Here is an 81,027-nt window from a genome sequence, read left to right on the forward strand (position 1 = left end):
CCAAAACCTCCCCTATCTCTGTAGGAGCGCACCCAGTGCGCGACCGCAGCGTGGCGATGTTCCTTTGCCTTCCAGTCGCGACCACCGTGAATCGAGGCAACCCTGCCAGCCCGCGGTCGCGCACAGGGTGCGCTCCTACAACGAACTGCAGCCATCAGCGTCGCGACGCGATGTGCCGCTCCGCGGCACGAGCCTTCAAACGACCCCTGTGTGGCGGTGAGGGGTGGACGATCAGGCCCCGCAGGGGTGCCCGACAGGACGTCGGGCACTTTTCGTCCGGGCAGGAGCCCGGTCGAAAAGCCCGGCCACCCCTCACGGACTGGCTGGGCGTAGCCCGGCCAGCGCCGCGCGGGGTGCCGTTCTCTTTGGTTACTTTTCTTTACTTCGGGCATCCTGCCCTCCGCCCTACGGGCCGGCTTCGCCGTTCGCACGCGCTCCTGCGCGTGCGTGAGCAAGCAAAGAAAAGTGACCCGGGCCGCGGCAGCGGCTCGGAAGCCCGCCGCAGGCGAGCCCGATCGCGGAACCCGGCAACGACCGCATCAGAAATCTTCATGCACCGAAACGACGAACATGCAGACCGGCGCGAAAGGCCGTCGCGCACAGGGTGCGCTCCTACAGAGGGGCGCGGGAGCAAGGGGCGAGTTGTGAGGCGGGGTTGGCCGCGCACCCCAGCCCTATCGCTCCACGGCGACTACCTTCGGGTTGCCCGGAGGGGAAGGAGAGCAGGCAGGCCCTGAAGCCCTCCAACAGCATCAAACCCCAGAAAACGCGATAATCCCCCGATGACTTCCCTGACTTTCGAACTCCAGGCCACCGACGGCGCGGCCCGTCGAGGCCGTCTCACGTTTGACCGCGGCACGGTGGAGACGCCTGCCTTCATGCCCGTGGGCACCTATGGCTCGGTGAAGGCGATGACCCCGCGGGACATCCGCGAGATCGGCGCCGAGATCATCCTGGGCAACACTTTCCACCTGTTCCTGCGGCCCGGCCTGGAGGTCGTGGAGCAGTTCGGCGGGCTGCACAAGTTCATCGGCTGGGACAAGCCCATCCTCACCGATTCCGGTGGTTTCCAGGTGTTCTCGCTGGCGCACAAGCGCAAGATCACGGAGGAGGGCGTGGCGTTTGCTTCGCCCGTCGATGGTTCGAAGGTGTTCCTGTCGCCGGAAGAGTCGATGCGCATCCAGAAGGTGCTCGACTCGGACATCGCGATGATCTTCGACGAATGCACGCCATATCCGGCCACCGAGAAGGTCGCCTCCACCTCGATGGAGTTGAGCCTTCGTTGGGCCGAGCGTTCGCGCCGTGCGTTCGATGACCTCAGGAACCCCAACGCGCTGTTCGGCATCGTGCAGGGCAGCGTGTACGAGAGCCTGCGCCGCCGCTCGGCGGAAGGCCTGGTCGACATCGGTTTCGATGGCTACGCCGTGGGCGGCCTTGCCGTAGGCGAGCCCGAAGCCGAGCGCAACCACACGCTGGACTTCACCGTGCCGCTGCTGCCGGCGGACAAGCCGCGTTACCTGATGGGCGTGGGGCGCCCGGAGGACATCGTGGAGGCGGTGCGTCGCGGCATCGACATGTTCGACTGCGTGATGCCCACCCGCAATGCGCGCAATGGCTTTTTGTTCACTGCCGAAGGCACGCTGCGCATCCGCAACGCGAAGTTCGCGCTCGATACCCGGGTGATCGAGGAAGGCTGTGACTGCTACGCCTGCAGCAACGGCTTCAGCCGCGCCTACCTTCGTCACCTGGATCGCTGCAACGAGATCCTCGGCAGCCAGCTCGCCACCATGCACAACCTGCGGCATTACCAGCGCCTGATGGCCGGCCTGCGCGAGGCCATCGCTGCGGGCAGGCTGGATGACTTCGTGGCGGAGTTCTATGCCCGCCGGGCGGGTGGTGTGGCGGCCTGAGGTCGGCCGGGCCAGTCTGCCGCGTCCTCCCTGCTCGTCATTCCGGCGCAGGCCGGAATCCAGCAGCCGGGTGGCCCGGTTATCGCGAGCCGCTATCCAGATAGGTTTTGGCGACAACCAACCCTGGCGGTCACTGGATTCCGGCCTGCGCCGGAATGACGGGTAGGGGGATCGAGGGAACCAACGCCCCCTCACCCCGGTCCCGCCCCTTGGAAACCGCCCATTCCGACGCCAGAACCTTCGGCGGGCGGGTCTTGTGACGCATGCAGGGCCCGGGGGCGCGTGGCATAATCCACGATCTTTTATCAGGTTCCAGCGGAAATCCCTGTTGGAACCATAACTTGCGAGACAAGCTGATGACTTTTCCGACGTCCTTCGTGATCGCCCAGGCCGCTCCGGCAGCCGGCGCACCGAACCCGATCATGACGTTCCTGCCGCTGATCCTGCTGTTCGTGGTCTTCTATTTCCTGATGATCCGCCCGCAGATGAAGCGCCAGAAGGAACACCGCAACATGGTCGCCGCGTTGTCCAAGGGCGACGAAGTGGTCACCAACGGCGGCATCGCCGGCAAGGTGGATGAAGTGGGTGAGAGCTTCATCACGGTCGAGATCGCACCGAACGTGAAGATCAAGCTGCAGAAGGGCGCCGTGCAGCAGGTACTGCCCAAGGGCACGCTGAAGTCGTCCTGAGGGCGGCTTGCCGGAGTGGAGGGGCTCCGGCTTCAACGACGCATTGCTTGCCGCGGCCTGCCTCGCGCCGCGGCTTTTGACGGATTCAAGGCATGAGTGATTTTCCACGCTGGAAATACGCGCTGGTCGCCATCGTACTGGTGCTCGGCATTGTCTATGCGCTGCCCAACGTGTTCCTGCCGGTGCCTGCCGTGCAGATCACGGCAAACCGCAACGGCACGGTCGACCAGGCGCTCGAGCAGAAGGTGTCCGATGCCCTGACGAAGGCGAACGTCGCCAATACCGGCATCGAGATCAAGGGCGACCATCTGGTGGCCAGTTTCGCCAACGCCGACGTGCAGAAGAGCGCGGCGGACGCGATCAAGGCGGTGCTGGGCGACGACTACACGGTCGCGTTCAACCTCAAGTCCACCGTGCCGGGCTGGCTCAATGCGATCGGCGCCAAGTCGATGCCGCTGGGCCTGGACCTCCAGGGCGGCGTGCACTTCCTGATGCAGGTCGACCAGAGCGACGTGGTCGACAAGCAGGAAACCCGCTATGCGGATGACATCCGCAGCCTGCTGCGCGAAAAGAACATCCGCTACGACTCGGTGACGCGCAACAGCCAGCGTGGCCAGGGCGTGCTGGTGGTGCTGAAGTCCAATGAGGACCGCGCGACCGCTGCCAACATCATCGCCACCGAGTATCCCGACCTCACCGTGCAGGAAGGCAACGCCACCGGCGACCGCTATCCGCTCAACGCCACCGTGCGTCCGGACAAGCTGCGCGAGCTGTCGCTCAATACCATCCGCCAGAACCTTGGCACGCTGCGCAACCGCATCAATGCGCTGGGCGTGTCCGAACCGATCATCCAGCAGCAGGGCGACAGCCGCATCGTGGTCGAGCTGGCCGGCGTGCAGGACACCGCCGAAGCCAAGAAGCTGATCGGCGCCACCGCCACGCTGGAATACCGCGCGGGCTACGGCACGCCGCAGCAGGCCATCGACGCGCAGCGCTCGGGCATCGTTCCGCCGGATGCGCGCCTGTACAAGGGCCGCGAAGGCCAGCCGTACCTGCTCAGCAAGAACATCATCGTCACCGGCGACCAGCTGGTGGATGCCTCGTCCACCTTCGACCAGCAGAGCGGTTCGCCTGCCGTGTCGGTCACGCTCAACTCGGCCGGCGCCAAGAAGATGCTGGACTTCACCACCGGCAACGTCGGCAAGCCGATGGGCGTGGTGTACGTCGAGCGCGTGGTCGAGACCAAGGTGGTCGACGGCAAGGAAGTGCGCACGCCCAAGATCACCGAAGAGGTGATCAACTACGCCACCATCAACGGCGTGTTCGGCAAGAACTTCCAGACCACCGGCCTGCGCAGCCCGAAGGAAGCCTCCGAGCTAGCCCTGCTGCTGAAGGGCGGTTCGCTGGCCGCGCCGATCGACATCGTCGAGGAGCGCGTGATCGGCCCCAGCCTCGGCCAGGACAACATCGCCAAGGGCCTGCGCGCCGTGACCCTGGGCCTCGCCCTGGTGCTGCTCGCCGCCGCCCTCTACTACAAGCTGTTCGGTCTCGTGGCCGACGTGGCGTTGTTCTTCAACCTGGTGATCCTGATCGCCGTGATGTCGGCGGTGGGCGTCACGCTCACCATGCCGGGCATCGCCGGTATCGTGCTTACGCTGGGCATGGCGATCGACGCGAACGTGCTGATCTGCGAACGCATACGCGAAGAGTTGCGCAACGGCTCGACGCCGCACGCGGCGATCCGCGCCGGTTACGACAAGGCGTGGGCCACCATTCTCGACGCCAACGTCACGCACCTGATCGCCGCACTGGCGCTGACCACGATGGGTTCCGGCTCGATCAAGGGCTTCGGCGTCACGCTGCTGATCGGCATCCTGACCTCGATGTTCACCTCGGTCACCGTGACCCACGCGATCACCGCGCTGATCCACGGTCATCGCAAGCTCAAGACGTTGTCGGTCTGAAGAGGAACAATCAATCATGGAAATCTTCAACCACAACGCAAACGTGAACTTCCTCGGCATGAGGAAGTTCAGTGTCGGCCTCGCCATCCTCTTGATGGTGGCCTCCGTCGCGCTCATCGCGGTGAAGGGCCTCAACTATGGCCTCGACTTCACCGGCGGCGTATCGCTGGTGATGGACTACGACCAGCCGGTGCAGGTCGGTGAAGTCCGCGACGCCCTCGAGAAGGGCGGCATGGAGCATGCCCTGGTGCAGAGCCTGGGCGGCACCAAGGAAATCTCCGTCCGCCTGCAGCCGAAGGACGACCCGAACTCGGGCGTGGCCAGCGGCGGCAAGGTCAACTTGGATAAGATCGCCGAGGACGTCACCAAGGTGCTGCAGGTGGCTCGCCCCGATGCCAAGCTCAAGAGCCGCGACTACGTGGGTTCCGCCGTGGGCGAGGAGCTGCGCAGCGACGGCATCGTGGCCGCCATCGTGGTGGTGCTGGGCATCGGCTTGTACCTGGGCATCCGCTTCGAATGGCGCTTCGCCGTCGCCGCCATCGTGACCGAGGCGCACGACGCACTGGTCACCGTGGGCATCTTCGCGCTGGTGCAGCGTGAGTTCGACCTGACGGTGCTGGCCTCGGTGCTGGCGGTGATCGGCTACTCGATCAACGACAAGGTGGTGGTGTTCGACCGCGTGCGCGAACTGTTCCGCCTGGCCCGCAAGGCCGAGCCGGAAGAGATCCTCAACCGCTCGATCAACAACACGCTGTCGCGAACCATCATCACCGCGCTGTTCACCGGCATCACCATGGCCGCGCTGTATTTCTTTGGTGGCCCGGCGGTGCACGGCTTCGCCATCACCATGCTGATCGGCATCCTGGTCGGCACGCTGTCTTCGATCTTCGTGGCCAGCCCGATCCTGCTGTGGCTCGGCGTGTCCAAGCAGGACCTGATGCCCAAGACCAAGGAGAACCCGGAGCTGGCGCGCCGGCCCTGAGGTTTCGCCCTTGGCAACATGCTGAGCAGAACGGCCCGGAAATCCCGGGCCGTTTTTTTTGCCGGTCGCTCGCTCCGCCGGCGCGTCTCAACGCCCTCGCAGCGTGACGTACAGCGAATCGATGGGCCTCGCCAGGGTGCCCCGCAGGACTCCGGTCGCGGGCTCAGGGGCGCTCGTACGAGCGGGTCTGGCGTCTGGAAATCCGACCAGGCCGATAGGATTTGCCTGACAAGCCGCATCGTAAGAAATTGACGATTATTCTTACGGAAAGTTGACAAATCGTAAGAAAACGCTCTACCTTCACGATTCCCTCATCCCGGCGACAGTCCTGAGTCAGCCCATCCAAGGCCTGGCGTAAGAAATCGTTCGCCGCACCGGAGGGAACGGGGGTGGTTCGGCAGGGGGAGCCTGTCAGATCCGCACTAGAAGACAGCTAACTCCGATCGTCCCAAGGACGAGCGGCAGGTTTCTTTTGCCCACGCATGGGCTGTTGGGGAGATCCAGATGAGTTTTAGTTCGTTGAACAGGGCCGTTCTGCTGCGTCGTTCGACGCTTGCCGCCGCGCTGACCATGAGCCTGGCGGGCGTGGCCTTCGCCCAGTCCACCACCGGTACCATCTTCGGCCAGGCGGAAGCCGGCGAGACGGTGACCGTTTCCGGCACCACCGGTGTCACCCGTTCGGCCACCGTGGACCAGTCGGGCCGCTACCGCATCAGCAACCTGCCGCTGGGTACCTATTCGGTCACGCTGCAGAAGGACGGCGCTACGGTCGACAGCCGCAAGGATGTCGCCATCACGGTGAACGCGGGTACCGAAGTATCGTTTGCCTCGGCCGCCAATGCGCAGGCACTTTCCTCGGTCACGGTGACGGCCAATGCGCTGCCGGCCATCGACGTGTCGTCGGTGGATTCGCGCACCGTAATCACCTCGCAGGACCTCGAGCGCCTGCCGCTCGGCCGCAGCGCCGAAGCGATCGCGCTGCTCGCTCCGGGCGTGGTGCAGGGCAGCAGCTATTTCAGCGGCCAGACGGCTGGCTCGTCGGTGGTGTCCTTCGGCGGCTCGTCGGTCAGCGAGAACGCCTACTACGTCAACGGCTACAACTCGAGTGACCCGCTGAAGAACCTGGGCGGCGTCGGCATGCCGTACGGCGCGATCGACCAGCAGGAAATCTACACCGGCGGCTACAGCGCCATGTACGGCCGTTCCGACGGCGGCGTGATCAGCCAGGTCGGCAAGCGCGGTACCAACGAATGGCACTTCGGTGGCCAGGTGCTGTGGGCGCCGAAGTTCCTCGCGGAAGATCCCAAGAGCATCTACTACCCGAACGAGCAGCTGCCGGCGGGCTACGGTTACACCAACAAGAACCTGCCGGGCACGCTGTACCGCTCGCGCAAGGACAACGTGAAGTGGAACCGCACCTATGACGCCTACGTCGGCGGCCCGCTGATCAAGGACAAGCTGTACTTCTTCGTGGCGGCGGAAGCCGAGCGCCAGGAAGGCAAGTCGACCTCCACGTCGTCGGCAGCCGTGCCCGCGAACACCTACTACAAGTACGACATTCCGAAGTACTACGCCAAGCTCGATTGGAACATCAACGACAGCAACATCCTCGAGCTGACGGGCATCTCCAGCAAGACCGAGTACAGCGGCGACCTCTACAAGTACGACTACAAGACCGGCGTCGAGGGCGGCTTTGCCGGCCATGACACGTCGACCAAGACCGGTTCGGACATCTATGTCGGCAAGTACACCAGCTACATCACCGACGACCTGACGTTCACCGCGACCTACGGCCAGAACCGCGCGATCGATTATTCGAACACGCCGGGCCTGACCACCACCCAGACCTACCTGAGTGGCGTGACCAACCAGGATCCGACCCTCACCGGCGGCACCCCGATCCGCAACTCGAACTCGGTGCTGTACGTGAAGGACCCGGGCGCGAAGAACAAGACCCATGGCCTGCGCCTCGACCTCGAGTACAAGCTGGGTGATCACCTGTTGTCCGGCGGTATCGACAACATGCACTACAAGGCGATCAACGAAGGCCAGCAGGTGAGCGGCCCGGGTTACGCCTGGATCTATTACAAGGCGGCTGCCGGCAAGGAAAACGTGCCGATCCAGCCTGCCTTTGGCGTCGGTGCGCCGGGCGGCCGCGGTTACTACGCCGCGCGCTACATCTTCCAGACCACCACCAGCATGGCGGTGGACCAGAAGGCCCAGTACCTGGAAGACACCTGGCAGATTAACGACCGCTGGATGGTCAAGCTGGGCCTGCGCAACGACCAGTTCACCAACTACAACAGCGCCGCGCAGAAGTACGTCGACCAGAAGGACCAGTGGGCGCCGCGTCTGGGCTTCAGCTGGGACGTGTTCGGCGACTCCACCTTCAAGGTGTTCGGCAACCTCGGCCGCTACTACCTCGCGCTGCCCAACAGCGTGGCGATCCGCGGCGCCTCGGCGTCGACCTTCACCTATGAGTACTTCACCTACAGCGGCATCGACGCGAACGGCGCACCGACCGGCCTGAAGGCCATGGGCCCGGGCCCGGTGTCGACCAACGGCGAGTACGGCGTTGCGCCGGATCCCAAGTCGGTCGCCGCGTCGAACCTGAAGTCGCAGTATCAGGACGAAGCCATCCTCGGCTTCAACAAGATGCTCGGCACGAACTGGGTGGCCGGCGCCAAGGTGACGCTGCGCAAGCTGCAGACCTCGATCGACGACGTGTGCGACCCGGATGCGCTTGAAGCAAAGGTGATCAAGAGCGGCATCGATCCGGACAGCGTCGTCATCCCCGACGGCTGCCTGATCTTCAACCCGGGCGAGAACAACACCTTCCTGCTGAAGAACGCCAACGGCAGCGGCTACTCCAAGGTCAGCATGTCGACCAGCGACTGGGGCTTCTCCACCGGCGCCAAGCGCAAGTACTACGCCCTGGACCTGTTCGTGGAGCATCCGTTCGACGGCACCTGGATGGGCCGCGTCGACTACACCTTCTCGCGCAGCTACGGCAACACGGAAGGCCAGGTGCTCTCCACCATCGGCCAGGACGACGTGTCCAAGACGCAGGACTGGGATACCCCGGCACTGATGGTCAACAGCAACGGCGTGCTCTCGAACGACCGCACCCACCAGCTGAAGGCGTACGGCTCGTACCAGATCTCGCCGGAATGGATGGTCTCCGGCGCGGTTCGCATCATGTCCGGCGCACCCAAGGCTTGCCTGGGCTATTACGGCACCAACGAAAGCGATCCGTCGGGCTACAAGTCCAAGTACCGCTGGTGCGCAGGCGAGCCGACCAACTTGGGTAGCAACGGCCGTCTGCCGTGGACCAAGTTCCTGGACCTGGGCGTGACCTACCGTCCGTCGTTCGCGGACCAGAAGCTGGCGTTCAACTTCAACGTGTTCAACGTGTTGAACGAGCGCAAGCCGACCGTGCTCGACGCAACCTACGAGTCGGGTCGTTACACCGTGTCGAACACCTACGGCGCCGCCCTGTACCAGACCACGCCGCGTTACGGTCGTTTCTCGGTCACGTACGACTTCTAAGCAAGCACTCGGGCTCACCCGGCCTGGCCACGCGGTTGCCTTGCGGCGCCGCGTGGTGGTCGAGACACAAGAAAGTCACAACGGAATCTTCTTCCCGGGCCGCCAGTGATCCTGGCGGCTTTTTTTCGTCTGTTGCCAGTACGGTTGCAAGATTGGGCTGCCCGCTCATGGATTGATATCACCCGGGAGTGGGCTAGAACTCCGTGCTGCTCAGTCACGGAAAATGTCGCCTGGTTAGTCAAATTTTTTACGGGCAACTACAAAAAACAAAGAAAAGGGCTTGCATCGCTGCAAGCCCTTTTTTCTGGGAGAGGGTGGGATTTGGACCTGCATACGTTTACGCGTACGCCCCGGTTTCAATTAGGCGAACTAGAACCGTATCGTGTTGAACGCTGCGGGAGTCTTAACCCTGCTCCGTATCGAGTTTCTCAAAGGCCACTGCCAGGTTCATAGATCCAACCTGTTCCCGGAATCTGCTGCGGCCCCGTGGTCGGGCAACGGCTGAAGTCACACGCCTGTTCGATGGATATATTCGGCGGCAACACGTAGTTAAGGACGGGACCGTAGACATCGTTCTCGGTGGGAAATCCTGAGGGACATGAATACTGCAGGACTGCCTTGTACTGCGATGAAACGTTACCAGCATGCACGATGTTCCCGAGGCAGTAGGAAATCTGCTGACCTACCGGAATTCCGTTTATGTCGTAGAAAATAACCGAGCCTGCGTACTTCGGTGCCGCATGCGCTTGAAATGCGCCAGCGGACATGACTAGGGCTCCAACGAACAGCGCTGACATCTTCCGATTCATTACTGCTTTCTCCCTTGTTGAACCAAAGGTGAAGCTAGGGGCCGAACAGAAGGAAGACTGAGAAGTGCATCGCAAATAATTGCAGTTCGTAGGCTTCGCGAAAGGTAGTGCCGACGGAGGCGTTAGTTCTTCCGAACCGATGCCCACACTTCAATGCCGTGGCGCCGCATGGGTAATCGCCAGAAGGGGGAGCTCGTTTTCTTCCCTGTAAATAATCAGTTACGGCGACAACGGTCGCGCGTGAAGGTGCTGACCCGGGAAAGAAGACGTTAATTTACGCTTACGGGAAGTTGACATTCCGTAAGAAAACACTCTACCTTCACCAGCAAGCCCTATCGACGACAGCTTGTAGACAGGTTCAGCGACGAGTCGCAAGCACCTACGTGTCGCGTCAGGGGGGAGGGTGGTTTCTGCAGGGGGAGCCTGACAGGACCGCACCACACGGCAACTTGAACCGATCGTCCTCTGGACGACCGGCAGGCTTCTTTTTGCCCTTTTTTCGGGGCTGTTACGGGGAGATCCATTAGATGAGCTTTCGTATGTTGAATCGGGCGGTGATGCTGCGTCGGACGACGCTGGCTGCCGCGATGACCATGGGCCTGGCCGGCGTGGCTTTCGCCCAGTCCACCACCGGCACCATCTTCGGCCAGGCGGAAGCCGGCGAAACGGTCACCGTCACCAGTTCCACCGGCATCAGCCGTTCGGCGACCGTGGATACCTCGGGCCGCTATCGCATCAGCAACCTGCCGCTGGGCACCTATTCGGTGGTCTTGCAGAAGGACGGCGCCACCGTCGACAGCCGCAAGGATGTCGCCATCACGGTGAACGCGGGTACGGAAGTGACCTTTGCGGCGGCCGCCAACGCGCAGGCGCTGGCTTCGGTGACGGTGACCGCCAATGCGCTGCCGGCCATCGACGTGTCGTCGGTGGATTCGCGCACGGTGATCACCTCGCAGGATCTCGAGCGTTTGCCGCTCGGCCGTAGCGCCGAAGCCATTGCCTTGCTGGCGCCGGGCGTGGTGCAGGGTAGCGGCTACTTCGCCGGCCAGAAGGCGGGTTCGCCGGTGGTGTCGTTCGGCGGCTCCTCGGTGAGCGAGAACGCGTACTACATCAATGGCTACAACACGACCGATCCACTGAGCAACCTCGGCGGCATTGGCCTGCCTTATGGCGCCATCGACCAGCAGGAAATCTACACGGGCGGCTACAGCGCCATGTACGGCCGTTCCGATGGCGGCGTGATCAGTCAGGTGGGCAAGCGCGGCACCAACGAATGGCACTTCGGTGGCCAGATCATGTGGTCGCCCAAGTTCCTGGCAGAGGACCCGAAGGACGCGCTGTTCCCGAACCAGGCTCTGCCGAATGGCGATGAGTACACCGACAGCTCGCTGCCGGGCACCAAGTACCGCAGCCGCAAGGGCAATACGAAGTGGAACACCACGTACGACTTATACGTGGGCGGTCCGCTGATCAAGGACAAGCTGTTCTTCTTCGTGGCAGCGGAAGCCGAGAAGGAGCAGGGTACGTCGACCTCTTCGGCGACCTCCGCGCAGCCGGCCAACACGAATTACAAGTACAGCGTGCCGAAGTACTACGTAAAGCTGGACTGGAACATCAACGACAGCAACATCCTCGAGCTGACCGGCATCTCCAACAAGACGGAGTACAGCGGCGTCAAGTACGCGTACGACTACGAGACCGGCAAGACCGGCGAGTTCATCGGCAACGACACGTCGACGAAGACGGGTTCGGATATCTGGGTCGGCAAGTACACCAGCTATATCACCGACAACCTGACGTTCTCCGCGACTTACGGCCAGAACCGCGCGATCGACTACTCCAATGTCCCAGGTATCGATCCCAGCCTGGTATACCTGAGCAGTCCGACCAATCAGGATCCGGCCATCACCGGCGGCAACCCGATCTATAACGGCAACACCATCCTCTATGTGAAGGACCCGAACGCGCACAACAAGACCCATGGTCTGCGTCTCGACCTGGAGTACAAGCTCGGCGACCACACGCTGGCGGCCGGTATCGACAACATGCACTACACCGCGACCGACGAAGGTCAGCAGGTGAGCGGCCCGGCCTATGCGTGGCTCTACGGCCACACCTCCCGTCCGAACAATCCGCTGTCGGCGGGTCAGGGTGTTGGCGCGCCGGGCGGTGACGGTTACTACGTCCGCAAGTACGTCTTCACCACCACCACCAGCATGTCGGTGGACCAGAAGGCCCAGTACCTGGAAGACCGCTGGCAGATCAACGACAAGTTTCTGTTGAATCTGGGTATCCGCAACGACCAGTTCACCAACTACAACAGCGCGGGCAAAGCGTACGTCGACAACAATAACCAGTGGGCGCCGCGCCTGGGCTTCAGCTGGGATGTGTTCGGCGACTCCAGCTTCAAGGTATTCGGCAATCTCGGCCGTTACTATCTGGCTCTGCCCAACAGCGTAGCGATCCGTGGCGCTTCGGCATCCACGTTCACCTATGAGTACTTCACCTATTCGGGTATCGACGCCAACGGCAACCCGACCGGCTTGACGCCGCTTGGCCCAGGCCCGGTGTCGACCAACGGCGAGTATGGCCAGGCGCCTGATGCCAAGACGGTGACCGCCAGCAACCTCAAGTCGCAGTACCAGGACGAAGCCATCCTCGGCTTCAGCAAGATGCTGGGCACCGATTGGGTATTTGGCGCCAAGGGCACGGTGCGCAAGCTGCAGACGGCCATTGACGACGTTTGCGACATGGACCCTCTGATCAACAAGGCGGTTGCACAGGGTATTGACCCGGATTCCGTAAACCTGCCGAACGGCTGCCTGATCTTCAATCCGGGCGAGAACAACTCGTTCCTGCTGGCCAAGGTGGATGGCTCGGGCTACGAGAAGGTGAACATGTCGACGAAGGACTGGGGCTTCTCCACCGGCGCCAAGCGCAAGTACTACGCCCTGGACCTGTTCCTGGAGCATCCGTTCGATGGCAAGTGGCAGGCACGCGTGGACTACACGTTCTCGCGCAGCTACGGCAACACGGAAGGCCAGGTGCTTTCCACGATCGGCCAGGACGACATCTCCAAGACGCAGGACTGGGATTCGGCTCCGCTCATGGTCAACAGCAACGGCGTGCTTTCGAACGACCGCACGCACCAGCTGAAGGCTTACGGCAGCTACATGGTGTCGCCGGAATGGATGGTATCGGGCGCCCTGCGCGTGATGTCGGGCGCGCCGAAGGCCTGCCTGGGCTACTACGGTCCGGATGAAACCGATCCCACCACCGGTTATGGCTCGGCCTATCGCTGGTGCGGCGGCAAGCCGTCCACTCTGGGTACGATCGGTCACCTGCCGTGGCAGAAGATCGTTGACCTGGGCGTGACTTACCGTCCGGCGTTCGCCGACAACAAGCTCGCCTTCAGCCTCAATGTCTTCAACGTGTTCAACGAGCGCAAGCCGACCGTGCTGGAAGCGACGTACGAGGATTCCCCGTTCACCGTCTCCAACGCCTACGGCACGACGCAGTACCAGACCACGCCGCGCTACGCCCGTTTCGCGGTCTCGTACGACTTCTAAGCCAGTCCCGCCGGCCGCAAGGCCGGCTCGCCACACGATGCCACCTCCCTCCCGGCATCGTGTGGCGACCTCATCGCAAAGAAAGATGCACAGCGCTTTGCAGCCGCCGGCTTATCCCGGCGGTTTTTTTTATGCAGTGCGAACGCCCCGTGGCGGCCGCGCTTATGTCGCGACGGTATTGGCGGACAATGCTGGTGGGGTCTCTGCCTCAGGTCGTACACCCCAAGCCCGGGCGACGGTGAGCGCGGTCCTTGTCCGCCGCGAGCACGGGGCATCCCGCCGCGCCGTGTTTGCGCGCGAAAGCGTGCCTATCTTGGCTCTGGCGCCGTCATTGGCAACGGTCGACGAAAAGCGTTCCCACCTCTGCTGGATAGGCAGCCATCGATCGACGCCGGTCTGCCAACAGTGCACTTCACCTTGACCGTGGTGACGCCGCCGCAACGTAATGGCTCAGGGTGAAGCGGGGCGCACCTGTGCAGCGTCCTCGGGAGCCGCGTTGTGGCTGGCTTCGATGGTGGGCGTTGCCATGGCCGCCGGCGCGATGGGCGCGACGTCGGGCAGCAGGGCGTTTGTCGCCTTCGCGTCGACGGGGCCGGCGTCCTGCGACAGCGAGCTCGCTTCGGCCTGCTTGTTCATCACGATGATGCTGATGCGGCGGTTGATCGGATCACCCGGATTGGCGCGGTCGAAGGGCACCGACGCTGCCAGTCCCACCACGCGCGCGATCTTGTCTTCGCTCATGCCACCGGTGAGCAAAGCGCGCCGCGCCGCGTTGGCGCGATCGGCCGAAAGCTCCCAGTTGCCGTAGTGATGATCGCTGCTGTACTGCGCATCGTCGGTATGGCCCGAGATGCTGATGCGGTTGGGTACGCGATTGATGAAGCCGGCCAGTTCCTGCAGGATCGTCGTGGTATACGGCCTCAGCTGCGCACTGCCCAGGTCGAACATCGGGCGGTTCTGCTTGTCCACGATCTGGATGCGCAGCCCCTCGGGCGTGATGTCCAGCAAGAGCTGGTCCTTGAACGGCTCGAGCGCCTGGCTGCTCTGGATGGCGGCCTGCAATTGCTGCATCAGTTCTTCCAGCCGGGCGCGTTCCTGCTTGCGCGCTTCCTTCTCGATCTCCTTCGGATCGACGCTGGCCGCGGCGGCGTTCTGTTTGTCGTGGCCGGGGCCGTGCGGCAGATCCATCGCGCCGCCGAGCTTGATCATGCTGTTGCTGGCGCCGCCCGGACCGGTCTGGCCGGAAGGCGCCATGGTGCTCGTTCCCTGCGTCATGCTGGGATTCTTGAAGTATTCGGAAATGGCCGCGCGTTGCTGCCGCGTGCCGGCGCCGATCAGCCACATCACCAGGAAGAAGGCCATCATCGCCGTTACGAAGTCGGCATAGGCCACTTTCCACGCGCCGCCGTGATGGCCATGCCCGCGCCGCTTTACGCGGCGCACGATGATGGGCGTCAAGTCGCCTTGATCGCTCATGCCGTCGCCTTGCGTGGCGACGCCTTGAGATGGTCTTCCAGGTCCTGGAAGCCGGGGCGGGTATGGGTGGAAAGCGACTTGCGGGCGAATTCCACGGCGACCTTGGGGTTATAGCCGCGAAGGTTGGCGAGCAGGGCGATCTTCACGCACTCGAATGCGCGGCCATCTTCCTGCACGCGGTTTTCCATCGCCGCGCCCAGTGGGCCGACGAAGCCATAGCACAGCAGGATGCCGAGGAAGGTGCCGACCAGTGCGCCCGCGATGTGCATGCCGATGCGCGAGGTGTCGTCGCCGAGCTGAGACATGGTGGTGACGATGCCGAGCACGGCTGCCACGATGCCGAAGCCCGGCAGCGCATCGGCCATCTTGGTCACCGCCATCGCAGGCGCCATGGCTTCGTGGTGATGCGTTTCCAGCTCCACTTCCAGCAGCTGCTCGAGCTCGTGCGGATTCATGCTGCCACCGACGATCAGGCGCAGGCAGTCGGTGGTGAATTCGATCAGGTGATGCTCGCGCAACAGGCGCGGGTAGGCGGAGAACAGCGAACTCGATTGCGGGTCTTCGATGTGTTCTTCGATGCCGAGCAGGCCTTCCTTGCGCATGAGGCTGAACAGGTCGTAGAGCATCGACAGCAGGTCGATGTAATCCTGCTTCGAATACTTGGGCCCCTTCAGCAGGCCCATCGCATCGCGCAGCGCCGCTTTCACCACCTTGGCCGGGTTCGCCGAGACGAAGGCGCCCACCGCGCCGCCGCCGATGATCAGCAATTCATAGGGTTGCCACAGCGCGAGAATCTGGCCATGCGACAACACGAAACCACCGAGCACGCACGCAAGGACCACGAAGGCGCCGACGAGGACCAACATATTCGCTCCGGAATACGGAGCCCATTACTCCGTGCCCAGGGCTTATCGGCGCCTGCGCGGGAAAGTTGAGAAAACGTTTGGGTGGCCTGAAAACGCGCGTTTCCCGCCATCACGATGTTGCGGCATGGCTTCGTAAGGTTCGGGCAAGAAGGCAGTGTGGAGTTTGAAATGGCCGATGACGTCGTCATCAACCACGCGCGCCTTACAACGCCTGCACTCATCCGCGCTTCTGGATAGGCTGCCGCGAAAGTCAGGCCGTCGACGCGCTTTCCTGGGCCACGTCGTCCGGCAATGGCGGTTCTGCGTGTGCCGACGACGGTTGCATGACGTGATGCCCCAGCGCATGCAGGTCGAGCTGGTCCACCGGGATCGGCTCGTAGTTCGGGCTGAAGGCCACCTCGCCGAATTTCCATCCCGCCGGGCGCCGCACCGCGCCCAGGAAGCGTTTGCATGCGTTCCAGTGCAGCCCGATCAGGCCGTGGTTGTTGTCGTCGTCCACCATCGGATCACCTACGCCGGTGGGGCGCAGCGGTTCGCCGTAGAGTGCCGTGCCGAACAGCACGTCCCAGATCGAGAACACCTGGCCGAAGTTGCAGTTGTGCAGGTTGGGCCGCGTCGGATCGACCAGCATGTGGTGAAGCCGGTGGAACTTCGGCGCGACGAACAGGCGATTGAATACCGGCCCAAAGCCGATGCGCACATTCGCGTGGGAGAAGTTCTGCACCAGTTCGCCGACCAGCACGAGCCAGGCGAACTGGTCGGGCTCCACGCCCATCACGATGCCGACCGTCGCGAGAATCATCGACTGGATGAAACCGTCGATGAGGCTGCCGCGATCGTTCGTCCAGCAGCTCATCTGGCGCGTGCTGTGATGCATGCTGTGCAGCGCCCACCACCACGGCAGTGCGTGCTGCAGGCGATGCATCCAGTAGTAGGTGAAGTCATAGACGATGTAGTAGCAGCCGAACAGCAGCCACGGATGCTCTTTCAGCGCGGGAAACCAGTGAGTGATCGCCAGCGGCGATGCGCTTGCGTCGCTGGGGCCGGTATCGGGGCCGCCGAAATAATTGGCGATCGGCGTCAGCACCAGGTAGCTGAAGATCGGGAAGATGCCGACTAGCATCAACAGCGTGTACTGGAAATCGACTTTCGTCAGCTTGCGATCGGTCCACTTCTCCGCCGGCACAATGCTTTCCAGCGGCCGGAAGATGAAGCCGATGATGCACAGTTGCAGCGTGGCGATGAGCAGCGATTCGGCGATGTCGTTGGGGTCGCCCGCGAGGCCCTGCAAGTGCAGGAACTGCAGCACCGGCTGCACGCCATGGCTGCTGAACCAGTTGACCAGGTGGGACCACAGTTCGGACATCGTCGATACCTTGCGGGGAAAACGGACGGTCCTGCAAGGAGGCAGGTCGGACAAGCGCGCCACGCTGGCGCCCTCAGACTACAGAACCGGGCGGTTTAGGATACCTCCGTGTGCGGCAAAGCCTCAAACCGGCAGGATTTTGCGGCGCATGGTCTGGGCGAGGCACAGCCGCGGGCTTGCAAGCCTCATCTGTGGGAGCGCACCCTGTGCGCGACAGCCTGACGGAGCGTCGAGCCGGCAATTCTGCGGTCGCGCACAGGGTGCGCTCCCACCGTTGTCATGTCTTGGCGAGGAGCTTTTCGTCGAGCTCGGCGAGCCTTTGGGGTGTACCCACATCGGCCCAGGCACCACGATGGTGGCTGCCATGCAGCTTTCCCTGCGACATCGCGCGTTCCAGCAGTGGCCTGAGCTTGAAGCGTGGCGGTTTTTCCCGCGCGCCGGCATCGTCGACCACATCGCGCCAGCCATCCAGCAGTTCGCGACGGAACACGCCGATCCCGCTGTAGGTGAGGCGAGGCAACGTATCGCCATCGTGCAGTACACCCTGCGCGTCCAGGGAGAAATCGCCGCCGGGGTGATGCGCGGGATTGTCGACCATCAGCAGATGCCCGATGCCCGCGGGCGCCGCGGGCAGGGCGGCGAAATCCGCATCGGTCCATACATCGCCGCTGATGACCAGGAACGGTTCGGGTCCGAGCAGACCCAGCGCATTGAGCATGCCGCCGCCGGTTTCCAGCGGGGTGGGGCCTTCGTACGCATAACGAAGGCGCAACCCCCAGCGCGATCCATCACCGAGCGCGTCGGGAAACTGGTCGGCGAGATGCGAGGTGTTGATCACCACGTAGCGCACGTCGATGGCCGCGAGCTTTTCCAGATGCCATTCGATCAGCGGCTTGGCGCCGACCTTCAACAAAGGCTTCGGCGTGTGGTTGGTGAGCGGGCGCATGCGCTCGCCCAGGCCGGCGGCGAAGATCAGCGCGTGCCTCATGCCGCGGCCACCTGCGTAAGGTCGCGGCCTTCCGCGTGACGCTCCAGCAAGGCGACGAAGTCGGCGAGTTCCGGATAGCGGCGCGCCACCGACACCACGTAGTGATAGACGGTGGGCACGTTCGCGAGATAAGCGGGTTTTCCGTCGCGATACCACAGGCGATAGAACTGGCCGAGCACGCGCACGTGGCGGTGCATGCCGGTGAGATCCACCCAGCGCAGGAAGCGCTCGGGCGTCACCTTGCCGTCGATCACGCCCGCGCCGAGCAGGCGCTGGCGATACGACTCGATCCAGCCTTCCACGCGCTCGCGCGGCCACACGATGTAGGCGTCGCGCAAGAGCGAGGCGAGGTCGTAGGCGATGGGGCCGGCGAGCGCGCCCTGGAAATCGATGACGCCGGGATTGTTGCTGTCGACGACGAGCAGGTTGCGGCTGTGGTAGTCGCGATGCACGAAGCAGCGTGGCTGCTCCTGCGCGTTGCGGATGATCACGTCGAATGCGGCTTCCAGCACGTCCCACTCGCCGCAACTCGGCGTGTGGCCGAGGTGGCGGCCGAGGAACCATTCCGGCATCACTTCCAGCCCGGCTACCAGCACCTGGTGACTGAACGGCGGCAGGTTGTCATGGCTCATGCGCGTCTGCATGAGCAGCAGGGCATCCATGGCGTCGCCGTAGAGCGCATCGGCCGTTTGTTCGTTGAGCTCGGACAGGTAAAGGCGATTGCCGAAGTCCTCGATCAGCAGGAAGCCTTGCTCCAGATCCTTCGCGTGCACCGCGGGCACGTGCACACCCGCTGCCGCCAGGCGCCCGCCGATGTCCAGCCAGGGGTGTGGATCTTCCTTGTCCGGCGGCGAATCCATCACGATCCAGCTGCGGCCGTTGTGGCGCGTACGCCAATAGCTGCGAAAGCTGGCGTCGGACGAGGCAGATTCGAGGGTGAGCGTGGCGTCGCCGAGGGCAGTGCGGGTCCAGGCCAGGCGGGCGGCGGCGCGGTCGAGGGCGTTGGTCATGGCGTGCTGCGTGAGGTGATGCACGCAGCTTAGCGGGTGAGGCCCTTCAACTGTAGGAGCGCACCCAGTGCGCGACCGCGGCACCGAGGCCTTGCGGTCGCGCACTGGGTGCGCTCCTACAAAGGAGGTGGTTGTCGCAAGCCTGGCCCCTCACCCCGGCCCTCTCCTCGCTCCTCAAAGCCGCGGCCATCCATGGCCGCTCCCCGCGTGCCCCGGAGGGGAGAGGGAGCAACATGGTTCTTTTGCAGCATGTGGAACGGCTGCTTGCTCTTTACTTCCTCTCCCCTTCAGGGGAGAGGACTGAGGTGAGGGGTGGGTGCTCGCGATGATGCTGCTACGAGGCGCGCTTCGATCAAGCCATGAGGCAGGCGTGGCCCTCACCCCAACCCTCTCCTCGCTCCTCAAAGCCGCGGCCATCCATGGCCGCTTCCCGCGTGCCCCAAAGGGGAGAGGGAGAAGGGCGGTTCACGACAGGTTGTAGGCCTTTTCTTCGTGCAGCGCGATATCGAGGCCGACCATTTCCTGCTCGTCGTCCACGCGCAGGCCGAGCGTCCAGTCGATCAGCTTGAGGATGACGAGACTGAGCACGGCGCTCCACACGACGGTGAAGCCCACGCCCTTCGCCTGGATCCACAACTGTCCCCACAGGGATTCGACGGCGCCGAAACCGCCCAGCCTGGGCGAGGCCAGCGGACCGGTAAGCAGCGCGCCGACAATGCCGGCGATCGCGTGTACGCCGAACACGTCGAGCGTATCGTCGTAGCCGAGCTTGTGCTTGAGCCGCGTGGCGCTGAAGAAGCAGATCACGCCGGCGATCAAGCCGAGCACCAGCGCGCCACCGGGGCCGGCCGTACCGGCGGCTGGCGTCACCGCTACGAGTCCGGCGACGGCGCCGGAGACGATGCCCAGCACGCTGGGACGCCCATGCGCGATCCATTCGGCCGCGAGCCAGCCCAGCGCGGCGGCGGCGGTGGCGATCTGCGTCACCAGCATCGCCATGCCTGCGCTGCCGTTGGCGGCCACGGCCGAGCCCGCGTTGAAACCGAACCAGCCCAGCCACAGCAGGCTCGCGCCCACCACGGTGTAGCCGAGGTTGTGCGGCGGCATGGGCACGTGGGGGTAGCCGCGGCGCTTGCCGATCACCAGGCAGGCGATGAGGCCGGCGATGCCGGCGTTGATGTGCACCACGGTGCCGCCGGCGAAATCGAGCACGCCCAGGTCGCCGAGGAACGAACCCGGGCCGCTCCACACCATGTGCGCCACTGGCAGGTAGACGATGGTGAGCCATAGCCCGCTGAACCACAGCAGGGCGCTGAATTTCATGCGCTCGGCAAAGGCGCCGATGATCAGCGCGGGCGTGATGATGGCGAAGGTCAGCTGGAACATCACGAACACGCTTTCCGGCACCGTCTGGTAGCGCGAATCGGGCTTGAGCCCGGCCAGCAGCACGCGATCGAGGCCGCCGATGAACGAGTGCAGGTTGGTCACGCCCGCCTGCATGCCCTCGGTGCTGAACGCGAGCGAGAAGCCGTAGAGCAGCCACAGCACCGTCACCAGTGCCGTGATGGCGAAGCATTGCATCAGCACCGACAACAGGTTCTTCGCGCGCACCATGCCGCCGTAGAACAGCGCCAGTCCAGGGATGGTCATCAGCAGCACGAACGCCGTGGCCGTGAGCATCCACGCGGTGTCGCCGCTGTCTATGTGGGTCGTCGTGGCGGCGGCCTGGGCCCATGCCGGCGAGGTGCCGACGAGCGCGGCGAGCGCGAGCGCAGGGCGGACGAGCTTGGCGTTACAGCGCATCGACATCGACCTCCTGCGTACGGATGCGGATCGCCTGCTCCAGCTCGCTCACGAAGATCTTGCCGTCGCCGATCTTGCCGGTACGCGCCGCGCCGATGATGGCCTCGACCGCCTGGTCGACCTGCTCATCGGCCACGGCGACTTCCAGCTTCAGCTTGGGCAGGAAGTCCACGACATACTCCGCGCCGCGGTACAGCTCGGTATGCCCGTGCTGGCGGCCAAAGCCCTTTACCTCCGTGACGGTCATGCCCGTCACGCCCACCTCGGTCAGCGCCTGCCGGACGTCGTCCAGCGTAAACGGCTTGATGATCGCCGTGATCCATTTCATCCCCGAACGCTCCCCGTGACATGGATATGTCGCGGTGCAGCAGGATGCGTGCCATGACGATGCGATGAGCCATGACGCATTCGCGTGCCGTTCCTTTCGTCATCCCGGCGCAGGCCGGAATCCAGTCGCTTCAATGGGTTGCAAGGCGCTGGAGCCCGGCCTTCGGCGGGATGACGGTGAGTGGAGCCTCGGCCGCCAGCTTCGAAGGACGCCGGCATTGCCCGAAAACGGGGCGTTACACCCGGCGATCGCCCGCTTTTGGTGCACCGCCACGGTTTGACCCATGAGGCTTTAATCAGTACCATTTTGGTACCGATTCCCGCAGTCCCTTCCGGCCGCTCCCCATGCTTCGCGTCAGCCGCCTCACCGACTACGCCACGGTGGTGATGACCTGCATCGCCGCCCATCCCGACGACGTGCTCAGCACGGCGCAGATCGCCGATGAGACGCGCCTGGAGCTGCCCACCGTGAGCAAGCTGCTCAAGTCGCTGGGGCATGCGGGGCTGGTGGAGTCCTTCCGCGGCGTCAATGGCGGCTACCGCCTGGCGCGTCCGGCCGGGGAGATCACCCTGGCGCAGATCGTCGAAGCGCTGGAAGGCCCCATCGGCATGACCGAATGCAGCCTCGCCGAAGGCCAGTGCGATCGCGAGTCGCAGTGCGGCGTGCGATCCAACTGGCAACGCGTCAACAGCGTGGTGGACAACGCCCTGCGCGCCATCAGCCTGTCCGACATGCTCAAACCTCCCAGTCGCCGCATCGATGCGACCCTGATCGGCTGACCGATCGCGCAACGACCGCCCCCGACGACGACACGAAGATCGATATGACTACCGAAACCACCGACCGCAGCGATACCTCCGCCACGCTTCGCGACAACGCCGAAGTGGCCGCCGCGCTGGGCCGCCGCTACGAAGCCGGTTTCGTCACCGACATCGAAACCGACAGCCTGCCACCCGGCCTGTCCGAGGACATCATCCGCCAGCTTTCGGCGCTCAAGCAGGAGCCGGAATGGATGACCGAGTGGCGCCTGAAGGCCTATCGCCACTGGCTCACCATGCCCGAGCCGCACTGGGCCAAGCTCAACATCGGCGCCATCGATTTCCAGGCGATCAGCTACTACGCCTCGCCCAAGAACAAGCCCAAGTCGCTGGACGAAGTCGACCCGAAGCTGCTGGAGACCTACGACAAGCTCGGCGTGCCGCTGCACGAGCGCGCCAAGCTCGCCGGCGTCGCCGTGGACGCGGTGTTCGACTCGGTGTCCGTGGGCACGACCTTCCGCAAGGAACTGGCCGAAGCCGGCGTGATCTTCTGCTCGATGAGCGAAGCCATCCGCGAACATCCCGAACTGGTGCAGAAGTACCTCGGCAGCGTGGTGCCGACCGGCGACAACTACTTCGCCGCGCTCAACTCCGCGGTGTTCTCCGACGGCTCGTTCGTGTTCATCCCCAGGGGCGTGCGCTGCCCGATGGAGCTGTCCACCTACTTCCGCATCAACGCCGGCCACACCGGCCAGTTCGAACGCACGCTGATCATCGCGGAAGAGGGCGCCTACGTGTCCTACCTCGAAGGCTGCACCGCGCCGATGCGCGACGAGAACCAGCTGCACGCCGCCGTGGTGGAGCTGGTGGCGCTGGAAAAGGCGCAGATCAAGTATTCGACCGTGCAGAACTGGTACCCCGGCGACGAGAACGGCGTCGGCGGCATCTACAACTTCGTGACCAAGCGCGGCGACTGCCGCGGCGACGATTCGAAGATCTCGTGGACGCAGGTGGAAACCGGTTCGGCCATCACCTGGAAATACCCCAGCTGCGTGCTGCGCGGCGACCGCTCGGTGGGCGAGTTCTACTCGGTGGCGCTCACGCACCATCGCCAGCAGGCCGACACCGGCACCAAGATGATCCACCTCGGCAAGGGCACCAAGTCCAAGATCGTCTCCAAGGGCATCAGCGCCGGGCGCAGCAGCAACAGCTATCGCGGCCTGGTGAAGGTGGAGAAGGGCGCCGAGGGCGCGCGCAACTACACGCAGTGCGACAGCCTGCTGATCGGCAAGAAGTGTGGCGCGCACACCTTCCCCTATATGGAAGTGAAGAACCCGACCGCCATCGTCGAGCACGAGGCCACCACCTCGAAGATTTCCGACGACCAGCTGTTCTACTGCCGCAGCCGCGGCATCGGCGAGGAAGATGCCGTGTCGATGATCGTCGACGGCTTCTGCAAGCAGGTGTTCCGCGAGCTGCCGATGGAATTCGCCGTCGAGGCGAAGAAGCTGCTGGAAGTCTCGCTGGAAGGTGCGGTGGGATGAGCGCGGTACGGTCATCGCATTGGGACACGGTGTACAGCGAGAAGGGCGAGGCGCAGACCAGCTGGTTCCGCGCGCGCCTCGACGAATCGCTGCGCCTGATCGATGCGCTGGACCTGGCTCGTGACCAGCCCGTGCTGGACGTGGGCGGCGGTCGCTCCACCCTGGTCGATGACCTGTTGTCGCGCGGATTCCGCGACGTGAGCGTGCTGGACCTTTCCGGCGTGGCGCTCGATGAAACGAGGCGCCGGCTCGGCGCGAAGGCCGATGCCGTGCACTGGGTCGTCGGCGACGTCACCAGGGCCGAATGGCCGCCTGTCGCGCTATGGCATGACCGCGCGGTGCTGCATTTCCTGGTCGATGCGGACGAACGCGCGCGTTACGTCGCAGCGGCATCATGCACGGTGCAGGCCGGCGGCCATGCCGTCATCGGCGTGTTCGCGGCGGACGGCCCCGAGCGCTGCAGCGGCCTGCCCGTCGCGCGCTATGACGCACCCGCGCTGGCCGCGCTATTCAAGGATTCGTTCGAACTGATCGCCACCAGTCGCGACGTGCACCGCACGCCGGCCGGCGGTTCCCAAGCTTTCACTTATGCCGTGCTTCGTCGCCGCGGTGGCGACAACGCCTGATTCCATCGAGTAACCACCATGCTGAAGATCGAAAACCTGCACGCCCGCGTCGAGGGCAAGGACATCCTCAAGGGGCTCACGCTCACCGTGAATCCGGGCGAGGTGCACGCGATCATGGGACCGAACGGCGCCGGCAAGTCCACGCTGGGCAACGTGCTGTCCGGTCGTGACGGTTACGAAGTGACCGCAGGCTCGGTGACCTTCAACGGCATCGACCTGCTGGCGCTGGAGCCGGAAGAACGCGCTGCCGCCGGCGTGTTTCTGGCCTTCCAGTATCCGGTCGAAATCCCCGGCGTGAACAACACCTACTTCCTGCGCGCCGCGCTCAACGCGCAGCGCAAGCAGCGCGGCGAGAAGGAACTGGATTCCATGCAGTTCCTCAAGCTGGTGCGCGAGAAGCTCAAGATCATGCAGATCTCCGACGAGCTGCTGCACCGAGCGGTGAACGAAGGCTTCTCGGGCGGCGAAAAGAAGCGCAACGAGATCTTCCAGATGGCCGTGCTGGAGCCGAAGCTCGCGATCCTCGACGAGACCGACTCGGGCCTGGACATCGACGCGCTCAAGCAGGTCGCGCAGGGCGTGAACGCGCTGCGTACGACGGAACGCGGTTTCCTGGTGATCACCCACTACCAGCGCCTGCTCGAGTACATCGAGCCCGATTTCGTGCACGTGCTGGCCGGCGGCCGCATCGTGGAGAGCGGCGACAAGACGCTGGCGCTCAAGCTGGAAGAGCACGGCTACGCCTGGGTGGCGGACAAGGATCCGGCGCTTAGCGGGGCCTCGGCATGAGCGAAGCGCAACGCACGCCGTTCGTCGAATCGCTGCTGGAAGCCGCCGCGCAGGCGCAGCTGCCGGGCAGCGGCATCGGCTGGTTGGACGCGGCCCGCCGGGAGAATCTCGATGCCTTCGTCGCGGCCGGCCTGCCGGATACCCGCGTGGAAGCATGGAAATACACCGCGCTGCGCGCGCTGGGCCAGCGCCGGTTTGCGCCGGGCGATGCGCAGGCGACGACGCGCGCCGTGGATGCCGCGGCAATCACGCTGCCGGGCGTCGATGGCCCCGCGCTGGTGTTCGTCAACGGCGTGTTCCGCGCCGATCTTTCGCGCGTCGATGCGCTGCCTGCCGGCCTGAGCCTGCAGCCGCTCTCGCAGGCGCTCCAGGGTGATGCCGAACCCCTGCGCTTCGCGCTTTCGCGTCACTACCGCGAAGGCGGTGATGCATTCGCGCGCCTCAACGCGGCGCTCTCCGGCGACGGCGTCGTGCTGCGCGTCGCGCCCCACGCCACGGTGGCGCAGACCGTGCACCTGGTGTTCGTCGGTGCGGCGGCCGAGGGTGATCTCGCCTGGCATATGCGGCACATCGTAGAACTCGGCGAGGGCGCCGAACTGTCGCTGGTCGAGCATCACGTCGCCAGCGGCGAGCAGCAGCACCTGGGTACGCAGGTCACCGACATCGCGCTGCGCAAGGGTGCCCGCCTTCGGTGGGTCACACTGCAGGACGCGTCGGCCGGCAGCACCCTGGTACGCCATGACAGCATGCAGTTGGATGAGGACGCACAAGCCGCGTCGCATGTGCTGGAACTCGGCGGCGCGCTCGTGCGCCACGACCTGCACGCCACGCTGGCAGGCGACCGTTCGCGACTGGAAACGCGCGGCGTGTTCGTGCTCAACGGCCGCCAGCATGTCGATACGCAGATGGCCATCCGCCACCAGGCGCTCGGTACCGCTTCGGATTCGGTCTGGCGCGGCGTGGCCGACCAGCGTTCGCGCGGCGTGTTCCGCGGCGCCATCGTGGTGGCGCAAGGCGCCGACGGCAGCGATGCCAGCCTGAGCAGCAAGAACCTGCTGCTCTCCGGCCAGGCCGAGATCGACACCAAGCCCGAACTGGAAATCTATGCGGACGAAGTAAAGGCCGCCCACGGCGCCACCGTTGGACAGCTGGACGAGCGTTCGCTGTTCTACCTGCGCTCGCGCGGCATACCGCTCGCCGAAGCGCGCGCCATGCTGACGGCGGCGTTTTGCCGCGCGGTGTTCGCCTCCCTCGACAACGATGCGTTGCGCGAACATCTCGATCATCAGCTGATGGCGCACCTGCCTTCCGCGTGAAGGCGATTCCAAGGCAACAAGGCGAATGAACCGATGAATGCACAGACCCAGGCGAGCCCTACCGTATTCGACGTGCAGCGCATCCGCGCCGACTTCCCCTTGCTGTCGCGCACCGTGCATGACAAGCCCTTGGTCTATTTCGACAACGCCAACACCAGCCAGAAACCGGCGAGCGTGATCGAGGCGGTGGACAACCACTATCGCCGCCACAACGCCAACGTTTCCCGCGCCGTGCACCAGCTCGGCGAGGAAGCCACCGCCGCCTACGAGGGCGCGCGCGACAAGCTGGCGCGCTTCATCAACGCCACCTCGCGCAACGAACTGGTGCTGACCTCGGGCACCACGCAGTCGATCAACCTCGTGGCCTACAGCTATGCGTTGCCGCGCCTGAAGCAGGGCGACGCCATCCTCACCACGGTGATGGAGCACCACGCCAACATCGTGCCATGGCAGCTGATGGCCGCACGCACCGGCGCCACCGTGAAGGCGGCGCCGATCGATGAACGTGGCGAGCTGATCGTCGAGAAATACATCGAGATGCTGACGCCGGAAGTGAAGCTGGCCTGCGTCACCCACGTGTCGAACGTGCTCGGCACGGTCAATCCGGTGAAGGACATTGCCAGGGAATGCCGCAAGCGCGGCATCCCGCTGCTGGTGGACGGTTCGCAGGCGGTGCCGCATCGCCCGGTCGACGTGCAGGCGCTGGGCTGCGATTTCTACGCGTTGACCGGCCACAAGATGCTTTCACCCACGGGCACCGGCGCTTTGTGGGCGCGCAAGGAACACCTGGAGGCCATGCCGCCGTTCTTCGGTGGCGGCGAGATGATCCGCGAGGTGCGTTTCGACGGCACCACCTTCGCCGAGCCGCCGCACAAGTTCGAGGCGGGCACGCCGAACATCGCCGGTTTCGTCGGCCTGAGCGCGGCCATCGATTACTACCATTCGGTGGGGTTCGACGCGATCCATTCGTGGGAGCAGCAGCTGCTGGCGTATGCCACGGAGCGCTTGCGTGAAATCCCCGGTCTGCGCCTGGTCGGCGAGGCCAGGGAGAAGGAGCCGGTGATCTCGTTCCTGATCGAAGGCGCGCAGGCGACCGACCTTGCCACGCTGCTCGACCTGCAGGGTGTTGCCGTGCGCTCGGGTCACCACTGCGCCCATCCGCTGATGCAGTTCTTCAAGGTGCCCGCCACGCTGCGCGCCTCGCTCGCGTTCTACAACACGCGCGAAGAAGTGGACGCGTTCATTACCGCCTTGTTGAAGGTGCGCAAGCTGCTGATGTGACGGTGCGACCCGCGCCGCCCGGGCGGCCGGTCATTGCCTGCTGCGTAGGCCCTTGATGTATTCCAGTTCCGCCAGGGACCTGGGCTCGTCATGGGTAATGGCGAGACACGACTTGTAGGCCGACTCCGCTTCGTCGAGCTTGTGGAGTTCAACCAGTACATAGCCCTTGCCGCGCAGCGACACACACTTGTAGTGATTCACCATGTCGGGCGTGGATGCGAGCTCCGCGTGCGCCTCCGCTTGCTCGTACAAGGCCATTGCCTTGGCGAAGTCACGCTTCTGCGCATACACGAAGGCCAGCTCATTGTTGTATTGCGGGTCCATGGGGGCGAGCGCCAGCGCCTTGCCGAGCTCGCGGATTTCTTCGTCGAACTGGTTCATTTCGCCGTAGATGTAGCCGCGCATCCAGTAGGCCATGGCCCAGGCGGGGCCGAACACGATGGTCTCCTGCGATTTTCCGCTCAGGTTGACGAGCATGGCGTAGACCAGTGCGTCGGTCTCGGCGTGGGCGCTATAGACGGCCATGTCGCCTTGGCCATAACGCGACTCGTAATGGTCGATGACCTCGTTGAGCGGTTCCATGGCGGCCTTGAGCTTGCCGTCCTTCACCAGCTTGAACGCCGTATCGACTTTGTCGGCATCGGCGTCGATCCGAACCTTGCCTTCGGGAACGGTGTGAATCGTGACGTTGTTTCCCTTGGCGGTGATCAACACGACGTCGGAGCCGGTGTCGATCGTGGGCTGCGTCGGCCGTGGTGCCTGGTGGGCACAGGCGCACAACAGGCAGGCCAGGCCCATGGCCGGAATGGATCGGCGCATCGTCGTATTCCCCCGTGGAATGTCCCACTGCAGCCTAGTCGATAGGTTCGCGCGGCGCCACGGACCGAAACAAGGACGCCGCGGCAAGCCGCGGCGTCCTTGCGGCCAGGGATGCCGGCCTCTTACCAGATCTTTACCTGCCTCTCGCTGTCGCGAACCATCTTGTCGCCGGCCTTGCACTGGAACGCCTGGGCGAACGCGGGCATGTTGGACGGCGCACCGATGGCGCGGAACTGCGCGGGGGCGTGCGGGTCGGTGTTGAGCAGGGTGAGCTGCGCTTCCGGGCGGATGTTGCCGCGCCACACGCGGGCCCAGTTGAGGAAGAAGCGCTGGTCCTGGGTGTAGCCGTCGATCTTGCTTGCCGCTTCCTTCGGATGCTTCGCCAGCGCCATCTGCAGCGCATCGTAGGCCGCGTTGAGGCCGCCGAGGTCGCCGATGTTCTCGCCCATGGTCAGCTTGCCATTGACGTACTTGCCCGGCAGCGCCTCGTAGTGGTTGAACTGGTCGGCCAGCTTGTCGGTGCGCGACTCGAAGGCCTTGCGGTCTTCGTCGGTCCACCAGTTGGCGTTGTTGCCCTGGGCGTCGAACTTGCTGCCCTGGTCGTCGTAGCCGTGGCCCATTTCGTGGCCGATCACCGCGCCGATGCCGCCGTAGTTGAGCGCATCGTCGGCCTTGGCGTCGAAGAACGGCGGCTGCAGGATCGCGGCCGGAAACACGATCTCGTTCTTTTGCGGGCTGTAGTAGGCGTTCACCGTCTGCGGGGTCATGCCCCACTCGGTGCGGTCCACCGGCTTGCCGATCTTGCCCACCATGTAGTCGTAGTTGAACTTGGCGGCCGATTCGACGTTGGCGAAATAATCGCCCTGGCGAATCTGCAGGCCCGTCCAGTCACGCCACTTGTCGGGGTAGCCGATCTTCGGCGTGAAGCTGGCCCATTTCTCCAGCGCTTTCTGCTTGGTCGCCTCGCTCATCCACGGCAGGTTCTCGATGCGCGCCTTGTAGGCGACGCGCAGGTTGTTCACCAGCTCCTGCGCGCGGGCCTTGGACTGCGGCGAGAACGTCTGCGCCACGTACAGCTGGCCCAGCGCCATGCCCATGCCACCCTCGACGGCGTCGAGCGTGCGCTTCCAGCGCGATTTCATTTCCTTCTGGCCATTGAGCGTCTTCGCGTTGAAGGCGAAGTCCTCCTGCTGGAACGGCGTGGAAAGGTAGGGCGCCGCCTCGTCGATGGCGTGGAAGCGCAGGTAGGCCTGCCACTCGGACACCGGCACGTCGGCCAGCATCTTGTCGAACTCGGCGAAGAACTTCGGCTGCGACAGCGAGAAGCCCTGCTGCACGTCCGCGCCCTGCGCCTTGAAGAACGTCGCCCAGTCGAAGTGCGGCGTCACCTTGTCGGCATCGGCGACGCTGACGTAGTGGTAGCGGTTTTCCGGCTGGCGCAGCTCAGTGGGCACCAGCGAGGCGGACGCCAGGCGGGTCTCGAACGCCATCACCGCCTTGGCCTGCGCCTGTGCGTCGGCGTCGCTCACGCCCACCAGTCGCAGCGTGCGGGCGATGTGCGCGACGTATTCGGCGCGGATCTTTTCGAAGTCGGGCTTGCTGTAGTAGTCGGCAGTGGGCAGGCCCAGGCCGCCCTGGCCGGCATACGCGATCTGCGTGCTGGAATCCTTGAAGTCCGGGCTGCCGTAGAAGCGGAAGGCCACCGGGTTGCCGTGCGCGTAGCTGTCGGTGATGTAGCCGACGATATCGCTGCTGTTCTTCAGGCCGTCGATGCGGGCGAGTTCCGGCTTGATCGGGGCGTAGCCGGCCTTCTCGATCGCGGCTTCGTCCATGCCCGAGGCGTAGAAATAGCCGATCTTCTGTTCGATGGAGCCGGGCTTGGCGCTGCCGGCGCCCTTGGCAGCCTTTTCCGCGATGGTGTGCTGCACGTTGAGGCTGCCTTCGCGCAGCGCATCGAACGAACCCCAGCGCGTGCGATCGTCCGGAATCGGGTTGGCGGCGATCCACTTGGCATTGACGAAGCCGTTGAAGTCGTTGCACACATCCTTGCCGGTGTCCAACTCCTTGATGTCGAACGCGGCGGGGGCAGCCAGTGCACCCGTGCACACGGCCAGGCCCACCGCCAGCGCGAGCGGTTTCACAATGCGGTTTTTCATGGATTCTCCCTTGGTGGAATGCGTCAGGCGCACCCGGACTGCCGATAGTGCGTAGGCGGGCCGCTGCGGCCCCGCCGCACAGGCTAGGCAGCCTTCGCGAGGGGCGCACAGTGTCGAAGGTCATTGTGCGGTGCGGTCACGATGCCGCGGGCTTATCATGCAAGGATGCCTACCACGTCCTTGCCTGTGTACCGCGCGGCCACGGCCGCCGACGTCCCCGCCATCGTCGCCCTGGTCGAATCCGCCTATCGCGGCGAATCCGGTCAGCGCGGATGGACCACCGAAACCCATCTGCTCGATGGGCAGCGCACCGATGCGGCGAACGTCGAGGAGCTGATCGCCCGCGCCGGCAGCAGGGTGCTATTGGCCGAGCGTGACGGCGTGCTGGTCGCCTGTTGCCATGTGGAGCAGCAGGGCAGTCATGGCTATTTCGGCATGTTCGCGGTCAACCCCGAGCTGCAGATGGCCGGCCTCGGCCGGGCGTTGCTGGCCGAGGCCGAACGCGTCGCGCGCGACGAGTGGCGTGCCATCGCCATGCGCATGTCGGTGATCGAGCAACGCGCCGAGCTCATCGCGTGGTACGAGCGGCGCGGCTATCGGCTCACCGGCGAGACGGGCGAGTTTCCCTATGGCCAGCCGCGTTTCGGCGTTCCCCGCCGCGACGACCTGCGCTTCGTCTACATGAGCAAGCCGCTGCAGGAGGTGGCCGCATGAATCTCGCCGATTGGATCTTCGTGGGAACGCGCAGCGAGCTGCTGCCCGGCGAGTTCAAGGTGGTATGGGATGGCGACACGGCCATTGCCGTCTACAACATCGACGGCGATCTGTACGCCATCGAGGATGTCTGCAGCCACGACGGCGGTGAACTCGCCGGCGGCGAAGTGCACGGCTTCGAAGTGGAGTGCCCGCGCCATGGGGCGCGTTTCGACCTGCGCACCGGCGCCGTCACTTGTCCGCCGGCGTACGAGCCGATCGCGAGTTTTCCCGTGCACGAGGTGGACGGGCAGATCTGGACGCGCGACGATCGTTGAGGGCCGTTTGCACGGGGCGTGGCGACCGCGCCCGCTGACCATTCAGGGAGGAATGCTCGATGATGCGGTTTCGTTGGCTGCTCGGCAGCTTGCTCGCTCTGGTCGTGCCGTGCGCATCCGCGGAACTGCACGTTCCCGACGTTCACTATCCCAGCCTGCCCGCGCAGGCCATGCATGCCGAAGGCTTCGTGCCGAACGGATGGCGACTGGAATCGCAACAGGCCGATGACCTCAATGGCGATGGTCGGCCCGACCTCGTGCTTGTCCTGCGGCAGCAGGATCCAGCCAATGTCATACGCAACGACGACGGCCTGGGCGAAAACCCGCTGGACACGAATCCGCGCATCCTGGCCGTGGCGTTCGCGCGTGATGGTGGCGGTTATGCGCTGGCGTTGCAGAATCACGCATTGATCCCGCGCCACGACATCCCGACCATCGAGGACATGCTCAGCGAGGGTGGCGTATCGGTACTGCGGGGCGTGTTGCGCGTCACCCTGCATTTCTGGGCCAATGCCGGCAGCTGGTCGATGGGCAACACGACGTACACGTTCCGCTGGCAGAACGGCCGCTTCGAGCTGATCGGCTACGACAGCGATTCGGTGATGCGCAATTCGGGCGCCAGTGAGAGCCTCAGCATCAACTACTCCACCGGCAAGGTGAGGCGCGGCGTCGGCAACATGCAGGACGACAAGGAAACCGTCACCTGGCAGAAGTTGCCTTCGTCACGTCGATGGACGCTCGATGAGGTGGGCGATGGCTCGGCGTTCGATCCGCTGCCGGCGCGCTGAGCCGGCGGTTCGTCAGAGCCTGTAGACGAAGGCCAGCGTGGTGGTCAGCTGGTTGGGCGTGCCGAAGCTCCTGACCAGCGGGCTGTCGGCGGCATCGCCAAGCAGCCGGGTGTAGTTCAGGGCCAACGCAAAGCCGGTGTGCACGCTGGTGGGGATATAGGCGTCGTATTCGAGCGACACCTGCTGGCTTCCCGCGCCTGGCGACCACGGCGTGACACCGAGCTTGGCGGCCTGCCCGGGCGTGACGCCGAAGAAGCGCCGCATCGCCGGACCGTTCATGCCTTGCCACTGCAGCTGCAGGCTGTGCTCGATGTAACCGAGGGCAGGCAGGTCGTAGTCGGCGTAGACATTGAGGTAGGCGCCCGCGCCTTGCGTATCGTGGCTCAGCGTGGCGCCCAGATTGAGCTGCACCGTGGCCTGGTACTCCAGGTAGCCGCCCCCGTTGAGGCGGGGCGAGAGCGAGTCGACGACGCCGGCCAGCGGCGCGCCGAGTTCGTCATGGTCGCGTCCCCACAGGTAGTTGCCGTAGAGGCCACCACGCCATTGCTGCCCGTGGATCAGGTCGACGGTGAGGCCGTCGAGCGTGGAGAGCGTGATGTGCCACGGCAACTCGGCCTGGATATAGGGAACCGCCTGGTTGCGATGCTCGCTCGATCCCATCCATGCCGGCATGCGTTCCACGCCGCCACCCAGCAATACGTTCGGACCATCGGTGACATTGTCCGCCCTGGCATGGAACGCCGTCGTCAGGCACAACAGTCCGGCAACGGCGCGCAGCGTCAGCGCGAATGGAAAACGACGAAGGGACATGTGATACGGATCAGGAGCCGGGCTTGGCTGGCGCACTGGCGTGGGTGCCGGCGCCGAACTGCACGATGACGCGCTGGCCGATGCGCAAGGAGGCCGGGGGCGGCTGGTCGAACGCCAGCACGCATTCCACCGTGCGCGTATTGGCGCGGATCAGCGGATCCTCTTCCAGTGCGCTCGGGCCGAAGACGGTGCCGATGCGCTGCACGTGCGCGCTGAGCGTGGGGGCGCCGCTGCCGCTGTCGTCGACCACGGTGGCGTGCATGCCATCCTGCACCGCGCCCACGAAGGACTCGTTGAGCTCGGCGCGCACGATCCGCGCGCCTTCCGGCAACAGCACGAAGGCCGGGCCGCCCTGTGGCGATACCGCGGCACCGGGCTGGATGTCGCGTTCCACGATCTGCGCATCGACGGGCGCGACCAGGCTGCGCTGGGCGAGTTCGTAGCGGGCGGCGTCCAGCTTCTGCACGGCCATCGCTTCGGCGGCGCGGGCGTTGTCCAGTTCACCCCGCAACTGCTGGGCGGCGTCGTGCGCGTCATCGGCGCTCTGGCCATCGCCCGCACCCGCGGATGCCGCCTGGGCGAGGCGGCTGGCGCGCTGCTGCGCCGCCTTGAGGCGAACCTCGAGCAGCTTGCCTTGTGCCTGGGCCTGTTTCTGTTCGGCCTCGGCGGCGTTCACCGCGAGCTGCGCCGGACGCGTATCGAGCACGGCCAGCACCTGGCCTTTGTGCACATGGTCGCCTTCGTGCGCCTTGATCTCGGCGACGACGCCGTCGCGCGGCATGCTCAGCTTGAGCAGGCCGCCTTCGACATCCACGCGTCCGCGGGCCACGGCCGCATAGCCGACGGACGCGGGCGCCGGCGCGTTGCCCTTGGAGGCGTCGTCGCGCGAGCAGGCCGCCAGCAGCGAAACGACGAAAGCCAGGGAAAGCGGGATGAGCGGACGCAGGGTCATGCAGAAGGTTCCTCGAGTCCCGACGTCGGCGTCGAAGTGGGGGACGGCACACGGTCGCTAAGGATACGTCCATCCTCCATGGCCAGCACGCGATCGGCGTGACCGACCAGGCGCGGGTCATGGCTGACGCACAGTACGGTAGTGCCGTGGGTGCGCGCGATGCGATGCAGGATGTCGATGATGATTTGCCCGTTCGCTGCATCCAGCGCGCTGGTGGGTTCGTCGGCGAACAGCAGGTCCGGCTCCTTGGCCAGCGCACGGGCTATGGCCACGCGCTGCTTCTCGCCGCCGGACAGCTCGGACGGGCGCAGGCCCATGCGAGGCCCCAGGCCCACCTCCTCCAGCGACGCCACGGCGCGGCGTCGAGCTTCGCCCGGCGCCAGCCCCAGGTAGCTGAGCGGCAGTTCCACCTGCTCCAGCGCGTTGAGCGCCGGGAACAGGTTGAAGCCCTGGAACACGAAACCCGTGTGCTGCAGGCGGAAGCGCTCCAGCGCATGCGTATTGAGCTCGGCCAGGTCCTGGCCGAGCGCGAGCACCTGTCCGGCATCGGGGCGCTGCAGTCCGCTCAGGATGGCGAGCAGAGTGCTCTTGCCACAGCCCGACGGGCCGGAAATCAGCGTGAGCTCGCCCGCGCGCATGTCCAGCGTGAGGTTGTGCAGCACCGTGTTGTGGATGGGGCCGGACGTGAACGACTTGGTCACGTTGCGGGCCTGCAACGAAATGGAAGACATGGCGCGTGCCCTCACCTCAACAACGTCGCCGGATCGGCTCGGCGCAGGCTGCGCATCGCCGCCAGGCCGGACACGATCGCCAGGCCCATGCACAGTGCCAGGCACGCCACCGTGGTCCAGGGTCCGAGCGCGACCGGCACGCTGCGGCTGCGCGCGAGCGCCAGGGCAATCCCGCCGAGCACCGTACTTCCGAGCAGGCCAAGTGCGCCCACCCAGAACGCCTGTTCCATCACCACCTTGCGCAGCGCGCCCACGCCGACGCCGAGCGCGTTGAGCGTGGCGTACTCGCGCACCGAGCCGATCACCGCGGCCACCAGCGTCTGGCTGGTGATCACCGCCCCGACCAGGAACACCACGCCCGCCAGGAACAGCACGCCCGCGCCCGCGCCGGTATCGAACATCCAATAGAGCTGCGAGCGGCGGGCGAAGCTTTCGGCCGTCCAGACGTCGTAGCTGCCGAACGCCCGATTGCCACGCAGGCGCGCGGCGACGTCATCGGCCTCGGCGGGATCACGCAGCTTGGCCACGAAATAGGTCATGCGGCTGGCGTTGGAAGGGTCGGTATCCAGTTCGGCTGCGGTAGCGAGCGATGCGACCACGTTCACGCCACCGAGCGCGCGCAAGCCATTGCTCACGCCGACCACGCGCACGCGGTGGCCGTTGATCACGGCGGAGTCGCCGATGCCCACGCCCAGGCTGTCCAGGTCGGCACGATCGACGATGACGGCATCGGGCTCGTTGAGCCTCGCGCGCAGGGCGGGGGAGAGCGCATGCGCGAACAGCATGCCGTCCGGTCGTGCGTTGATGCCGGAAACGAATACCGACACGCCGCCGGTATCGCTGGGGCCGCGCCAGTCGGCGTCCACCCAGTGGAACGGTTCCACCGCCGTGACGGCGGGATCCATGCGCAGGCGCATTTCCACGCCCGCATCGATCGACCGCCCCAGGTTCACGCTCTGCGTGCCGGGATAGCCGGCCCAGAGGTCAGCCGACGAGCCCGTGATGTACACGCTTGCGCTGCCGAAGATGCCCAGGACCAGCGCGGCCTGCAGCAACTGCAACAGGCCGGCGAAGCCCACCGCGAGGATCGCGGGCAGGAAGCGGCGCCATTCGTAGATGAGGGTTTTGCGTGCCAGGGCCACCATTATTCGGTGCTCCGCGGCGGCGCGGCATCCGCCGGCATCGATGCGCCACCCAGCGCCTTGTACAGCGATACATAGGCAAGGTCGCGGGCAGCGATCGCGCTGATCACTTCGAGCTGCGCGCGGCGGTTTTCGATCAGCCCGTCCTGGACGTCCAGGTGGCTGCCGAGGTTGAGCTCGGCACGCTTGTTCAGCGCATCCATGGTGGTCTGCACCGCTTGCGCGGCTTGCACGGTGGCTTGCTCGCGGCCGCGCAATTGCTCCAGGTCGCCCATGGCGATTTCCGCCTCGGCGACGCCCTGCAGCACCGCCTGGCGATAAGCGAGCACCGCCGCTTTCAGCTCATGGTCCTTGGCATGCGCAGCGGCCACGCGTTGGCCCCAGTCGAACAGCGGTATGTCGATCAGCGGGCCGTAGGAGAAGATCGCTTCGCCGGTATGCACGCGATAGTTGCTCGCGATGTTCGCGGACCACTGCAGCGATGCGCCAAGCCCGATGTGCGGCCAGATGTCCGCGCGGCTCAGGCCCAGTTCGCCTGCGGCGCGCAGCACTTCGGCTTCGGCGCTGGCAATCTCCGGTCGGGCGCGCAGCATGTCCGCCGGTGCGGTGGTGAGCTGCCAGTTGCCCAGTTTCGGCTGCGGGCCCGCCTGCAGCCATGCCGGATCGGGTTCGTTCTGGCCCAGCAGGACGGCGAGTTGCTGGGCGGTGCTGTTGATGGTCTGGCGCGGTTCGGCGAGCGCGGCCTCGGCGCGGGCAAGCTCCGCCTGCGCCTTTGCCACTTCCAGCGGTGGCGCGAGCTTCAGCCCTTCGCGCACCTGCACCAGCCGCACTTTCTCCTGCAGCGCGTCGTGGATGCCCGTCAGCAGCAGCTCTTGCTGCTGCGCCGAGCGCAACTCGATCCAGCGTCGCGTCACTTCCGCCACCAGTGTTACCTGGGCGCCGCGCAACGCGGCATCGGCCCCATGGAGTTGCCCCTCCGCCACGCGCTTGCTGCTCTGCCAGGCGCCGAACAACGGCAGCTCCCAGAGGGCGTCGAAGCCGGCGACGAAGTACGAGGCCGTGGTGTCGGGGTCGATCTGGTCGTTGGTACGACCGTGCAGCGCGGGCAGGTACGGGTCGTGCGCGTGGCGATTGAGTATGCGCGCCGCCTGTACCCGCTCGGCGGCCTGCGCCACGTCGAGGTTGGCCTGCAATGCGCGGTCGACCAGGGCATCGAGGGCCGGGTCACCCAGTGCCTGCCACCATCCGCGCAGGTCGGCCGCAGGCGGCGCGACGCCTGCCGGCGCGTTGCGCCACGCATCGGGTACCGGCGGCTTGAGCTCGGGGAGCGGCGCAACCGAGCAACCAGCCAGCGTCACCAGCCCCCACCCCAGCAGCAGGCTGGCGAGCAGGTGGGGACGGGGCCGAGCATCCATGACCGACAGACCCGGGTTGATTCGACTCGGAAGCACGAAAATCCTGAATGTTCAGGTGGGGAATGGCTGAACGCTTGACCAGCATCGCGCCAAGAAGTGCCCAAGCATACCGGAGGCAGCCTTCAGCTGGCTTATCGGCCCCCTCCAAAAGCAGGGGGTGACCGGTGTCCGTCCACAAGAAAGGAGCCCGAAAGGGGCGGGCACCTAAGGTGTGAGCATCTCGCCATGCGGAGTTGTACCTCAGTGACCGGTTGGACCATTCTCTGCGACTTCGATGGCACCATTTCCGTCGAGGACGTGATCGACTCGCTGCTCGACCGTTTTGGCCGTCCGGGCTGGGAAACCCTCGAGCAGGATTGGCGCGCCGGCCGCATCGGTTCGCGCGAATGCATGACGGGCCAGGTCGGCCTCCTCGACATGAGCCCCGAGGAGCTGGACAAGCATCTTTCCTCGCTGTGGATCGACCACGCCTTCCCGGCGTTCGTGAAGCAGGCGCATGGTTTCAACACGCCGATCCGCATTGTCAGCGACGGCCTGGACTATGCCATCAAGAAGATCCTCGCCCGCTATGGCCTGGATGACCTGCCGCTGGCCGCCAATCACCTGGCGCCGGCCACGCCTCCGCAGAAGTGGCAGCTGACGTCGCCGTTCCAGGCCGACGGCTGCCGCAGCGGCACCTGCAAGTGCGCCGTGGCCGCGCAGGCGAGCCGCGGCGGTGCCAAGACCCTGCTCATCGGCGATGGCGCGTCCGACTTCTGTGCCGCCGATCGCGTCGATTTCGTGTTCGCCAAGCACCGCCTGATCGAACACTGCCGCGCCGCCGGCATCCCCTATGTGCCGATCACCGGCTTCGAAGACGCGCTTGAACTGCTGCCGCGCCTGCTCGATGGCAGCCTGCTGGCCGAGCACGAGACCGCCATCCCCGCGGATCGGGTCGTCGCCTGATCGCTTTCCCCATCTGAACGTTTCCGGATTTTCCTGATGAATGCTTACGACAAGAACGCCGCTGGCGTCGTGATTCCCGACGCGCAGCTGCTGGCTGACGAGGCCGAGTGGAGCTCGTTCGGCGACACCGTGCACTACGTCGATCCGCCGAAGATCTTCCGCCACGGCGAAGGCAGCTGGATGATCGACAGCGCGGGCACGCGCTTCCTCGACCTGCAGATGTGGTACTCGGCCGTGAACTTCGGTTACGGCAACAAGCGCCTCAACGACACGCTGAAGAACCAGATCGACGTGCTGCCGCAGGTCGCCAGCCAGTACCTGCACCAGACCCGCATCGAGCTGGCCAAGACCATCGCGGTCGACGCGCAGCAGAAGTTCGGCCTCAAGGGCCGCGTGCATTTCAACGTGGGCGGCGCGCAGGCGGTGGAAGACTCGCTGAAGCTCGTGCGCAACTACAAGAACGGCAAGAGCCTGATGTTCGCCTTCGAGGGCGGCTACCACGGTCGTACGCTGGGCGCCTCGTCGATCACTTCGAGCTATCGCTACCGTCGTCGCTTCGGCCACTTCGGCGAGCGCGCGATGTTCATCCCGTTCCCGTATCCGTTCCGGCGCCCGAAGGGCATGACGCCGGAAGAGTATTCCGATGCGTGCGTGCGCCAGTTCGCGCGCCTGTTCGAAACCGAATACAACGGCGTGTGGGATCCCAAGGTCAACCAGGCCGAATACGCCGCCTTCTACGTCGAGCCGATCCAGGGCACCGGTGGCTACGTCCTGCCGCCGATGAACTTCTTCAAGGATCTGAAGAAGGTGCTGGACCAGTACGGCATCCTGATGGTCGTCGATGAAATCCAGATGGGTTTCTGGCGTACCGGCAAGCTGTGGTCGATCGAACACTTCGGCGTGACGCCGGACGTGATCGTGTTCGGCAAGGCGCTGACCAACGGCCTGAACCCGCTGTCGGGCCTGTGGGCACGCGAAGAGATGATCAACCCGACCATCTTCCCGCCGGGCTCCACGCACAGCACGTTCAACTCCAACCCGCTGGGCACGGCCCTCGGCCTGGAGGTGATCAAGATGGGCTACGAGCTGGATTACGAGACCAGCGTGCCGAAGAAGGGCGCGCACTTCCTCGAAGGCTTGCGCGACCTGCAGAAGCGCCACAAGGAAATCGGCGACGTCGACGGCCTCGGCCTCGCGATGCGCGCGGAAATCTGCACTGACGACGGCTTCACCCCCAACAAGGCACTGTTGGACAAGATGGTGGACATCGGCCTGGCCGGCGATCTCGAGCACAACGGCAAGAAGATCGGTCTCGTGCTGGATGTGGGCGGTTGGTACAAGAACGTCATCACGTTCGCGCCTTCGCTGGACATCACCCACGAAGAAATCGACCTTGCCATCGCGCTGCTCGACCAGCTGCTGACCAAGGCGAAGAAGGCCATGTAATGCGATGCCGCGGGAGAGCCTCCCGCGGCGTTCTCGCAAAGGTTTGTCTCAAGCAGTTCCCATGCAGGGGATGTGTGACAGCGGCGACACTCGTGTGTCGCCGTTTTTTTTGGGGCGTACGCATGGCGCTCTTGCGGGAGCGCGACCGCGGCGCCAGGGCCTGCCCGATCGTCCCTGGCCGATGGGGGATGCCGCCCGTGTTTCACCTTGCAGGTTCATCGCGCGCCGGGCGCGCTCCTACATGCGGGAAGGTGTTGCCTTCGAGGTGCGTGCGGGCGGAAACACGATCTCCACGCGCAGGCCGCCATGGCTGCCGTTGAGATAACGCACCAGCGCGCGATGGCGCTCGGCGATGCGTTGCACGATCGCAAGGCCCAGGCCGGTGCCTTCCTCGGCTACGCCCGGTACGCGGAAAAAGCGCTCGCCGAGTCGCTCCAGGAAGGCGGGCGGGACGCCAGGTCCGTTGTCTTCCACGCTCAGGCAGGCGCCGTTGGACAGCGCCGATACGCCCACCGTGAGGATGCTGTGGCGTCCTGCGTAACGCAGGCTGTTGTCGATGAGGTTGTCGAGCATCTCCTGCAGCGAGATGCGGTCGCCATCGATCCAGATCGGGCCGGATGGGCCTTCGTAGCCCAGGTCGACGCCGGCGGCGATGGCGTCGTGCACGCGCACGCTCAACATCTCGGGCACGAGCTGGGCCAGGTCGAGCAGGCACGGCGGGGCCGCGTCGGCCGATTCGGTCGATTGCACGCGCGTGAGCGCGAGCAGCTGGCTGGAAGCGCGGCTGGCGCGCTGGGTGAGGCGCAGGATGTGTTGCAGGGCGTCGTGGACGGTTTCCTTGCTCGGGTCGGCCTGGGCGCGCTCCACATGTACGCGCAGCCCCGCCAACGGTGTCTTCAGCTGATGCGCGGCGTCGGCGATGAAGCGTTCCTGTAGCGCAAGCATGCCGCGCTGCCGGGCGAACAACCCGTCGATCGTGCGCGTCAGCGGCAGGATCTCCACCGGCACGTCCGCGTCGCCGATGGGCGCGAGGTCGTGCTCGCGCGAAGCGAGCCGCGCGGTGAGCGGATCGAGCTGGCGCAGTCCCACGCGCACGCCATACAGCACGAGGATGAAGACGCTGGCGATCAGGATCGCCTGCGCGGGAATGCTCAACAGCAGGATTTCCCGCGCGCGCTGGTGGCGGTCGCGGAACGTCTCGGCCATGGTCACGGTGAGCTGGTCGCTCGGGTCGTGCAGGTTGGGAATGCGCACGGTTGCCGCGCGCACCTGGCGACGCCCCAGCATGGTGGTGTACAGCGCGGGCTCGCCGTCCTGCGTGGCGCCCTTCAACGGTGCCGGTCGAAGCTCCGGCGCTCCTGCCAGCAGCCCGTGGTTGAGGCTGCTGACGTTGAAGTAGTTGTGTCCTTCCGGGGCGTATTCGAGCAGGAAGCGCGCCTGCGGCGAAACCTTTCCGCCCAGGTCTTCCTGGCTCAGCATCTGGGCGAGCGTCATCGCGTCGTCGGCGAGGTCGCGGTCGTGCACATGATTGGAGTAGATCAACGCGCCGCCGTAGGTGACCAGGCTTTCCACCACCAATAGCATCATCAGCGGCACGAGCAGCGAGGAGAGCAGGTGGCGCTGCAGGCTGGCACGGCCCGCCGGCTCGATGAGGCCATGCAGCCACGAACGTCCCGGCTTGGCCGCTACTTCGATCATGCCTTGCTTTCCTTGTCTTCCTTCACTTCCTCGAGCAGATAACCCAGCCCGCGGATGGTGCGCACCTGCGTGCCCGAGTCGGCAAGCTTGCGGCGCAGGCGGTAGATGGCGATGTCCAGGCCGTTGTCGGTGAGCTCCTCGTCCCAGCTGCAGAGCGCCTCGACCAGTTGCGCACGACTGGTCACGCGATCGGGGCGCGCGGCCAATGCCTCCAGCAGGCCGAACTCGCGTGCGGTGAGCTCCAGTGGCGAGTCGCCGATCCAGGCGCGATGGCCGGGCAGGTCCAGGCGCAGCTTGCCCAGGCTCATCTCCGGCGCGCCCTGCGAGGTGTAGCGCCGCAGCAGCGCGCGCACGCGCGCTTCGAACTCGGCCAGCGCGAACGGCTTTACCAGATAGTCGTCGGCGCCCAGATCGAGCACGCGCACACGCTCGCGCAGGCCCTCGCGCGCCGTGATCACCAGCACCGGCAGGCCCGTGCCGCGCTTGCGCAGGCGTTGCAGCACGTCGGCGCCGTCGAGGTTGGGCAGGCCCAGATCGAGGATGAGCAGGTCGTAGGGCGTGTCGCGCAATGCCGCATCGGCCTTGGAGCCGTCGGAGACGCAGTCGACCGCGTGGCCGCCTTGTCGCAGCGACGCGCTGACGCCCGCGGCAATGGAAGGATCATCCTCGGCGATCAAAATACGCATGGCAGCTTCCAGATAGGGTCGGCGACCGGACGGCGCGATGGGGTGATGCGCACCTCGGCTGAATTGCGATTGATTCTCATTTATGGCAAGATCCCGGCTCGTTGTCAGGGAAGGGCTGCCCGATGAAAGGAGCTTAGCGCCCTGGCGCCGCAATGAGACAGCTGGCGCGCGACTCGGTTGCATGGCCCGTCATGCACCGGCGCGAATGACAGGCAAGCGGGCGGGCATGGAACCAGTGGCACGGTCACACAACAAGGTCGGTTCGAGCCGGGCGTTCTGGCTCAAGCAATTGCACCAGTGGCACTGGATCAGCGCGGCGTTGTGCCTGGTCGGCATGCTGCTTTTCGCGGTCACGGGCTTCACGCTCAACCACGCCGGACAGATCGAGGCGAAGGCACAGACCGTGCACCGCAACGTTCAACTGCCCGCGTCGCTACTCAAGGCCGTTGCCGGAGAAGACGAGCGCAAGGGCATTGCCGTGCCGGACGTGGTGGCCGACTGGATCGGCGCCCACCTCGACATCGACGTGGCTGGCCGCGCGGCCGATTGGTCGTCGGATGAAATCTATGTCTCGATGCCGCGTCCCGGTGGCGACGCCTGGCTAAGCATCGATCGCGAAAGCGGCAAGGTGGAAGCCGAGCGGAGCACCCGCGGCGTCATCGCCTACCTCAACGATCTGCACAAGGGACGCCACGCGGGCCCTGCGTGGGGCTGGTTCATCGACGTGTTCGCGTTCGCCTGCGTGATCTTTTCGGCGACCGGCCTGCTGCTTCTGAAAATGCACGCCGCACGACGTGGCGCGACCTGGCCGCTGGTGGCCTTCGGTCTGCTGCTGCCGTTGGTGCTGGCATTGATCTTCATTCATTGACGGGACCTGCCCATGCGTCGACTGATGTTTTCCGTGCCCGCCCTGCTGCTGACCGCGCCCGTGATGGCGGCCGACCTCAATGTCACCGTGCAGATCCCCCGGCTGGATGTGGCCGAGTACCACCGCCCGTACACGGCGGTGTGGATCGAGCGCGAGGACCACACCGTGGCGGCGCAGCTGGCCGTCTGGTACGCGCAGAAGGAATCTAAGGAAGGTGCCGGCACCAAGTGGTTGCCCGAGTTGCGCCAGTGGTGGCGTCGCGGTGGCCGCGACCTGCCGATGCCGGTGGATGGCGTCTCCGGCGCCACGCGTCCTGCCGGCGACCAGACGTTGAGCTTCCACGAGGGCAAGGCGCCGCTGGGCGCGTTGCCGGCGGGCAACTACGCACTGGTCGTGGAGGCTGCGCGCGAAGTGGGCGGGCGCGAAGTCGTGCGCGTGCCTTTCACCTGGCCGGCCGCCGCGCCACAACAGCTGGATGCCAAGGGCAGCAGTGAACTCGGCGCGGTCAAGCTCGACCTCGCCCCATGATCGGAACGGAGACACTCATGATGAAGCGATCGTTGAAGTGGAGCGCGCTGGCGCTGGCGCTGGCGATGACCCTGCCGTTGGCCGCGCAGGCGCACAAGATGTGGATGGTGCCGTCGGCCACCAATGTCTCCGGTGCCGATCCGTGGGTGACCGTGGATGCCGCTGTCTCCAATGACCTGTTCTACGCCGACCACATGCCCGTGCCGACCGATCGCGTGGTCGTCACCGCGCCGGACGGCCAGGCGGTCAAGGTGGAAAACGCATTCACCGGGCAGTATCGCAGCGTGTTCGATGTGCATCTGACGCAGCCGGGCACGTACAAGATCGCCGCCGTGAACGGCGGCCTGTTCGCCAGCTATGAAGTGGATGGACAGAAGCGCCGCTGGCGCGGCGAGCCGGCGAATTTCGCCAAGGAGATTCCGGCCGGCGCGAAGAACGTGGACGTCTCCGAATCGATCGGCCGCGTGGAGACCTTCGTCACCCATGGCAAGCCCAGCGATGCGGCGCTCAAGCCCACCGGCAAGGGACTGGAGCTGGTGCCCGTCACCGCGTTCACCGATCTCGTTGCGGGCGAACCGGCCACGTTCCAGTTGCTGCTCGACGGCAAGCCCGCCGCCGACCTGAAGGTGTCCGCGATCGCGGGTGAAACGCGCTACCGCAACGCCCAGGAAGCGATCGACGTCACCACCGGCAAGGACGGCAGGTTCAGCCTGAACTGGCCGCATGCGGGCATGTATTGGGTCAATGCGAGCACGCAGGACGACAAGACCAGCCTCAAGCAGGCCAGGCAGCGCCGGCTGTCGTACTCCGCCACGCTGGAAGTGCTGCCGCAGTGATGCAGGGTCAAGCGCGCGATGGCCGGTGCGGAGCATCACGCCGTTGATGGATCTCGTCGTGCAATCCACGCAGGGCGAGACCATGGGCACGACGTGGTCCGTGCGCGCCGTGCTGCCCAGGGAGCTGTCGCTGGCGACGTGGCATGACGGCATCCAGGCCGCGCTCGATCGGGTCGACGGCCAGATGAGCACTTACAGGCCGCAGTCGGACCTGTCGCGCTTCAACAGCGCGCCCGCCGGAACCTGGCATGTGCTGCCCGCCGAATGCTTCGACGTGGTGGAGCATGCGCTGTCGGTGGCGCGCGACAGTGGCGGGGCGTATGACCCGACGGTCGGCCCGTTGGTGAACCTCTGGGGTTTCGGTCCCGAAACACCGCGCTGCGGGCCGCCCTCGATCGAGGCGATGAACCTGGCCAGCGAGCGTGTCGGGTGGTGGAAACTGCGGCTCGATGAAGCCACGCGCAGCCTCTATCAACCTGGCGGCATCTATCTCGACCTGTCTTCGGTGGCCAAGGGTTACAGCGTCGACCTGGTAGGCCACTGCCTGGACCGTCTCGGCATCGATGCCTGGCTGGTGGAAGTGGGCGGCGAGCTCAAGGGCAAGGGCGTCAAGCCGGACCGATCACCGTGGCGCATCGGCATCGAACGCCCGGGTGCTGCCAGCGGTGCTGTCGAACATGCCGGTCAGCTCAGCCAGGTGCTTACGCTGAGCGGTCGCGCCATCGCCACGTCGGGCGACTATCGTCGCCACTTCACGGCAGGCGACGTGCACTACTCGCATCACATCGATCCGCGCACGGGCCGGCCGGTGGCGCACGGCGTCGCGTCGGTCAGCGTGCTTGCACGCGACGCCATGCACGCAGATCCGATCGGCACGCTGATGACCGTGCTGGGGCCGGAGCAGGGCCTGTCGTGGGCGAGCGAGCGCGGGCTCGCGGTGATGTTCATCCTGCACGGTGCGGGCGGCCTGGAAGAGCGCCTCTCGCCTGCGTTTGCCGCGGCGTTGGCGTCATGAGTACATCGACGACGACATCGGCCGACCGCTCCGCCTGGGGCAATGTCGCGTTGTGCGGATTGCTTGCCCTCCTGGCCGCCTGTCTGCTGCGCATGCACGCGGACGAATGGGAATGGCATGCGCCGGGTACCGCGCGCTGGCTGGCCGCCGCCGCGGCGTTGTTCCTGTGGAGCGCTTTTACGGGCTGGGTGGCCTGGTCGCGTCGATCGGCACGCAGGACGCAGATGCCTACCCAGGTTGCCCGGCCCGATGACACGCTGGTGGTGTTCGCCAGCCAGACCGGCACGGCAGGGCAACTGGCGCTGCAGACGATGCAAAGCCTGCAGCAGGCAGGCAAGCGTGCACGCCTGCTGGAGCTTGGCGCACTCGACGACGACCTGCTCCAGCAGGCCCATCAGGTGCTGTTCGTGGTGAGCACGACCGGAGAAGGCGACGCGCCCGACAGCGCCGCGCCCTTCATCACGCGCACGATGCGCGAGCCCATGGTGCTCGCGCAGTTGCGCTATGGCCTGCTGTCATTGGGTGACAGCGATTACGACGACTTCTGCGGTTTTGGCCGGCAGTTGCAGCACTGGCTGCAGCGCAGCGGCGCCACGCCCCTGTTCGACGCGGTGGAAGTGGACCATGGCGATGCCGCCGCACTGCGCCACTGGCAACACCATCTCGCGCTGTTCACCGGCGTGGCCGACCTGCCGGACTGGCAGCGGCCCGACTATCAGCGCTGGCGGCTGGTCGAGCGACGCCTGCTCAACCCGCAGAGCCTCGGCGGGCCGTGTTTCCATCTCGCGCTGCAGCCACTTGAGGGTCAGGTGAGCTGGCAAGCCGGGGACCTGGTGGAGATCGGGCCGCGTCACGCAGATGCCACGGTGGAGCACTGGCTGGCGGCGCAGGGGCTCGATGGCCAGGTCGTCGTCGCATGCCGCGGCCAGCGCGCCGCGCTGCGCGAGTGGCTGGCGGGCAGTCACCTGCCATGGCATGCCGATGTCACCGGACAGGCGGCGGAGGCGATCGTCGCCCAGCTGCAAGCACTGCCGCATCGCGAGTACTCCATCGCATCGCTGCCTTCCGATGGCGCGCTGCACCTGCTGGTCCGCCGCATGCAGCGCGACGACGGCTCGCCGGGCATCGGTTCGGGCTGGCTCACGCAACACGCGGCAGTGCATGGCGAGATCGCGTTGCGCATACGCGCCAACGCGGGTTTCCGCGTGCCGGAAACCGGGCGTCCGCTGATCCTCATCGGCAATGGCACCGGTCTCGCCGGACTGCGCGCCTTGCTCAAGGCGCGCATCGAACGCCGCCACCTGCGCAACTGGCTGCTGTTCGGCGAGCGGCAGCTCGAGCGTGATTTCTACTATCGCGACGAGATCGAATCGTGGCTTCGGCAAGGCGCGATCGAACGCCTGGACCTCGCCTGGTCACGCGGCGAGGGGCAGCGCGCCTACGTGCAGGATCGCTTGCGTGAAGCCACCGACGCGCTTCGCGCTTGGGTGGAGGACGGCGCCGCCATCTACGTATGCGGCAGCCTCGACGGCATGGCGCCGGGCGTCGATGCCGTGCTGCGCGAGGCACTCGGGGAAGCCATCGTGGAAGCACTCCGCGAGCAGGGACGTTACCGCCGCGACGTGTACTGACCGTCGCCTGGATGCATCGCGGAACACCGCTTCACCGCTGCGTTTTGCGAACGCAGACCATGACCTTTGGCCTATAGGAGGCCCGCGCACCCATGCCTCAGTCTGGGCGATCCTTGGGGGAGGGCAGCATGGTGATGTCGAGGGAAAGCAGGCACGGCCGCTGGCTGGCCGTGGCGTGGTGCCTTGTGATGCCCTGGGCGGCATTCGCGCAACAAGAAGCACCTGTCGTGGTGACCACGCCGCCGCCCCTGATTCCCTTGGTGAAGGCGCATGCCGCCGCACCTCACGAGCCCAGTGCGGAAGACGCATGGGGTGGCATCCGCAGCGGCAACGAACCGACGCTTTCCGATCGCGTGGTCGGCTATCGCATCGATGCCGAACTCGACGCAGCCAGGCACCGCGTCAGCGGCACCGAGCAGCTCACCTGGCGCAACCGCAGCGGCCAGCCGGTCAATCGCATCTACCTGCACCTGTATCTGAATGCCTTCCAGAACGAAGGCAGCACCTTCTTCACCGAGCGCAGCGTGCTTACCGCGCACGGGCATTCCCGTGGCGCCGCCGCGCTGAAGAAGGGCGAATGGGGATGGATCGACCTCAAGAGCGTGCAGCAGGGCGGCGCCGCGTTGAAATGGAGCTTCGTGCATCCGGACGACGGCCCCGCGACCGACCAGACCGTGGCCTGCATCGATCTCGCCGAGCCGGTGCCCGCTGGCGGCACGCTCACGCTGGATATCGACTTCATCAGCCAGTTGCCGCGCGTGGTGGAACGCACGGGCTGGTGGGGCAACTTCAACCTGGTTGGCCAGTGGTTCCCCAAGATCGGCGTGCTGGAGCTGCCCGGTGAGCGCGGTGCCACGCAGGTGCAGTGGAACGTGCACGAGTTCCATTTCAACAGCGAGTTCTACGCCGACTTCGGCAGCTTCGACGTGCGGCTCACGGTGCCTTCCGACTACACCGTGGGCGCGGTCGGCGAATCGCAGGGTCAGCCCGAGCAGGCCGGAGGAAAGACCACCTATCACTTCGTGCAGGGCGACGTGCACGACTTCGCGTGGGTGGCGGCCAAGGGCTACAAGACGCTGGATACGACCTGGCAAGGGCCGGGCAGCCCCAAGGTCGCCGTGCGGGTGATCTATCCGCCGGAATACATCGCCAGCGCACAGCCGGTGCTCAAGGCGACCACCGATTCGCTCACCTACTTCTCCGACACGCTGGGTGCCTATCCGTATCGCACCGTCACGGCGGTGGTGCCGCCGTACAACGCGGACGAAGCGGGCGGCATGGAGTACCCGACGTTCTTCACCGCGGAAGGCTACAAGACGATCGACAGCCAGACGTCCGACCAGTGGGACATCGACTTCGTCACCATCCACGAGTTCGGCCATGGCTACTTCTACGGCCTGCTCGCCTCGAACGAATTCGAGGAACCCATGCTGGACGAAGGCATGAACGAGTACTGGGACAACCGCATGTTGCGCGAGCGCAACCAGCGCATCCTCACGCCCAGCCCGTGGCTGCGCCGCGCAGGCATCACGCCGTCGACGGACGTGTTCCAGGCGGAGCGCATCTACGCCGGGCTGTCCAGGCCCTACGACCCGCTCGGCCAGAACAGCTGGGATCGGTACTCCAGCACCAGCTATGGCACGGTCTACTCGCGCACGGCGGTGGCGATGAGCGATCTCGAGGAGCGCCTGGGCAAGAGCGTGATGGAGCGCGGCTTCAAGGAATACTACCGGCGCTGGCATTTCCGTCACCCGTCGGTGGCGGACCTGCGCAAGACGCTGGTCGATGTGTCGGGCAACGCGCGCGCGGTGAACGAAGTCTTCGATCAGTTCGTCTATGGCACGGCGCACATCGACGATCGCGTCGATGCCATCGACAACCAGGAAGTGACGCCGCAGGCCGGCAGCTGGGTGAAGCAGGGCCAGCGCGTGGAACTCTCCAGCGACGATCGCGATGAACAGGCGGAAAAGCAGCGCGACGCGTGGAAGACATCGCATCCCGGCGCGAAGGACAGCGGGCCTGGCCCGTTCCTGTGGCGCGGCACGGTGACCGTCGTGCGTGAAGGCGTGCCGGTACCGCAGGTGCTGCGCGTGACGTTCGCCGATGGCAGCCACGAAGACGTGCGCTGGGACGACGATCGCCGTTGGGCGCGCTTCGTGTTCACGCGTCCCACCAGGGTGGTGTCGGCCGAACTCGATCGCGAGCAGACGATCCAGCTGGATGCGAACAAGCTCAACGACAGCCACACGGTGAAATCCGACGCTTCCGCCTCGCGGCGCTGGACGGCCGATGCCGCCGCCGTGCTGCAGGCCTTCTACGCATTCCTGGTGACGCTGTGATGGCCTACAAGAGCTCCCGTCAGGTCGACCTCGGCGATGTGTTCGGCGCGTTGTTCTCGGCGCTGCAGTGGCGGTTGTTGCTGCTGTGGGTGTTGTTCCTGCTCTTGCCGGTGGCCATGGCCGCGCTGCCGTTGCTGCAAGCGCTGGGCGCGCTGCTGAACCACTCCACGCACGCCCGTGCCTGGGCGCAGCAGTTCGACATGATGATGTTTGGCGATGTGCTGCAAGCGCTGGTTCCGCAACACGCCATGTTCCATGGCGCATTGGCTGCCAGCTTGTTGCTTGCCTTGCTGCTGCTTCCGTGGCTCAACGGCATGGTGATGGCGAGCGGCAGGGCGGGGCGTGCGCTGGGTTTTGGCGCGCTGCTGCAGGGCGGGCTCGCCGAGTACGGGCGCATGTTCCGTTTGCTGCTGTGGTCCGCGCTGCCGTACGTGGCGGCCGGTTACCTGGTGCAGCTGGGACTGGACAAGGCCGACGATGCGGCCGACGCCGCGGTACTCGAGTCGCGCGCGATGGCCGCGCAGCATGCGGCGTATTGGTGCGCCGGCGTGGTGATCGTCCTCGCGCAGGCCTGGGTCGAGTCGGCGCGTGCCGCCTTCATCGCCGATGCATCGTTGCGCTCGGCGTCCGTCGCCATGGCGCGCGGGCTGCTGCAGGTGTTGCGCCGCCCGTTTTCGACCTTGTTCGCCTACCTGCTGGTCACGCTGGTCGGCTTTGCGCTGGCGTTGTCGGCTGGTTTGGCGCGTGCCCATACGCTGGCCGTAGGCGCGCAAGGCTTGTTGCTGGGCTTCGCGCTCAGTGCACTGGTGGTGGTCGTGCTCGGATGGATGCGCATCGCGCGTCTGTTCGCGCTGGCCGAGGTGGCGCGTTCGTTGGGTGGAGCGAGGCGTTCGGGCTTCTGACGTCGCCGGCGCAAGCGGGCGACGATGCCGCATCAGAGGATCGGCAGCCTGGCGAGCACGATTTCCCCGCCGCCTTCGATCCGTACCGGATGACCGGGGATCGGGTCGATCCACAGCATGTCGTTCTGCAGCAGGTCGTGCGTGCGATGGTCGGCGACCACCTTGGCCTGGCCTGACAGCAGCAGCACGAACCAGCGCCAGCCGCCGGGCGCGAGCAGCACCATGGTGCCGTTCAAGGGGCGCACGATGAGCTCGCCCTGGGTGTCGTTGCGCAGCTTCAGGTTGAACGAGCGGGTGGGCGCCTCGGGGCGGCAATCGCCCGGGTCGTTCGCCTGGTCGAAATGGGCCAGGTCGAACCGGTTCAGGTGCAGGGTGCGCCCATCGGGAAAGCTGACGGAGACGGCGGCGTCCAACGGCACAAACTGCCTGCGTATGTCCGTATGTGCCGGAAATTCCACGTCCCGGCCGATATCGACCAGGGTCAGCTGCCATTGCCAATCGTCGCCCGGGGAACTGCTGGCCACCTCGGTAATCGTGACGCTGCCATCGGCACATGGCAGTGTCTGAAGCGTTTCCGACGGGAGGCGATTGAGCTGGCTCATGCCCAGGCGCGTCGCTTCTCGGGCAGCGGCGGGTAGTACGCGAAGACGTGGTTGTGGGCGCCGAAGAAATCCATGTCCTCGATGTGCTCGCCGCCCAGCCTTTCGGCCACGCGGTCGGAGGCGTCGTTGCCGATCCTGACCAGGCTGATCACGCGCTGCGCGTTCAACCCGTGCCAGGCGAAATCCAGGATGGCGTTGCCTGCCTCGGTGGCGAAACCGTGGTGGCGGAACTGCGGCTTGAGCATCCAGCCCAGTTCCAGGTCAGGCCAACCTTCGGGGCGCATCAGGCCGGCGCGGCCGATGAATTCGCCGGTGTCCTTCAGCTCCAACGCCCACATGCCGTAGCCACGCAACTGCCAGTGACCGATCAGCATGGCGAGCGAGCGCCAGGCATTGGTACGGTCCAGCGGCTGCCCGTCGCCGATCCAGCGGGTGCTGGCCGGGTCCGCGAGCATGCAGGCGTAATCCTCGAAATGCCGCTCGGCGAGAGCGGTGAGGCGCAGGCGCGCCGTTTCGATGACGGGTATATCGATCATGGTCTTCAACAAGCAAGTCGGGTGCCAGCCAGCAGGGCAGCCAGGGCGTGCGTGCTGGTGGCGAGGCTCTCGATCCAGGGCAGGCCGACAATCCTGCGTCCGGTCGCGGTATCGACAAAGGCTTCTTCTTCGCCGGGCGGCAACAGGTGGCGATAGTCCACCGTGATCTCGGTGCCTGCCGGCAGGTCGCGCGTGGCAAACACGAAACCGAGATGCCACAGCCCGGTCGGTTCGAAGCTGTGGTTGATGTAGCACTCGTCGGGCCAGTCGGGAGACACCGTGTAGCGGTCTTCGAACCAGCGCGCGCTGGCGTAGAGCTGCGCGGACAGCTCCGGCGAACCCACGAGTTCGGCATAGCGGTAGGTGCGGTCAATGGCATCCGGCGCCGTGACAATCTGTCCCGTCGCAACGTCTTCTTCCAGGAATAGCCCCTGACCCGCCCCGGCGATTTCCGACGCGGCAATGCGGTAACGCGGAACGATCATGTCGCCTCTAACCTACATCAAGGCGGCCGAGTGTAGGCCCATCCGGTCGGGTGTGCCAGACCCGACCGGAGTGCTTTTCTAAACGCAAGTGGCTGATAGGTTTGATTATTCGCCAGAGGGTTTGGCGGCCAGCTTCGCCTTGGCGGGCGCAGCCGGCTTGGCGGCCTTGCTGTTGCCCGGTGCATCGTCCAGCAGGATCGCATTGCGATTGCGTTCCAGCGTGGCCGGGCCGATGCCCTTTACCTGCCCGAGGTCGTCCACGCTTTTGAAGGGACCATGCTCCTCGCGCCAGGCCACGATGGCCTCGGCCTTGCTGTGGCCGACTCCGTCCAGCGACTTGGCCAAGGTGTCCGCGTCGGCCTTGTTGACGTTCACCGGCGTGGCCGCGAAGGCGGGCAGGGCCATGGCCAGGCTGATGAGTACGGCGGCGATCTTGTTGCGCATCTGATGCTCCCTATGGTTTGAAGCGGCCTCCGTTTTGGACCGCGCAGCGACTCTGCCCGTGTGCCGGGCATCCGGCAGTAGTCCGATGGCCACGGCTGCATGAGGGATGACGCGGCAGCTGTGTACGCCGAGGGAGGGATGCCATGTGGGTGTCCCGGCGGGCTTCTCGGCTGCGCTGATACAATGGGCGCTTTCCTCTCGCTGCAGGAGTCGCCCATGGATACCGCTCGCCTCAACCGTTTCATCAGCGGACTGTGGGATGACGAGATCGTGCCGCAGCTGGTGGAGTACATCCGCATCCCGAACAAGTCGCCGATGTTCGATCCCAAGTGGGTGGAACACGGCTACATGGATGCCGCGGTGAAACTGATGGAGACCTGGGCGCGCAGCAAGCTGTCGTCGCTGCCCGGCTCGACGCTGGAAGTCGTGCGCCTGGAAGGCCGCACGCCGCTCATCTATATCGAAGTGCCGGGCACGGGCGACGACACCGTCGTGCTGTACGGCCATCTCGACAAGCAGCCGGAAATGACCGGCTGGGCCGAAGGCCTGGGCCCGTGGACGCCGGTGCTGAAGGGCGACAAGCTCTACGGTCGTGGCGGCGCCGACGATGGCTACGCCATCTTCGGTTCGCTGGCCGCGCTGCTGGCGCTCCACGAGCAGGGCGTTCCGCACGCGCGCTGCGTGGTGCTGATCGAAGCCTGCGAGGAATCGGGCAGCTACGACCTGCCGTACTACGTCGATCATCTCGCCGACCGCATCGGCAATCCCTCGCTGGTGGTATGCCTGGATTCGGGCTGCGGCAACTACGACCAGCTGTGGCTCACCACCTCGCTGCGCGGCATGACCGGTGGCGAGCTCACCGTGCAGGTACTGGAAGAGGGCGTGCATTCCGGGGATGCGTCCGGCGTGGTGCCGTCGAGCTTCCGCATCCTGCGCGACCTGCTGAGCCGCCTGGAGGATCCGCAGACCGGCACGATCAAGCCGAAGGAACTCTACGTCGACATCCCGGCGCAGCGCGTCGAGCAGGCGAAGAAGTCGGCAGAGGTGCTGGGCACGGCGATCTACGACAAGTTCCCGTTCGTCGAAGGCATGCACCCGGTCACCGAAGACCTCACCGAACTCGTGCTCAACCGTACCTGGCGTCCGCAACTCGCGGTGACGGGCGCGGATGGCCTCCCGCCGCTGGAAAGCGCCGGCAACGTGCTGCGCCCGAAGACGGCGGTGAAGCTCAGCCTGCGCGTGCCGCCGACGCTGTCGGGCGCGAAGGCCGGCCAGTTCGTCAAGCAGTTGCTGGAGAAGGATCCGCCGTATGGCGCCAAGGTGACCTTCAAGCTGGAAAAGGACGGCAGCGGCTGGAATGCGCCGCAGCTCTCGCCGTGGCTGGAAGACGCCGTGGCCCATGCCTCGCAGACCTACTTCGGCACGCCGGCCGCCTACATGGGCGAGGGCGGCAGCATCCCGTTCATGGGCATGCTGGGCGAGAAATTCCCGAAGGCGCAATTCCTCATCACCGGCGTGCTCGGTCCGCATTCCAACGCACACGGCCCGAACGAGTTCCTGCACATCCCCACCGGCAAGAAGGTGTCGATGGTGGTGGCCGACGTGGTGGCGCGCCACTACGCGCAGGGCGCCAAGGGCTGAGCTCCCTGTGGCCCCGGCGGTTGCCGGGGCCGCTCCTTCTTCGCCGCGTAGCGCCGCCGATGCCTGCGCAGCCACCTGCCGGGCGATCCGCGATGACGAATGCTTCCAGCGACTACGCTTATCTCGCCGCCAACTGGGCATCGGTGCGCGGGCGCGTCGATGCCGCCTGCCGCGATGCCGGCCGGGATCCATCGGACGTGTCGATCCTGCCGGTCAGCAAGACCTTCGGGCCGGAGGTCGTGCGCGCCGCGATGGCGCTGGGCCTGAGGCGCTTCGGCGAGAACAAGGTGCAGGAGGTCCGCAGCAAGGCCGACGCGCTGGCGGGCGCAGGCATCGAGTGGGTGGTGATCGGCCACCTGCAGACGAACAAGGCCAAGGACGTCGCGCGTCTCGCCAGCGAGGTGCAGTCGCTCGACCGCATCGAGCTGGCCGAAGCGCTGCACAAGCGCCTGGCCATCGAGGGTCGTGCGATCGACGTGCTGGTTGAAGTGAAGACCTCGCCGGAAGAGAGCAAGCAGGGCTTGTCGCCGGCTGAACTGCCGTCCTTCCTGGACGCCTTGCGTGCCTACGAAACCCTGCGCGTGCGTGGGCTGATGACCATGGCCGTGCAGTCCGACGACCCGCTGGCAGTGCGCGCGTGCTTCCGCCAACTGCGCCAGCTGCGCGATGCCGCCAACGCGCAAGGCCATGAATTGTCGAGGCTTTCGATGGGCATGAGCGGTGACTTCCCGTTGGCCATCGCGGAGGGGGCCACCGAGGTCCGCATCGGGACTGCGATCTTCGGCCGCCGGGATGTGACGCACGTCTGAAACATACGGAACCGAATTGAATAATTAGTTCACTAATTGGTCAAAAAGTAATCACATTTTGACTATTTGTCTTTATGAATCAGCCAGTTGCACGAAATGCATGGGCCGTGCCAAGTTTCGAAACGATAGAGTTCAGTTAACCTCGATCGAACATACGGCCTATATCCCTTTGCTAAGTTCACATGGCCATCACGTCAACGGCACCCGCCGACGACATAACTCCACGAACTGCAAAGGGATTTGTCCCACATGCCAACGAAGCGATTGTTTGCTGCCGCTGCGCTTGCTGGTGCACTGCTCACGTCCCTTCCGCTTTTCGCCGAGCCGCTCAACGGCCAGGCCAATACGCCGACTGCCACGCTCGCTCCCAACCTGATGGGTCAGCTCGCCGTATTCGCACCGGCGGCCAGCCTCACGCAGGCGGCGCTCCCGGCTCAGCCGGTGCAGGCCAAGTCCAAGCCCTCGGGCTGGGCCATCGAAGAAGACGATCTGGATGCCGACGGCATGCCGGGCGATGGCGTGGACAACGTCGCCTCGCTCGCCAACGACACGTCCGATCTGCGCAAGACCCTGATCAGCCTGGCCATGAAGCTGCGTGACATCCGTTACGTGCGTGGCGGTCGTGATCCCTCCACCGGTTTCGATTGCAGCGGCTTTGTGCGCTACGTGTTCGCCCACGCCGTGGGCCTGGACCTGCCGACCAATTCCGCCTCGCAGTTCCTCGCCGGCCTCAAGGTCAACCGCGGCGACATGAAGCCGGGCGACCTGGTGTTCTTCCGTACCGCGGGCAAGCGTGGCCAGGGTCGCATTTCGCACGTGGGCATCTACATCGCCAACGGCCAGTTCATCCATTCGCCGTCGCGTGGCAAGACCGTGCGCGTGGACAGCCTCGACGAGTCCTACTGGGCCAAGCGTTTCGCCGGCGCCAAGCGTCCCGACGCACTTGCCCGCAGCAGCTGATCATCCAGCGTGTCCGTCAGTCAGAGGCCGCCCGATGGGCGGCCTTTTTTTGTGCCCGGCTTCAATGGCCCAGCGCTTGGAGCTGGTCCGACTCCACGATGCGCACGCCTTCGCCGGACGTCTTGGCGAGCCGCAGCATCGCGCAGGCCACGGTGGAGGCCTCGATGCCTCGCCAGCGGCCGGGCAGGATGCGTGAGAAGGGCGCGGCGAACGCCTCGCCCAGGCGTGGCTTGTGCCGCGCGCCAAGCAGCAATGACGGGCGCACGATGGTGAGTTGCGGCCAATTCTGCTTCTGCAGGGCCAGCTCCAGTTCGCCCTTGGTGCGGTTGTAGAACAGGCGCGAGGCCGGGTTGGCGCCCAGCGCGCTGATCACCACGTAATGGCGTGCGCCCAGCGCGAGCGCATGCTTGCCCAGCATCAGCGGCAGGTCGTAATCCACCATGCGAAAGGCTTCGCGCGAGCCGGCCTGCCGGATGGTGGTGCCCAGGCAGCAGAACACCGTGTCGACCGGACCCTGAAGCTGGCAGATCAGATGGCTGACCATGCCCACCGGGTTTTCCAGCTTGGGATGCGGGCTGAGCGGATGGCGGGTCGGGGCGACCACGCGCTCCACCTCCGGATCATCCAGGAGCAGCGCAAGCACCCACTGGCCGGTGAGTCCGGTCGCGCCCGCTATGTGCACCTGGCGTGGTGAAGCACTCATGGCGGCATTCTACGGCGGGGGAAGTTGTGTTGCCGTTGGAGGGCGTGTTCAAAGCCCGCGCATGCTTTGCGGCCGCTGGTAATCGCTGCCGGGCTTCCATTGCGGATAGCTGTCTTCCATCGACAGCCGGCTTCCCACCATGAACAGTGCGCGGGCATCCTCCACGGTGCCTGAGAGATCCCGGCGCGGGTTGTAGCGATCGAGCGACGCCGGGACGCCGTAGTCCGTGCCCGCATCCGGTTGGGCGGCGGCCGAGCGCACGTACAGCACGGGCACGCCGGCACGCGCGAAGCTCAGCTGGTCGGAGCGGAAGAACAGCCCCTTTTCCGGCTCGACGTCAGGCATGACCTTGCGTCGTTGGCTATGCGCCGCGTCAGCCAGGTAGTCATCGAGTTGCGACTGGCCAAAGCCAATGACCGCCAGTGCGCTGGCCGGGCCGTCCGTGGGCAGCAGGTCGAGGTTGATATCGGCCACCGTACTGGACAGCGGCACCAGCGGATGCCGGACGTAGTAGCGCGCACCGATGAGCCCGGTCTCGTCGAGCGTGGTGGCGATGAAGAGCAAGGAACGATGCGGCTTGGGCGCACGATGCGCGAACGCCTCGGCGATCTCCAGCAGGCCCGCGAGGCCGGCGACATTGTCCATCGTGCCTTGCGGTGCTTCACCGGTGGCGGGCACGTGATCCCAATGGGCGGAATACACGATCACCTCGCCAGGGCGCTTGTTGCCGTCGAGGCGTGCGACGACGTTGTGCGATTCGCCCCGGCGGATCGTGCTGTCGAAGGCGACGCCGAGCGTGGCATGCAGTGGCAGGGGTTTGAAGGCACGCTCCGCCGCCTGCTTCTTCAGCGCATCGAAGTCGGCCCCCGCGAGGGCGAACAGTTGCCGTGCGGCAGCGGCGGTGAGCCAGCCCGCCACGGGCAGGCGTTGCCCGCCTTCGTCGGCCATCGGCAGATCGGGTCGGGCGATCGACCAGCCGTCTTGCACGACGGACCAGGGGTAACCCGCGTCGTCCGTGTCGTGCACGATGAAGGCGGCGGCCGCCCCCTTTCTCGCGGCTTCTTCCAGCTTGTAGGTCCAGCGGCCGAAGTAGGTGAATTCCCGGCCCTTGAACAGCCGCGGATCCTGGCGGGCCCAGCCGGGATCGTTGACCAGGATGACGACGGTCTTGCCCTTCACGTCGATGCCGGCGTAGTCGTCCCACTGTTCGCCCGGCGCATCGATGCCGTAGCCCACGAAGACCAGCGGCGATGCCTCCAGCGCGGAGTGCGGCTGCTCCGCCAGGGTACCGACCACCATGTCCTTGCCGAAGGCCAGCTCGGCCGTGCCGCGCTCCCCCTGGATAGAAAGCTTGACCTGCTCCGGGTGCTGCAGCGTCGCCGACACATAAGGCACCGCCTGCAGCCAGTCGCCGTTGTTGCCGGGCGCCAGGCCAATGCGCGTGAACTGCTGGATGAGATAACGCGTCGTGCGTTGCTCGGCCTCGCCGCCCACCGTGCGGCCGAGCAGTTCGTCCGAGGAAAGCGCCTTCATGTGCTGGGCGACGTCATCGAGCACGATGCCCGGCGAGAAGGCCGCATCCGAAGACGACGCATCCGCCGTGCCGTTGTTTGTCTGATGATGCTGGCATGCGCTCAGCGCGATGCCCAACAGCAACATCATCCATGGGCGACGCATAGTGGTTCCTGGGCGGTACGGGACGCACAATCTAGCGTGTCGTCCGCCTGCTTCAAACGTCCCGAAAGGCACACGTGCATCTTGCGGCGGATCGCAAGAAATTACCGATAATTCCAGGGCTTGCGCGCAGCTTGCGTGGTCGATGCCGCCGTGGCGGCCGCGGCGATGCGCCATCGCGGGGCATGACGGCGCGGAACCGGCGAACAGTGGCATGCGCCCCTCAAATAGACGTCCATATGCCTTCGCCTGGCGGAGGCGCGCCGATCGCACTCGTCGTGCCGAAAGCCCGGTGCCGTGTTCGGAAGCCGACCTCGCCGGATACGACGATGCACGAATCGCCATCCTCATTTCGCGCGAAAGGCGCGGTTCCCGGAGAGCGTGAGCGTGGCGGCCGCGTCCCGCTGCGGTTACGCTTGCCGGAACCGCCTCCCCGAAGTGCCCCCGATGCCGTTTGACCTGCCTGCCGTCACGCGCAACCTCCTGATCGCCAACGTGGCGGTCTTCCTGTTGCAACAGGTGATGGGCGATACCCTGATCCTGCATTTCGCCCTATGGCCCTGGGGCCCCGATCGCGTGGCCCAGCTGCCGGAAGGCCTGGTATCGATCGGCTTCCGTCCCTGGCAGCTGGTGTCCTATGCCTTCATGCACGGCAGCACCCTGCACCTGTTTTCCAACATGCTCGCGCTGTTCATGTTTGGCGGGCAGATCGAGCGCGTGTTCGGGCCGCGCAATTTCATCGTGTACTACTTCGTCTGCCTGTTGATGGCGGCGCTTGCGCAGCTGGCAGTGGTGCAGTGGTTTACCGGCGGGTTCTACCCGACGCTGGGCGCTTCGGGCGCGATCTTCGGCATCCTGCTCGCCTTCGGCATGCTGTTCCCGCACGAGAAGATGATGCTGATCTTCCTGCCCATCCCGATTTCAGCCTGGCTGTTCGTCACCTTGTACGCACTGTTTGAACTGGTGCTTGGCGTCACCGGCACGCAGTCGGGCATCGCGCATTTCGCCCACTTGGGCGGCATGCTGGGTGGCTTCCTGCTGATCCAGTACTGGCGCGGCAAGTTGCCGGTCAAGCCGAGGCGACAGCTCTGGCGTTAAGACAACGCCCGATGGGTATCGACGCCGTCGCGATGTACGGAAGGCATCACCCCATCGCTGGAGATTCAAATACGTTGGGGCCAGGCGGCGATGCTCCTCCCGCATCGCCTTAACCATTCCACGCATTCATCCGATCGTTCATGACACAGCATCTCCAGCGCCGCCTCACGCCGCGCCACATCACCTTCATGGCGCTTGGCATGGCCATCGGCGCCGGCCTGTTCCTGGGCTCTGCCGATGCCATCAAGCTCGCGGGCCCGTCGGTTCTTTTTGCCTATATGGTCGGCGGCGTGATGATCTTCATCATCATGCGCGCGCTGGGCGAGATGACCGTGCACGATCCCGTGGCGGGTTCCTTCAGCGTGTATGCGCAGCGCTATCTCGGCTCGTTCGCCGGCTATCTCACCGGTTGGAATTACTGGTTGCTGATGGTGGGTGTCGGCATGGCCGAAGCCACCGCCGTGGGCGCCTATATGCAGGTCTGGTTTCCCGATTGGCCGCGCTGGGTCTGGGTGCTGGGCAGCGTGCTGATGATCGGCGGGCTCAACTTGCTGAGCGTGCGGATCTACGGCGAGATGGAGTTCTGGTTCACCCTGGTGAAGGTGGTGACCGTGCTGGCCATGATCGTCGGCGGCCTGGCCATCATCTTCCTTGGCTGGGGCAATGGCGGGCAGCCGACCGGCCTCTCGAACCTGTGGTCGCATGGCGGCTGGTTTCCGCACGGCGTGATGGGCATGGTGCTGGCGCTGCCGGTGGTGGTGTTCTCTTTCGGTGGCGTGGAAACCGTGGGCATCGCGGCGGGCGAGGCTGCGCAGCCGGAACGCACCATCCCGCGTGCGGTGAATTCGGTGCTGTGGCGCATCCTGATCTTCTACGTCGGCGCGCTCTTCGTGATCATGGCGATCTACCCGTGGACCGGCCTGGGTGAACACGGCAGCCCCTTCGTCACCACATTCGCGAAGCTGGGCATTCCACAGGCGGCCGGACTGATCAACTTCGTGGTGATCACGGCAGCCTTGTCGGGCTTCAACAGCACCACCTTCAGCGGCAGCCGCATGCTGTACAGCCTCGCCACCAAGGGGCAGGCGCCATCGGTGCTGGGTACGGTCAACGCGCATGGCGTGCCGCTGCGCGCGATCCTCGCGACGCTGGCGGTGCTGCTTTTGGCCGTGCTGCTCAACTACCTGCTGCCGGCCAAGGTGTTCGGCATGATGATGTCGATCCTGTCGTTCAACACCGTGTGGACCTGGACCATGGTGCTGCTGGCGCACTACAGCTTCCGTCGCCGCATGCGCCTGAAGGGCGAGGCGCCGGCGGGATTCAGGCTGCGCTGGTGGCCGTTTACCCCCCTGTGTGCCTTGCCTTCTTTGCTTTCGTATTGGTGATGCTGGGCGTGAGCCCGGATACGCGCGTGGCGCTTTATGTCGGCGTGGCGTGGATTGCGCTGCTCAGCGTGGCGTACAGGCTGTGTGGCGTGCACGACCGCATGGCGGCGCTGCCGGCGGCGGCCTGACGTGCCGTTCTGTTTGTAGGAGAGCACGCTGTGCGCGACCGTCGTTCGCGCCAGTCCCCGTGCCCGTCATCCCGGCCTTCGCCGGGATGACGGACAGGAAGAACCGAGGCGAAAGGACTCGCGCACTGGGTACACGCCTGCAGTGAAGGGGTCAGCGCAGGGCGAGGAAGTCGGGGCTGACCACGAAACGCACGGCGTCCAGGCGCAGCCGTGATTCCGGCAGCGCCTTGAGCAAGGCGCTGCGCTCGTCGGCGATCGCGCCGATTTCCGATTCGCTGATGGCCGGGTTGACGGCACGCAATCCGATCAGGCGCGACAGCTCGGCATCGAGTGCACCGGTAGCCTGGTTCACCGCTTCCGTGACGCTGGCCTGCGAACGCTCCTGCGCGATCGCCTCGGCCTTCTCCAGCATGGGCGGCACCAGCTTGGCGAGGAACTTGCGGTAGCGGGCGACTTCGATCGTGCGATCGGCCGCCTTGCGCAGCGCCACTTCACTGGGACGGAAGTCCGCACGCTCGGCAAGACGCGTGTCGACCGTCACCATGACCGGCTGGGTCGGCAGGAAGCGCTCCGCATCGAGACGACGGTCCGCCACGCATTCGAGCAGGAATACGGCCTGCAGCAGCGCGCTGCGCGGCGGCAATGCATCGTCGACCAGGAACGCGGCGTTACCCTGCTCGTTGGACAGCGTGAGATCGAGCGCGCCTTGCACCATCGGGTGGTCGAGGCGAAGCAGCGGCAGTTCCTCGCGGGCGAGCGCCACCTCGCGAGCGAAAGTGACGGCCTGAGGGCCCTCGGCGAAACCGGGCAGGGCATCGGTGGAGAGGTACTGCGGATCGAGCAACAACACCTTGCCGCCCAGCTCCTCGGTATGGATGCCGAACCGCTCGAGCAGTGCCTGGATGAAACCATCACGGCTGGGGTCGTGGTCCTCGCGGGTGAACGCCTGCTGCAGCTCGTCCGCGTGAAGATCCCGGCTGGCCGCCAGTTCGAGCAGATGGTCGCGGCCGTCGCGGATCAAGGCGGCCATTTCCTCGTGTGCGCCCCGCGTTTCCGCGAGCAGCACGTCGAGTTCCTGGTCGCGATTGTCATCGTCGCGCGCATGCTCGTCGGCGAGGCGGGCGAGCGATTCGCCAAAACGGCGCAACAGCTCGCGGCCGTCGGCCGGGCTGGACCGGAACGCATCCACGCCTTCGTCGTACCAGCGAGCCAGCACGTGCTGCGCGCTGTCGGCCACGGCGAGGATATGGATGCTGATGTCGTGCTGCTGGCCGATGCGGTCCAGGCGGCCGATGCGCTGCTCCAGCAGGTCCGGGTCGAGCGGAAGGTCCCACAGGACCAGGCGATGCGCGAACTGGAAGTTGCGACCTTCCGAACCGATCTCCGAACACAGCAGCAGGCGCGCGCCGTCGGGCTGGGCGAAGTACGCCGCGTTGCGATCGCGCTGCACGATGCCGAGGCCTTCGTGGAAGCGCGCCACGCCGACGCCGCTGCGCGTGCGCAGGGCTTCTTCGAGCGCGAGTACCTTGGCCTGGCTGCGGCAGATCAGCAGGAATTTGTCCTGTGGATGCGCGTCGAGGAGGTTGACCAGCGCGTCCAGGCGCGGGTCGTTCGCATAGTCGACTTCGATGGCCGGCATCGGCTGCTGGATGTCCGCGTGGAATTCGGCGAGCAGCGTCTGTCGGCGATCGTCGCTCAGCGAGTCGGCATCGAGCAGGTGCCATACCGGCAGGCGCTTGGGAAAGCCGCCGATGCTCGCGCGGCGATTGCGGAACATGGCGCGGCCGGTGCCGTGGCGGTCGATCAGCGCAGCGAGGATCTCGCGCATGTTCTCCGGCTTGGCCGTGTCGGCCAGGCGGGCGAGCAAGGCTTCATCGCCGGCAAAGGCTTCCTGCAGGATGGCGCGCTGCGTGTCGTCCAATGCCTGGTTCTCAAGCAGCCGGTCGGCGATCTTCGAGAGGTTGTGGAACTTGTCCGACTCGGACAGATAGACGTCCAGGTCGTGATAGCGCTGCGGATCGAGCAGGCGCAGTCGCGCGAAGTGGCCGCTGCGGCCCAGCTGTTCCGGCGTCGCGGTGAGCAGGATGATGCCCGGCGTGGCGGCGGCGAGCTTCTCCACCAGCGTGTAGCGCGGGCTCGCGGCTTCGGGGGTCCAGGCCAGGTGATGCGCCTCGTCGACCACCAGCAGGTCCCACGGCGCATCCAGCAGCTGCTGCGCGCGTCGCGGCGACTGCTCGAGGAAGCTGAAGTCGGCGATGACCAGCTGTTCGTCCTCGAACGGATTGCGCCCGTCGCCTGATTGCTCCAGCGCCTCGCAGCGCTCCTCGTCGTAGATGGCGAAGCTGAGGTTGAAGCGGCGCAGCAGCTCCACGAACCACTGGTAGACCAGCGTGTCGGGCAGCAGGATCAGGGCGCGCTCGGCACGGCCGGTGGCGAGCTGGCGGGCAAGGATCATGCCCGCTTCGATGGTTTTGCCCAGGCCGACTTCATCGGCCAGCAGCACGCGGGGAGGGCGACGCGCGGAGGCGATGCCCGCCACGCGCAACTGGTGCGGCACCAGCCCGATGCGGGAGGCGCCCAGGCCCCATGCCGGCGAACGGCGGGCGTCGGCGCGGCGGCGCAGGCCTTCCAGGCGCAGTTCGAAATGCGATGCCGGGTCGGTGCGCCCGCCGATCAGGCGATCATCAGCCTGGCTGACGCTCTGCTCGTCGTCGAGCTGGCCTTCTTCCAGTTCGCGCCCCTCGCCGCGATAGATCAGCAGGTCTTCGCGGATTTCCACGCGCTCGACCAGGAAGGCGATGCCCTTGCCGGCCACGCGCTGGCCAGGACGGAACTCCGCTCGCACCAGCGGTGCCGAGTCGACGGCGTAGGGGCGCAGCACCCCCGCCTTCGCAAACAGCACCTGCACGCCGCGCCCTTCGACGCGCAGCACGGTGCCGAGGCCGAGTTCTGGCTCGGCGGTGGAGATCCATCGTTGACCGGGTACGAACATCAGAGGGGCAGCCGCCAGTTACAAGGGCCGCCAATTATCCGCCCAGTGCTTGTCGATGCCTAGAGAAGATGGCCATTCCGTTGATGATCGAAGGGGCCGGCTGCTCGGGGGCGCCGAAAAACAGGGTGGCGCGAGCTCAGGTATCAGCCCACTGCCGCAGCAGGTTGTGATAGACACCGGTCAGCTGCAGCAGGGCCTGTGCATCGGCACCATCGCGCGTCAGGGCCTGGATGGAGGCGTCCAGCTCCAGCAACAGGCGACGGCGCTGGTCGTCACGCACCAGGCTTTGCACCCAGAAGAAGGCCGCAAGCCGCGCGCCGCGGGTCACGGGTGCCACGCGATGCAGGCTGCTGGACGGATAGACGATGACGTCGCCCGCCGGCAGCTTCACTTCGTGCTCGCCGTAGGTGTCGTTGATGATCAGCTCGCCGCCGTCGTACTCGTCCGGATCGGCCAGGAAAAGCGTGCACGACACATCGCTGCGCAGCTGCGCACCGTCCGGCAGCGCCATGACAGCACCGTCCACGTGAAATCCGTATTGACCGCCGCCCTCATAGCGATTGAAGCGCGGCATCAGGGTGCGTTGCGGCAGCGTGGCCGCGTGGTACATCGGATTTCGCGCCAGGGCCGCCAGCACGGCGCGGCCGAGCTCCTCGCGCAGTGGCGAGGCGTCCGGCAGCTGGAGATTGCGCTTGACCTGTGCGCCCTGCGGACCAACGGTTTCGCGGCCGTCGGTCCAGCTTGCGCCGTCCAGGGCGCGCCGGAACCGCGCGACTTCATCGCGCGTCAGGATGTCGGGAATATGCAGCAGCATGACGTGTTCCCCCGAAGCGCGTTTCGTCGGCGCCAGGTCGGCATCAGAAGCGGATGTTGGCGGTGAGCATGGCCGAACGCGGCGAACCTGGCGTGTAACGGTAGCCGCTCTTGTTGATGGCTGCCACGTAGTTCTTGTCGAACAGGTTGTACAGGTTCAACTGCAGGTCCACGTGCTTGTTGAGCGGATAGGACGCCATCGCGTCGAACACCCAATAGGCTTCGGTGTAGGCCGGCGTGCCGATCGCGCCATCCACGCCGCGTTTCATCTCGCCCGAGTAGCGCGCGCCGCCGCCGACGGTGAGGTTGAACGGGAAGTGGTAGGTCGTCCAGCTGGTGAAGGCGGTCTTGGGCGTGTAGGCCAGGTCGGAGGAACCATCGTTGGCCACGGCGGTGCCGCTGACCACGCTGGTATCCATGGTGGTGAAGCCCGCGGTGACGGCCCAGTTTTCGGTGAGCTTGCCCACGGCGCTCAGTTCCACGCCCTGCACGCGCTTCTTGCCGATCTGGTAGTACAGCAGGCTCACGGGATCCTGCACGAGGTCATTGGTGACCGTGGTTCGATACAGCGCGCCGGTCAACACCAGGCGCGAGTCGAGCAGCTCCCACTTGGTGCCCACTTCCGCGGTGCGCGCCTTCTGCGGATCGAGGTTCGGATTGTCGGCGCTGTTGGCGGCGCTGCTCAGCGTGAGCGTGCTGCCGCCCGGCGGTTCCGCGGATACCGCGAAGTTCGCATAGATGCTGCCGTTGGGTGCCGGCTTGTAGAGCACGCCGAGCTTCCAGTTGATGAGGTTGTCGCTCTTTTGCGCATCGACGCCCGGTACCGGGGCACCCGCGGGGAGGCTGCCGCACACCGGCGCGCCGCGCGCACCGCACTGCACCCAGCTGGTGTAGTCGGTGTCGTAATGATCCAGGCGCACGCCGGCATTCACCTGCCAGTGTTCGCCGAACTTCAGCGTGTCGAACACGTAGGCCGAGCCGGTGTTGGTCTTGGCGTTGCTGTAGGCGCCGGTGTGGCCATAGACGAGGCCGGTGACATCCCAGTAGGGGTGGTACAGGTTGGCGGCCGGCCACGTCGTGCCATGGAGTGCGCCGAAGCCTTCGGTGGTGGCCTTTTCCTGCGTCAGCTCGATGCCGCTGTTGAGATTGTGCGTGATCGGGCCGGTATCGAAGTTCGCGTTGAGGCTGGTCTGGTTGGTGATGATGCGGTTCGCCTGGTGCTTGAAGGTCGGATTGCTGCGGGCAATCGTCCAGGTCGATGGATCGTTGATGTCCGGCGTAAGCAGATTCGCCGCGCTGCCCATGAACGAGGTCAGCAGGTAATCCTGCGTGGTGCGTCCCCAGCGCGTCGTGCTGTGCAAGGCGAGGTTGTCGCTGAACTCGTGCTCCACGCGTGCCGTGAACATGTCGGCGGTGACGTGATCGTGGTCGGCGGTGGTGCCGTAGAAATTCGACGAGTCGACCATGGCGGCATCGGTCAACTGCGGGCGCTTCGGATCCGGGCTGCTGTAGCCGGGCAAGCCGATGGTCGGTACGCCGCCATCGGGCACGTTGTTCTGCTTCACGTGCAGGAAGTCGAGATAGACGCGCGTGGGCGTGCCCAGGCCAAAGGCGAGCGTGGGCGCGACGGCCCAGCGGTTGTTTTCCACCTTGTCGCGGCCCGGCACGCCGCTGTCCTGGCCCACCACGTTGAGACGGAAGGCCGCCGTATTGCCGATGGCCTGGTTCCAGTCGGCCGTGGCGCGGCGATGGTCGGCGCTGCCGTAGGAGAGCGATGCGGTGACGCCGTTGTTGAGCTCCGGCTGCTTGCTCACCATGTTGATCGCGCCGGTGGGTGCGGTGCGGCCGTTGTCGGTGCCGGCCGGGCCCTTGGTCACTTCGATTTGCTCGATGTTGAAGACATCGCGCGAAATCGAACCGAGGTCGCGCACGCCATCGACGAAAATGCTGCTCGACGTATCGAAGCCGCGCATGTAGATGCCATCACCGGTCGTGGTGGTGCCGTTCTCGCCGACGTAGAACGTGCCTACGCCAGGGCTGTTGCGCAGCGCCTCGGTAAGCGTGGTTGCGCCTTGCTCCTGGATCAGCTGGCTGCTGATCACGTTGATGGTCTGCGTGGTGTCCAGCAACGGCTGGGTGAATTTGGGCGAAGAGACCTTGTCGATCTTGTAGTCGCTGGCGGTGGTCGCTTCGACGCGCACGCCAGGGAGATTCTTCGTATCCGTCGTGGAGGCGGTGGTGTCCATGACGTTGTCCGCAGCCCTTGCCGGCGCGGCGATCGCCAGGCTCGTCACCAGCGTCGCGGTGGCGGCGCTCAGCGCTGTGCGGGCAACGGGGTGCTTGCGGCTCTTGATGTATGCCATGAATAGCTCGTCGATGATTAAGGGCGAGGGTCAGCAGTCGATGACGGATGACGAGCTGGCGATGGCGGGCTCCAATCCTTCGGTTCCGCGGGCGTCGGTGGGGAGGTGCCGCCGCCGACGCTCGCGAAGATTTGGTGAATGTTATTTTTAATGAGAATGATTTGCAATATTGTCAGCGAGATGTCAGGCCGGGTGCGCCATTGAGTGCCCGTGCCCGGAATGGTTAGCCTCTCGCTCCTGACGACGTCGCGGAGGACGAGACATGCGCATCCTGGTCATTGGTGCTGGCGCCACTGGCGGTTATTTCGGCGGCCGGCTGCTGGAGAGCGGGCAGGACGTCACCTTCCTGGTCCGCGAGGGACGCGCCGCACAGCTCGCGGCGCATGGCCTGGTCATCCGTAGCGGCCTGGGCAACGCTACCCTGGCCAACCCCGCGACGGTGCAGGCGGGTGCATTGCGCGAGGCGTTCGACCTCATCCTGCTGAGCTGCAAGGCCTACCACTTGCCGCAGGTCATCGACGACATGGCGCCGGCCGTCGGGCCGGACACGATGATCGTGCCGTTGCTCAACGGCATGCGGCACCTCGATGCGCTCGATGAGCGTTTCGGCGCGGAGCGCGTGCTCGGCGGGCAGTGCGTGATCGCCGCAACGCTCGACAAGCAAGGGATCGTGCATCACCTCAACCAGTCGCATTCGCTGACGTTCGGCGAGCGCGACGGTTCGCGTTCGCAGCGCGTGGAGCGTGTGCTGGCGGCCATGTCGCAGGTGAAGTTCGAGCCGCGGCTCAGCACGACGATCCTGCAGGACATGTGGGACAAGTGGGTGTTTCTCGCATCGCTCGCAGGCATCACCTGCCTGATGCGGGCACCGGTGGGGGACATCATGGCGGTGACCGGCGGCGAGGCCGCGACGCTGCAACTGCTCGAGGACTGCCGGCGCGTTGCGGCGTTCAACCAGCATGCGCCGTCCGATGCGGTGCTCGCGCGAGCCTGCAGCGTGCTTACCGAAAAGGGCTCGAAGCTGAGCGCGTCGATGATGCGCGACCTCGAACAAGGTGGGCAGATCGAAGCCGATCACGTGATCGGCGACATGCTGGCGCGCGCGGGCGAGGAGGCGGAGTCGCTGACCCTGTTGCGCACGGCTTATGCCCACCTCAAGGCCTACGAGGCGAGGCGCGACGTCCGCGCCTGAGCTTTCCAGCGCGCCTGCGGCACGATGGCAGGGCCCTCGGTAGGGCAGGAAGGCGGCCCCTTGGGCGGCACGCTGTGCGCCATCAGGTTGCGGCGCAGGCCTTGCCCGGGCGTCACCCATGGCTTGCCCTGTTCCGCGCAGCCGGCAGCGTAATCGAACAGCGCGCGCATGTTCGCCTGGTCGAAATCGACGAAGCTGTTTTCGCGATAGTGTCGACGGGAATCGACGCCATCAGGACATGGATGCCCAGTTGCCGGCTGATCGCGATCGTTTCGGCAATCGCCTCGCGCGTCTTGAAGGTGCAGCCGGCGCCGAAGCTGCTGACGGGCAGCGGCAGCGTCTTCAATGGCGTGGTTCGTGGAAAGCGTTGGACCTGGCTGTTGACGGTTATGCAGAGGTTCGCGCCATGCAGCATCGACAGCGTTTCCGGATGCGGTTCGGCGATGAGGGGCGTGGTGAACACCGGCGTGGTCATGCTGCCATCGACGTGCAGCTCGTCGTAATGGTGTCCGTCCTGCACGTGGATCAGCACCGGCGGAAATATGCCTGGCACGGACCGCCGCGTATCGGTATTTCGCCGGTTCATCGCGCACTGGGTGCGCTCCTACAGGGGAGCAATCAACGGCGATCCCTGTTGTAGGAGCCCACCCAGTGGGCGACCGCAGCGCCTGGGCGTTTCGCAGTTCATCGCGCACTGGGCGCGCCCCTACAAGGGAGCAATCAATGGCGATCGATGTTGTAGGAGCCCACCCAGTGGGCGACCGCGGCGCCTGGGCGTTTCGCCGGTTCATCACGCACCGGGCGCGCTCCTGCAGGGGAGCGTTGCTGGCAAAGAAAAAGGCGCCGCGTGGGTACGCGGCGCCTTTGGGTCGGTCACGCGGACCGGCCGGGAGCTACCAGATCTTCACCTGCTTGTCGCCCGAGCGGACCATCGGGTCGGCCGGCTTGCACTGGAACGCGGCGGCGAAGGCTTCCATGTTGGACGGAGCGCCGATCGCGCGCAGCGAGGCGGGGGCGTGCGGATCGGTGTTGAGGCGCAGCAGCGCTTCCTTCTCGCGGATGTTGCCGCGCCACACGCGGGCCCAGTTGAGGAAGAAGCGCTGGTCCTGCGTGTAGCCGTCGATCTTCTCGCCGGCTTCCTGCGGGTTCTTCTTCAGCGCCATCTGCAGCGCGTCGTAGGCCGAGTTGAGGCCGCCGAGGTCGCCGATGTTCTCGCCCAGGGTCAGCTTGCCGTTGACGTGCGTATCCGGCTTGTCCTTGATCGGCGCGTAGTCGTCGAACTGCGCGACCAGCTTGCCGCTGCGCTCGTCGAACTTCTCGCGGTCGGCCTTGGTCCACCAGTTGGCGTTGTTGCCTTCGCCGTCGAACTGGCTGCCTTCGTCGTCGAAGCCGTGGCTGGCTTCGTGGCCGATCACCGCGCCGATGCCGCCGTAGTTGATCGCGTCGTCGCCGTTGGCGTAGAAGAACGGCGGCTGCAGGATCGCGGCCGGGAAGTTGATGGTGTTGTCGGTCGGGTTGTAATAGGCGTTGACCGTCTGCGGGGTCATGCCCCACTCGAGGCGGTCGGTGGGCTTGCCGATCTTGTTGAGGTCGTACTGGTAGTTGAACTTGGCGGCGGCCATCACGTTGCCGTAGTAATCGCCCTGCTTGATCTCCAGGCCCGACCAGTCACGCCACTTGTCCGGGTAGCCGATCTTCGGCAGGAAGGTGTTCCACTTGGCGATGGCCTTCTGCTTGGTTTCGTCGCTCATCCAGTCGAGGTTCTCGATGCGCGCCTTGAGGGCGTTGCGCACGTTGTCGACGAGTTCCTTCGCGCGGTCCTTGGCTTCGGGCGTGAACATCTTGGCCACGTACAGCTGGCCCAGCGCTTCGCCCATGGAGCTGTTGACGCCGCCGAGCACGCGCTTCCAACGCGGCTTCTGCTCCGGCTGGCCGGCGAGGGTCTTGCCGTAGAAGTCGAACTTGTTGTCCTGGAACGCCTTGCTGAGGTACGGCGAGGCATCGCTGATGGTGTGGAAGCGCAGGTAGGCCTGCCACTGGTCGACGGGCGCGTTGGCCAGCAGCTTGTCGAACTCGGCCATGAACTTCGGCTGCGACAGCGAGAAGCCCTTGTCGACGGTCACGCCCTGGGCCTTGAAGAAATCTTCCCAGCTGAAGTGCGGGGTGATCTTGTCCGCTTCCTTCACGGTGACGAAGTGGTACTGGTTTTCCGGCGTGCGCATTTCCACCGGCGCCAGCGACGCCTTGGCCAGCTCGGTCTCGAAGGCGAGCACCTGGTCGGCCTGCTTCTTCGCATCGGCCTCGGACACGCCGGTCAGCTGCAGCGCCTGGGCCACGTGGGCCACGTAGGCGTCGCGGATGTCCTTGTACTTGTCGCTGAGGTAGTAGTCCTTGGTCGGCAGGCCCAGGCCGGCCTGTTGCGTGTAGGCGATCTGCATCTTGGCGTTCTTGAAGTCGGCGCCGGAGCCGAACTCGAACACCTGCATGTCGCCCTCGGCGAAGTTCTGCACGAGGTAGTTGGCCACGTCCTTGCTGTTCTTCAGCGCGGCGATGGCGTCGAGCTTGGGCTTGATCGGGTCGAAGCCGGCCTTCTCGATGGCGGCGTCGTCCATGCCCGAGGCGTACAGGTAGCCGATCTTCTGCTCGATCGAACCGGCCTTGGCGTTGGCGGCGTCCTTGGCGGCGGCGTCGACGATGTCGTGCTGCGTGTTGAGGCTGTCCTCGGCCAGCTTGTCGAACGCGCCCCAACGGGTGCGGTCGTTCGGGATCGGGTTGGCGGCGACCCACTTCGCGTTGACGAAACCGTTGAAGTCCTGGCAGGCCTCGGCGTTGTCGCCCAGCTCGGCCACGTCGAACACCTTCGGCGCGGGAGCCGCGGCCGGGGCGGTCGAAGCGGGGGCAGGGGCCTGGGCGGTCTGCTCGGCCTGCTCATGCTTGCCGCAGGCGGTGAGCGACAGGGCCAGGCTGACGGCGAGCGCCAGGGGCTTCAGATACGGTTTGGTCATGGGATTCCCTCTCGTGATTCGCCCAGCGGGCGCTAAGTGATGCCGGCGGCCACGCGCTGCGCAGCGACCGAGTTGGCATTCGTGGCCCGTCAGGCTAGGCCGGAGGTCACGGTGCAGACAGTGTCAAAGGTCAGGGGCGCGTCCCGCAACCAGGTCGAGCCAGGCCCGCGCGGCGGCGGACAGCGTGGCGTCCCGGCGCCAGGCCAGCACCATGTTCCAGCGCAGGTCGTTGCCGGCCAGCGGCAGCGGCACCAGGCCGCTGAGCGAGCGTCCCTCGATCACCAGCCGTGGCAGCAAGGCCACGCCGCCGCCCGCCGCGACCAGCGCCAGGATGAAGTCCACCTGCGCGCTGCGCACGGTTTCCTGCGGCGCCACGCCATGGCGTGCGCAGGCTTCGCGGATCAGGCGGTTCAAGGCGAAGCCTTCCTCGAACAGGATCAGCGGTGCCTGGTCCAGCCATGGGAGACGGAAGCGCCTGGCGCCCGCGCGCGGATGCGACTGCGGGAGCAGGGCGAGCATGGGTTCGTTCCGCACGGGCTGGTGTGCCAACCCATCGCCGACCGGCGTCAGCGTGGCGGCGACTTCGATCTCCCCCGCCAGCACGGCCTGCTCCAGCCGGCGGCTGCCGTGTTCGAGCAGCCGGATGTCGACGTGCGGATACTGCTGGCGATAGCGCGCCAGCAACGGCGCGAACAACACGCTGCTGCCCAGCGGCGGCAAACCCAGGCGCAAGGTGCCTGCCTTCAGGCCGCGCAGCGCGTCGAGTTCCTCGCGCAGGCGCGTGGATCCGGCCAGCATGGCCAGGGCATGGCGGTGGACCACGTCGCCGGCGGAGGTCAGCCGCACGCCGCCGCGTCCGCGTTCGAGCAGCCGCGTCCCCAGTTCGTCTTCCAGCTGGGCAATGGCCTTGCTCAAGGTCGGCTGGCTTGCGTGGGCATGCGCGCTGGCGCGAGCGAAACCGCCATGACGCACCACCTCCACGAAATAACGCAGGCTGCGCAGGTCCATGGATATTCCTATATGGAATGCATTTGATGGAAACAATTCATTTCCATCATAGTTGGGCCGGGATTAGCCTGCACGCATGAACTCCTTGCATGCCCGAATGCGCTGGCTGGCCTGGCGCCGGCCGCTGGTGGCCCGCTGGGCCCAGGTGCTGCTGATCGTGTTGGTGTGGCTGGCCTGCGACCAGCTGAGCCGCCGCCTGCATCTGCCGGTGCCGGGCAGCCTGCTCGCCATGGCCCTGCTGCTGGCGATGCTGCTGGGTGGCGTCGTGCCCGCGGCCAGCCTGCGTCGTGGCGCGGACTGGCTGCTGGCGGACATGCTGCTGTTCTTCATACCCGCCGTGATGGCGGTGTGGCAGCACCTTCCGCTGATGCGCCAGGAAGGCGGGCGCATCCTCGCGGTGATCCTCGTCGGCACCTTGCTGGTGATGGGCACGACGGCCCTGCTGGTCGACCTGATGTTCCGCTGGAGGCTGCGTCGTGCGCGCTGAGTGGCTCTCGCTGTCGTGGCTGGCGCTGACGCTGGGCGGCTATTACGCGCTGAAGCCGGTGTACCGGCGGCATCCGCGCTGGTGGACATCGCCGCTGTTCACGGTGCCTTTGTTGCTTGCCGTGCTCGGCTTGCTGTTGGGCACGGACTATCCGGTGTACATCCGCGACACGCACTGGCTGGTGCTGATGCTGGGCCCGGCCACCGTCGCGTTTGCGTTGCCGGTTTTCCGCCATCGGCAATTGATCCGCACCCACTGGCCGGCGTTGCTGGCGGGCGTGCTGGGCGGCAGCGCGATGGCGATAGGCAGCGCCTGGGGGTTGGCGACGCTGTGCGGGCTCGACGATGCGGTGCGCCGCAGCTTGCTGGCGCGTTCCATCACCACGCCGCTGGCGATGCTGGTGTCGGCTGATATCGGCGGCGTGCCCGAGCTCACCGCGTTGTTCGTGGTGATCACCGGCGTCGCCGGCATCGCACTCGGCGAACTGCTGCTGCGCCATCTGCCGCTGCGTTCCGCCTTGGCGCGCGGCGCCTTGTTCGGCGTCGGCGCGCACGGCGCGGGCACGGCGAAGGCGTACGACGTGGGCAACGAGGAGGGCAGCGTGGCAAGCCTTGCGATGGTGCTTGCCGGCCTGCTCAACGTATTGCTTGCCCCCGCGCTGGCGGCGCTGCTGCGTTGATCGCAGGCAGCGGAAAATCGCAGGAAAATACGCTGCGTTCTGTTATTCGCCTGTCACCTTCGCTGCCTATCGTTCGCGCATCCGGCGCTTGGGGTGACCTGTAACTCGGGCATTCCACAGGGGGGCGCTTCATCGCGACCGTAGGGAGCCTTCCATGCGAAATCACCTCGCAGTCTGCATTGCCGCGTGTGTTCTCAGCCTGTCCGCCGTATCGCTAGCCCAGATTCCCGTGCATGCCGAAGAAGCGACGAATGCTTCGTGGCATCGCGACAAGGACGACCACACGTCCACGCCCATCAAGCACCTGGTGGTGATCTTCCAGGAGAACGTCTCCTACGATCACTACTTCGGCACCTATCCTTATGCCGCCAATGGCCCAGGCGAGCCGACGTTCTATGCGCGGCCGTTCACGCCGAAGGCCAATGGCCTGACCGCGAGCCTGCTCAACCACAACCCGAACCAGCAGAACAGCGCGAACGGCGCGGGCGCGATCAACCCGTTCCGCCTGTCGCGCGCGCAGTCGGCCACCGCCGACCAGGATCACGACTACGGCCCGGAGCAGCAGGCGTTCAACGGCGGCGCCATGGATCTTTTCCCCAAGTACACCGGCACGGGCGAAACGCTGCCGGGTGCGCCGGCCGATGAAAACGGCATCGGCCAGGTGATGGGCTATTACGACGGCAACACGGTCACCGCGCTGTGGAACTACGCGCAGTGGTTCGCGCTGAACGACAACAGCTACAACACCACCTTTGGTCCGTCCACGCCGGGCGCACTGAACCTCATCTCCGGCCAGACCAACGGCATCACGCAGACGCTCAACGGCACCGGCGAGGAGATCGACGACGGGCAGGGTGGCCTTACGTTGATTGGCGATGCCGACCCGATCGGTGACGTGTGCTCCTCGCCCACCGGCAACCAGGTACAGATGAGCGGCCGCAACGTCGGCGACATGCTCAACGATGCGCATGTGACCTGGGGCTTTTTCGAGGGCGGCTTCGACCTGTCGCAGGTCAACGCCAACGGCACCACGGGTTGCAAGCGTTCGACGCTTTCGGCCGTCACCAAGACCACCAAGGCGGATTACATCCCGCACCACCAGCCGTTCCAGTACTACGCCTCGACCGCCAACCCGACGCACGCGCGTCCCACCTCGGTGGCGATGATCGGTCGCCAGGGCGATGCGGCCAACCACCAGTACGACATGGCGGACTTCTACGCCGCGGTACAGGCGGGCAATTTCCCGGCCGTCAGTTTCCTCAAGGCGCCGGGTTACCAGGATGGCCACGCGGGCTACTCCGATCCGCTCGACGAACAGCAGTTCATCGTGCACGTGATCAACTTCCTGCAGCAGCAGCCCGAGTGGCGCGACACCGCCGTGGTCATCGCCTATGACGACTCCGACGGTTGGTACGACCACCAGGCGGCGCCGCGCGTGAACGCGTCGGCGTCGGCGGCGGATGCGCTCGATGGCGCGGGCGTGTGCAAGGCACGCGGTACGCTGGCCGGCACGGACAGCAAGGGCAAGCCGGTGCAGGGTCGTTGCGGCTATGGTCCGCGCCTGCCGCTGCTGGTGGTCTCCCCGTGGGCCCGCAGCAATCACGTCGATCACACGCTGACGGACCAGTCCTCGGTCACCCGCTTCATCGAAGACAATTGGTTGCACGGCAAACGCCTCGGCGGTGGTTCGTTCGACGCGGAAGCCGGCTCGCTGGAGCCCATGTTCGACTTCTTCCAGCCGTTCACCACGCATCGCAAGCTGCTGCTGGACGAACAGACCGGCCAGCCGGTGAAGCCGTCCCTGCCGTGGGACAGCACCTCCGACGGGCACCACGGTTGATCGACTGATCGGCGTGTCATCAGGCGCCCCGGCCATGCCGGGGCGCTCCGTCGTTTCCGCAAGAGGAGCCGTTTGATCGTGCCAGCCTCGCGTCGCCGTTTTCTCCAGGGCATCGGCCTGATGACCGGCACGGGCATGCTGCGGGCCTGGGGCATGCCCATGCGCATGGCCATGCCGAAGAAGAGCACCGGCCTGTGCCAGCACGACATCGCCGACCAGGCCAACGTGCCGCGCCTGCTCGATCCTTCGCGGCTCACGCCGTTTGTCGATCCTCTGCCGTTGCCGCCGAGCCTTCGCGCCTCGCATGGCGAGCCGTTGCGCATCACGATGCGTGAAACCTCACAACGCCTGCACCGCGACCTGCCGCCGACGCGCGTGTGGACATACGGTGGCTGTTTTCCCGGGCCCACCATCGAAGCCCAGCGCGGCAGCGCCCTGAAAGTGGAGTGGATCAATCGCCTGCCGGCCAGGCATTTCCTGCCGATCGATCACCACGTCTGCGGCGCCGAGGCCGATGTGCCCGAGGTGCGCAGCGTCGTTCACGTGCATGGCGCCCGCGTGCCGGCATCGGCCGATGGCTATCCCACGGACTGGTTCGTGCCCGGACAATCGCGCCGGCAGGAGTATCCGAACGCCCAGGACGCCGCGACGCTCTGGTACCACGATCACACCATGGGCATCGAGCGTTTGAACCTGTATGCCGGCATGTTCGGCATGTATCTGCTGCGCGACGAGCATGACTCATCGCTGGGGCTGCCTGCCGGCGAGTTCGAATGGCCATTGGTGCTGAGCGACCGCCTGCTCACGGAAGACGGCCAGTTGTATTACCCCGTGTCGGGCATCAGCGATGCGCCGTGGGTGCCCGAGGTGTTCGGCAACGTCATGCTGGTGAACGGCGCGGTGCTGCCCAAGCTCGACGTGCGCGCGAGACGTTATCGATTCCGCGTGCTCAATGCGGCGAACGGACGATTCTTTCGTCTCAGTCTGCGTAAACAGCGGCCGTTCCTGCAGATCGGCAGCGACCAGGGCCTGCTTGCGGCGCCGGTGACACAAACCAGCCTGTTCCTCGCGCCGGGCGAGCGGGCCGACCTGGTCATCGATTTCGCGGCCATGGCCGGCACCCAGGTCGAGCTGATGAACGACAGCCTGCCGCTGATGCGTTTCGATGTCGGCGTTGCCAAGGACGGCGACGACAGTCGCGTACCGGCCGTGCTGCGTGATGTGCCGCGGATGGCCGAAAGCATGGCAAGCCAGACGCGCGTGCTCAGCATCGACGAGTACGCCGATTGCGTATCGGAACCCATGCTGATGTTGCTCGATGGCAAGCATTGGCAGGATCCCGTCAGCGAAAAGCCCAGGCTGGGCAGCACGGAGATCTGGAGCCTGGTGAATCTCACTGGCGATACGCACCCGATCCATCTGCATCTCGTGCGTTTTCAGATCCTCGACCGGCGCCCGTTCGACGTGAACGCCTACCTCGAATCGAAAACCTTGCGCTATACCGGGCCGGCGCAACCGCCGCCGGCGCATGAAGCCGGCTGGAAGGACACCGCGCAGGTGTATCCCGGCATGGTCACCCGCTACATCATCACCTTCGAAGGCTATACGGGCCGCTATGTGTGGCATTGCCATCTGCTGGAACACGCGTCCAACGAGATGATGCGGCCGTTCGAGGTGGTGGCCTGAGGCCTGACGAGAAGCGAGTCCGTGTAGGAGCGCACCCTGTGCGCGACTGCAACGTGTCAGAACGCCACTGCATGAACTTCAACGCCACCGCCACCGCCCTACGGCCTCTCCTTCGATCGTGCCGAAACTTTATGCGTCGTCCGGACGGCCCTCGCGCAGCGACGCGGGCGGCGCCGGCAAGGTATCCGGAGCCACGGCGCCACCGGAAATGATGAATGCCATGGCCTGGTCCATGGTCCAGTCGGTCGGCGTGAGCTCGTCCACGGCCACCACTTCGAGGTAGCCGCCCGTGGGGTTCGGTGTCGTGGGGATGTAGACGGCCGCCATCTCGCGGCCGGTGCCTTCTTCGGTCATCAGGCGCGTGACGAAGCCGATCACCTTCATGCCCTTGCGGGGAAAGTCAATCAGCACCACGCGTTGCACGCCCGACGGCTTCTGCTGGAGCACGGCCATCAGCTTCTTGGTGCCGCCATAGATGGTCTGCACCAACGGAATGCGCGCCAGCAGCGCGTCGAAGCCATCGATCAACCGCTGGCCGATCACCCGATTGGCGAGCCAGCCAATGACATAGAGCACGACCAGCGTCAGCAACAGCGCGAGCACGAACAGGATGGCGTCGCTATTGAGCGCCGCTTCCGCCTTCGAAGAACGCTGCGAAAAGGAGCCGAGCAAGGTCGTGACCAATGGCGCGCCGATGCCGGCAAGCAGGCTCAGCACGAACTTGAACACCACCCACGTCACCCACAGCGGGATGACAGTGAGCAGGCCGGTGATCAGATAGCGTTTGATGCGAAAGCGCTTCATGGGCAATGCCGGAGCCAAGGGGACACGGCATTGTCCCACGGGGACCAACTTGCGTCTTAGGCGGGACGGCGATCGGGCCGGTGCCGCTCCCAGGCGGGAAGCGTCAGGTACCAGCCGGAACTTCCGCGCGCGCCTTGGGCTTCAGCCGTACATACAACTGCTTGCGCACGCGGGCCACCACCTCGCCGCCCGCGGTCGTCACGTCGACCTCGAACCAGCGCAGCACTTTCTGGCCGTTTGCGGCGGCGACGCGCAATTCATCGACGATGGTCGCGTCGAGCTTGAAGTGCGCATAGACATCTTCGCGGCCTGGCGCCACGAAATCGATGGCGCCTGCCTTGTCCCAGACGAAGTAGTCGCTGCCTAGCTGATGCATGGCCAGCAGCATCCAGAACGGATCGGTCATGGCAAACAGGTTGCCGCCGAACTGGGTGCGCACGTAGTTGCGGTTCCACGGCCGAAGACGCAGCACCACCTTCAACTCGGACCAGTCGGCGGCCACGTACTGCACGCGGATGCTGTTGAAAAGAAACGGCGGCCACAGGTTCATCAGGCGGCGGAAGGTAGAGGCGCGCATACGGAGCGAAGTCGGAGCAGGGGCGCCTAAGATACCCTAAACATACGGATGCGTATGTTTTTTGCCGGCAACCACCCGATCAGAGGGGGGCGACGGCCGGCACGCTGGATATCGTGGGTTGGTCGTGGTCGGCCTCGAAGCCATGGGAGCAATGCGCGGCGCGCGAGGCGGTTGGCTATCCGGTGGTCATGAGGTGCGTGGTCGGCTGGTCGCCGGGGGACTCATACCTTGGTCGAATCCAGGCGCGCAAAGTCGCGGCGCCTTGAGCTCCAGCGCGTTTGGACGCAAGCCGTCGAGCGATGTGCGCAGGGGCCTCGTTTGGGAACCACTGGTGCGCGGCATTACAATGATCGGCTGAAGGCGCGGATGACGCATCGTGTCTTCGCCATGCAAGCGGCGGCGCGCGCAGTGGCGGGTGCGCTCCGCGTGTCGCGAGTTGCGGTCCGCCAAAGGTCACATCCAGGGTTCCCCACATCATGAACAACGCCTACCGCCAATCCCTTCCCGGCACGTCGCTGGACTATTTCGATGCGCGCGCCGCCGTGGAGGCGATCCAGCCGGGTGCCTACGACGCGCTGCCGTATACCTCCCGCGTGCTCGCCGAGAACCTGGTGCGCCGCTGTGACCCGGCGATCCTCGCCGAGTCGCTCAGGCAGATCATCGAGCGCAAGCGCGAGCGCGATTTCCCGTGGTTTCCGGCGCGCGTGGTGTGCCATGACATCCTCGGCCAGACCGCGCTGGTGGACCTGGCCGGCCTGCGCGATGCGATCGCCGAGCGCGGTGGCGACCCCGCCAAGGTGAACCCGGTGGTGCCGGTGCAGTTGATCGTCGACCACTCGCTGGCGGTGGAGTGCGGTGGTTTCGATCCGAATGCGTTCGCGAAGAACCGCGCCATCGAGGATCGCCGCAACGAAGACCGCTTCCACTTCATCAACTGGACCAAGAAGGCGTTCGAGAACGTCGACGTGATCCCGCCGGGCAACGGCATCATGCACCAGATCAACCTGGAGAAGATGTCGCCGGTGATCCAGGTGCAGGACGGGGTGGCTTACCCGGATACCTGCGTGGGCACCGACAGCCATACGCCGCACGTGGATGCGCTGGGCGTCATCGCCATCGGCGTGGGCGGCCTGGAGGCGGAGAACGTGATGCTCGGCCGCGCATCGTGGATGCGCCTGCCCGACATCATCGGCGTGGAGCTCACCGGCAAGCGCCAGAGCGGCATCACCGCCACCGACATCGTGCTGGCGCTCACCGAGTTCCTGCGCAAGGAAAAGGTGGTCGGCGCATACCTTGAGTTCCGCGGCGAGGGCGCCGCCAGCCTCACGCTGGGCGACCGCGCGACCATCTCCAACATGGCGCCGGAATACGGCGCGACCGCGGCGATGTTCTTCATCGACGGCCAGACCATCGACTACCTGCGCCTGACCGGCCGCAGCGATGAGCAGGTCAAGCTGGTGGAAACCTACGCCAAGACCGCGGGGCTTTGGGCCGACACGCTCGCGCATGCACAGTACGAGCGCACGCTGACGTTCGATCTCTCCTCCGTCGTGCGCAACATGGCGGGCCCCTCGAATCCGCACAAGCGCCTGCCGACCTCCGATCTCGCCGCACGTGGCATCGCGGGCGAGTGGACGGAACAACCGGGCCAGATGCCCGACGGTGCGGTGATCATCGCCGCCATCACCAGCTGCACCAACACCAGCAATCCGCGCAACGTGATTGCTGCCGCGCTGCTTGCGCGCAACGCGAATGCGCGCGGCCTCACGCGCAAGCCGTGGGTGAAGAGCTCGCTTGCGCCCGGCTCCAAGGCCGTGCAGCTGTATCTGGAGGAAGCGAACCTGCTGCCGGACCTGGAGAAGCTCGGCTTTGGCATCGTCGCGTTCGCCTGCACCACCTGCAATGGCATGTCCGGTGCGCTTGATCCGGCCATCCAGCAGGAGATCATCGATCGCGACCTGTACGCCACCGCCGTGCTGTCGGGCAACCGCAACTTCGACGGCCGCATCCATCCGTATGCCAAGCAGGCTTTCCTGGCGTCGCCGCCGCTGGTCGTGGCCTACGCCATCGCCGGCACCATCCGCTTCGATATCGAGAAGGATGTGCTCGGCCACGATGCCAACGGCCAGCCGGTCACGCTCAAGGACATCTGGCCGAGCGACGAGGAAATCGATGCGATCGTGTCCGCCAGCGTGAAGCCGGAGCAGTTCCGCAAGGTCTACGAGCCGATGTTCGCGCGTACCGGCCACGCCGGCACCAGCGCCGCGCCGCTGTACGACTGGCGCGCGCAGAGCACGTACATTCGCCGCCCGCCGTACTGGGAAGGCGCGCTCGCCGGTGAGCGTACGCTCAAGGGCATGCGCCCGCTGGCCGTGCTCGGCGACAACATCACCACCGATCATCTGTCGCCGTCGAACGCCATCCTGCCCAACAGCGCCGCCGGCGAATACCTCGCCAAGATGGGCCTGCCGGAAGAGGACTTCAATTCGTACGCGACGCATCGCGGCGACCACCTCACCGCGCAGCGCGCCACCTTCGCCAATCCCACGCTCATCAACGAAATGGCGGTGGTCGATGGCGAGGTGAAGAAGGGTTCACTGGCGCGCGTGGAGCCGGAGGGCAAGGTCATGCGCATGTGGGAAGCCATCGAAACGTACATGGACCGCAAGCAGCCGCTGATCGTGATCGCCGGCGCCGACTACGGCCAGGGCTCGTCGCGCGACTGGGCGGCCAAGGGCGTGCGCCTTGCCGGCGT

General features: G+C 65.6%; 66 protein-coding genes. 35 read left to right on the forward strand and 31 right to left on the reverse strand.

Annotated elements, in window-relative coordinates; translation table 11 throughout:
* The first annotated feature begins 782 nt into the window (after nt 1-782).
* The 5 genes from tgt to JMF82_RS06355 all read left to right on the forward strand — a co-directional run bounded on the left by tgt (nt 783) and on the right by JMF82_RS06355 (nt 9,094).
* The gene (gene tgt, locus JMF82_RS06335) at nt 783-1,910 is read left to right on the forward strand and encodes a tRNA guanosine(34) transglycosylase Tgt (RefSeq protein ID WP_201313687.1); all 1,128 of its coding nucleotides are present in this window, start codon (nt 783-785) and stop codon (nt 1,908-1,910) included.
* Between the two features lie 422 nt (nt 1,911-2,332).
* Nucleotides 2,333-2,599: a preprotein translocase subunit YajC gene (gene yajC, locus JMF82_RS06340; protein ID WP_236585331.1), complete on the forward strand. Its 267-nt coding sequence runs from the start codon at nt 2,333-2,335 to the stop codon at nt 2,597-2,599.
* 92 nt (nt 2,600-2,691) lie between these two features.
* Nucleotides 2,692-4,563, forward strand: a complete 1,872-nt coding sequence (gene secD, locus JMF82_RS06345) for a protein translocase subunit SecD (RefSeq protein ID WP_201313688.1) — start codon at nt 2,692-2,694, stop codon at nt 4,561-4,563.
* 16 nt (nt 4,564-4,579) lie between these two features.
* On the forward strand, nt 4,580-5,545 hold the full coding sequence (secF, locus tag JMF82_RS06350) for a protein translocase subunit SecF (protein WP_201313689.1): 966 nt from the start codon (nt 4,580-4,582) through the stop codon (nt 5,543-5,545).
* Between the two features lie 504 nt (nt 5,546-6,049).
* Complete coding sequence (locus JMF82_RS06355) at nt 6,050-9,094, forward strand: TonB-dependent receptor (protein WP_236585323.1); 3,045 nt, start codon at nt 6,050-6,052, stop codon at nt 9,092-9,094.
* Between the two features lie 428 nt (nt 9,095-9,522).
* On the opposite strand, the gene JMF82_RS06360 is transcribed toward JMF82_RS06355, so the two are convergent.
* Nucleotides 9,523-9,891 (reverse strand): hypothetical protein, encoded by a 369-nt coding sequence (locus JMF82_RS06360; RefSeq protein WP_201313690.1) that lies wholly within the window; start codon nt 9,889-9,891, stop codon nt 9,523-9,525.
* 551 nt (nt 9,892-10,442) lie between these two features.
* Between JMF82_RS06360 and JMF82_RS06365 the strand changes: the two genes are divergently transcribed.
* A complete protein-coding gene (locus JMF82_RS06365; protein ID WP_201313741.1) occupies nt 10,443-13,472 on the forward strand; it encodes a TonB-dependent receptor in 3,030 nt (1,009 codons plus the stop codon).
* Nucleotides 13,473-13,922: 450 nt separating this feature from the next.
* Here JMF82_RS06365 and motB read toward each other — a convergent pair whose 3' ends face one another.
* The 7 genes from motB to JMF82_RS06400 all read right to left on the reverse strand — a co-directional run bounded on the left by motB (nt 13,923) and on the right by JMF82_RS06400 (nt 21,309).
* Entirely contained in the window at nt 13,923-14,948 is a 1,026-nt protein-coding gene (motB, locus tag JMF82_RS06370) for a flagellar motor protein MotB (protein ID WP_201313691.1), read from the reverse strand.
* The gene (gene motA, locus JMF82_RS06375) at nt 14,945-15,814 is read right to left on the reverse strand and encodes a flagellar motor stator protein MotA (RefSeq protein ID WP_201313692.1); all 870 of its coding nucleotides are present in this window, start codon (nt 15,812-15,814) and stop codon (nt 14,945-14,947) included. Before motA ends, motB begins: the two co-directional genes overlap by 4 nt.
* Nucleotides 15,815-16,064: 250 nt before the next feature.
* The gene (locus JMF82_RS06380; protein ID WP_201313693.1) at nt 16,065-17,180 is read right to left on the reverse strand and encodes a sterol desaturase family protein; all 1,116 of its coding nucleotides are present in this window, start codon (nt 17,178-17,180) and stop codon (nt 16,065-16,067) included.
* 277 nt (nt 17,181-17,457) lie between these two features.
* Nucleotides 17,458-18,168: an N-acetylmuramate alpha-1-phosphate uridylyltransferase MurU gene (gene murU, locus JMF82_RS06385; RefSeq protein ID WP_201313694.1), complete on the reverse strand. Its 711-nt coding sequence runs from the start codon at nt 18,166-18,168 to the stop codon at nt 17,458-17,460.
* Complete coding sequence (locus JMF82_RS06390; RefSeq protein WP_201313695.1) at nt 18,165-19,178, reverse strand: phosphotransferase; 1,014 nt, start codon at nt 19,176-19,178, stop codon at nt 18,165-18,167. The genes murU and JMF82_RS06390 overlap by 4 nt, the downstream gene beginning before the upstream one ends.
* A gap of 465 nt (nt 19,179-19,643) precedes the next feature.
* Nucleotides 19,644-20,987 (reverse strand): ammonium transporter, encoded by a 1,344-nt coding sequence (locus JMF82_RS06395; RefSeq protein WP_255559928.1) that lies wholly within the window; start codon nt 20,985-20,987, stop codon nt 19,644-19,646.
* Complete coding sequence (locus tag JMF82_RS06400; protein ID WP_038615807.1) at nt 20,971-21,309, reverse strand: P-II family nitrogen regulator; 339 nt, start codon at nt 21,307-21,309, stop codon at nt 20,971-20,973. The genes JMF82_RS06395 and JMF82_RS06400 overlap by 17 nt, the downstream gene beginning before the upstream one ends.
* A 344-nt stretch (nt 21,310-21,653) precedes the next feature.
* Here JMF82_RS06400 and JMF82_RS06405 point away from each other — a divergent pair, with 344 nt between their 5' ends.
* Genes JMF82_RS06405 through JMF82_RS06430 form a run of 6 tightly spaced genes read left to right on the forward strand, consistent with a single transcriptional unit; the run spans nt 21,654 to nt 27,623 of the window.
* Nucleotides 21,654-22,088, forward strand: coding sequence for an SUF system Fe-S cluster assembly regulator (locus JMF82_RS06405; protein WP_201313696.1), 435 nt, complete (start codon nt 21,654-21,656; stop codon nt 22,086-22,088).
* Between the two features lie 44 nt (nt 22,089-22,132).
* A complete protein-coding gene (gene sufB, locus JMF82_RS06410) occupies nt 22,133-23,611 on the forward strand; it encodes a Fe-S cluster assembly protein SufB (protein WP_201313697.1) in 1,479 nt (492 codons plus the stop codon).
* Nucleotides 23,608-24,237: a class I SAM-dependent methyltransferase gene (locus JMF82_RS06415; protein WP_201313698.1), complete on the forward strand. Its 630-nt coding sequence runs from the start codon at nt 23,608-23,610 to the stop codon at nt 24,235-24,237. Before sufB ends, JMF82_RS06415 begins: the two co-directional genes overlap by 4 nt.
* Before the next feature lie 18 nt (nt 24,238-24,255).
* Entirely contained in the window at nt 24,256-25,026 is a 771-nt protein-coding gene (gene sufC, locus JMF82_RS06420) for a Fe-S cluster assembly ATPase SufC (protein WP_201313699.1), read from the forward strand.
* Nucleotides 25,023-26,342: a Fe-S cluster assembly protein SufD gene (gene sufD / locus JMF82_RS06425; RefSeq protein ID WP_201313700.1), complete on the forward strand. Its 1,320-nt coding sequence runs from the start codon at nt 25,023-25,025 to the stop codon at nt 26,340-26,342. Before sufC ends, sufD begins: the two co-directional genes overlap by 4 nt.
* Nucleotides 26,343-26,375: 33 nt before the next feature.
* Nucleotides 26,376-27,623, forward strand: a complete 1,248-nt coding sequence (locus JMF82_RS06430) for a cysteine desulfurase (RefSeq protein WP_201313701.1) — start codon at nt 26,376-26,378, stop codon at nt 27,621-27,623.
* Nucleotides 27,624-27,653: 30 nt separating this feature from the next.
* On the opposite strand, the gene JMF82_RS06435 is transcribed toward JMF82_RS06430, so the two are convergent.
* Complete coding sequence (locus tag JMF82_RS06435; protein ID WP_201313702.1) at nt 27,654-28,442, reverse strand: tetratricopeptide repeat protein; 789 nt, start codon at nt 28,440-28,442, stop codon at nt 27,654-27,656.
* Between the two features lie 122 nt (nt 28,443-28,564).
* Entirely contained in the window at nt 28,565-30,598 is a 2,034-nt protein-coding gene (locus JMF82_RS06440; protein ID WP_201313703.1) for a M13-type metalloendopeptidase, read from the reverse strand.
* A gap of 165 nt (nt 30,599-30,763) precedes the next feature.
* On the opposite strand from JMF82_RS06440, the gene JMF82_RS06445 reads away from it, so the two are divergent.
* Genes JMF82_RS06445 through JMF82_RS06455 form a run of 3 tightly spaced genes read left to right on the forward strand, consistent with a single transcriptional unit; the run spans nt 30,764 to nt 32,417 of the window.
* The gene (locus tag JMF82_RS06445; RefSeq protein WP_201313704.1) at nt 30,764-31,312 is read left to right on the forward strand and encodes a GNAT family N-acetyltransferase; all 549 of its coding nucleotides are present in this window, start codon (nt 30,764-30,766) and stop codon (nt 31,310-31,312) included.
* Nucleotides 31,309-31,629 (forward strand): non-heme iron oxygenase ferredoxin subunit, encoded by a 321-nt coding sequence (locus JMF82_RS06450; RefSeq protein ID WP_201313705.1) that lies wholly within the window; start codon nt 31,309-31,311, stop codon nt 31,627-31,629. The genes JMF82_RS06445 and JMF82_RS06450 overlap by 4 nt, the downstream gene beginning before the upstream one ends.
* 59 nt (nt 31,630-31,688) lie before the next feature.
* Nucleotides 31,689-32,417, forward strand: a complete 729-nt coding sequence (locus JMF82_RS06455) for a hypothetical protein (protein WP_236585324.1) — start codon at nt 31,689-31,691, stop codon at nt 32,415-32,417.
* A 12-nt stretch (nt 32,418-32,429) separates the two neighbouring features.
* Here JMF82_RS06455 and JMF82_RS06460 read toward each other — a convergent pair whose 3' ends face one another.
* The 5 genes from JMF82_RS06460 to JMF82_RS06480 are packed head-to-tail and all read right to left on the reverse strand — an operon-like array spanning nt 32,430 to nt 37,467.
* Nucleotides 32,430-33,227 (reverse strand): MipA/OmpV family protein, encoded by a 798-nt coding sequence (locus tag JMF82_RS06460; protein ID WP_201313706.1) that lies wholly within the window; start codon nt 33,225-33,227, stop codon nt 32,430-32,432.
* A 10-nt stretch (nt 33,228-33,237) separates the two neighbouring features.
* Complete coding sequence (locus tag JMF82_RS06465) at nt 33,238-34,179, reverse strand: HlyD family efflux transporter periplasmic adaptor subunit (RefSeq protein ID WP_201313707.1); 942 nt, start codon at nt 34,177-34,179, stop codon at nt 33,238-33,240.
* Nucleotides 34,176-34,910 (reverse strand): ABC transporter ATP-binding protein, encoded by a 735-nt coding sequence (locus JMF82_RS06470; protein ID WP_201313708.1) that lies wholly within the window; start codon nt 34,908-34,910, stop codon nt 34,176-34,178. Before JMF82_RS06470 ends, JMF82_RS06465 begins: the two co-directional genes overlap by 4 nt.
* Before the next feature lie 11 nt (nt 34,911-34,921).
* Entirely contained in the window at nt 34,922-36,055 is a 1,134-nt protein-coding gene (locus JMF82_RS06475) for an ABC transporter permease (protein WP_201313709.1), read from the reverse strand.
* Nucleotides 36,055-37,467 (reverse strand): TolC family protein, encoded by a 1,413-nt coding sequence (locus JMF82_RS06480; RefSeq protein ID WP_236585325.1) that lies wholly within the window; start codon nt 37,465-37,467, stop codon nt 36,055-36,057. Before JMF82_RS06480 ends, JMF82_RS06475 begins: the two co-directional genes overlap by 1 nt.
* 225 nt (nt 37,468-37,692) lie before the next feature.
* Here JMF82_RS06480 and JMF82_RS06485 point away from each other — a divergent pair, with 225 nt between their 5' ends.
* Both JMF82_RS06485 and JMF82_RS06490 read left to right on the forward strand, forming a co-directional pair.
* Nucleotides 37,693-38,412: an MtnX-like HAD-IB family phosphatase gene (locus JMF82_RS06485; RefSeq protein ID WP_201313711.1), complete on the forward strand. Its 720-nt coding sequence runs from the start codon at nt 37,693-37,695 to the stop codon at nt 38,410-38,412.
* A 36-nt stretch (nt 38,413-38,448) separates the two neighbouring features.
* Entirely contained in the window at nt 38,449-39,858 is a 1,410-nt protein-coding gene (locus JMF82_RS06490) for an aminotransferase class III-fold pyridoxal phosphate-dependent enzyme (RefSeq protein WP_201313712.1), read from the forward strand.
* Nucleotides 39,859-40,095: 237 nt separating this feature from the next.
* On the opposite strand, the gene JMF82_RS06495 is transcribed toward JMF82_RS06490, so the two are convergent.
* Together JMF82_RS06495 and JMF82_RS06500 are read right to left on the reverse strand one after the other, a co-directional pair.
* Complete coding sequence (locus tag JMF82_RS06495) at nt 40,096-41,556, reverse strand: sensor histidine kinase (protein WP_201313713.1); 1,461 nt, start codon at nt 41,554-41,556, stop codon at nt 40,096-40,098.
* Nucleotides 41,553-42,242, reverse strand: coding sequence for a response regulator (locus JMF82_RS06500; protein ID WP_201313714.1), 690 nt, complete (start codon nt 42,240-42,242; stop codon nt 41,553-41,555). The genes JMF82_RS06495 and JMF82_RS06500 overlap by 4 nt, the downstream gene beginning before the upstream one ends.
* A 226-nt stretch (nt 42,243-42,468) precedes the next feature.
* Here JMF82_RS06500 and JMF82_RS06505 point away from each other — a divergent pair, with 226 nt between their 5' ends.
* The 7 genes from JMF82_RS06505 (at nt 42,469) to JMF82_RS06535 (ending at nt 50,361) form a co-directional block, all read left to right on the forward strand.
* Complete coding sequence (locus JMF82_RS06505) at nt 42,469-43,110, forward strand: PepSY-associated TM helix domain-containing protein (RefSeq protein WP_201313744.1); 642 nt, start codon at nt 42,469-42,471, stop codon at nt 43,108-43,110.
* A gap of 12 nt (nt 43,111-43,122) precedes the next feature.
* On the forward strand, nt 43,123-43,638 hold the full coding sequence (locus tag JMF82_RS06510; RefSeq protein ID WP_201313715.1) for a DUF2271 domain-containing protein: 516 nt from the start codon (nt 43,123-43,125) through the stop codon (nt 43,636-43,638).
* A 20-nt stretch (nt 43,639-43,658) separates the two neighbouring features.
* Nucleotides 43,659-44,474, forward strand: coding sequence for a DUF4198 domain-containing protein (locus JMF82_RS06515; protein WP_201313745.1), 816 nt, complete (start codon nt 43,659-43,661; stop codon nt 44,472-44,474).
* Nucleotides 44,475-44,520: 46 nt separating this feature from the next.
* Complete coding sequence (locus JMF82_RS06520; RefSeq protein ID WP_201313716.1) at nt 44,521-45,489, forward strand: FAD:protein FMN transferase; 969 nt, start codon at nt 44,521-44,523, stop codon at nt 45,487-45,489.
* Nucleotides 45,486-47,120: a sulfite reductase flavoprotein subunit alpha gene (locus JMF82_RS06525; protein ID WP_201313717.1), complete on the forward strand. Its 1,635-nt coding sequence runs from the start codon at nt 45,486-45,488 to the stop codon at nt 47,118-47,120. The genes JMF82_RS06520 and JMF82_RS06525 overlap by 4 nt, the downstream gene beginning before the upstream one ends.
* Nucleotides 47,121-47,248: 128 nt before the next feature.
* Complete coding sequence (locus tag JMF82_RS06530; RefSeq protein WP_236585326.1) at nt 47,249-49,459, forward strand: M1 family metallopeptidase; 2,211 nt, start codon at nt 47,249-47,251, stop codon at nt 49,457-49,459.
* Nucleotides 49,459-50,361 (forward strand): hypothetical protein, encoded by a 903-nt coding sequence (locus tag JMF82_RS06535; protein WP_307837954.1) that lies wholly within the window; start codon nt 49,459-49,461, stop codon nt 50,359-50,361. Before JMF82_RS06530 ends, JMF82_RS06535 begins: the two co-directional genes overlap by 1 nt.
* Before the next feature lie 32 nt (nt 50,362-50,393).
* Here the strand turns inward: JMF82_RS06535 and JMF82_RS06540 are convergent, their stop codons facing one another.
* The 4 genes from JMF82_RS06540 to JMF82_RS06555 all read right to left on the reverse strand — a co-directional run bounded on the left by JMF82_RS06540 (nt 50,394) and on the right by JMF82_RS06555 (nt 52,428).
* Complete coding sequence (locus JMF82_RS06540; RefSeq protein WP_201313719.1) at nt 50,394-50,963, reverse strand: HutD family protein; 570 nt, start codon at nt 50,961-50,963, stop codon at nt 50,394-50,396.
* Nucleotides 50,960-51,499 (reverse strand): GNAT family N-acetyltransferase, encoded by a 540-nt coding sequence (locus JMF82_RS06545; protein WP_201313720.1) that lies wholly within the window; start codon nt 51,497-51,499, stop codon nt 50,960-50,962. Before JMF82_RS06545 ends, JMF82_RS06540 begins: the two co-directional genes overlap by 4 nt.
* A 5-nt stretch (nt 51,500-51,504) precedes the next feature.
* The gene (locus JMF82_RS06550; RefSeq protein WP_201313721.1) at nt 51,505-51,984 is read right to left on the reverse strand and encodes an SET domain-containing protein; all 480 of its coding nucleotides are present in this window, start codon (nt 51,982-51,984) and stop codon (nt 51,505-51,507) included.
* A gap of 105 nt (nt 51,985-52,089) precedes the next feature.
* Nucleotides 52,090-52,428 (reverse strand): helix-hairpin-helix domain-containing protein, encoded by a 339-nt coding sequence (locus tag JMF82_RS06555; protein ID WP_201313722.1) that lies wholly within the window; start codon nt 52,426-52,428, stop codon nt 52,090-52,092.
* Nucleotides 52,429-52,644: 216 nt separating this feature from the next.
* On the opposite strand from JMF82_RS06555, the gene JMF82_RS06560 reads away from it, so the two are divergent.
* From JMF82_RS06560 to JMF82_RS06570, 3 genes are all read left to right on the forward strand, one after another.
* Nucleotides 52,645-54,069 carry a M20 family metallopeptidase gene (locus JMF82_RS06560; protein ID WP_201313723.1) on the forward strand — a complete coding sequence of 475 codons (1,425 nt, stop codon included), beginning with the start codon at nt 52,645-52,647 and terminating at the stop codon, nt 54,067-54,069.
* Between the two features lie 92 nt (nt 54,070-54,161).
* Nucleotides 54,162-54,878 carry a YggS family pyridoxal phosphate-dependent enzyme gene (locus JMF82_RS06565; RefSeq protein WP_201313724.1) on the forward strand — a complete coding sequence of 239 codons (717 nt, stop codon included), beginning with the start codon at nt 54,162-54,164 and terminating at the stop codon, nt 54,876-54,878.
* Nucleotides 54,879-55,127: 249 nt separating this feature from the next.
* Entirely contained in the window at nt 55,128-55,838 is a 711-nt protein-coding gene (locus JMF82_RS06570; protein WP_201313725.1) for a C40 family peptidase, read from the forward strand.
* A gap of 61 nt (nt 55,839-55,899) precedes the next feature.
* On the opposite strand, the gene JMF82_RS06575 is transcribed toward JMF82_RS06570, so the two are convergent.
* Nucleotides 55,900-56,541, reverse strand: coding sequence for an oxidoreductase (locus JMF82_RS06575; protein WP_201313726.1), 642 nt, complete (start codon nt 56,539-56,541; stop codon nt 55,900-55,902).
* 48 nt (nt 56,542-56,589) lie between these two features.
* Nucleotides 56,590-58,218 carry a M28 family peptidase gene (locus JMF82_RS06580; protein WP_201313727.1) on the reverse strand — a complete coding sequence of 543 codons (1,629 nt, stop codon included), beginning with the start codon at nt 58,216-58,218 and terminating at the stop codon, nt 56,590-56,592.
* Between the two features lie 444 nt (nt 58,219-58,662).
* Between JMF82_RS06580 and JMF82_RS06585 the strand changes: the two genes are divergently transcribed.
* A complete protein-coding gene (locus JMF82_RS06585) occupies nt 58,663-59,313 on the forward strand; it encodes a rhomboid family intramembrane serine protease (protein WP_201313728.1) in 651 nt (216 codons plus the stop codon).
* Between the two features lie 140 nt (nt 59,314-59,453).
* A complete protein-coding gene (locus tag JMF82_RS06590; RefSeq protein ID WP_236585327.1) occupies nt 59,454-60,698 on the forward strand; it encodes an amino acid permease in 1,245 nt (414 codons plus the stop codon).
* Between the two features lie 279 nt (nt 60,699-60,977).
* On the opposite strand, the gene rapA is transcribed toward JMF82_RS06590, so the two are convergent.
* The 3 genes from rapA to JMF82_RS06605 form a co-directional block, all read right to left on the reverse strand.
* Nucleotides 60,978-63,818, reverse strand: coding sequence for an RNA polymerase-associated protein RapA (gene rapA / locus JMF82_RS06595; protein ID WP_201313729.1), 2,841 nt, complete (start codon nt 63,816-63,818; stop codon nt 60,978-60,980).
* A 136-nt stretch (nt 63,819-63,954) separates the two neighbouring features.
* Nucleotides 63,955-64,632, reverse strand: coding sequence for a Fe2+-dependent dioxygenase (locus JMF82_RS06600; protein WP_201313730.1), 678 nt, complete (start codon nt 64,630-64,632; stop codon nt 63,955-63,957).
* Nucleotides 64,633-64,675: 43 nt separating this feature from the next.
* Nucleotides 64,676-66,994: a catecholate siderophore receptor Fiu gene (locus tag JMF82_RS06605; RefSeq protein WP_201313731.1), complete on the reverse strand. Its 2,319-nt coding sequence runs from the start codon at nt 66,992-66,994 to the stop codon at nt 64,676-64,678.
* A gap of 262 nt (nt 66,995-67,256) precedes the next feature.
* Here JMF82_RS06605 and panE point away from each other — a divergent pair, with 262 nt between their 5' ends.
* Entirely contained in the window at nt 67,257-68,186 is a 930-nt protein-coding gene (panE, locus tag JMF82_RS06610) for a 2-dehydropantoate 2-reductase (RefSeq protein ID WP_201313732.1), read from the forward strand.
* 112 nt (nt 68,187-68,298) lie between these two features.
* Here panE and JMF82_RS06615 read toward each other — a convergent pair whose 3' ends face one another.
* From JMF82_RS06615 to JMF82_RS06625, 3 genes are all read right to left on the reverse strand, one after another.
* Complete coding sequence (locus JMF82_RS06615; protein WP_201313733.1) at nt 68,299-68,661, reverse strand: hypothetical protein; 363 nt, start codon at nt 68,659-68,661, stop codon at nt 68,299-68,301.
* A 418-nt stretch (nt 68,662-69,079) separates the two neighbouring features.
* Nucleotides 69,080-71,191, reverse strand: coding sequence for a M13-type metalloendopeptidase (locus JMF82_RS06620; protein ID WP_201313734.1), 2,112 nt, complete (start codon nt 71,189-71,191; stop codon nt 69,080-69,082).
* Between the two features lie 123 nt (nt 71,192-71,314).
* A complete protein-coding gene (locus tag JMF82_RS06625) occupies nt 71,315-72,199 on the reverse strand; it encodes a LysR family transcriptional regulator (RefSeq protein WP_201313735.1) in 885 nt (294 codons plus the stop codon).
* A 76-nt stretch (nt 72,200-72,275) separates the two neighbouring features.
* Between JMF82_RS06625 and JMF82_RS06630 the strand changes: the two genes are divergently transcribed.
* The 4 genes from JMF82_RS06630 (at nt 72,276) to JMF82_RS06645 (ending at nt 76,891) form a co-directional block, all read left to right on the forward strand.
* Nucleotides 72,276-72,686 (forward strand): CidA/LrgA family protein, encoded by a 411-nt coding sequence (locus JMF82_RS06630; protein ID WP_201313736.1) that lies wholly within the window; start codon nt 72,276-72,278, stop codon nt 72,684-72,686.
* Nucleotides 72,676-73,365 (forward strand): LrgB family protein, encoded by a 690-nt coding sequence (locus JMF82_RS06635; RefSeq protein ID WP_236585328.1) that lies wholly within the window; start codon nt 72,676-72,678, stop codon nt 73,363-73,365. Before JMF82_RS06630 ends, JMF82_RS06635 begins: the two co-directional genes overlap by 11 nt.
* A 154-nt stretch (nt 73,366-73,519) precedes the next feature.
* Nucleotides 73,520-75,205: an alkaline phosphatase family protein gene (locus tag JMF82_RS06640; protein WP_236585329.1), complete on the forward strand. Its 1,686-nt coding sequence runs from the start codon at nt 73,520-73,522 to the stop codon at nt 75,203-75,205.
* Nucleotides 75,206-75,283: 78 nt separating this feature from the next.
* A complete protein-coding gene (locus JMF82_RS06645; RefSeq protein WP_236585330.1) occupies nt 75,284-76,891 on the forward strand; it encodes a multicopper oxidase domain-containing protein in 1,608 nt (535 codons plus the stop codon).
* Nucleotides 76,892-77,020: 129 nt separating this feature from the next.
* On the opposite strand, the gene JMF82_RS06650 is transcribed toward JMF82_RS06645, so the two are convergent.
* Together JMF82_RS06650 and JMF82_RS06655 are read right to left on the reverse strand one after the other, a co-directional pair.
* Nucleotides 77,021-77,695, reverse strand: a complete 675-nt coding sequence (locus tag JMF82_RS06650; RefSeq protein ID WP_201313737.1) for a DUF502 domain-containing protein — start codon at nt 77,693-77,695, stop codon at nt 77,021-77,023.
* 103 nt (nt 77,696-77,798) lie between these two features.
* Nucleotides 77,799-78,272 (reverse strand): DUF4442 domain-containing protein, encoded by a 474-nt coding sequence (locus JMF82_RS06655; RefSeq protein ID WP_201313738.1) that lies wholly within the window; start codon nt 78,270-78,272, stop codon nt 77,799-77,801.
* A 476-nt stretch (nt 78,273-78,748) separates the two neighbouring features.
* On the opposite strand from JMF82_RS06655, the gene acnD reads away from it, so the two are divergent.
* Nucleotides 78,749-81,027: Fe/S-dependent 2-methylisocitrate dehydratase AcnD (acnD, locus tag JMF82_RS06660; protein ID WP_201313739.1), on the forward strand; the 2,279-nt coding region annotated here is incomplete at its 3' end.

Source organism: Dyella sp. EPa41, from assembly GCF_016586165.1.
Lineage (GTDB): Bacteria > Pseudomonadota > Gammaproteobacteria > Xanthomonadales > Rhodanobacteraceae > Dyella.

Excerpts from the sequence above, each read along its gene's own strand:
- JMF82_RS06575 (WP_201313726.1), bottom strand. The coding sequence starts at position 56,541 with ATGAGTGCTTCACCACGCCAGGTGCACATAGCGGGCGCGACCGGACTC.
- JMF82_RS06480 (WP_236585325.1), bottom strand. The coding sequence starts at position 37,467 with ATGGATGCTCGGCCCCGTCCCCACCTGCTCGCCAGCCTGCTGCTGGGG.
- motB (WP_201313691.1), bottom strand. The coding sequence starts at position 14,948 with ATGAGCGATCAAGGCGACTTGACGCCCATCATCGTGCGCCGCGTAAAG.
- motA (WP_201313692.1), bottom strand. The coding sequence starts at position 15,814 with ATGTTGGTCCTCGTCGGCGCCTTCGTGGTCCTTGCGTGCGTGCTCGGT.
- JMF82_RS06615 (WP_201313733.1), bottom strand. The coding sequence starts at position 68,661 with ATGACCACGCCGGTGTTCACCACGCCCCTCATCGCCGAACCGCATCCG.
- JMF82_RS06450 (WP_201313705.1), top strand. The coding sequence starts at position 31,309 with ATGAATCTCGCCGATTGGATCTTCGTGGGAACGCGCAGCGAGCTGCTG.
- yajC (WP_236585331.1), top strand. The coding sequence starts at position 2,333 with ATGACGTTCCTGCCGCTGATCCTGCTGTTCGTGGTCTTCTATTTCCTG.
- JMF82_RS06535 (WP_307837954.1), top strand. The coding sequence starts at position 49,459 with ATGGCCTACAAGAGCTCCCGTCAGGTCGACCTCGGCGATGTGTTCGGC.
- sufB (WP_201313697.1), top strand. The coding sequence starts at position 22,133 with ATGACTACCGAAACCACCGACCGCAGCGATACCTCCGCCACGCTTCGC.
- JMF82_RS06430 (WP_201313701.1), top strand. The coding sequence starts at position 26,376 with ATGAATGCACAGACCCAGGCGAGCCCTACCGTATTCGACGTGCAGCGC.
- JMF82_RS06605 (WP_201313731.1), bottom strand. The coding sequence starts at position 66,994 with ATGGCATACATCAAGAGCCGCAAGCACCCCGTTGCCCGCACAGCGCTG.
- JMF82_RS06600 (WP_201313730.1), bottom strand. The coding sequence starts at position 64,632 with ATGCTGCTGCATATTCCCGACATCCTGACGCGCGATGAAGTCGCGCGG.
- JMF82_RS06365 (WP_201313741.1), top strand. The coding sequence starts at position 10,443 with ATGTTGAATCGGGCGGTGATGCTGCGTCGGACGACGCTGGCTGCCGCG.
- JMF82_RS06505 (WP_201313744.1), top strand. The coding sequence starts at position 42,469 with ATGGAACCAGTGGCACGGTCACACAACAAGGTCGGTTCGAGCCGGGCG.
- JMF82_RS06500 (WP_201313714.1), bottom strand. The coding sequence starts at position 42,242 with ATGCGTATTTTGATCGCCGAGGATGATCCTTCCATTGCCGCGGGCGTC.
- JMF82_RS06445 (WP_201313704.1), top strand. The coding sequence starts at position 30,764 with ATGCCTACCACGTCCTTGCCTGTGTACCGCGCGGCCACGGCCGCCGAC.
- panE (WP_201313732.1), top strand. The coding sequence starts at position 67,257 with ATGCGCATCCTGGTCATTGGTGCTGGCGCCACTGGCGGTTATTTCGGC.
- JMF82_RS06470 (WP_201313708.1), bottom strand. The coding sequence starts at position 34,910 with ATGTCTTCCATTTCGTTGCAGGCCCGCAACGTGACCAAGTCGTTCACG.
- JMF82_RS06490 (WP_201313712.1), top strand. The coding sequence starts at position 38,449 with ATGAATGCTTACGACAAGAACGCCGCTGGCGTCGTGATTCCCGACGCG.
- tgt (WP_201313687.1), top strand. The coding sequence starts at position 783 with ATGACTTCCCTGACTTTCGAACTCCAGGCCACCGACGGCGCGGCCCGT.
- secF (WP_201313689.1), top strand. The coding sequence starts at position 4,580 with ATGGAAATCTTCAACCACAACGCAAACGTGAACTTCCTCGGCATGAGG.
- JMF82_RS06585 (WP_201313728.1), top strand. The coding sequence starts at position 58,663 with ATGCCGTTTGACCTGCCTGCCGTCACGCGCAACCTCCTGATCGCCAAC.
- JMF82_RS06475 (WP_201313709.1), bottom strand. The coding sequence starts at position 36,055 with ATGGTGGCCCTGGCACGCAAAACCCTCATCTACGAATGGCGCCGCTTC.
- JMF82_RS06435 (WP_201313702.1), bottom strand. The coding sequence starts at position 28,442 with ATGCGCCGATCCATTCCGGCCATGGGCCTGGCCTGCCTGTTGTGCGCC.
- rapA (WP_201313729.1), bottom strand. The coding sequence starts at position 63,818 with ATGTTCGTACCCGGTCAACGATGGATCTCCACCGCCGAGCCAGAACTC.
- JMF82_RS06640 (WP_236585329.1), top strand. The coding sequence starts at position 73,520 with ATGCGAAATCACCTCGCAGTCTGCATTGCCGCGTGTGTTCTCAGCCTG.
- JMF82_RS06400 (WP_038615807.1), bottom strand. The coding sequence starts at position 21,309 with ATGAAATGGATCACGGCGATCATCAAGCCGTTTACGCTGGACGACGTC.
- JMF82_RS06515 (WP_201313745.1), top strand. The coding sequence starts at position 43,659 with ATGAAGCGATCGTTGAAGTGGAGCGCGCTGGCGCTGGCGCTGGCGATG.
- JMF82_RS06510 (WP_201313715.1), top strand. The coding sequence starts at position 43,123 with ATGCGTCGACTGATGTTTTCCGTGCCCGCCCTGCTGCTGACCGCGCCC.
- JMF82_RS06395 (WP_255559928.1), bottom strand. The coding sequence starts at position 20,987 with ATGTCGATGCGCTGTAACGCCAAGCTCGTCCGCCCTGCGCTCGCGCTC.
- JMF82_RS06550 (WP_201313721.1), bottom strand. The coding sequence starts at position 51,984 with ATGATCGTTCCGCGTTACCGCATTGCCGCGTCGGAAATCGCCGGGGCG.
- JMF82_RS06555 (WP_201313722.1), bottom strand. The coding sequence starts at position 52,428 with ATGCGCAACAAGATCGCCGCCGTACTCATCAGCCTGGCCATGGCCCTG.
- sufD (WP_201313700.1), top strand. The coding sequence starts at position 25,023 with ATGAGCGAAGCGCAACGCACGCCGTTCGTCGAATCGCTGCTGGAAGCC.
- JMF82_RS06650 (WP_201313737.1), bottom strand. The coding sequence starts at position 77,695 with ATGAAGCGCTTTCGCATCAAACGCTATCTGATCACCGGCCTGCTCACT.
- JMF82_RS06560 (WP_201313723.1), top strand. The coding sequence starts at position 52,645 with ATGGATACCGCTCGCCTCAACCGTTTCATCAGCGGACTGTGGGATGAC.
- JMF82_RS06465 (WP_201313707.1), bottom strand. The coding sequence starts at position 34,179 with ATGACCCTGCGTCCGCTCATCCCGCTTTCCCTGGCTTTCGTCGTTTCG.
- JMF82_RS06525 (WP_201313717.1), top strand. The coding sequence starts at position 45,486 with ATGAGTACATCGACGACGACATCGGCCGACCGCTCCGCCTGGGGCAAT.
- JMF82_RS06520 (WP_201313716.1), top strand. The coding sequence starts at position 44,521 with ATGGATCTCGTCGTGCAATCCACGCAGGGCGAGACCATGGGCACGACG.
- JMF82_RS06455 (WP_236585324.1), top strand. The coding sequence starts at position 31,689 with ATGATGCGGTTTCGTTGGCTGCTCGGCAGCTTGCTCGCTCTGGTCGTG.
- JMF82_RS06530 (WP_236585326.1), top strand. The coding sequence starts at position 47,249 with ATGGTGATGTCGAGGGAAAGCAGGCACGGCCGCTGGCTGGCCGTGGCG.
- JMF82_RS06415 (WP_201313698.1), top strand. The coding sequence starts at position 23,608 with ATGAGCGCGGTACGGTCATCGCATTGGGACACGGTGTACAGCGAGAAG.
- JMF82_RS06360 (WP_201313690.1), bottom strand. The coding sequence starts at position 9,891 with ATGTCAGCGCTGTTCGTTGGAGCCCTAGTCATGTCCGCTGGCGCATTT.
- JMF82_RS06380 (WP_201313693.1), bottom strand. The coding sequence starts at position 17,180 with ATGTCCGAACTGTGGTCCCACCTGGTCAACTGGTTCAGCAGCCATGGC.
- JMF82_RS06405 (WP_201313696.1), top strand. The coding sequence starts at position 21,654 with ATGCTTCGCGTCAGCCGCCTCACCGACTACGCCACGGTGGTGATGACC.
- JMF82_RS06485 (WP_201313711.1), top strand. The coding sequence starts at position 37,693 with ATGCGGAGTTGTACCTCAGTGACCGGTTGGACCATTCTCTGCGACTTC.
- JMF82_RS06440 (WP_201313703.1), bottom strand. The coding sequence starts at position 30,598 with ATGAAAAACCGCATTGTGAAACCGCTCGCGCTGGCGGTGGGCCTGGCC.
- JMF82_RS06620 (WP_201313734.1), bottom strand. The coding sequence starts at position 71,191 with ATGACCAAACCGTATCTGAAGCCCCTGGCGCTCGCCGTCAGCCTGGCC.
- JMF82_RS06355 (WP_236585323.1), top strand. The coding sequence starts at position 6,050 with ATGAGTTTTAGTTCGTTGAACAGGGCCGTTCTGCTGCGTCGTTCGACG.
- secD (WP_201313688.1), top strand. The coding sequence starts at position 2,692 with ATGAGTGATTTTCCACGCTGGAAATACGCGCTGGTCGCCATCGTACTG.
- JMF82_RS06495 (WP_201313713.1), bottom strand. The coding sequence starts at position 41,556 with ATGATCGAAGTAGCGGCCAAGCCGGGACGTTCGTGGCTGCATGGCCTC.
- murU (WP_201313694.1), bottom strand. The coding sequence starts at position 18,168 with ATGAGGCACGCGCTGATCTTCGCCGCCGGCCTGGGCGAGCGCATGCGC.
- JMF82_RS06570 (WP_201313725.1), top strand. The coding sequence starts at position 55,128 with ATGCCAACGAAGCGATTGTTTGCTGCCGCTGCGCTTGCTGGTGCACTG.
- JMF82_RS06625 (WP_201313735.1), bottom strand. The coding sequence starts at position 72,199 with ATGGACCTGCGCAGCCTGCGTTATTTCGTGGAGGTGGTGCGTCATGGC.
- JMF82_RS06390 (WP_201313695.1), bottom strand. The coding sequence starts at position 19,178 with ATGACCAACGCCCTCGACCGCGCCGCCGCCCGCCTGGCCTGGACCCGC.
- JMF82_RS06630 (WP_201313736.1), top strand. The coding sequence starts at position 72,276 with ATGAACTCCTTGCATGCCCGAATGCGCTGGCTGGCCTGGCGCCGGCCG.
- sufC (WP_201313699.1), top strand. The coding sequence starts at position 24,256 with ATGCTGAAGATCGAAAACCTGCACGCCCGCGTCGAGGGCAAGGACATC.
- JMF82_RS06460 (WP_201313706.1), bottom strand. The coding sequence starts at position 33,227 with ATGTCCCTTCGTCGTTTTCCATTCGCGCTGACGCTGCGCGCCGTTGCC.
- JMF82_RS06545 (WP_201313720.1), bottom strand. The coding sequence starts at position 51,499 with ATGATCGATATACCCGTCATCGAAACGGCGCGCCTGCGCCTCACCGCT.
- JMF82_RS06655 (WP_201313738.1), bottom strand. The coding sequence starts at position 78,272 with ATGCGCGCCTCTACCTTCCGCCGCCTGATGAACCTGTGGCCGCCGTTT.
- JMF82_RS06580 (WP_201313727.1), bottom strand. The coding sequence starts at position 58,218 with ATGCGTCGCCCATGGATGATGTTGCTGTTGGGCATCGCGCTGAGCGCA.
- JMF82_RS06540 (WP_201313719.1), bottom strand. The coding sequence starts at position 50,963 with ATGAGCCAGCTCAATCGCCTCCCGTCGGAAACGCTTCAGACACTGCCA.
- JMF82_RS06590 (WP_236585327.1), top strand. The coding sequence starts at position 59,454 with ATGACACAGCATCTCCAGCGCCGCCTCACGCCGCGCCACATCACCTTC.
- JMF82_RS06565 (WP_201313724.1), top strand. The coding sequence starts at position 54,162 with ATGACGAATGCTTCCAGCGACTACGCTTATCTCGCCGCCAACTGGGCA.